This is a genomic window from Actinoplanes sp. NPDC051851 (assembly GCF_040681165.1).
In the GTDB taxonomy this organism is placed as follows: domain Bacteria; phylum Actinomycetota; class Actinomycetes; order Mycobacteriales; family Micromonosporaceae; genus Actinoplanes.
On sequence record NZ_JBFAYF010000022.1, the window covers coordinates 1 to 112910 of the forward strand.

At 71.5% G+C, this 112910-nt stretch carries 94 protein-coding genes, 1 tRNA gene and 1 other RNA gene; 50 read left to right on the forward strand and 46 right to left on the reverse strand.

From position 1 onward, the window contains the following. Window positions 1-205 precede the first annotated feature (205 nt). On the reverse strand, window positions 206-871 hold the full coding sequence (locus AB0M08_RS21475) for a hypothetical protein (RefSeq protein ID WP_364495832.1): 666 nt from the start codon (window positions 869-871) through the stop codon (window positions 206-208). A gap of 311 nt (window positions 872-1182) precedes the next feature. After that, entirely contained in the window at window positions 1183-2589 is a 1407-nt protein-coding gene (gene gltX / locus AB0M08_RS21480) for a glutamate--tRNA ligase (RefSeq protein WP_364495835.1), read from the reverse strand. A gap of 79 nt (window positions 2590-2668) precedes the next feature. Here gltX and AB0M08_RS21485 point away from each other — a divergent pair, with 79 nt between their 5' ends. Then, window positions 2669-3202, forward strand: a complete 534-nt coding sequence (locus tag AB0M08_RS21485; RefSeq protein ID WP_364495838.1) for a dihydrofolate reductase family protein — start codon at window positions 2669-2671, stop codon at window positions 3200-3202. 2 nt (window positions 3203-3204) lie between these two features. Here the strand turns inward: AB0M08_RS21485 and AB0M08_RS21490 are convergent, their stop codons facing one another. The 3 genes from AB0M08_RS21490 to AB0M08_RS21500 all read right to left on the reverse strand — a co-directional run bounded on the left by AB0M08_RS21490 (window position 3205) and on the right by AB0M08_RS21500 (window position 8699). After that, complete coding sequence (locus AB0M08_RS21490; protein ID WP_364495841.1) at window positions 3205-5322, reverse strand: methyl-accepting chemotaxis protein; 2118 nt, start codon at window positions 5320-5322, stop codon at window positions 3205-3207. 68 nt (window positions 5323-5390) lie between these two features. Further along, window positions 5391-8129: a pyruvate dehydrogenase (acetyl-transferring), homodimeric type gene (aceE, locus tag AB0M08_RS21495; protein WP_364495844.1), complete on the reverse strand. Its 2739-nt coding sequence runs from the start codon at window positions 8127-8129 to the stop codon at window positions 5391-5393. 165 nt (window positions 8130-8294) lie between these two features. Continuing rightward, window positions 8295-8699: a YjbQ family protein gene (locus tag AB0M08_RS21500; RefSeq protein WP_364495847.1), complete on the reverse strand. Its 405-nt coding sequence runs from the start codon at window positions 8697-8699 to the stop codon at window positions 8295-8297. Window positions 8700-8750: 51 nt separating this feature from the next. Between AB0M08_RS21500 and AB0M08_RS21505 the strand changes: the two genes are divergently transcribed. The 6 genes from AB0M08_RS21505 to AB0M08_RS21530 all read left to right on the forward strand — a co-directional run bounded on the left by AB0M08_RS21505 (window position 8751) and on the right by AB0M08_RS21530 (window position 14620). Next, a complete protein-coding gene (locus tag AB0M08_RS21505) occupies window positions 8751-10991 on the forward strand; it encodes a transketolase C-terminal domain-containing protein (protein ID WP_364495850.1) in 2241 nt (746 codons plus the stop codon). Between the two features lie 105 nt (window positions 10992-11096). Beyond that, window positions 11097-11528, forward strand: a complete 432-nt coding sequence (locus tag AB0M08_RS21510; RefSeq protein WP_364495853.1) for a DUF3052 domain-containing protein — start codon at window positions 11097-11099, stop codon at window positions 11526-11528. Between the two features lie 168 nt (window positions 11529-11696). After that, window positions 11697-12170, forward strand: a complete 474-nt coding sequence (locus tag AB0M08_RS21515; RefSeq protein WP_364495856.1) for a peroxiredoxin — start codon at window positions 11697-11699, stop codon at window positions 12168-12170. A 28-nt stretch (window positions 12171-12198) separates the two neighbouring features. Next, window positions 12199-12270: transfer RNA gene (locus tag AB0M08_RS21520), tRNA-Val, on the forward strand. Between the two features lie 227 nt (window positions 12271-12497). Continuing rightward, window positions 12498-12623: a hypothetical protein gene (locus AB0M08_RS21525; RefSeq protein ID WP_364495859.1), complete on the forward strand. Its 126-nt coding sequence runs from the start codon at window positions 12498-12500 to the stop codon at window positions 12621-12623. An 86-nt stretch (window positions 12624-12709) separates the two neighbouring features. Then, on the forward strand, window positions 12710-14620 hold the full coding sequence (locus AB0M08_RS21530) for an ABC transporter ATP-binding protein (RefSeq protein WP_364495862.1): 1911 nt from the start codon (window positions 12710-12712) through the stop codon (window positions 14618-14620). Between the two features lie 137 nt (window positions 14621-14757). Here AB0M08_RS21530 and AB0M08_RS21535 read toward each other — a convergent pair whose 3' ends face one another. Next, window positions 14758-16371 carry a methyl-accepting chemotaxis protein gene (locus AB0M08_RS21535; protein WP_364495865.1) on the reverse strand — a complete coding sequence of 538 codons (1614 nt, stop codon included), beginning with the start codon at window positions 16369-16371 and terminating at the stop codon, window positions 14758-14760. Between the two features lie 270 nt (window positions 16372-16641). On the opposite strand from AB0M08_RS21535, the gene AB0M08_RS21540 reads away from it, so the two are divergent. Further along, window positions 16642-17511, forward strand: coding sequence for a hypothetical protein (locus AB0M08_RS21540; protein ID WP_364495868.1), 870 nt, complete (start codon window positions 16642-16644; stop codon window positions 17509-17511). Between the two features lie 113 nt (window positions 17512-17624). Here AB0M08_RS21540 and AB0M08_RS21545 read toward each other — a convergent pair whose 3' ends face one another. Beyond that, the gene (locus AB0M08_RS21545; protein ID WP_364495871.1) at window positions 17625-18278 is read right to left on the reverse strand and encodes a bifunctional DNA primase/polymerase; all 654 of its coding nucleotides are present in this window, start codon (window positions 18276-18278) and stop codon (window positions 17625-17627) included. A gap of 222 nt (window positions 18279-18500) precedes the next feature. Between AB0M08_RS21545 and AB0M08_RS21550 the strand changes: the two genes are divergently transcribed. The 7 genes from AB0M08_RS21550 to mctP all read left to right on the forward strand — a co-directional run bounded on the left by AB0M08_RS21550 (window position 18501) and on the right by mctP (window position 25056). Continuing rightward, window positions 18501-19727 carry a helix-turn-helix domain-containing protein gene (locus AB0M08_RS21550; RefSeq protein ID WP_364495874.1) on the forward strand — a complete coding sequence of 409 codons (1227 nt, stop codon included), beginning with the start codon at window positions 18501-18503 and terminating at the stop codon, window positions 19725-19727. 49 nt (window positions 19728-19776) lie between these two features. Continuing rightward, the gene (locus AB0M08_RS21555) at window positions 19777-20361 is read left to right on the forward strand and encodes a flavoprotein (RefSeq protein ID WP_364495877.1); all 585 of its coding nucleotides are present in this window, start codon (window positions 19777-19779) and stop codon (window positions 20359-20361) included. A 10-nt stretch (window positions 20362-20371) separates the two neighbouring features. After that, window positions 20372-21253, forward strand: a complete 882-nt coding sequence (locus tag AB0M08_RS21560) for a Nif3-like dinuclear metal center hexameric protein (RefSeq protein ID WP_364495880.1) — start codon at window positions 20372-20374, stop codon at window positions 21251-21253. Further along, window positions 21250-21984 (forward strand): C4-type zinc ribbon domain-containing protein, encoded by a 735-nt coding sequence (locus AB0M08_RS21565; protein WP_364495883.1) that lies wholly within the window; start codon window positions 21250-21252, stop codon window positions 21982-21984. The genes AB0M08_RS21560 and AB0M08_RS21565 overlap by 4 nt, the downstream gene beginning before the upstream one ends. 5 nt (window positions 21985-21989) lie before the next feature. Further along, complete coding sequence (locus AB0M08_RS21570) at window positions 21990-23102, forward strand: bifunctional RNase H/acid phosphatase (protein WP_364496150.1); 1113 nt, start codon at window positions 21990-21992, stop codon at window positions 23100-23102. A 104-nt stretch (window positions 23103-23206) separates the two neighbouring features. Next, window positions 23207-23422 (forward strand): DUF3311 domain-containing protein, encoded by a 216-nt coding sequence (locus tag AB0M08_RS21575; RefSeq protein ID WP_364495886.1) that lies wholly within the window; start codon window positions 23207-23209, stop codon window positions 23420-23422. Beyond that, entirely contained in the window at window positions 23419-25056 is a 1638-nt protein-coding gene (gene mctP, locus AB0M08_RS21580) for a monocarboxylate uptake permease MctP (RefSeq protein ID WP_364495888.1), read from the forward strand. Before AB0M08_RS21575 ends, mctP begins: the two co-directional genes overlap by 4 nt. Before the next feature lie 24 nt (window positions 25057-25080). On the opposite strand, the gene AB0M08_RS21585 is transcribed toward mctP, so the two are convergent. Next, window positions 25081-25614: a hypothetical protein gene (locus AB0M08_RS21585; RefSeq protein WP_364495891.1), complete on the reverse strand. Its 534-nt coding sequence runs from the start codon at window positions 25612-25614 to the stop codon at window positions 25081-25083. Further along, window positions 25611-27599, reverse strand: coding sequence for a hypothetical protein (locus tag AB0M08_RS21590; RefSeq protein WP_364495893.1), 1989 nt, complete (start codon window positions 27597-27599; stop codon window positions 25611-25613). Before AB0M08_RS21590 ends, AB0M08_RS21585 begins: the two co-directional genes overlap by 4 nt. 211 nt (window positions 27600-27810) lie before the next feature. On the opposite strand from AB0M08_RS21590, the gene AB0M08_RS21595 reads away from it, so the two are divergent. Then, window positions 27811-28578: a DUF2637 domain-containing protein gene (locus tag AB0M08_RS21595; protein WP_364496153.1), complete on the forward strand. Its 768-nt coding sequence runs from the start codon at window positions 27811-27813 to the stop codon at window positions 28576-28578. Between the two features lie 98 nt (window positions 28579-28676). After that, the gene (locus AB0M08_RS21600) at window positions 28677-28868 is read left to right on the forward strand and encodes a hypothetical protein (protein ID WP_364495895.1); all 192 of its coding nucleotides are present in this window, start codon (window positions 28677-28679) and stop codon (window positions 28866-28868) included. Between the two features lie 62 nt (window positions 28869-28930). On the opposite strand, the gene AB0M08_RS21605 is transcribed toward AB0M08_RS21600, so the two are convergent. Beyond that, complete coding sequence (locus tag AB0M08_RS21605; protein ID WP_364495898.1) at window positions 28931-29353, reverse strand: tyrosine-type recombinase/integrase; 423 nt, start codon at window positions 29351-29353, stop codon at window positions 28931-28933. Between the two features lie 417 nt (window positions 29354-29770). On the opposite strand from AB0M08_RS21605, the gene AB0M08_RS21610 reads away from it, so the two are divergent. Next, the gene (locus AB0M08_RS21610; protein ID WP_364495901.1) at window positions 29771-30283 is read left to right on the forward strand and encodes a DUF6082 family protein; all 513 of its coding nucleotides are present in this window, start codon (window positions 29771-29773) and stop codon (window positions 30281-30283) included. Window positions 30284-30648: 365 nt separating this feature from the next. On the opposite strand, the gene AB0M08_RS21615 is transcribed toward AB0M08_RS21610, so the two are convergent. From AB0M08_RS21615 to AB0M08_RS21625, 3 genes are all read right to left on the reverse strand, one after another. After that, window positions 30649-31755: a hypothetical protein gene (locus tag AB0M08_RS21615; RefSeq protein WP_364495904.1), complete on the reverse strand. Its 1107-nt coding sequence runs from the start codon at window positions 31753-31755 to the stop codon at window positions 30649-30651. 416 nt (window positions 31756-32171) lie between these two features. After that, window positions 32172-32579: RNase P RNA component class A (gene rnpB / locus AB0M08_RS21620), an RNA gene on the reverse strand. A gap of 393 nt (window positions 32580-32972) precedes the next feature. After that, window positions 32973-33344, reverse strand: coding sequence for a toll/interleukin-1 receptor domain-containing protein (locus tag AB0M08_RS21625; RefSeq protein ID WP_364495907.1), 372 nt, complete (start codon window positions 33342-33344; stop codon window positions 32973-32975). A gap of 199 nt (window positions 33345-33543) precedes the next feature. Here AB0M08_RS21625 and AB0M08_RS21630 point away from each other — a divergent pair, with 199 nt between their 5' ends. The 3 genes from AB0M08_RS21630 to AB0M08_RS21640 are packed head-to-tail and all read left to right on the forward strand — an operon-like array spanning window position 33544 to window position 36145. Continuing rightward, window positions 33544-34602 (forward strand): type I glyceraldehyde-3-phosphate dehydrogenase, encoded by a 1059-nt coding sequence (locus AB0M08_RS21630; protein WP_364495910.1) that lies wholly within the window; start codon window positions 33544-33546, stop codon window positions 34600-34602. 11 nt (window positions 34603-34613) lie between these two features. Next, window positions 34614-35498 (forward strand): serine/threonine dehydratase, encoded by an 885-nt coding sequence (locus tag AB0M08_RS21635; RefSeq protein ID WP_364495913.1) that lies wholly within the window; start codon window positions 34614-34616, stop codon window positions 35496-35498. A gap of 38 nt (window positions 35499-35536) precedes the next feature. Then, complete coding sequence (locus AB0M08_RS21640) at window positions 35537-36145, forward strand: M15 family metallopeptidase (protein WP_364495916.1); 609 nt, start codon at window positions 35537-35539, stop codon at window positions 36143-36145. 121 nt (window positions 36146-36266) lie between these two features. Here AB0M08_RS21640 and AB0M08_RS21645 read toward each other — a convergent pair whose 3' ends face one another. Further along, the gene (locus AB0M08_RS21645; protein ID WP_364495919.1) at window positions 36267-37064 is read right to left on the reverse strand and encodes a methyltransferase domain-containing protein; all 798 of its coding nucleotides are present in this window, start codon (window positions 37062-37064) and stop codon (window positions 36267-36269) included. A gap of 102 nt (window positions 37065-37166) precedes the next feature. Here AB0M08_RS21645 and AB0M08_RS21650 point away from each other — a divergent pair, with 102 nt between their 5' ends. Further along, window positions 37167-38192 (forward strand): aspartate-semialdehyde dehydrogenase, encoded by a 1026-nt coding sequence (locus AB0M08_RS21650; RefSeq protein ID WP_364495921.1) that lies wholly within the window; start codon window positions 37167-37169, stop codon window positions 38190-38192. A gap of 211 nt (window positions 38193-38403) precedes the next feature. After that, on the forward strand, window positions 38404-38610 hold the full coding sequence (locus tag AB0M08_RS21655; RefSeq protein WP_364495924.1) for a hypothetical protein: 207 nt from the start codon (window positions 38404-38406) through the stop codon (window positions 38608-38610). Window positions 38611-38856: 246 nt separating this feature from the next. Here AB0M08_RS21655 and AB0M08_RS21660 read toward each other — a convergent pair whose 3' ends face one another. The 3 genes from AB0M08_RS21660 to AB0M08_RS21670 all read right to left on the reverse strand — a co-directional run bounded on the left by AB0M08_RS21660 (window position 38857) and on the right by AB0M08_RS21670 (window position 45574). After that, the gene (locus tag AB0M08_RS21660) at window positions 38857-42645 is read right to left on the reverse strand and encodes a hypothetical protein (RefSeq protein WP_364495927.1); all 3789 of its coding nucleotides are present in this window, start codon (window positions 42643-42645) and stop codon (window positions 38857-38859) included. Window positions 42646-42869: 224 nt separating this feature from the next. Then, window positions 42870-43700, reverse strand: coding sequence for a 3-methyl-2-oxobutanoate hydroxymethyltransferase (gene panB, locus AB0M08_RS21665; protein ID WP_364495930.1), 831 nt, complete (start codon window positions 43698-43700; stop codon window positions 42870-42872). 131 nt (window positions 43701-43831) lie between these two features. Further along, window positions 43832-45574: an NAD+ synthase gene (locus tag AB0M08_RS21670; protein WP_364495933.1), complete on the reverse strand. Its 1743-nt coding sequence runs from the start codon at window positions 45572-45574 to the stop codon at window positions 43832-43834. Between the two features lie 120 nt (window positions 45575-45694). Here AB0M08_RS21670 and AB0M08_RS21675 point away from each other — a divergent pair, with 120 nt between their 5' ends. After that, window positions 45695-47047: a glutamine synthetase family protein gene (locus tag AB0M08_RS21675; RefSeq protein WP_364495936.1), complete on the forward strand. Its 1353-nt coding sequence runs from the start codon at window positions 45695-45697 to the stop codon at window positions 47045-47047. 284 nt (window positions 47048-47331) lie between these two features. Here the strand turns inward: AB0M08_RS21675 and AB0M08_RS21680 are convergent, their stop codons facing one another. Both AB0M08_RS21680 and AB0M08_RS21685 read right to left on the reverse strand, forming a co-directional pair. Next, complete coding sequence (locus AB0M08_RS21680; protein WP_364495938.1) at window positions 47332-48084, reverse strand: hypothetical protein; 753 nt, start codon at window positions 48082-48084, stop codon at window positions 47332-47334. Further along, window positions 48081-48692 (reverse strand): RNA polymerase sigma factor, encoded by a 612-nt coding sequence (locus AB0M08_RS21685; protein WP_364495941.1) that lies wholly within the window; start codon window positions 48690-48692, stop codon window positions 48081-48083. The genes AB0M08_RS21680 and AB0M08_RS21685 overlap by 4 nt, the downstream gene beginning before the upstream one ends. Window positions 48693-48835: 143 nt before the next feature. Here AB0M08_RS21685 and AB0M08_RS21690 point away from each other — a divergent pair, with 143 nt between their 5' ends. The 3 genes from AB0M08_RS21690 to AB0M08_RS21700 all read left to right on the forward strand — a co-directional run bounded on the left by AB0M08_RS21690 (window position 48836) and on the right by AB0M08_RS21700 (window position 50667). Then, the gene (locus AB0M08_RS21690) at window positions 48836-49261 is read left to right on the forward strand and encodes a DUF350 domain-containing protein (RefSeq protein ID WP_364495944.1); all 426 of its coding nucleotides are present in this window, start codon (window positions 48836-48838) and stop codon (window positions 49259-49261) included. 247 nt (window positions 49262-49508) lie between these two features. Continuing rightward, window positions 49509-50204 carry a YafY family protein gene (locus tag AB0M08_RS21695; protein ID WP_364495947.1) on the forward strand — a complete coding sequence of 232 codons (696 nt, stop codon included), beginning with the start codon at window positions 49509-49511 and terminating at the stop codon, window positions 50202-50204. 10 nt (window positions 50205-50214) lie between these two features. Then, window positions 50215-50667 (forward strand): GNAT family N-acetyltransferase, encoded by a 453-nt coding sequence (locus tag AB0M08_RS21700; protein WP_364495950.1) that lies wholly within the window; start codon window positions 50215-50217, stop codon window positions 50665-50667. Between the two features lie 45 nt (window positions 50668-50712). Here the strand turns inward: AB0M08_RS21700 and AB0M08_RS21705 are convergent, their stop codons facing one another. Next, window positions 50713-51084, reverse strand: a complete 372-nt coding sequence (locus tag AB0M08_RS21705; RefSeq protein WP_364495953.1) for a VOC family protein — start codon at window positions 51082-51084, stop codon at window positions 50713-50715. Between the two features lie 103 nt (window positions 51085-51187). Here AB0M08_RS21705 and AB0M08_RS21710 point away from each other — a divergent pair, with 103 nt between their 5' ends. After that, entirely contained in the window at window positions 51188-51952 is a 765-nt protein-coding gene (locus AB0M08_RS21710; RefSeq protein WP_364495956.1) for a type 1 glutamine amidotransferase, read from the forward strand. Window position 51953: 1 nt separating this feature from the next. After that, the gene (locus AB0M08_RS21715; RefSeq protein WP_364495959.1) at window positions 51954-54938 is read left to right on the forward strand and encodes a bifunctional [glutamine synthetase] adenylyltransferase/[glutamine synthetase]-adenylyl-L-tyrosine phosphorylase; all 2985 of its coding nucleotides are present in this window, start codon (window positions 51954-51956) and stop codon (window positions 54936-54938) included. Here AB0M08_RS21715 and AB0M08_RS21720 read toward each other — a convergent pair. Continuing rightward, on the reverse strand, window positions 54935-55369 hold the full coding sequence (locus AB0M08_RS21720) for a MarR family transcriptional regulator (protein ID WP_364495962.1): 435 nt from the start codon (window positions 55367-55369) through the stop codon (window positions 54935-54937). The genes AB0M08_RS21715 and AB0M08_RS21720 overlap by 4 nt on opposite strands. 84 nt (window positions 55370-55453) lie before the next feature. Here AB0M08_RS21720 and AB0M08_RS21725 point away from each other — a divergent pair, with 84 nt between their 5' ends. Beyond that, window positions 55454-55675, forward strand: a complete 222-nt coding sequence (locus AB0M08_RS21725) for a hypothetical protein (RefSeq protein WP_364495965.1) — start codon at window positions 55454-55456, stop codon at window positions 55673-55675. On the opposite strand, the gene AB0M08_RS21730 is transcribed toward AB0M08_RS21725, so the two are convergent. Next, a complete protein-coding gene (locus AB0M08_RS21730) occupies window positions 55664-57307 on the reverse strand; it encodes a hypothetical protein (protein ID WP_364495968.1) in 1644 nt (547 codons plus the stop codon). The genes AB0M08_RS21725 and AB0M08_RS21730 overlap by 12 nt on opposite strands. A gap of 58 nt (window positions 57308-57365) precedes the next feature. Here AB0M08_RS21730 and mptB point away from each other — a divergent pair, with 58 nt between their 5' ends. The 5 genes from mptB to AB0M08_RS21755 are packed head-to-tail and all read left to right on the forward strand — an operon-like array spanning window position 57366 to window position 63682. Beyond that, a complete protein-coding gene (gene mptB, locus AB0M08_RS21735; protein WP_364495970.1) occupies window positions 57366-58754 on the forward strand; it encodes a polyprenol phosphomannose-dependent alpha 1,6 mannosyltransferase MptB in 1389 nt (462 codons plus the stop codon). After that, window positions 58711-59838 (forward strand): glycosyltransferase 87 family protein, encoded by a 1128-nt coding sequence (locus tag AB0M08_RS21740; RefSeq protein WP_364495973.1) that lies wholly within the window; start codon window positions 58711-58713, stop codon window positions 59836-59838. Before mptB ends, AB0M08_RS21740 begins: the two co-directional genes overlap by 44 nt. A gap of 9 nt (window positions 59839-59847) precedes the next feature. After that, window positions 59848-61926 (forward strand): esterase-like activity of phytase family protein, encoded by a 2079-nt coding sequence (locus tag AB0M08_RS21745; protein ID WP_364495975.1) that lies wholly within the window; start codon window positions 59848-59850, stop codon window positions 61924-61926. 56 nt (window positions 61927-61982) lie between these two features. Next, window positions 61983-62924 carry an ATP-binding cassette domain-containing protein gene (locus AB0M08_RS21750; protein ID WP_364495978.1) on the forward strand — a complete coding sequence of 314 codons (942 nt, stop codon included), beginning with the start codon at window positions 61983-61985 and terminating at the stop codon, window positions 62922-62924. Beyond that, on the forward strand, window positions 62921-63682 hold the full coding sequence (locus AB0M08_RS21755; RefSeq protein ID WP_364495981.1) for an ABC transporter permease: 762 nt from the start codon (window positions 62921-62923) through the stop codon (window positions 63680-63682). Before AB0M08_RS21750 ends, AB0M08_RS21755 begins: the two co-directional genes overlap by 4 nt. On the opposite strand, the gene AB0M08_RS21760 is transcribed toward AB0M08_RS21755, so the two are convergent. After that, window positions 63608-66727 (reverse strand): BTAD domain-containing putative transcriptional regulator, encoded by a 3120-nt coding sequence (locus AB0M08_RS21760; protein WP_364495983.1) that lies wholly within the window; start codon window positions 66725-66727, stop codon window positions 63608-63610. The genes AB0M08_RS21755 and AB0M08_RS21760 overlap by 75 nt on opposite strands. Before the next feature lie 97 nt (window positions 66728-66824). Here AB0M08_RS21760 and AB0M08_RS21765 point away from each other — a divergent pair, with 97 nt between their 5' ends. Continuing rightward, entirely contained in the window at window positions 66825-67478 is a 654-nt protein-coding gene (locus AB0M08_RS21765; protein ID WP_364495986.1) for an ElyC/SanA/YdcF family protein, read from the forward strand. A gap of 34 nt (window positions 67479-67512) precedes the next feature. Here AB0M08_RS21765 and AB0M08_RS21770 read toward each other — a convergent pair whose 3' ends face one another. Further along, on the reverse strand, window positions 67513-67695 hold the full coding sequence (locus AB0M08_RS21770) for a hypothetical protein (protein ID WP_364495989.1): 183 nt from the start codon (window positions 67693-67695) through the stop codon (window positions 67513-67515). Window positions 67696-68239: 544 nt separating this feature from the next. On the opposite strand from AB0M08_RS21770, the gene AB0M08_RS21775 reads away from it, so the two are divergent. After that, the gene (locus tag AB0M08_RS21775) at window positions 68240-69535 is read left to right on the forward strand and encodes a hypothetical protein (RefSeq protein WP_364495992.1); all 1296 of its coding nucleotides are present in this window, start codon (window positions 68240-68242) and stop codon (window positions 69533-69535) included. Between the two features lie 525 nt (window positions 69536-70060). Here AB0M08_RS21775 and glnA read toward each other — a convergent pair. Beyond that, the gene (glnA, locus tag AB0M08_RS21780) at window positions 70061-71485 is read right to left on the reverse strand and encodes a type I glutamate--ammonia ligase (protein ID WP_364495994.1); all 1425 of its coding nucleotides are present in this window, start codon (window positions 71483-71485) and stop codon (window positions 70061-70063) included. Window positions 71486-71676: 191 nt separating this feature from the next. Here glnA and AB0M08_RS21785 point away from each other — a divergent pair, with 191 nt between their 5' ends. Beyond that, window positions 71677-72066 (forward strand): RDD family protein, encoded by a 390-nt coding sequence (locus AB0M08_RS21785; protein WP_364495997.1) that lies wholly within the window; start codon window positions 71677-71679, stop codon window positions 72064-72066. Between the two features lie 13 nt (window positions 72067-72079). Here the strand turns inward: AB0M08_RS21785 and AB0M08_RS21790 are convergent, their stop codons facing one another. Next, the gene (locus AB0M08_RS21790) at window positions 72080-73927 is read right to left on the reverse strand and encodes a hypothetical protein (RefSeq protein ID WP_364496000.1); all 1848 of its coding nucleotides are present in this window, start codon (window positions 73925-73927) and stop codon (window positions 72080-72082) included. Window positions 73928-73931: 4 nt separating this feature from the next. Then, window positions 73932-74456, reverse strand: a complete 525-nt coding sequence (locus AB0M08_RS21795) for a hypothetical protein (RefSeq protein ID WP_364496003.1) — start codon at window positions 74454-74456, stop codon at window positions 73932-73934. Between the two features lie 193 nt (window positions 74457-74649). On the opposite strand from AB0M08_RS21795, the gene AB0M08_RS21800 reads away from it, so the two are divergent. The 3 genes from AB0M08_RS21800 to AB0M08_RS21810 are packed head-to-tail and all read left to right on the forward strand — an operon-like array spanning window position 74650 to window position 76090. Further along, window positions 74650-74994, forward strand: a complete 345-nt coding sequence (locus AB0M08_RS21800) for a WXG100 family type VII secretion target (protein ID WP_364496156.1) — start codon at window positions 74650-74652, stop codon at window positions 74992-74994. Between the two features lie 20 nt (window positions 74995-75014). Beyond that, window positions 75015-75299, forward strand: coding sequence for a WXG100 family type VII secretion target (locus AB0M08_RS21805; RefSeq protein ID WP_364496006.1), 285 nt, complete (start codon window positions 75015-75017; stop codon window positions 75297-75299). A 53-nt stretch (window positions 75300-75352) separates the two neighbouring features. After that, window positions 75353-76090, forward strand: coding sequence for an endonuclease/exonuclease/phosphatase family protein (locus AB0M08_RS21810; protein ID WP_364496009.1), 738 nt, complete (start codon window positions 75353-75355; stop codon window positions 76088-76090). A gap of 6 nt (window positions 76091-76096) precedes the next feature. On the opposite strand, the gene AB0M08_RS21815 is transcribed toward AB0M08_RS21810, so the two are convergent. After that, a complete protein-coding gene (locus tag AB0M08_RS21815; RefSeq protein WP_364496012.1) occupies window positions 76097-76981 on the reverse strand; it encodes a hypothetical protein in 885 nt (294 codons plus the stop codon). Window positions 76982-77020: 39 nt separating this feature from the next. Here AB0M08_RS21815 and AB0M08_RS21820 point away from each other — a divergent pair, with 39 nt between their 5' ends. Then, window positions 77021-78250, forward strand: coding sequence for a S8 family serine peptidase (locus AB0M08_RS21820; RefSeq protein WP_364496015.1), 1230 nt, complete (start codon window positions 77021-77023; stop codon window positions 78248-78250). Here the strand turns inward: AB0M08_RS21820 and eccB are convergent. After that, window positions 78240-79598, reverse strand: a complete 1359-nt coding sequence (gene eccB, locus AB0M08_RS21825) for a type VII secretion protein EccB (RefSeq protein WP_364496017.1) — start codon at window positions 79596-79598, stop codon at window positions 78240-78242. The genes AB0M08_RS21820 and eccB overlap by 11 nt on opposite strands. 61 nt (window positions 79599-79659) lie before the next feature. After that, complete coding sequence (gene eccD / locus AB0M08_RS21830) at window positions 79660-81072, reverse strand: type VII secretion integral membrane protein EccD (RefSeq protein ID WP_364496020.1); 1413 nt, start codon at window positions 81070-81072, stop codon at window positions 79660-79662. A 100-nt stretch (window positions 81073-81172) separates the two neighbouring features. On the opposite strand from eccD, the gene eccCa reads away from it, so the two are divergent. Then, window positions 81173-85153 (forward strand): type VII secretion protein EccCa, encoded by a 3981-nt coding sequence (gene eccCa / locus AB0M08_RS21835; protein ID WP_364496023.1) that lies wholly within the window; start codon window positions 81173-81175, stop codon window positions 85151-85153. 725 nt (window positions 85154-85878) lie between these two features. On the opposite strand, the gene AB0M08_RS21840 is transcribed toward eccCa, so the two are convergent. The 4 genes from AB0M08_RS21840 to AB0M08_RS21855 all read right to left on the reverse strand — a co-directional run bounded on the left by AB0M08_RS21840 (window position 85879) and on the right by AB0M08_RS21855 (window position 91032). Beyond that, window positions 85879-87135 carry a hypothetical protein gene (locus tag AB0M08_RS21840; protein ID WP_364496026.1) on the reverse strand — a complete coding sequence of 419 codons (1257 nt, stop codon included), beginning with the start codon at window positions 87133-87135 and terminating at the stop codon, window positions 85879-85881. Beyond that, window positions 87132-88541 carry a type VII secretion protein EccE gene (locus tag AB0M08_RS21845; RefSeq protein WP_364496028.1) on the reverse strand — a complete coding sequence of 470 codons (1410 nt, stop codon included), beginning with the start codon at window positions 88539-88541 and terminating at the stop codon, window positions 87132-87134. The genes AB0M08_RS21840 and AB0M08_RS21845 overlap by 4 nt, the downstream gene beginning before the upstream one ends. A gap of 96 nt (window positions 88542-88637) precedes the next feature. Beyond that, window positions 88638-90293: a right-handed parallel beta-helix repeat-containing protein gene (locus AB0M08_RS21850; protein ID WP_364496031.1), complete on the reverse strand. Its 1656-nt coding sequence runs from the start codon at window positions 90291-90293 to the stop codon at window positions 88638-88640. A gap of 46 nt (window positions 90294-90339) precedes the next feature. Next, window positions 90340-91032: a DUF4191 domain-containing protein gene (locus tag AB0M08_RS21855; RefSeq protein ID WP_364496034.1), complete on the reverse strand. Its 693-nt coding sequence runs from the start codon at window positions 91030-91032 to the stop codon at window positions 90340-90342. 189 nt (window positions 91033-91221) lie between these two features. Here AB0M08_RS21855 and AB0M08_RS21860 point away from each other — a divergent pair, with 189 nt between their 5' ends. Then, window positions 91222-91467, forward strand: coding sequence for a hypothetical protein (locus AB0M08_RS21860; protein ID WP_364496037.1), 246 nt, complete (start codon window positions 91222-91224; stop codon window positions 91465-91467). Between the two features lie 62 nt (window positions 91468-91529). Here AB0M08_RS21860 and lipA read toward each other — a convergent pair whose 3' ends face one another. Continuing rightward, a complete protein-coding gene (gene lipA, locus AB0M08_RS21865; protein ID WP_364496159.1) occupies window positions 91530-92426 on the reverse strand; it encodes a lipoyl synthase in 897 nt (298 codons plus the stop codon). A gap of 412 nt (window positions 92427-92838) precedes the next feature. Between lipA and aspS the strand changes: the two genes are divergently transcribed. Continuing rightward, complete coding sequence (gene aspS / locus AB0M08_RS21870) at window positions 92839-94104, forward strand: aspartate--tRNA(Asn) ligase (RefSeq protein WP_364496040.1); 1266 nt, start codon at window positions 92839-92841, stop codon at window positions 94102-94104. 23 nt (window positions 94105-94127) lie between these two features. After that, on the forward strand, window positions 94128-94466 hold the full coding sequence (locus AB0M08_RS21875; RefSeq protein WP_364496043.1) for a hypothetical protein: 339 nt from the start codon (window positions 94128-94130) through the stop codon (window positions 94464-94466). Here AB0M08_RS21875 and AB0M08_RS21880 read toward each other — a convergent pair. The 6 genes from AB0M08_RS21880 to lpdA form a co-directional block, all read right to left on the reverse strand. Further along, a complete protein-coding gene (locus tag AB0M08_RS21880; protein WP_364496045.1) occupies window positions 94463-94630 on the reverse strand; it encodes a peptide ABC transporter substrate-binding protein in 168 nt (55 codons plus the stop codon). The two genes, AB0M08_RS21875 and AB0M08_RS21880, sit on opposite strands and share 4 nt — an antisense overlap. Next, on the reverse strand, window positions 94630-95259 hold the full coding sequence (lipB, locus tag AB0M08_RS21885; RefSeq protein WP_364496048.1) for a lipoyl(octanoyl) transferase LipB: 630 nt from the start codon (window positions 95257-95259) through the stop codon (window positions 94630-94632). The genes AB0M08_RS21880 and lipB overlap by 1 nt, the downstream gene beginning before the upstream one ends. Before the next feature lie 32 nt (window positions 95260-95291). Then, entirely contained in the window at window positions 95292-97175 is a 1884-nt protein-coding gene (locus tag AB0M08_RS21890) for a DUF2079 domain-containing protein (RefSeq protein ID WP_364496050.1), read from the reverse strand. Between the two features lie 30 nt (window positions 97176-97205). Then, the gene (locus AB0M08_RS21895; protein WP_364496053.1) at window positions 97206-98123 is read right to left on the reverse strand and encodes a TIGR01777 family oxidoreductase; all 918 of its coding nucleotides are present in this window, start codon (window positions 98121-98123) and stop codon (window positions 97206-97208) included. Window positions 98124-98209: 86 nt separating this feature from the next. Further along, window positions 98210-99961: a 2-oxoglutarate dehydrogenase, E2 component, dihydrolipoamide succinyltransferase gene (sucB, locus tag AB0M08_RS21900; protein ID WP_364496056.1), complete on the reverse strand. Its 1752-nt coding sequence runs from the start codon at window positions 99959-99961 to the stop codon at window positions 98210-98212. A gap of 39 nt (window positions 99962-100000) precedes the next feature. Next, on the reverse strand, window positions 100001-101422 hold the full coding sequence (gene lpdA / locus AB0M08_RS21905; RefSeq protein ID WP_364496059.1) for a dihydrolipoyl dehydrogenase: 1422 nt from the start codon (window positions 101420-101422) through the stop codon (window positions 100001-100003). A 159-nt stretch (window positions 101423-101581) separates the two neighbouring features. Between lpdA and AB0M08_RS21910 the strand changes: the two genes are divergently transcribed. Next, on the forward strand, window positions 101582-101902 hold the full coding sequence (locus AB0M08_RS21910; protein ID WP_364496061.1) for a hypothetical protein: 321 nt from the start codon (window positions 101582-101584) through the stop codon (window positions 101900-101902). 23 nt (window positions 101903-101925) lie between these two features. On the opposite strand, the gene AB0M08_RS21915 is transcribed toward AB0M08_RS21910, so the two are convergent. Next, window positions 101926-103461 carry a leucyl aminopeptidase gene (locus tag AB0M08_RS21915; RefSeq protein ID WP_364496063.1) on the reverse strand — a complete coding sequence of 512 codons (1536 nt, stop codon included), beginning with the start codon at window positions 103459-103461 and terminating at the stop codon, window positions 101926-101928. A gap of 143 nt (window positions 103462-103604) precedes the next feature. On the opposite strand from AB0M08_RS21915, the gene gcvT reads away from it, so the two are divergent. Further along, window positions 103605-104708: a glycine cleavage system aminomethyltransferase GcvT gene (gcvT, locus tag AB0M08_RS21920; RefSeq protein WP_364496066.1), complete on the forward strand. Its 1104-nt coding sequence runs from the start codon at window positions 103605-103607 to the stop codon at window positions 104706-104708. Between the two features lies 1 nt (window position 104709). Here the strand turns inward: gcvT and AB0M08_RS21925 are convergent, their stop codons facing one another. Together AB0M08_RS21925 and AB0M08_RS21930 are read right to left on the reverse strand one after the other, a co-directional pair. Then, window positions 104710-105468 carry an adenosylcobinamide-GDP ribazoletransferase gene (locus tag AB0M08_RS21925; protein WP_364496162.1) on the reverse strand — a complete coding sequence of 253 codons (759 nt, stop codon included), beginning with the start codon at window positions 105466-105468 and terminating at the stop codon, window positions 104710-104712. Then, complete coding sequence (locus AB0M08_RS21930) at window positions 105458-107326, reverse strand: bifunctional adenosylcobinamide kinase/adenosylcobinamide-phosphate guanylyltransferase (RefSeq protein ID WP_364496069.1); 1869 nt, start codon at window positions 107324-107326, stop codon at window positions 105458-105460. Before AB0M08_RS21930 ends, AB0M08_RS21925 begins: the two co-directional genes overlap by 11 nt. Before the next feature lie 82 nt (window positions 107327-107408). Between AB0M08_RS21930 and AB0M08_RS21935 the strand changes: the two genes are divergently transcribed. Together AB0M08_RS21935 and AB0M08_RS21940 are read left to right on the forward strand one after the other, a co-directional pair. Next, the gene (locus AB0M08_RS21935) at window positions 107409-107606 is read left to right on the forward strand and encodes a hypothetical protein (protein WP_364496072.1); all 198 of its coding nucleotides are present in this window, start codon (window positions 107409-107411) and stop codon (window positions 107604-107606) included. A gap of 1 nt (window position 107607) precedes the next feature. Then, window positions 107608-108411, forward strand: coding sequence for a site-2 protease family protein (locus AB0M08_RS21940; protein WP_364496074.1), 804 nt, complete (start codon window positions 107608-107610; stop codon window positions 108409-108411). Here the strand turns inward: AB0M08_RS21940 and AB0M08_RS21945 are convergent. Continuing rightward, entirely contained in the window at window positions 108408-109406 is a 999-nt protein-coding gene (locus AB0M08_RS21945) for an aldo/keto reductase family protein (protein WP_364496077.1), read from the reverse strand. The genes AB0M08_RS21940 and AB0M08_RS21945 overlap by 4 nt on opposite strands. Before the next feature lie 83 nt (window positions 109407-109489). Beyond that, window positions 109490-112453: a WG repeat-containing protein gene (locus AB0M08_RS21950; protein ID WP_364496080.1), complete on the reverse strand. Its 2964-nt coding sequence runs from the start codon at window positions 112451-112453 to the stop codon at window positions 109490-109492. Window positions 112454-112910 lie beyond the last annotated feature (457 nt).

The window sequence follows — 112910 nt, forward strand, 5'->3', positions numbered from 1 at the left end:
GCTCAGGGGTGTCCGACGCGGAGCGAGACACCCCTGAGCACCAGCCAGGACCGGGGGGCGCGCAACGGCACGGAGTGGGCACGGCGGTCGCGAGCACGGCGGGCGGCCGCCTGTTGAGCGCGGCGGGGGAGGCGACGGCGTACGGGAAAAGACGCCCCTGCCGGAAGGTAGCCCGGCAGGGGCGGTGGGTGGTGACGTGCTGGGGTCAGACCCGGCGGCGGATCAGGAAGGCCATGCCGGCCAGCCCGGCCAGTATGACCACCAGGACCGCGCCGTTGAGCAGGAACAGCCGCCTGACCTCGGTGAAGACCTCGGTGGCGCTCTCCACCGGGTCGACCTCGCTCGCCGAGAGATCCTCACCGGAACCGCCGCCGATGCCGCCGTTGGCGATGTCCGCCTTGGCGACCAGCGGGGCACCGGCCATGCGCAGCGCCTCCGACATGGAGAGCCGGCCGTAGAACCAGCCCGCCGTCTTCTTGCCCGAGGGCTGCGAAGCCGGACGGTAGGCCCGCGGGCCGCCGCTGGCCGAGGGGTACAGATCGTAGACCTGGTTGGCGGCGTCCTTGACCAGCACCTTGACGGTGTACTTCGGGCCCAGCTTGGACTTGCTGGGAGCACTGGTCTGCGGCTTCGCCGAGGCCAGCCAGCTCACCTCGCTGAGCAGCATCCGGAAGAGCTTCGGATCCTCGGCCTGCTGGACGACTATGCCCTCGTCGGGCACGTCCTCCCCGCTGATCTGAAGCGCTGTCGGCTTGGACTTGGACGCCGGTGCGGCCTGAGCCGCCCCGGGCGCAGCCCCGAGTGTGAGTGCTGCCGCGACGACGAGCACGCCTGCCGCGGACACCACCCGTTTGATCGCCTGTCGAACCATCCGACCTCCCCCGCCCGTGGATGGACATGGCTTCGCCGATCCTCTGTCCGTGCCCGGCACAGGGCCGTACACGACCCAGGCCTCCAGCCTTCCCGGACACCGGCCCGGCCGCATCTCGAGGCAGGGATAATTGGAGCCATGTGGGGGACGGCCGCGGAGACGGGTCGGGACCGTTGATCAGCGGCCGAATACTACCGACATCGCGCAATCCGTGGGGGTGGTGGCCACCCATGTAGCGGACCGTCTCACCGCATTCGACTACCAGCTATGGTGGCCGGCGGTCGAATGCGGTAAAGCAGTTCGATTCGGTCTTAAAGGCGGCCGCGGGCCGTGGCGATGCGGGCCAGCGTCAGGTCCCGGCCCAGCGCCTCGATGGACTCGAAGAGCGGGAGGCCGACCGTCCGGCCGGTGACCGCGACCCGGACCGGTGCCTGGGTCTTGCCGAGCTTGAGCCCGCGCTCCTCGCCGACCGCCTCCAGGGCGGCCTTCAGCGCGTCGGCGGTCCACTCGGGCAGCGCGGTGAAGGCGGCGGCGGTGCCGTCCAGAATGTCCGCTGCACCCTCCTTCATGGCCTTCGCCCACGAAGCGTCGTCCTGGACCGGCTCGTCGAGGAAGAGGAAGTCGACGTTGTCGACGATCTCGGAGAGCACCGCGATCCGGGTCTGGGCGAGCGGGGCGATCGCGGCGAAGACCTCGGCGTCGAACTTCTCCGCGTCCCACCGCGGGGCCGGGATGGTCTCGGTGCCGGTCAGCCACGGGGCGCAGACCTGGGTGAACTCGGCGGGGGTGAGGGCCCGGATGTACTCCCCGTTGAACGCCCGCAGCTTCTTGACGTCGAAGAAGGCCGGCGCGTGGTTGACCTCGTCGATCCGGAACTCGTCCTCGACCACCGACCACGGGACGATCTCGCGGTCACCGGACGGGGCCCAGCCGAGCAGCATCAGGTAGTTGCGCATGGCGGCGGCGAGATAGCCCTCATCCCGGTACGACTCCAGGGCGACCTTGTCGCGGCGCTTCGACAGCTTCTGCCGCTTCTCGTTCACGATCACCGGGACGTGGCCCCAGACCGGCGGGGTGACGCCCAGCGCCTCCCAGAGCAGCTGCTGCTTCGGGGTGTTCGGCAGGTGCTCCTCGGCGCGGAAGACGTGGGTGATGCCCATGCTCATGTCGTCGACCACGTTGGCGAGCAGGAAGACCGCCGAGCCGTCGCTGCGCGCGATGACGAAGTCCTCGATCAGCCTGTTCTCGAAGGTGGGCTTGCCGCGGACCAGGTCGACCACCACGGTCTCGCCCTCGTCGGGGGTGCGGAACCGCAGCGCGCGGCCCTCGCCCGGGCCGAGCGCCCGCTCGCGGCAGAAGCCGTCGTAGCCGGTGTGCGTGTTCCCGCTGCGCGCGACCACGTCCTCGCGCTTGCAGTCGCAGTAGTACGCCTTGGCCTCGCCGTACAGCCGGGTGGCGGCGGCGGTGTGGTCGGCCGCGTAGGAGGACTGGTAGTAGGGGCCCTCGTACGTCCCGCGCTCGATCCCGATCCAGTCCAGCGCCGAGATGATGCCCTCGGTCCACTCGGGCTTGTTACGGGCCGCGTCGGTGTCCTCGATCCGGAGCACGAAGACGCCGCCGTGCTGCTGGGCGTAGATCCAGTTCTGCAGCGCGGAACGGGCGCCGCCGACGTGGAACATGCCGGTGGGAGAGGGGGCGAAGCGTACGCGAACAGTCACGTGTTCAGCGTACCGAGAACCGCCAGGGGTATTTGATATGCGGTAGGCAGTCGTTCCGACGAGGGGTGCGGTGACAGGTATGGGCAAGGTCGTGGCGGTGGAGTACGTGACCCTGGACGGGGTCTTCGAGGAGCCGTCCTGGAGTGGGCCGTACTTCAACGAGGAGCTGAGCGGCTGGCAGGCGGAGAACCTGCGTGAGGCGGACGCGCTGCTGCTGGGGCGGCGGACGTACGAGGGGTTCAAGGCGGCCTGGCCGCAGATGGAGGCGCAGACCGGCGACTTCGGCGTGAAGATGAACACGATGCCGAAGCACGTGGCGACCACCACGCTCACGGAGCCTTCGTGGAACGCCGTGTTCCTGGCGGGGGAGGTCGCGGACGCGGTGGCCAAGCTGAAGACCGAGCCGGGCAACCTGCTGATCAACGGGAGCGCGACCCTGGTGAACTACCTGACCCGGCACAACCTGATCGACGAGTACCGAATCATGATCTTCCCGGTGGTGCAGGGCGAGGGGCGGCGCCTCTGGGAACCGGGCACCAAGATCGCTCTGACCCTGACCGGGGCCTGGAAGACGACCACCGGCGTCGAGGTGGTCACCTACGTTCCCGCCTAGACCTAGACCGTGAAGCGGCTCACCAGTCCGGTCAGCCGCCGGGCGGTCGCGCTGAGCTCGTCGGCGGCGCGGTGCGAGGTGGTCACCGACTGGTGGGTGCTCTCCACCGCGCCGCTCACGTCGCCCACCCCGGCCGCGATCTGCCGGCTCCCGTCGGCCGCCTCGGCGATGTTCCGGGCCATCTCCGCGGTGGTCGCGGCCTGCTCCTCGACCGCCGCGGCGATCGCCGTCTGGTAGTCGTTGACCTGGGCGATCCGGGCCGAGATGGCGTCGATCGCGGTGACCGCGCGGGCGGTGTCGCCCTCGATCGCGGCGACCCGTGCGGTGACGTCCTCGGTGGCCCGGGCGGTCTCCTGGGCCAGGTCCTTCACCTCGCTGGCGACCACGGCGAAGCCCTTGCCGGTCTCGCCCGCGCGGGCCGCCTCGATGGTGGCGTTCAGCGCGAGCAGGTTGGTCTGCTCGGCGATGGTGGCGATCAGCCGGACCACGTCGGTGATCTTGCCGGTGGAGGTCCGCAACTCGTCGATCACCTCGGAGGCGGCCGCGGTCAGCCCGACACCGTCCCGGCCGGCCTGCGCCGCCTCCTGCGCGTTGTGCGAGATCTCGCTGATCGAGGAGCCCATCTGCTCGGCTCCCGCGGCCACCGTCTGCACCACGTGCGACACGGTCTCCGCCGATCCGCGGACGGTGCCGACCCGGTCGGTCGCCGTCGCCGCCGCGCCGGCCAGCTCGCCGCCGGTCTCGGCGACCCGGTGCGCGGTGCCGGCCACCTGTTCGGAGGCGCCGGTCACCTCGCGCATCACGGTGCGCAGTTCGGCGGCGGCGGTGTTCAGCGCGCCGGCCGCCTCGCCGATCTCGTCCCGCCCTCGGTCCTCGACGCTGACGGTCAGGTCCCGCCCGGCCAGCCGGGTCAGCGCGCCGGTGAGCCGGCCCAGCCGCCGGGAGATCCGGGACGCCTGCAGGAACGCCACCGCCGCGCCGATCAGGGCGAGCAGCAGCCCGGCCACCACGAACCAGGTGAGCATGGTGGTACGCCCGTTCCGGACCACGGTGACCGCGCCGGCCGCGTCGGCGTCGTACCCGCCGACCACGACGGCCCACTGGTACGGCTCGTAGTACGCCACGGTCGTGGTGGTGGCCCCGGCAGCCGCCCCGCTCGCCCCGGGCAGCCGGTAGGTGGTCTGCCAGGTCGACCCGTCGGTCAGCTCGGGCGCCTTGGCCACGATCTCCTGGACGTACGCCACCCCGTCCGCGTCGGTGGCGTCCAGATCGGTGGTGCCCGCCACCCCGTCCAGGCTGGAGGCGACGATCCGGCCCTGGTCCGAGGAGGCGGTGCTGTAGACGGTGACCCAGCCGTTCTCGCGGACCGTCTGCCCGCTGATCGCCTCGGTCAGGTTGGCCAGCGCGTCCTCCTGCGGCACCCCGACGAAGAGCGCGCCGATCACCGTGCCCGCGCTGTTCTTGATCGGGTCGTACGCGGTGATGTACGGCGTGCTCACCACCTGCGCCACGCCCCGGTACGACGTGCCCGCCTTGATCGCCGCCGCCACCGCGTTCGCCGTGCCGTCCGAGGTGGCCGGAATGTACGTGCCGATGGCCCGCGCCCCGGTCGACCCCTTCACGGTGGTCGCCACCCGCAGCAGGTCGCCGGCCGTGTCCATCCGCTGGAAGACCGTGACCGCGCCGCCGACCAGCGTCTTCGCGTCGTCCACGAACGCGGTGGCCCGCTTCGCGCTGGTGTTCTGCCCCAGCCACGTGCCGCCGACCGTCACCCGGGGCAGCCGGACGGTCTTCGTGGTCTGGCTCACCTGGTCGGTCGCGGTCCAGGCGACCGTACGCGAGCTCAGCGCCATGCCGCCGCGCTGCTCCAGGAACGCGTCGGCGCTCTCCATCCCCAGGTCCACCCGGCTCTGCACCTCGTCGCCGACCGTGCTCACCAGGGTGGTGACGTCGTTGGTGGTGCGATCGAGCTCGCTCTGGTTCTGCGCGACCACCTCGCTCTCGGTGTCGCCGGCGAACCGGCTGCTCTGCCAGGCGCCGACGGCCACCAGGACCAGCGCGGTGGCGAGCACGCTGCCGAGACCGAGGATCAGCAGCTTGTGGCTGATGCGGAGGCCCATCCCGCCAGTCTGCGGGCAAAGGGGAGGGCCCGCCGCGAAAACGCGACGGGCCCCGAAAGGTCAGACGATCAGCTGTCGCCGCCGGTCTCGCCGACCGGTGCCGCGTTCACGTCGTCGATCGCGTACTTCTTGGCCGCCTCGGCCGGCACGTGCGCCGGGATCTTGCCGCGCAGCGCGAGCTCGCGCAGCGCCGCGACGGTGACCGACTCGCCGTCCACGTGGAAGTGGCGGCGCAGCGCGTGCCGGGTGTCGCTCATGCCGAAGCCGTCGGTGCCGAGCGAGGTGTACCCGTTCGGTACCCAGCGGGCGATCAGGTCGGGGACGGCCCGCATCCAGTCGCTGACCGCGACCGACGGGCCCTCCGAGGCCTCCAGCTTCTGCTGGATGTACGGCTTGCGCGGGGTGTCGCTCGGGTGGAGCAGGTTGTGCTCCTCCGCCTCGATGGCGTCCCGGCGCAGCTCGGTCCAGGAGGTGACCGACCAGACGTCGGCGCTCACGCCCCAGTCCTGGGCGAGCAGCTCCTGGGCCTTGAGCGCCCAGCGCATGCCGGTGCCGGAGGCGAGCAGCTGCGCCTTCGGCCCGGAGGTCGCGGGGCCCTCGCTGAACCGGTAGATGCCCTTGAGCAGGCCCTCCACGTCGACGCCTTCGGGCTCGGCGGGCTGGATCGCCGGCTCGTTGTAGATCGTCAGGTAGTAGAAGACGTTCTCCTGCTTCTCGCCGTACATGCGGTGCAGGCCGTGCTCCATGATGTGCGCGATCTCGAACGCGAACGCCGGATCGTACGCCACCACGGCAGGGTTGGTCGCCGCGATGAGCAGCGAGTGCCCGTCCTCGTGCTGCAGACCCTCGCCGTTCAGCGTGGTCCGGCCCGCCGTGGCGCCGAGCAGGAAGCCGCGGGTCATCTGGTCGGCGGCCGCCCAGAGCTCGTCCGCGGTCCGCTGGAAGCCGAACATCGAGTAGAAGATGTACAGCGGGATCATCGGCTCGTCGTGCGTCGCGTACGACGTGCCCGCGGCGATGAAGCTCGCGGTCGACCCGGCCTCGTTGATGCCCTCGTGCAGGATCTGGCCGTTGGTCGCCTCCTTGTAGGACAGGAAGAGCTCCCGGTCCACCGAGGTGTACGTCTGGCCGTGCGGCGAGTAGATCTTCTTGGTCGGGAAGAGCGAGTCCATCCCGAAGGTCCGGGCCTCGTCCGGGATGATCGGCACCCAGCGCGCGCCGAACTCCTTGTCCTTCATCAGGTCCTTGAGCAGGCGAACGAAGGCCATCGTGGTGGCGACCTTCTGCTTGCCGCTGCCCCGCTTGATGTCGCCGAACGCCTTCGACTCGGGGATCGCCAGCGACTTCGCCTTCGTCCGCCGGGACGGGATCGACCCGCCCAGCTCACGCCGGCGCTGCATCATGTACTGGTACTCGTCGGACTTCTCGCCGGGGTGGTAGTACGGCGGGAGGTACGGGTTGTCCTCGAGCTGCTTGTCGCTGATGTCCAGGTAGAGCCGGTCCCGGAAGCCCTTGAGGTCGGGCAGGGTCAGCTTCTTCATCTGGTGCGTGGCGTTGCGGGCCTCGAAGTGCGACCCGAGCGTCCAGCCCTTGATCGTCTTGGCGAGGATCACGGTCGGCTGGCCGGTGTGCTCGGTGGCCGCCTTGTACGCCGCGTAGAGCTTGCGGTAGTCGTGACCGCCGCGCTTGAGGTTCCACACCTCGTCGTCGGTCATGCCCTCGACGAGCTTGCGGGTCCGCGGGTCCCGGCCGAAGAAGTGCTCGCGCACGTACGCCCCGGACTCGCCCTTGTAGGTCTGGTAGTCGCCGTCCGGCGTCGCGTTCATCAGGTTGACCAGCGCGCCGTCGGTGTCCGCGGCGAGCAGCGAGTCCCACTCGCGGCCCCAGACGACCTTGATGACGTTCCAGCCGGCACCGCGGAAGAAGGACTCCAGTTCCTGGATGACCTTGCCGTTGCCGCGGACCGGGCCGTCCAGGCGCTGCAGGTTGCAGTTGACCACGAAGGTGAGGTTGTCCAGCTCCTCGCGGGCGGCCACGCCGATCGCGCCGAGCGACTCGACCTCGTCCATCTCGCCGTCGCCGAGGAACGCCCAGACGTGCTGCTGGCTGGTGTCCTTGATGCCGCGGTTCTGCAGGTAGCGGTTGTACCGCGCCTGGTAGATCGCGTTCATCGGGCCGAGGCCCATGCTGACGGTCGGGAACTCCCAGAAGTTCGGCAGCAGGCGCGGGTGCGGGTAGGACGGCAGGCCGCCACCCGGGTGCGACAGCTCCTGCCGGAAGCCGTCCAGCTGGTCGGTGCTCAGACGACCTTCCAGGTACGCCCGTGCGTACATGCCGGGGGACGCGTGACCCTGGAAGAAGATCTGGTCGCCGCCGCCGGGGTGGTCCTTGCCCCGGAAGAAGTGGTTCATGCCGACCTCGTAGAGGCTGGCGCTGGACGCGTACGACGAGATGTGGCCTCCGACGCCGATCTCGGGTCGCTGCGCGCGGTGCACCAGCATGGCGGCGTTCCACCGGATGTACGCCCGGATCCGCCGTTCCACGAACTCGTCACCGGGGAACCAGGGCTCCTGCTCCGGCGGGATGGTGTTGATGTAGTCGGTGGACGTCAGTGGCGGGACGCCGACCTGCCGCTCCCGGGCCCGCTCCAGCAGGCGCAACATAACGTAACGGGCTCTCTTGGCGCCGCGTTCGTCGATGACTCCGTCGAGCGACTCGACCCACTCGTTGGTCTCTTGCGGGTCGATGTCCGGAAGCTGGCTCGGCAGGCCGTCGCTGATCACCGGGCGCTTGCGCTCCGTGGCCACAGGCAAACCTCTTGGTTGAGAGTCGGGACCGGGCGATTCAGGTGGCGAACCGCACGGTTAAGACCCCCATCCTCCCCCCTTACGGTGTGCCTCGTCACGCCTACCCGGCGTCTCAGCGACGCGCGACACATGTACTGAGCAGTAACTTTGTGTCCGAGCTGGGAATCATCCGGCCAGGAAGGAGAAACGCACCTGCCGCGTCGGGTTGTCGCCGTTCGGGTCCACAAGGCAGATCGACTGCCAGGTGCCGAGCGCGATCCGGCCGCCGATCACCGGCAGCGAGGCGTACGGCGGGATCCAGGCGGGCAGCACGTGATCGCGTCCGTGGCCCGGGGAACCGTGCCGGTGCCGCCACCTGTCCTCGGCCGGGAGCAGGTCGTCGATCGCGGCCAGCAGGTCGTCGTCGGACCCCGCTCCGGTCTCGATGATCGCCAGCCCGGCTGTCGCGTGCGGGACGAAGACGTGCAGCAGCCCGTCCTTTTCGGACTGCACGAATCGCTCGGCTTCACGGGTGATGTCCCTGATGACGGGCGTATCACCAGTTCGGACAGTGATCAACTCGGTGCGCATCCGTCGAGAGTAAGTGAGATCCGACGGTGGCACGGCTCGCATCGGTCCGTAATGCTGATGGGCGTGACCACCCCGCAAAACCTCGACGAGCGGTTCCGCGATGCGGTCTCGGCCCTGCGCCCGCCGGACCGGCGCCGCGCCCCGGGCGATCCGATCCGCGACGGCAGCACCCTGACCGGGACCCGCGCACTCGAGCTCTTCGACGCCCAGTTGACCAGCCGCCACCTCGATCTCGCCGCCCGCTGGCTGCGCAGTTTCAACGAAGGCTTCCACACGGTCGGCTCGGCCGGGCACGAGGGCGACGCGGCGGTGGCCGCGGCGATCCGCCCCGACGACCCGGCCCTGCCGCACGATCGAGCGGGGGCGTTCTATTGCGTACGCGCGGCGTACCGGCCCGATCCCGCGGGCGCGGATCCGGCCAAGCGGCTCGAGGAGGCGGCCCGGGACGTGCTCCGCGGCGTCGTGGCGTCGGTCCGCGACCCGATCACCGGCGGCCGGGACAAGGTCTTCGGCAACGCCGAGCTGCACCTGGTCCCGGTCCTGTCGCCGCCGGCCGGGCACCTGCCGCGGGCGGTGGGACTGGCGTACGCGCTGTCCCGCTCGCCGGACCCGCGCTGGCCGGAGGACGCGATCGTGGTGGCCGCGTTCGGCGGTGAGGGCGTGGACCAGGCCGGTGCGGCCGCCGCGCTGCACACCGCCGGCTGGCACGACCGGGCCGACGACCGGATCCCACTGCTGCTGGTCTGCGAGGACGACACCCCCGGCGGCCCCGACCCGGACGGCTGGGTGGCCTCGGTGCTGCGGGCCCGCCCCGGCGTCCGGTACTCCTTCGCCGACGCGTGCGACCTGGCGGCGGCGTACGACGCGGCGGCCGAGGCGGCGGCGTACGTCCGGCACGAGCGCCGCCCGGCGGTGCTGCACCTGGCCGCGGTGCACCTGCTCGGCCGCCCCGGCGACCCGGAGCCCGGCGCCGACCTGGACCGTGACCCGCTCGTCGGCACCGCGCGGCTGCTGGTCGAGGCGGGCCTGCTCGGGCCGGACGGCGTGATCAACCGGTACGACGAGGTCGGCTGGCAGGTCCGCAAGGCCGCCGAGGAGGTGCTCGGCGAGCCCAAGCTGGCCACCGTCGGCGAGATCGTGGCCTCCCTGGCCCCGCGCCGCCCGATGCGGGTCGCGCACGCCATCGCCGACGCCGCCACGCTGGCCGCCGGGCCGGACGCCCCGGCCCGGGCCCTGGCCTTCGGCGGGCGGCTGCCCGAGCAGGCCGGCCCGATGACGCTGGCCCAGATCATCAACGCCACCCTGACCGACGCCCTGGCGGCCCGGTCCGGCCTGCTGGTCTTCGGGGAGGGCGCCACCCGGGGCGGGCGGCACGGCGTCACCGCCGGGCTGCGCGAGTACGGCGGCGAGCGGGTCTTCGACACCCTGGCCGACCCCACCGGGATCGTCGGGCTGGCCCTCGGTGCCGGGCTGGCCGGCCTGATCCCGGTCCCCGAGGTGCCCGGCCTGGCCGACCTGTACGCCGCGGTCGGCCAGGTGCGCTCCGAGGCGGCGGCGCTCTCGTTCTTCTCCGCGGGGGCGTACCGGAACCCCCTGGTGCTGCGGGTGCCGGCGCTGGCCGACCCGTACGGGCTGGGCGGGCGCCAGGCCGGCGACAACTCGGTGGCGGCGCTGCGGGACGTGCCCGGGCTCGTGGTGGCGGTGCCGGCCCGGGCCGAGGACGCCGCCCCGATGCTGCGCACCTGTCTGGCCGCCGCGGAGGTCGACGGGAGCGTCTGTGTCTTCCTCGAACCGGCGGCGCTGTATCAAACGAGGGACCTGTATCAACAAGGCGACAGCGAGTGGCTGGCCGCCTATTCGTCCCCCGACCGGTGGGCCGGCGAGCACGCTCCGATCGGCCGGGCGCGGGTCTACGCCCTGGGGACCGCGCGCGACCTGACCATCGTCACGTACGGTGGCGGTGTGCGGATGTCACTGCGCGTGGCGGCCCGTTTGGCCGCCGACGGGTACGGTACCCGGGTGGTAGATCTGCGATGGCTCAACCCGTTGCCCGCCGCCGACCTGGTCAGAGAGGCCGCGGCGACGGGCCGTGTGCTGATCGTGGACGAGACCCGGCGCTCCGGCGGGGTCGGCGAGGGAGTGTTGGCGGCATTGGTGGATGGGGCATTTGTCGGATCCGCGCGCCGGGTGGCCGCGGCCGACTCACCCGTTCCCCCGGGTCCGGCCGCTCAGCACGTGCTGGTGGGAGAGGATGCCATCACACAGGGTGCCCAAGCCCTGCTGGCGCGGTAAATTGCCACACACTCGGTGTGCCACTTGCGCACGGGCCCGGGAGTGTGTGGACTACCCCCAGGTTTCCGGAGCAATTCACGGATTATGGCTAGGAGGATTTGGACAGTGAGCGCGACCGCGGGTCAGGCCGACGGCGTACGCAGCCTGGCGGACCGGTTCGGCTTCGAGCCGAACATGGTGGTCATGGAGATGGGTTACGACGATGACGTCGACGAGGATCTCCGTGACGCCCTGACCGAACGCGTCGGAGAGCTGGTCGACGAGGACACCGACGAGGTCGTCGACGCGGTGCTGTTGTGGTACCGCGACGGTGACGGTGATCTGTTCGAGCTGCTCACCGACGCACTTGGCCCCCTCGCCGGCAACGGTGTGGTGTGGTTGTTGACCCCGAAGGCGGGCCGGGACGGCCACGTCGAGCCCAGCGAGATCAGCGAGTCGGCTCCGACCGCCGGTCTGCAGCAGACCTCGACGCTGAACGCAGGCAAGGACTGGACCGGGGCTCGCCTGGTCTCACCGCGGGGCGCCAAGAAGAAGTAGCGCACGCCCCTCTCCCTTCACGAGGTCGGCGTCGGTGGACGCCGGCCCAGCGGCACGGCCAGGTTCGGGCAGCGCCTGGCTGGTGCTCCGCTGGCGCCTGCCCGGCTTCGGTAGCCGGGGCTTCGGTGGGCCGGGCTTCGATAGCCGGGGCTTCGGTAGTCTGGGCGCGTGCTGATCGACTCGGGTGTGCCGGCGCCGGACTTCGTCCTCAAGGACCAGAACAACCAAGAGGTGCGCCTCGCCGACTTCCGCGATCGCAAGGCGGTGCTCCTGGTCTTCTACCCGCTGGCGTTCAGCCGGCGCTGCCACGGCGAGCTCACCGGGATCCAGGCGGACCTCGCCGCCTTCCAGAACGATCGGGTCCAGGTCCTCACGGTCAGCGTGGACTCGGCGTACGCCCACAAGGTCTGGGCCGGGCAGGAGGGCTTCGACTTCCCGCTGCTGGCCGACTTCTGGCCGCACGGCGGGCTGGCCCGGGCGTACGGGGTGTTCGACGAGGCGGCGGGCATCGCGGTGCGCGGCACCTTCCTGATCGACGCCGGGGGTGTGGTCCGTTTCGCCGAGCGGCTCTCCCCGGGCGAGACCCGTGACCTGGACACCTGGCGGGCCGCGCTCGCCGCCCTCGGCGACAGGGTAGGATGACCACTCCGGTTCACTGCGAACTGCTCCGGGGCGCGTAGCTCAGTGGGAGAGCACCCGCCTTACAAGCGGGGGGTCGTAGGTTCGAAACCTACCGCGCCCACCCGGTGAAAAGGCCCCGATCTCGATCGGGGCCTTTTTCGTGCCCGCCACCGGAAAATGGACAGCGGGGACGGCGGGGGCGGAAAAACATTCGCGTATTTGCCTTTTTGTCGAATAGTTGTTCTTTGCGGTTTCTTTCAGGGTCCGCACATTGGTCGGACAATTTCGCGGAATAGCTTTCTCTCTGCAAGCGCCGCACGGCGATGTAACGAGAGAAAGGGCATCGAGATGCCGTTCAACAACATCCTTCCGATCAAGCAGGCCGACCGGAACCAGGACCCGGCCCCGAAGCAGCGTCAGCGGAAGAACACCAAGAAGAAGGCCCTGCAGACCCCCGACCAGCAGTGGCGCTGATCATAGCCACGCTGCCGTAGCGGAGTAGGGGCCGGCCTCACCGGGCCGGCCCCACTCCGGGGGAATCGACCGGGAGAATACCGACGATGGCGGTGATGTTGGCGGGCGCGGAGAATGCGTGGCCGACGATAAAGCGATTCTGGCCACTGGCCGAGCCGGACCGGAGTCTGATATTCGCGGGTGGGGCGCTCGCCGTTCTGGCCGCCGCGGCCGAGGTGGTCGCGGTATATCTTTTCGGGGTCATCACCGACGATGTGCTGACCTCCGGTGACGTATCCGCATTCTGGGCGCCGGCGGCGACCTGGCTGGTCGTGGCGATCGTGGGCGCGGTGGCGACGTTCGTGGGCGGGTGCCTGGTGGCGCTGGCCGGCGAGCGGTTCCTGCTGCGGCTGCGGGACCGCACGTTCGCGCACGTGCAGCGGGTGCCACTGGACTTCCTCGACCAGAGCCGCCTCGGTGACCTGATGACCCGGCTCACCGACGACATCGAGTCGGTCGAGGGCTTCGTGGTGTCCGGGATGATCCGGACGGGTACCGCCCTGGTCAGCGTGGTGGCGTTCGCGACCTGCGCGTTCCTGATCCGGTGGGAGCTGGCCCTGGCGGCGTGTGCCCTGATCCCGCTCTTCTGGCTGGTCTCCACCGTGATCGGCGGCCGTTTCCAGGCCGCGGCGGCGGAGGAACGGGCCGGCAACGGCGGCATCGCCACGGTGGTCGAGGAGAGTCTCTCCAACCAGGCGGTGATCCGGGCGTACAACCGGCAGGCGGACGAGCAGGAACGGCTGCACCGCCAGGGGACGGCCTTCCTGCGGGCCCGGATGGCCGAGACCCGCCTCGGATCGATGTACGGCCCCCTGGTCGGCGTGGTCGAGACGGTCTGCGTGCTGGCCGTGCTCGGGATGGGCGCCTGGGAGCTCTCGGCCGGCCGGATCAGCCTCGGTGGCCTGCTCTCCTTCGCGGCGTACCTGGGCTACCTCTACCCGCCGATCCAGTCGCTCGGACAGTTCTCGCTGAGCGCCGCCGAGGCCGCGGCCGCGGTGGAGCGCCTGGACGACGTGCTGACCGTGCCGCCGTCGGTCGACGACCGGGACGCGCCGGACAACGGCTGGCGGGCCCGTGGCCGGGTGGACGTGGTCGACGTCGGCTTCCGGTACACCCCCACCGCCCGCCCCACCCTGGAGCGGCTCACCTTCGGCGCCGACCCGGGCGAGCTGGTACTGCTCGCCGGTCCGAGCGGGGCCGGCAAGTCGACGGTGACCAAGCTGCTGCTCCGCTTCTACGACCCGGGCGCCGGGCGCATCATGATCGACGGCGTGGACATCCGGCTGATGCCGCTGCGCACGCTCCGCTCCAACGTCACCCTGCTGCACCAGGAGAGCCAGCTCTTCTCCGGCAGCGTCTACGACAACATCGCGTACGGCCGTCCCTCCGCGAGCTCGGCGGAGGTCCTCGCCGCCGCCCGGGCCGCCGACGCGCACGACTTCGTCAGCGGGCTGCCCGAGGGGTACCGGACCGACGTGGGTCACCGCGGCCGGCTGCTCTCCGGCGGTCAGCGGCAGCGGGTGGCGATCGCCCGCGCGCTGCTCCGGGACACCCCGATCCTGGTCCTGGACGAGCCGACCACCGGCCTGGACCGGGAGTCCGCCGCCCGGATCATGGGTCCGCTGCGCCGCCTGATGTCCGGCCGTACCACCATTCTGATCACCCACGACACCCATCTGGACGTCAGCCCGACCCGTGTCGTCCACCTCCCCGCCACCCCGGCCGCCCGGCCCCCGATCGCTCCGGCCACCCGGCCACCGGCCGTCCAGAACCCGGCCGCACCGACCGGTGCGGACCCGGCCGTCGCGATCAGTCAGAAACCGGCGTCGCGGATGGGGCGGCATCCGGCCGCCGGAGCGATCCCGGCTGAGGTCTCGCGCTTCATCGGCCGCGCCGAGACGCCCGGCATCGTCCGCCCGTCCCCGGCCGCCGCGACCCCGTCCCCACCCCAACGCTGAGCGTCTCGCCCCCGCGTCCGTCCGGCCGGGGTGTGTGGGAGTTCGGTCCCGCTCCGCGCGTCTCATCCCCACGCCGGGGTCGCCGGGGAACTCGACCAGCGATGGTGAACTCCCGCCGCCCCGGCAGGCCGTGATGGTCAGTAGCGGAAGGTGCCGACGGTCACCCGGAGGTCGTCGACGACCGTCGAGATGGTGGCGGTGTTCCGGGCCGCCTCGGAGGCCGCCTCGGACGTGCTGGAGGCGCCGCCGGCGACCTGGGTGATGTTGCCGGCGATCAGGGTGGCCCCGTCGGCGGCCTCGCTGACGCTGCGGGCCATCTCGGTGGTGGTGGCGGTCTGCTCCTCGACCGCCGAGGCGATCGTGGTGGAGAAGTCGCTGATCTTGGTGACGATCTCGCCGATGGTGCTGATCGCCTCGACCGCGGCGGTGGTGCCGGTCTGGATCGAGGCGACCCGCTGGGTGATGTCCTCGGTCGCCTTCGCGGTCTCCTGGGCCAGCTCCTTGACCTCGCCGGCCACCACCGCGAAGCCCTTGCCGGACTCGCCCGCGCGGGCCGCCTCGATGGTGGCGTTCAGCGCGAGCAGGTTGGTCTGCTCGGCGATGCTGGTGATCAGGCCGACCACGTTCTCGATCTCGGTGCTCGCGGTGGCCAGCGCGGAGACCGTCTCGCGGGCCGAGGCGGCGATGCCGACCGCGGTGTTCGCCACCTGGGCGGCCTCGGCGGCGCTGACCGCGATCTCCCGGATCGAGGCGTTCATCTCCTCGCTGCCGGCCGAGAGCGTGGAGATGTTCCGGGAGACGTCCTCGGCGGCGTTGGTGGCGGCCGCGGCCTGCCCGTTCGTCTCGCCCGCGTTCGCCGACATCTGGGTGGTCATCGCGCTCAGCGTGTGCACCGAGTCGCCCAGCGTCTCGGCGGCGCCGGCCATCTGCTGGACCAGTCGCTGCACCCGCTCGATGAACCGGTTGACCGCCTGGGCCACCTCGCCGGTCTCGTCGCGCGCGGTCTCCGGCAGCCGGGCGGTCAGGTCGCCGTCGCCCTCGGCGATGTCCTGCATGCGCTGCCGCAGCCCGCCCAGCGCCCGGCGGATGCTCTGTACCAGGTAGTACCCCAGGGCGCCGAGCAGCACCACCGCGATCACCAGCATCACGATGACCACGATCCGGGTCTGGGTGGCGTTGTCGGCCGCGTTCGTATCGCCCTCGGTCACCGCGGTGGCCAGGTCGGCCCGCATCGTGGTGATCTCCTCGCTGAGCGCGGACGACTTGGTCTTGTCGTCGTTGATCAGGCTCTTCGCCGTGCTGCTCTGCGGGCTGACGCTCTTCGCCGAGGTCATCTTCGTCTCCACCGAGTCCAGGTACGTCTGGTAGTCGGTGGAGAGCTGATTGAGCGCCGAGGTGACCGCGGACGGCAGGCTCAGCTCGCCGATCGCGGTGAAGTCGGCGGCCGAGGTCTCCTTGACGCTGGTCAGCTGGGTGTCGGCCGCGGTGCGCTCGGTCTCCGTGGTGGCCAGCACCGCCCAGGAGAGCGCGAGGCTGGCCAGGTTCTGCTGCATGTCCAGGTCGATCAGCTTGGCGTTCGCGCCGTTCAGGTCGGACTGATCGCCGGCGAGCGAGCGCAGGGTGGCGACCGAGCGGACCGCGACGATCCCGAGCACCGCCAGCATCGCCACGGCCAGGGTCACCAGCACGGTGATCTTGAGGGCGATGGTGGGCCGGAGACGGCCGGAGAGTGGAACCGAGGCTGCGGACATCGCGGCTCCCCGCGTTCGTGACGATGGTGTCGAAGCAACAGCACAACACGAGCCGGTCGCACCCTGCGGCGGAAACCGGAAAGCGGCGGCGGCCGGGAACCGGATGGCAACGCAGCGGAACCGGACCGCAACCGGACCCGCCTCAACCCGCCCGGCGCGCCACCGATTCATAGCGGTACCTGCGGGGTCACCCGCGGTGGGCGGGTCCGGCCGGTGTCCCCTCGGCGGTTCGGGCCCGCCCGGCGGACACGGGCGACGGGAGGGCCAGCCGTGACCCAGGGACTGCGGATCGGCGCGGACGCCGAGAAGATGATCGTCGCGGTGTGCCCCGTGAAGACCTATCCGTTGCGGTCGTACCCGGTGAAGGCGCGAACCGGACGGCTGCGCCGGCAGCGGACCGGGACGGTGACCGAGCTCCTGCCCGTGCCGCCGACCGGGCGGGGCCGGGACGCCCGGGTGACCACCGCCGCCCGCCTCGCGCTGCCGCTGCTCTTCCTCTGTGCCTTCCTCGGCGCCGCCGGCCTCAGCTGGTGGCTGCCCGCCTCGCTGAGCGTCCTGCTGATCGTGGCGGTCTGGCGGCGCCAGGCCCGTGCGGCCGCGCCGGCGGTGCTGGCCGTGCCGCGCGACACCGCGTCCCGGGTGCTCTGGACCGAGCCGGAGCGCGCCGCGTTCGGGCGGGCGCTGGCCGCCTCGCACCGGGTACGCCGTACCTGGCCCGCCCTGGCCGGCATGATCGACCCGGTGGAGGCGGATCGCTCGCTGACCCGCTCCCTCGACGAACTGGCCACCGTGCTCGCCCGCCGTCAGGAGCTGCGCCGGCTGCGCGGGAGCCTGGACGCCGTCCGGGGCGCGGACATCCCCGCCGACAGCCCGGCCCGGATCGCCGCGGACCTGCAGCGGGAGCGCGCCGACGAGCTCTGGCACGAGACCGGCGCGGCCGCGAACCGGATCATCGCGGCGATCGACGCGGCGGCCCGGGCCGGCGAGGGCTTCGCCCGGGAACTGCGGGTGGCCGCCACCGCCCGGCACGCCGAGCGCACCCTGGCCCGGGTGGCGGGCGTGCCGGCCGTGGAGAGCGGACCGGAACTGGCGGACCGTACCGCGATCGTGATCAGCGCCTATCGCGATCTAGCGGCCTGAGGAAGAGCGTTCGGGAGACGTCACTCCGGCGGGTGACTTCTGTACGGTCGTCGATGCCACTAGACTTGTCATCCGACATGTGTTCCCACGCACAGTCCCCGTGGCCGTCCCTCTCACGCAGCCCGGCGCGAGGTGGAGACCTGACGGGGCACGACGAGGTGCCGGCGCTCCCGTGGGGCGCAGCCGGCGAGCACCTCCTGCACGGATTCGGCGGCGGGCAGCCGCCAGTCCACCGACGTCGGCGGCACCACCCAGCGGACCGGTCCCTCGACCAGGCGGCTCGGCGGTGCCGGCACCCACGATCCGGCGCCGTGCCGGACGACGTCGAGGCGCAGCTCCAGTTCGGGCCGGAGCGGGGTCCCGGGGCGTACCCAGAACATCCAGCGGCCGGCCGCGGTCACCGCGACCGGTCCGGCGGCCCCGGCATGCCGGGCCGCGGCGGCGCTGCCCATCGCCGCCGGCACCTCCAGCACGTCGAACGCGCCCCCGGTGGGGAGCAGGAGGTTGTGCGGTCTGCGCCGCCACCACGCCGCCACCGTGGCGGGATCGGTGGCGGGTGGCTCGGTGATCGGATCGACGGCCGGGTGGCACCCGGTGATCCGGCAGCCGGCCCGCCCGCAGTCGAAGCGGTGACCGGACAGATAGGCGCCGGGCGTCACGGCCCAGCCGTGCGCGGCGTAGGCGAGGGCCGCCCGGCGCAGGCGGCTCCGATCGAAACGGTCGAGAATCGACGGTGGGACGAACGGCTGACGGTTGCTCCACTGCATGGCCCGACTCCCCCGGATTCGAGTGGCGGGGCCGTATCCCATCGAGACGAGTCTCGTTGGGCCCGGCAGATCCACCCTTTGCAACTTGCAAGGAAAACTACGAGCATCGGTGAGCAGGCGATCACACACGCTGTGCGATCTGGGCACACGTGAGCGGTTCACACTGCAGGTCACCGGATGGCTCACCGGCGGAGATGCCGCCGGTTGAGTGGGGGAGGCACCGTGGACGAGCTGCCGATCGGCCGCCGCGTCGCCTACTGGCGGGGCAGGCGGAAGATGTCCCAGCAGGTGTTCGCTGACCGGCTGGGCAAGAGTAAGAGCTGGGTCGACAAGGTGGAGCGCGGGGTCCGCCGACTCGACAAGTTCTCAGTGGTGTACGAGATCGCGGACGTGCTTCAGGTCGATGTCCAGCTGCTGCTGGGCAAGGAGGTGGAGCGCAAGCCGGAGGCGCAGAACTGCATCGACCAGGTTGAGGTCGAGGAGATTCGTGCCGCTTTGGAGCGGTACGACCAGATGAATGCGTTCTTCCAGGCTGTGCCGCATTCCCCACCACTGCCGGAGATGCGCAAAGCGGTCAGCCACGCCTGGCTGACCTACCAGCACGCGAAGTACGGGGTGCTGGCCCGGATGCTGCCGAAGCTGTTGCGGGACGCGCAGGCGGCGGACAGCGTCCACTCGAGCAGCGACGAGGCCTCGGACGCCGCGCACCTGCTCGGGCAGGTCTACCAGATCGCGTCCTCGGCGCTGCGGAAGGTGGGCGAGCACGAGCTCTCCTGGCTGGCGGCCGACCGATCGATCGCGGTCTCCCAGCGGGCCGGCGACCAGTTACTCGCGGGGCTGGCGAGTTACCGGGTGGGCAGCGCGCTGCTCGCGCTCGGCCGGGTCCGCCCGTCGCTCGAGGTCAACGTCAACATAGCGAACCGGCTCGGCACCGGCCTGGACCGCGCGGACGGCAAGCGCCTCTCCGTCTACGGCATGCTGCTGCTCAACGGCGCCATGTCGGCCGCCCGGATCGGCGACAGCGCCACCGTGCGCGACCTGCTGAAGGGCGCCACAGAGGCGTCACAGCAACTGGGTGGAGACTTCAACTACTACTGGACCAGCTTCGGCCCCACCAACGTCGAACTGCACCGCTGCGCCACCGCGGTCGAGCTCGGCGACGGACGGACCGCGGTGGATACGCACGAGAACATGGACAGGGTCGGTTTCCAGGCGCTTCTCCCGGAGCGGCGCGCGCACCACTACCTGGACATCGCCCGCGGCTACACGCAGATCGGCAACGTGGAGAAGGCCGGCGAGATGCTGCTGGAGGGCGACCGGCTCGCCCCCTCGGAGATCCGCTGCCGCCCGCTCGCCCACGAAGTGCTTTCCGACGTGCTCCGCCGGATGCGGGGCGCGCCGCCGGCTCCGATCGCGGAGCTGGCCGAACAGATGGGAGTCGGCGTATGAGAGGAGCCTCAAGTCCTTTTTTGGGCGGCGGGCGGGGGGTTCACGCGCGATGACGGGTAACCCCTCACCCGGTGTGCTGTACGTGCTCGTGTGCGGCTCACCGATGGCCCGGGACGTCGGGATCCTCGTCAGCCTGGCCCAGCGGGACGGCTGGGACGTCTGCGTGATCACGACTCCGGACGGCCGCAAGTTCGTCGACGTGGCGGCGTTGCAGACCCAGACCGGACATCCGGTACGCACCCACTACAAGAGCCCCGGCGACCCGGACGTACTGCCGCAGGCGGACGCGATGATCGTCGCGCCCGCCACGGTCAACACCGTCAACAAGTGGGCCGCCGGCATCACCGACACGCTCGTCCTCGGTCTGCTGGTCGAGGGGTACGGCTACGGCGTGCCGACCGCCGTGGTGCCGTACACCAACAAGATCATGGCTTTGCACCCCTCACTGCACGAGAGCCTCGCCAAGCTGCGGGACTGGGGCGTGCACGTGCTCTATGGCGAGGACGTGTGCCGTCTCGGCGGCCCCGGGCAGACCGATCGCTTCCGCGGGCAGTTCCCGTGGCGCCGTGCACTCCAGGCGGTCAGCAACCCGATCACGGCGGCGAGCCGAGTCGAGCCGGGGGCGGTTTCCTAGGGATATAGAGTTGGCGGTCGTGGCCGACCTTGACTCGATACCGACCGTTCGCCAGGTGGTCGGCGCGCTCGATGCGCGATACCCCCGGGCCTGGGCGGAGTCCTGGGACCGGGTCGGTTTGGTGCTCGGCGAGTTCGATCACCCGGTGGCCCGTGTCCTTTGCGTGGTGGACTGTGTGCCGGAGACCGTCGACGAGGCGCTCGGCGCCGGCGCCGACCTGATCATCGCCCATCACCCGCTGCTGCTGAAGCCGGTGTCGTCGATCGCCCCGGACACCTTCAAGGGGCGGATCGTGCACCGGCTGATCCGTGCCGGGGTGGCGCTCTACACCGCGCACACCAACGCCGACACCGCGAACCCGGGTGTCTCCGACGCGCTCGCCGCCCGCCTCGACCTGACCGACCTGCGCCCGCTGGTGCCCGCCGAGGGTGCGGCCGCCGGCGAGGGCCGTGGTCTGGGCCGGATCGGCGAGCTGCGCGAGGCGCTCCCGCTGGGTGAACTGGCCGCTTTCGCGGCCGCCCGGCTGCCTGCCACCCGAGGTGGGGTGCGTGCCGCCGGCGATCCTTCACTTCTGGTACGCACGCTCGCCGTCTGCGGAGGCGCGGGTGACTCGTTCCTGTCGGCCGCAGCCCGCGCGGGCGCCGACGCGTACCTCTGTGCCGATCTGCGGCATCACCCGGTGAGCGAACACCTGGCCGATGACGGCCCCGCGCTGCTCGACGTCGCACACTGGGCGAGTGAGCGCCCGTGGCTCGATGACGTCGCCGCCCGGCTGCGCGCCGAGTTCCCCGTCGACGTGCTGGTGTCCGACCTGGATACCGACCCCTGGACCGTGCACGCCGCCTCGGCCGGCGTCCACTCCGCTTCCGATGAGAAGGAGACCCATCCGTGAAGGCCGCACCGGAAGCCCAGCGACGCCTGCTCGACCTGCAGGGCGTCGACACCGCCCTGGCCAAGATCGTCCATCAGCGGAAGACGCTGCCCGAGCTCGCCGAGATCGACGCCGCCGCGCGGGAGATCTCCGCGCTCGAGGACGAGCGGGTCCGCGCCCAGGTCGCCGTCGACGACCTGGACCGGGACATCTCCCGGTTCGAGAAGGACATCGAGCAGGTCCGGCTCCGCAAGGAGAGGGACCAGAAGCGGCTGGACGCCGGCGGCTCGCTGAAGGAGGTCGAGGGTCTGCAGCACGAGCTGGCCACCCTCAATCGCCGGCAGTCCGAGCTGGAGGACGCCGAGCTGGAGCTGATGGAGCAGCGGGAGACCGCGGGTGCCGCGCTCGCCGAGGTGCAGGGCCGGCTGGCCGCGGCCGCCGGGAAGCGGACCGACGCCGAGCGCCGCCGCGAGGAGGCGACCGCCGACCTCACCAAGGAACTCGAGTTCAAGACGGCGTCCCGGGTGCCGCTCGCCGCCGACCTCCCCTCCGACCTGGTCACCCTCTACGACAAGATCCGGACGGAGACCGGCATGGGCGCGGCCCTGGTCTACGCGGGCCGCTGCGGCGCCTGCCGGATCGAGCTGTACGGCGCCGACCTGAACCGGGTCAAGTCCGCCCCCGCCGACGAGGTGGTGCGCTGCGAGGAGTGCCGGCGGATCATGGTGCGTACGTCGGAGTCCGGGCTGTGACGGACCTGCGGGTCGTCATCGAGGCGGACGGCGGCTCCCGGGGCAACCCGGGACCGGCCGGTTACGGCGCCGTGGTCCGGGACGCGGCGACCGGCGAGGTGCTGCTGGAGCGGTACGGCGCGCTCGGCACCACCACCAACAACGTCGCCGAGTACTCCGGCCTGATCGCCGGGTTGCGTGCCGCCGCCGAGCTGAACGCCGCCCGGGTCGAGGTCCGGATGGACTCCAAGCTGGTCGTCGAGCAGATGTCCGGCCGCTGGCAGATCAAGAACCCCGGCCTGCGCCCGCTGGCTGCCGAGGCCGCCGGTCTGGTCGGGAAGTTCACCGAGGTCACGTACGGGTGGATCCCGCGCGAGAAGAACCGGGCCGCCGACCAGCTCGCGAACCGGGCCATGGACGAGGCGGCCGGCCGGGTCTCCCGGGACGCCGTCGAGGTGATCACCGAACCGGCCGTGCCGGAGGCGCCGGCCCCGCGGTCGTGGGCGCCGCCGTCGCTGGAGAACGCCACCCGGATCATCCTGGTCCGGCACGGCGCCACCGCGATGACCGCACAGGGCCGGTACTCGGGTCGCGGCGACGTGCCGCTCACCGACGAGGGCGAGGCCCAGGCGATGGCGGCGGGCGGCCGCGTGGCCGGGATCAGCCGTGAGGTCCACGCCGTGCTGACCTCGCCGCTGCGCCGCTGCGTACGCACCGCCGAACTGATCGCCGCCGAGCAGGGCGGCGTCCCGGTGACGGTGATGGACGACCTGATCGAGTGTGACTTCGGGCTCTGGGAGGCCAAGACCTTCGCCGAGGTGCAGCAGGACTGGTCGGCCGAGATGACCGCTTGGCTGGAGTCGACCAGCGTCGCGCCGCCGCAGGGGGAGTCCTTCCAGAAGGTCGCCGAGCGGGTCCGGGGCGCTCTCGCCGCGGTGCTCTCCGCGTACCCGGGAAAGACCGTGGTCCTGGTCTCGCACGTCTCGCCGATCAAGCTGTTGCTCCGGGACGCGCTCGCCGCGGGCGACGCGTTCCTGCACCGCCTCTACCTGGACGCGGCCGGCATCTCCACGATGGACGTCTGGCCGGACGGCAACATCGCGGTGCGCTCGGTGAACGAGACCGCGCACCTCCGATAGCCGTTCGGCGCAGCGCTTCGCCCGTTCGGCGCACGTAGATCGCCTTTGCTCCGCCTCCCTCGTTAGCGTGACGACGACCACACACGCTGTAAGGGAGGCGGATCATGGCGGAGCCGTCGCGGAGCGATAGAAGCCCCTGGAACTGGCTGCTCATCGTGCCGATCGTGGTACCCCTGCTCACCCCGCTCTACAACCACGACGGGCCACGGGTGGCGGGCTTCCCGCTCTTCTACTGGCTGCAGTTCGCGTTCATCCTGCTCGGTGTCGGCACCACGACCCTGGTCTACCGGATGTCGAAGCGGTCCCGGAGCCGGTCATGAGCGGGCACATCACCGAGATCGTCGTCTTCACGGTCCTGTTCCTGCTGGTCAGCGGGATGGGCTTCGTCGCGGCCCGGTGGCGCGCGCCGCAGGACATGGCCCACCTCGACGAGTGGGGGCTGGGCGGCCGCAGCTTCGGCGGCTGGATCACCTGGTTCCTGATCGGCGGCGACCTGTACACCGCGTACACCTTCGTCGCGGTGCCCGCGCTGATCTTCGGCGCCGGGGCGGCCGGGTTCTTCGCGGTGCCCTACACCGTGGTGATCTACCCGCTCTTCTTCCTGATCCTGATCCGGCTCTGGTCGGTGTCGCACCGGCACGGCTTCGTCACCCCCGCCGACTTCGTCCGCAGCCGGTACGACTCACCCACGCTGGCCCTGCTGATCGCGGTCACCGGGATCGTGGCGACGATGCCGTACATCGCGCTGCAGCTGGTCGGGATCGAGGCGGTGCTCAAGACGATGGGCGTGACCGGGGAGAGCGCGTTCGCCCGGCACCTGCCGATCATCATCGCGTTCGCGATCCTGGCGGCGTACACGTACCAGTCCGGGCTGCGGGCGCCGGCGCTGATCGCGTTCGTCAAGGACACCCTGATCTACATCGTGATCCTGGTGGCGGTGCTCTACCTGCCGTACAAGCTGGGCGGCTGGGGGACGATCTTCGAGGCGGCGGACGCGAAGTTCCGGGCCTCACCGGCACCCGGCGACGGGATCATCCTGAACGCCGGCAACCAGGTGCAGTACTTCACGCTCGCCCTCGGCTCCGCGTTCGCGCTCTTCCTCTACCCGCACAGCATCACCGGCGTGCTCGCGAGCAGGAACCGGGACGTGATCAAGCGGAACATGTCCGCGCTGCCCGCGTACAGCTTCCTGCTCGGCCTGATCGCGCTGCTCGGCTACATGGCGATCGCGGCCGGGGTGAAGCCGCTGCCCGGCGCCAAGGCCGGCAGCGTGGACAGCAACACCGTGGTGCCGCTCCTCTTCGACCTGCACTTCCCGGCCTGGTTCGCCGGGGTGGCGTTCGCCGCGATCGGGATCGGCGCCCTGGTGCCCGCCGCGATCATGTCGATCGCCGCGGCCAACCTCTTCACCCGCAACATCTACAAGGAGTACCTGCGCAAGGACGCCACCCCGGCCCAGGAGGCGGGCGTCGCGAAGGTCACCTCGCTGGTCGTCAAGATCGGCGCGGTCGCCTTCATCGTCTTCCTCGACCCGCAGTTCTCCATCGACCTGCAGCTGATCGGCGGCGTGATCATCCTGCAGACCGCGCCCTCGGTGATCCTCGGCCTCTACGGCCGCTGGCTGCACCGCGGCGCGCTGATCGCCGGCTGGGCGGCCGGCATGCTGCTGGCCTTCTGGATGCTCTGGCAGATCCCGAACGCCGCCACCGGCCGGGCGCACTTCGGCGGCTCGGCGTTCGCGCTCTCCGAGTTCGGCCTCGACACGACGAAGACGATCTACGTCGGTTTCGTGGCGGTGCTGGTCAACCTGCTGGTCGCGGCGCTGGTGACGCTCGTGCTGCGGGCGGCGAAGACCCCGGAGGGGGTGGACGGCACCGCGCCGGACGACTACTTCGCGGACGAGGGCGACCCGCGTGCCGACCGCTCCACGGTGGACACGATCTCCTCGACCTGAGGGCTCCTCCGTCGCGGTCGTCGCTCAGGGGCGACCGCGACGGATCACGCCGAAAACCGTGGCGGCGGTGCCGGTCATCATCAGCAGCAGCGTGGTGATCATCTCCTGCGGGGTGATCGCCGAGGCCGGGCCGCTGATCAGGTCGAGCAGATTCTGAGCACCGGCACCGCCGGCCAGGCCGCCGATGGCCAGCGACGTCCGCTGCGCGGTCGAGTCCCGCCGGGCGAACACCAGGTGCGCGGCCTCCCGTACGTGCCGGGCCGAGACGGTGTCCAGCCCCTCCTTGCGCCCCAGCCGGATCGCCTCCCGCGCGGTCTCCAGGAAGATCCGCCGGTTCCGGGCGAGCAGTTCCCGGACCGCGCCCTCCGAGAAGTCACGGGGGTTGCCGGGCCGCCGCAGTTCCCCGGAGATCTCCCGGCGGTTCTGCTCCCGCAGCTCGTCGTCCCGCTCGGACCGGAAGGGATCAGCCCTCGGCTTCCGGTCGTCCGGTTCGGACCGGAAGGGTTCAGGCCCCGGCTCCTCGTCGTCCATCGGCGGCTCGACGTCGTCGTCGATCATCCGGGATCACCTCCCGCCCTGATCGGGATGCGCGACACCAGCTCGGCCGTCTGCAGATCCAGGCCCCGCATCAGGGCGCGCACGCCCAGCGGATCGCCCCCGGACCGCGCGAGGTGGTCGGTCCCGGCGAGCCGGTCCCGCATCAGACCGTTTCCGAAGACGTACGCATCCCCTCGGCGCCGCAGGACGAGCCGGTACTCCGCGTCCTCCAGGAAGGCGGTGAGCCGCCAGGGCAGCCGTCCCCGGGCGGCCTGCCACGCGACGGCGGTCGTCAGGTCGCCCCAGCGCGTACCCCGGAAGGCGGCCGGCGCGGCGGCCGCCACCAGGACCGCCGTGCTCGCGCAGCGCGCCAGGCCGGGATCCGGGACGGTGGCCAGGACGGCCAGGCTCGCCGCGGCCAGCGCCGCCACGACCACGGCGGCCCGGAGCAGCGCCTCGTCGCGGAGGCGATCCGGCCGGACCGGCAGCGCGGCCAGCACCACCATGACCACGAGCACCGCGATCACCGTGACCAGGGGGTTCCCGCCGCCGTCGCCGATGTCGCCGCCGCTGATTCCGGCGCCGTCGCTGATCGCGCTGCTGCTGATGCCGCCGCTGCTCAGCACCGTCCAGAGGCCGCCGCCGGCCAGTGCGGCGCCCAGCACCCGTGCCGCCGGGTGCGGCCGGCGCAGCAGGGCCAGGCCCGCCATCAGCCCGGCCGCCGCGCCGATTCCCGGCAGCGGCCCGGCCAGGCGTACGGCGGGTACCGCGAGCAGGGCCAGCACCAGGAGGCCGGTGGCCGCGCGGAGACGGGCGATCGGGGTCTCGTCGAGCACGGTATGCCAGGTCAGGACGTGGGTGCGCAGACGGGTCAGCCGGGTCGCGAGGAAGCGCAGCCAGCGCTCCGCGTGCACCGGGTTCCACCGGCGCAGGCCCGGTGCGCGGTAGGCGGCCCGCGGATAACCGTCCAGCAGGTGCCGGCACGCCTCCTCGGGGGTGCCGAAGCGGAGCAGGGCGGCGGGATCCGACTCGGGATCGGCGTACACCTGAAGTGCGATCTTGAAGGTCAGCGGGGTGGCGAAGACCTCGGCGAGCGTGGGGTCACCCGCCTCGAGACGCCGCCGGACCGGGAGCCAGCGTTGTCGCGCCGCGGCCGGGAGCCGGTCGAGCACCTCGGCGAGGAGTCCCGGCGCGAGCGGCTGTATCTCCACGACCAGCGCGGTACGCCCCGCCGGGCGGATCTCCCGGCCGGCGATCACCAGCGGCCTCTGACCGGTTCGGGACATGCTGATCGCGGTCAGCGCGGAGGGGCGTGCCTCGTCGCTCATCTCGTCCAGGCCGTCCAGCATCAGCCGGATCTCCCGGTCGACGAGCAGCGGGCCGGCCGACTCCGGGCTGATCACCGGGTACTGCCGGATCGTCTCGGCGGCCGCCCAGTCGTCGAAGGAGATGCGTACGGGATCCCAGCAGGCGAGGTTGAGCAGCACCGGGAGCGGCGTCGGCCGTTCCTCCCGGCGGCGGAGCATATGCATGGCGAGCGCGGCCAGCAGCGTGGACTTCCCGGCACCGGGTGCGCCGGTGATCAGCAGGGTCGTGGTGCCGTCGAGCAGCTCGGCGAGCGCGGCGGCGTCGGAGCCCTCCTCGCCGGTCTCGCGAACGGTCCAGCGCACCGGAAGGCGGGGGATGAAGCGTAGCCCGCTGACCGATTCCAGCGCCCACCGTTCGTCGACCGAGGCCGCGAGCCGCTTCTTGTCCCAGAAGGCCGGCTCCGGAATGGACGGTGCCGCCTTCGGGGGCCGCCCTGGCAGGAGGCGGCTCTCCCGCAGTCGGCCGGCCGCCTGGCTGCCCTGCGTGACGCCGATGGCGAAGCCGGCGACGGCGAGGATCCCGGCCGGCAGCTCCAGAATCCGGTGTTCCGGCGCGAGCAGGAGCGCGACGACACCCGCGAGGTAGCACACCACCGTTGCGAAGGGGAGGTACTGCCGGAATCTGCGGTAATCAGGCATCGCGCTTCCTCTATGTTCTTCCCGTGACGGTAGCGCTCGGTGTCGACAATCTCGACCCTCCGCGATCAATTGCCCGAGTCACCTGTTTCGCCCGACTCGCCGGGTCTGCTCCGGTAGCGTTCGGTGCGAGTTTCGTCGCTTCCTGCCCTGCCTCGTCCCGATGCCGTCCGGGCGGGGCTGCCCCCTGAGGAGGTCAGCGTTGCCCGCGCCGATGACCCTGACGCAGCAGTTCGCCGCCGAATACGCCAAGGACGCGGTGCCCGGCATGCTCAAGGCCATCCGTACGATCAAGCGGGCCAACAGCCTGATCCTGGTCGGCGCGCTCGCCGCCAGCTACCTGCACCAGGGCCACTACCTGGTCAGTCTCGGCGCCGGCTTCTTCGCGTGGATCGTCCCGGCCGTCTTCGACCTGGCCATGGTCTCCATGCTGACGATCAGCCAGACGGCCGGCATGGCCGCCGACGCCAAACGCGCCGCGCTGAAGATCCTGGCCGTGGTCGTCACGATCTCGGCCGCCGTCAACTTCGCCGCCCCCGGGCCACTGGGCCTGCGCATCATCTTCGCCCTGGTGGTCGGCCTGGTCGCCGGCGTCGAATGGGTGGCCGCCAAGATCCGCCCCGACTTCGCCGCCATCGAGGCCCGCGAGGCCGAGGTGACCTCCGACATCCGCCCGGCGCGCCGCCTGGCACCCGAGGTCGCCCGCGCCCGCGCGGAGAAGGCCGCCGTCACGCGCCGCGCCAACCAGGCCGCCAAACTCGCCGAGGAGACCACTCGCTCCCGCGCCTCCCGCACCTCTCAGGCCTCCCACGCCTCCCCGGCCTCCCGCGCCACTCGCCCCTCTCGCGCTTCCCACGTCGAGAAGGCGGCGGAGACGGTACGTGCCCGGGCGGCCGACGACGTGCTGGAACAGGCCGAGCTGGACCGCTTCCTCACCGAGGGCCGCACCGGCCTCGCCTACCAGTCCGCCCCACCCCGCTGATCCTCTCGCCGCGATGCGCTTCATCCGCGATGCGCTTTAGGTGCGAGCCGGACGTTCGGTCCGCCGCCGCCCTCGATGAGCAGGCCGATCATCGTCGTATGGCCAAGAGCCCGAAGCCGTCGAAGCCCGACGCCGTCACCACCCTGCGCAACGCCACCCGCTTCCGCGACGCCGCCACCGAAGCCGGCCGCCCCGACCTGGCCGCCAAGCTCGACATCACCATCCGGCGGCTCCGGGCAAGGGGCGTGATCCTGCCGCCCTCCGAGATCGAGGAGCCACCTGCCGAGTGACATCGCCGCCCTCGCGCGGGGTGTCCCCAGAGGGCGGCGGACGAGTCGGCCTGTACGCCGGACTATGTGCCCCCGACTGGCTGCGACCTGCGTACACGCTGGTTCCAGACCCTCCTAGGGCGTCTCCAGGGCGTCGGAGGCTTTCTCGGCTTGCCGAGCAGGGCATCGATCGCGGCGCGGGTGCGATCCTCGCTGGCCGGCATGAGGTGGGTGTAGGTCCGGAGGGTGAAGCCCGGATCGGCATGGCCGAGGTAGGCGGCGAGCGCCTTGACCGTCTCGCCCGCGTCCAACAGTGCCGAGGCGTAGAAGTGCCGCAGCGCGTGCATCCCGTTGTCCCGGCTACGTGGTAGCCCGGCTTTCTCGACGGCGGGATGCCAGAAGTCCGGGTTGAAGTCGCTCCGGTTGATCGCGTTTTTGCGTGTCGTGGTGAACAGCAGCACGGCCGTCGCCCGCTTTTCGCTGTCCGGGTCGATGCCGCGCAGCAACCAGGTCCGCGTCAGACTGTCCGCTCACCGGAGAGACCCCTTCGTGTATATGCACGATGTTACACCAGGGCGATTGCCGGGAAAATGGGTCGCCGGGGAAGCGTATTTTGCAAATTGTGGCGGTATGCGATCGGCGCGGTTGTCTAGTGCCGGTTGATGCTGAAGGATCCGTCTCAGGTGACCCTTGACTGGCGATCCGTGTCAAGCATGGCGCCCTCGCGCCGCGTGATCCCATGCATGCAGCCTTGGTTGCCCGCTCATTCCGAGAAGCGGTGTTGCGCTCGCCACCTCGCCGAGCGATGGCCGGATTGCATTGACGTAATTGTATACAATGTATGTATGCTAAAAAGGGGTCGCCTTCTTCTGGTATCCACAGCCGCGCTAGCCGCACTCGTTCTTCTGGTCGGATTACCCTTTATGTTCGGTCTTCTCGGCGGCACCCTCGACGACTGGAATCGACTCTCGGCAATAGGGCAAGCTTACGGTTCAGTGTCGGCAATCATCTCAGCCGTCGCGCTTGCAGGCGTAATTTTATCAATTGCTCTCCAGCAGCGGCAAACGAGTGTTATGGAGAGATACAGTTTGATCGAGCAGCATTTCACTATCATGAGGGCTGCCATGGATGACCCAGATCTCATGGAGTGCTGGGGGACCATCGAAGGCGTGGACCCTGTGCAGAAGAAAAGGCACGCCTACATCAACACCATATCGAACTACTGGTTCACTTTTTGGGATGTGCACAAAGGTACGTCATCTCAAATAAGGGCGAACTTTGCGCTAGAAATTTTTTCCACCGAGGCCGGCCTGGAGTGGTGGCGCATCGCGCGCGAGGTGCGCATCCACACGGATGGCTTCGGAAAGCAGGCCGAATTTGATGCCATCGTGGAGAGTGAGTATCAAAAAGCACTGAAGAGCCGAGAGCAAAACTAAAAGCTGGGCCTTGAGTGTCCAGGGTGTCTTTGGTGAGCAAGCCAATTCGGCGCAAAGCGTATTGGTCTGCCGCAATCAGCGTGCTCTATTAGCCGTCGGAGGTTAGGTCTCTGAGCGTTACCGCCGTGACAGGGCATCCGACCGGCTCGATCGGATCGATATCTTGTGAGAACTTTCTGTACGGGTTCAAGGCGGCCCGCTTCGCGGCCCGCACGCGCCGCCCAGTAGGGCCGGGCCGGAGGCCCGCCCCGGCGCCTAGCTTCGCCGGTCGGCGCCGGGGTTCCAGCCCGGCGGCAGGCGCGAGCGGATGAGCGCCCCCGGAACCTGCCGAATCGACAGGTTCCGGGGGCGCTTTCTGGATTACCTTATGAGGGAGGCCAAGTCGATACCGTGAGGCTTGGCGCTGTTATTAGCTCGCGGCTCAGCTCGAAGCTGGCGATGTGCTCCTCTTCCAAGGCGACGATGCTGCCTGGTAGCGAGTCGATTCGGATGGATCCACTCGCGGGCGCGAGTGTCGGCAGTGCTGATATTTTGCTCAGGATCGAATGGAAGGATTCTTTGAAGCTTTCTGTCCTTTCGTTCCTAAGGAGATAAACGACCAGCGGACGAAACTCAGCTTCAAATTTTCTTTGCGCGATGTACGGAGCGCTTTCGAGCCACTCCACGGTTCGGTAGACCTTGTCTCGGACGGATTTCTGGCTTCGATGGTCGAGAACAGTAAACTCGACGACCAGGTTTGGTAGACCATCGTTACGTGACATGATCACCATGTCGAGCCGCTGTCTGAATATCCGCACTTCTGGGGTAACATCCAACTGACCTGTGTACAGCTCCCGGATCGCCGCGAGGACCGCTTCTCTTGCGGCCAGATAGCGCAACATTCCCGCTGCCGGGCCGGTAGGTGCATCCGAGGCAAGTCTAATTAAAGTCTGTGCAGGGCTTGGATCTGTCGGCTGGGGTGTCTCGTTCCCGAGGGGGATTCTCTGTGAATCGACTGGTTTGCCCCTATATGGCATTGCAGAGCTCGGCTGTTCCCCCGAAGCTTCGGAGATTACCGTGTCGTAGTTCTCTTCCTCGTCGATTTTGTGCTGCTTAATGATTGCCAGCTTCTCGTGGTGCAGCTTATCGCTCTCCGCTTCCACCTTTTTTAGCTCCGCTGCTTCGCGGTCGTTGAGCGCTTTCTGTCTTTTCTTCCAGAGAGCTGCTCCCCAAAATGTGAGCACGAATCCGGTGATCGCTAAGCCGAGGCTGACCCACGGTGAAATAGCAAGGAGGAGTGCCGCCTGATGCTGCTGGGTACGCAAGGCCATCGTTGCGGTGGGAGTTAGGTTGTCGAGTTCATCCCTAGTTACGGTGAGGGCGCTGAGGGGCCGTAGCAGGAATACTTGGACTGTGACGGAGAGACCGACCAGCAGTCCACCGATGCTCACAAGGAACTTGTGGAAATCAGTGAACTGCAGGTTGGGAAGCACGTCCTGAACCTTACCTAAAAGTGGATGCTCCACCTGCGACCCTCGCCGGGTAGGCAGGCTCCCAGGATGAAAAGGAGCCTGCGACGTTAGAGGTGCTGGGTTGGGCTCGGAGTCATCCCAGTCGCCTGCCCGGAGGGATGCCAGGTCAGGGTCAGGGTGCCAAGGTCGTTCGTCCGGTAGGGCGCTCCACCTTGGCATCCTGACCCTGACCCAGCATGGCGTAGCCCAGGCGACCGGGATGACTCCTTGGGGGTGGGTTGCGGTCCGGGCCTGACGGCCCGGGTTCAGGGCGTCGTCAGGGCGTCAGGGCGTCTCCAGGGCGTCTGACGGTGGCCAAGATCCACCAACGTTGACCAATGATGACCTTGTATAAGGCCAGGTCAGAGCCGCCCTGGTGATCGTGACCTGGAGGGCGGCGGACGAGTCGGCCTGTACGCCGGATTCTGTGGCCGGGCCCTGGGGCGCCGGTGGCGGCCATCCATCTCGGCCTGCCGTCGCCGACAGGCTCATGCGGCCTACCCGCAGGCTCGGGCGAGCAGCCCTCGAACGCCTGCGCCGGTCGCGGCCTTGCGGTCGCGGCCTTGCTTGGCCTTGCTCCGGGTGGGGTTTACCTAGCCACCCCGGTCACCCGGGGTGCTGGTGAGCTCTTACCTCACCGTTTCACCCTTACCGGCTCCGTGCCGAGGCACGCGCCGGCGGTCTGTTCTCTGTGGCACTGTCCCGCGGGTCACCCCGGGTTGCCGTTAACAACCACCCTGCTCTGCGGAGTCCGGACGTTCCTCGGCGATGCCCGAAGGCACCGACGCGGCCGCCCAGCCGACTCGTCCGTCGCGCCGCAATAGTACGTCCCGCCCGCGTGCCCCTGGTCACGACCCGTCGGGTCCGTCACCCGGCACCCGCTGGGTCTCCCGCCTGCGCCGCGCGTTTCCCGCCTGCGCCGCGCGTTTCCCGCCTGCGCCGCGCGTTTCCCGCCTGCGCCGCGCGTTTCCCGCCTGCGCTCGGCGGGGAACCGTGGCGGCTGGAGTATGCGATCGCCGGTTCGGGGCGGTGGTGATGCACGGTCGCCGGATCAGGGCCGCGCTTGTACACGATCGCACTGTTTCCGGAGCGCTAACCGCATACGATCCGCGTTCGTGCTCGCCGGCCGCCCTCCCGCGGGCGGCAGCAGCCCTCAGTCCCGTTTCGTGCGCCGGGCCGCCATTCAAAAGCGGACGATCTCACGCTGCCGCCCGCCGTCCCCACCCCACTGCCCCGAGCAGCACCTCCAGTGCCTCCTCCTCGCCCAGCCCGCACAGGCTCGGACACCCCACCCCGCTCAGCCCTCCCGGCACCCCCGTCTCATCAAGTCTGAAAACGATCAGTTTCCCGGCGGCCGCGCGGATCCGTCTCCAGTCCGATGTCGACACCGCGAGCTCCGCCGAATGCAGAATGATCACCGGGTCTGGGCCGGAAAGCGCCGCCACTATCCGCGGAGCGAAGTCGTTACGTGTCGGCGCGAGATCGACTGCATGGCCCGCGACCTGCAGGGAATCGGCGATCCATTGTGCCCACGGGCGATCGGGCGGCGCGCAGGAGACGAGGAGGGACACGCTTCCAGCATGCTGGATGACGTTCCACAATGCTCGGCCCCGGTCGGGTGCTGTCACTCGCGCGGTGTGACATTGTCATCCGTTGACGTGCAACTTGCACAACTCATAGTGTCGAAGTCGTGACGGAGGGTCGGCCCCTGTGCAAAACGGGGGTGTCGGGGGAACACACGAATACAGCAATGGAGTCGAGGAGCGCTCGATGACTGTCGCGATCGGGATCAATGGACTCGGGCGGATCGGGCGCAGTGTGACCCGGATCGTGGCGTCGGCCCCGCACCTCGGTGTCGAGATCGCCGCGGTGAACGACATCGCGTCCACGGACAAACTGGCGTACGGGTTACGCCGGGACAGCATCCGTGGCTCGTTCCCGGGCACGGTGACCGCCAAGGGCGACTACCTGGTGGTGAACGACCACGCCATCCGGGCGTATCACCACGAGCGCCCGGAGCGGATCCCGTGGGCGGACCACGGGGTGGACGTGGTGATCGAGGCGACCGGGCGGTTCCGGGCCGGCACCACGGCGCGTACCCACATCACCCACGGCGGCGCCCGCAAGGTGGTGATCAGCGCCTCGGCCGACGACCCGGACGCCTTCCTCGTCTACGGCGCGAACCACCTGAGCTACAACCCGGCCGTGCACGACGTCGTCTCGCCCGCCTCCTGCGGCGTGAACGCGCTGACCGTGATGGCGAAGGTGCTGCTCGACCGCTTCGGGCTGCACGAGGTGTTCACCTCGGTGATGCTCGCCAGTCAGGGCTGGCAGCGGGTGCAGGACTCGCTGGTCGGCACCTCGCGGGAGGATCCGCGGCTGGGCAGGGCCGGCGCGGACAGCATCATCCCGCACAACCACGTGGTCGGTGACCTGGTCCGGGTGGCGCTGCCGGAGATCGGCGAGATGCGCTACAGCTACTACTGCGTACCCACCCCGGTCGGCTCGCTGGCCGAGCTCAGCGGGCAGACCGGCCGCCCGGTGACGGTCGAGGAGGTCAACCGGGCGATCGCCGAGGCGGCCGCCGGGCCGATGCGGGGGATCATCGCGTACGACCCGGACCCGACCGTGTCGATCGATGTGAAGAACAATCCGGCCTCCTGCCTCTTCGACCCGTCCGGCACGCAGACCACCGCGGACGGCGGGGTGACGGTGCGCGGCTGGTTCGACAACGAGTGGGGCTTCTCGAACCGATTACTCGACCTGGCCCGTCTGATCGGCGACCGCCTGCCCGTCCCGTCCAGCCGGGTGAGCTGGAGCGTTGCCTAGACTCACGGGTGATGATCGGGAGAACTGACGTAGAAGAGGCCGCCCGCCGGATCGAGGGCCGGATTCGGCGCACCCCGCTCGTCGAGGCGGCGCCGGGACTCTGGTTCAAGCTGGAGTACCTGCAGCACGCCGGCTCGTTCAAGACCCGGGGCATGATGAACCGGATCCTCGCCGCGCAGGAGCGGGGTGAGTTGCCGGCGGCCGGGATCGTGGTCGCCTCCGGTGGCAACGCCGGTCTGGCCGCCGCGTACGCGGCCCGTGAGCTGGGCATTCCGGTCGAGGTCTTCGTCCCGGTGACCGCCCCGCCGGTCAAGGTGGCGAAGCTCGGCAAGCTGGGCGCCCGCGTCGTGCAGGTGGGGAACGAGTATGCGGAAGCCTACGAAGCCGCGAGAAGCGTGGAGAATGCCCTCTTCTGTCACGCCTACGACGACCCGGACATGGTCGCGGGCAACGGCACGATCGGTCTGGAGATCTCCGGCGAGTCGGACAGGGTGCTCGTGGCCGTCGGTGGTGGTGGCCTCCTCGCCGGGGTGATCGCCGCGCTGAAGGGCCGGGCCGAGATCGTCGCCGTCGAGCCGGAGAACTCCCGCGCGTTCCACGAGGCGCTGAAGAACGAGGGCCCGACGGACGTCACGGTCGGCGGTGTCGCCGCCGACTCCCTCGGTGCCCGCCGGGCCGGTGACATCGCCTTCGAGCTGGCGACCGGTGCCGGGATCGCCACCACGCTGGTCACCGACGAGGAGATCGTCGAGGCCCGCCGCCGTCTCTGGGACGAATACCGCATCGTCGTCGAGCACGGTACCGCCGCCGCATACGCCGCATACCGGCCGGAGGGGAACCGGCAGACCGTCGTCCTGCTCTGCGGCGCCAACACGAACCCCGCCGATCTCGGCTAACCACTCAGTTTCCCTCGGTTGCGCCGAAGGTGTAGTTCGTGGGAATCGAGGGAGTGAACGCACGCATCGGCGAGATCCAGAGCCGGATCCTCGCGCTCCAGGCACAGCAGGCGGCCACCACGACCACCGCGAAGACGGCGCAGGGCTCGACGGACACCTCCGGCACGAGTTTCGCCAGCTACCTGCAGGGTGCCGTCAAGGCACAGGACCCCTCGCAGGCGGACAAGACCTACAAACTCAACAGCAAAGGCATTCCCGAAGAGCTTGCGGCGTACGGGAACGGAAAGATCCCCGCACAGGCTCTCGAACAGGTCGGGAGCACCCGCCACCGCCTCTGGGCACCGGCGGCCGAGTCGCTCACCAGGCTGATCGCCGACGCGCAGAGCGAGGGCGTCAAGATCGGTATCACCGACTCGTACCGCCCCTACGCCGAGCAGGTCGACCTGGCCAAACGCAAGGGCCTCTACTCGCAGGGCGGGCTCGCGGCCCGGCCCGGCACCAGCGAGCACGGCTGGGGCATGGCCACCGATCTGGACCTCAACGCCAAGGCGCTCAACTGGATGCGGAAGAACGGTGACAAGTACGGATTCGTGGAGAACGTCTCCCGGGAGTCCTGGCACTGGGCGTTCCACCCGAAGAGCATGTGAGCGACCCGAGGAGTACGTGATCCACCCGAAGAGCATGTGATCAGGGCCGGCCGCGGCGTCTCCGCCGCGGCCGTGCGCAAGACTTGCCGTACGGGAGCAACCGGCTGACCGGAATGCGCCGTCAGGCGCGGCAGACGATCTCGCCGTGCGGAATCGCGAACCACCCGTCGGGATCGTCGGCCCACCGGCGCCACCCGTCGGAGAGGCGCTGGAGATCCGACTGGCTCGCGGCGCCGGTGCTCAGCGCGGTGCTCGCCATCTCCGACTTCAGGATGCGGTCCGCCCACATGCCGCCCCACCACTGCCGGTCCTCATCGTCCGCGAATGACCACACGCTGCCGGTGGCGGTGACGTCGGTGAACCCGGCCGCACGCGCCCAGGAGAGCATCCGCCGACCCGCGTCCGGCTCGCCGCCGTTGCCGCGGGCGACGCGCTGGTAGAGCGCCATCCACTGATCGATCTCGGGCAGCAGCGGGTACCAGAAGAACCCGGAGTAGTCGCTGTCGCGGGCCGCGACCACGCCGCCCGGCCTGGTCACCCGGCGCATCTCGCGCAGCGCGGCGACCGGATCGGTGACGTGCTGCAGCACCTGATGCGCGTGCACCACGTCGAAGGTGCCGTCCGGGAAGTCGAGCGCGTGCACGTCGCCGACCGCGAAGTCGACGTTCGCCAGACCCTGTCGCCCGATCTCGGCGCGGGCCAGGTCGAGCGCCGACTCGGTGCGCTCCAGCGCGGTGACCCGGCCGGGTGTGAGACGCGTCGCCAGGTCGGCGGTGATGGTGCCCGGACCGCATCCGACGTCCAGGAGGGAGATTCCGGAGGAAAGATGCGGCAGCAGGTACGCCGCCGAATTCTCTGCGGTGCGCCAGCGGTGTGAGCGCAAGACCGACTCGTGGTGCCCGTGGGTATACGTCGCCATGCCCTCGAAGCTAGCCCCGCCGTCCTCAAATATGGGATAACTTTCCCACTATTTGAACAAGGTGATTTCTTTCGGCGCAGTTCAGCCCGTATTTTGGTCACCATGAGGATCGGTATCGTCGGCGCGACGGGGCAGGTCGGTGGCGTCATGCGCCGCATCCTGGCCGAGCGCGCCTTCCCTGTCAGCGAGCTTCGGCTCTTCGCCTCCGCGCGTTCCGCGGGTCGCACCCTCCCGTGGGGCACCGGCGAGGTGACCGTCGAGGACGCCGCGACCGCCGACTACAGCGGCCTGGACATCGTGCTCTTCTCCGCGGGCAAGGGCAGTTCGAAGGAGTACGGTCCCCGCGTCGCCGAGGCCGGTGCCGTGGTCGTCGACAACTCCTCCGCCTGGCGGATGGACCCGGACGTCCCGCTCGTCGTCGCCGAGGTGAACCCGGACGCGGCGAAGGTGCGCCCCAGGGGCATCATCGCCAACCCGAACTGCACCACGATGGCCGCGATGCCGGTGCTGCGCCCGCTGCACGACGAGGCCGGGCTGGTCTCGTTCATCGCGACGACGTACCAGGCGGTCGGTGGCGCCGGGCTGGCCGGCGTGGCCGAGCTCGACGAGCAGATCAAGAAGGTCGCCGACCGGGCCACCGAGCTGACCCAGGACGGGTCCGCCGTGGAGTTCCCCGAGTCCAAGGTCTTCCCGAAGCCGATCGCGTTCAACGTGATCCCGCAGGCCGGCTCGTTCGTGGACGACGGCAGCTTCGAGACCGACGAGGAGCAGAAGCTCCGCAACGAGAGCCGTAAGATCCTCGATCTGCCCGGGCTGCTCGTCTCCGGCACCTGCGTACGGGTCCCGGTCTTCACCGGCCACTCGATCCAGGTGAATGCCCGCTTCTCCCGTCCGATCACCCCGGAGCGGGCCCGTGAGCTGCTCGGATCTGCGCCCGGCGTGGAGCTCTCCGATGTGCCCACCCCGCTGCAGGCGGCCGGGCGCGACCCGTCGTACGTGGGCCGTTTCCGGGTGGACCCCACCGCCGAGAACGGCCTGTCGTTCTTCGTCTCGAACGACAACCTGCGCAAGGGTGCGGCCCTGAACGCCGTGCAGATCGCCGAGCTGGTCGCCGCCGAGCTCGCCTGATCCACTGTCTCCGCATCGCCCCGGCCGGATCCCGGCCGGGGCGATGTCGTTGTCACGGACGTGTGAATGCCGCACCGAAGTGAGAGCGAACCACTCAAGTGGCTCGTTCCCATCGAGTGTGACGGTCGATTCATCCTCATCCACATCGGAAGTTTGGTGCTTTTTACCCGAATCGGTAGCGCATGGTCGTTTTTAGCGGCACAGTGTTGGAATGAACGACAGTGGGCTCGGCGGGGCCGGGTACTTCTGGTGCCTCCGCGACCACCGAGTCGAGACCGGCGACGACGTGTGTCCCGCCCAATACCGGCTCGGTCCCTACGCCACGGCTGACGAAGCGACGCGGGCACTCGAGACGGTCGAGAAGCGCAATGCCGAGTGGGATGCCGATGACGCCCGCTGGACAGGGGAGGACAGCTAAACCGTCACCCGGCGCTCATTCACGCCGGCACATCCCGCTTCATCCCGTCCCAGGCATATCGCGTCCCCGGCATTTCTCGTTCCAGGCCTATCTCGTCTCCAGGCGCAGACCCTGCCCGCAGTCATTCGCAAGGAGGAACACCTCGATGCCCGCTGCCCCTTCTTCGTCACGCACCGCACGCACCACGTCACCCCGAAAGCCTGCGGCCGCCAAGCCCACCCCCCAGCGCGGCGCCAAGCCTGCGCCTCAGCCCGCTGCCAAGCCTGCCCCCCGGTCTGCTGCCGCCAAGCCTGCCCCCCAGCGCGTCGCCAAGCGTGCCGCCGCGCCCGCGCCCAGGGCGAGCCGTGCCGCGACGCCGAGGCCCGCTGCCGCCAAGCCGTCGAGCAGGCCCGCAACCGGCAAGCCGGTGGCCGTCAAGGCTTCGGCCGTCAAGGCTCCGGCCCCGAAGGTGACGGCCAAGGCTTCGGCCTCGAAGGCCGCGCCTGCCAAGCCTGCGGCGGGCAAAGCCTCTGCCGGTACGAGGACGGCTGTCACCGGAGTAGCCGGAAAAATCACGAAAAAGGCGGCTACGAGGGCGGTGCCGACGGCACGGACCGCGCCCGTGACGACGAAGACCGGCCCGAAGAGCGCGGCGACCACTTCGAAGAGTGCGGTGGCCGGAGCGAAGAGCACCGCCAAGGCCGTCGCGAAGGGCGCGGCTTCGGCGGCGCGGACTCCGGCGCCTCGGCGTAGCGCTGACGCCGCGGTCAAGACGAGCGAGGCGAGGCCCACGGCCAAGGCGACCGGGACGAAGTCCGCGGTGAAGCCCGCGGCCAAGACGACCGGGACCAAGCCCGCCACGAAGCCGACGGCGACGAAGCCGACGGCGACGAAGCCCGAGGTGAAGGCGACGACGAAGCCGGCGGTGCGGTCGGCGGTGAAGGCGACCGGTAAGCCCGCGCTGAAGTCCACGGCGAAGTCGGTCGCGGAGTCCGCGGCGGCTTCCGCGGCGACAAAGGGGACGAAGCGCGCGGCTCCGGCTCCTCGGTCGGGATCGGCTTCCCGCGCCACCGGCACGGCGAAGGCTTCCACGGCGAAGGCCGCAACGGCGAAGCTCTCCGCGGTGAAGGCCCCCGCGACCAAGGCGGCGGGGAAGGCCGTGGCCGCGGCCACGAGCAGGGCCAAGCCAGCCACCACGAGATCCGTTTCGGTCTCTGTCACGGCGGCGCCCGCCAAGAGCACGCGGGGCAAGACCGCATCGGCGAAGAGTGCCGCCAAGCCCGCGACGGTGAAGTCCACGTCCGCGAAGACGGCTGCCACGAGGACCGCGGCTACCAAGACTGCGGCTAAGACCCCGGCGGGCAAGAGTCCGGCCGCGAAGAGTCCGGCCGCGAAGAGTCCGGCCGCGAAGAGTGCGGCCGCCAAGAGTGCGGCGGGCGGAGCGCGTGGTGGCCGGGGGAGTGGCGCGGTCGTCGTGTCGCTTGCGGAGCGCGCCGGAAACGCGGCGAAGGGCGGGCGGCCTGCGAACCCCCGCGGTGCTGCGAAGAGCGTTGTTGCGAAGAGCGGCGTAGTGAAGAGCAGCGCTGCGAAGAGTGGCGCGCTGAAGAGTGGTGCGCTGAAGAGTGGCGCGGGGAAGAGCGCGGCGGGGAAGGGTGGGACGCGGCGGATCGCGGCGGCCACCAGTGGGAAGCACAAGGCGCAGGTGACGCTCTCGGCGGATCCGGGTGGGTCGGGACGGGACCCGGACTCTGATCTGTTCCGGGCACCGGTCTGGCCGCCGACCGGTGGCGGATACCGGGAGGAACAGCACGCCGAGGTGGAGATGGTGGACAAACCGTTCCTCGGGGGATGGTTCGCGCCGTCGCGGGAGAACGCGCATCCCGACCCGGGCTCGGACCAGTGGGGTGCGGACCGCCCGGACCTGGAGGCGCTCACGTCGGCGGTGGAGATGGAGTCTCCCGCCGCGCCGAGAGGCCCGGAGAAGCCGGCCGGGGCGGGGACGTCCGCGGGCATGGAGGCGTTCGTGAAGAGCGCGAAGGCCCGCGGCACCCTGCGCCTGAAGTCCGAGGACGAGGAGGCCGACACTCCCGACGAGACCAGCCCGCTGTCCCGCCGGGGTGCGAAGACGGCCGCTACTCGCGTACGGGTGGCCAAGGCCGATTCCGCCATCGAGGAGGAGCCCGCCGTACCGGCGCCGAGCCCCATCCCGGCCGCGATCAGCACCCCGATCCCACCGGCTCCGGCGGCCGACGACTGGGACGAGGACGAGCCGGTGGCGTTCGGCCGGGAGGAGAGCGTGGCCTGGACCCCGCGGGAATCCCCGCTCGTCCCGGCGGAGGAGAGCACCGACCTCGCCGTCGAGGAGGCCGACGAGCAGGTGGCGCCCGCCCGGGGCCGTCGCCGTCCGGCCCTGGTCAGGACGGCGAGCGCCCGCACCGGTACCGCCGATGGCCCGCACGGCACCGCCGGAGCCGGCCGGGGTGCCGCTCGTGGCGCCGTCGCCGGACGGACGGCCACGACCCGGACCGCCCGGACCGCGACGAAGCGGGCCGGTGCTACCGGGACGAAGCAGGCGGGTGCTACCGCGACGAAGCGGGCCGGTGCCACGGCGGTGAAGGCGAGTGCGGTCGGCGCTGCCACCGCGGCCCGGGCTGCTGCGAAGGCGGCCCGCGCAGCCGAAGCGGCGACCAAAGCGACCCAGGCGAAGAGCGCCGAGTACGAGGAGACGGAGACGACCCTGACCAGGCCCACTGCTACCAGGACTTCCGCCCGTTCGCGGTCCGCGAAGTCGACCCCGCCCACGGCCGCGAAGTCCACGCCCGGCGGCACCACACCGGCTCGCACCGCAAAGGCGACGGCCGCGAAGTCCACCACCACAAAAGCCACGGCTGCGAGGTCCACCACCACAAAAGCCACGGCTGTGAAATCCACGGCTGCGAAGGCAACCGCGACCAAGACCGCTCCGGCCAAGGCGACGCCTACGAGGGCGACCGCGAACAAGGCGACCGCGAACAAGGCGACCGCGGCGAAGACCACGACGGCTACGAAGCGGGCAGCCGCCAAGGCGACTCCGGCAAAGTCGGGAGCCGCGTCGAAGCCCACGCCGACGAAAACCACGGCGGCGAAGTCCGCAGCGGCAAAGTCCACTGCGGCAAAGTCCACGGCTGCGAAGGCGACGGCTGCTAAGAGCGCGACGGCGAAGGCGACCGCGAGCAAGGCGACCGCGAGCAAGGCGACCGCGGCTAAGTCTGCTGCGGCTAAGTCTGCGAAGGCCGCTGCCACGAAGGCTGCTCCGGTCAAGGCGACTGCGGCCAAGGCGACGACGGCGAAGTCTGCGGCCGTGAAGGCGACGGCTGCTAAGAGCACGGCCGCGAAGGCGACCGCCAAGTCGGCTGGGGTGAAGAGTACGCCTGCGAAGAAGACCGCCGTGGCGAAGAAGACCGCCGTGGCGAAGAAGACCGCCGTGGCGAAGAAAGCGGTCGCCACGAAGGCTGCACCGGCCAAGGCGGTGGGGAACAAGGCTGCGGCCACCAAGGCTGCCCCCGCCAAGAAGACGGCGACCAAGGCCACCGCCGCGAAGGCCACCGCGTCCAAGTCGACGGCGTCCAAGTCGACGGCGACGAAGGCGACGGCCGCGACCAAGGCGACCGCGACCAAGGCTGCCAAGGCTGTGGCGACCAAGGCGGCACCCGCGAAATCGACGGCGACGAAGGCCACACCTGCCAAGAAGGTTGCCGCGAAGGCGACGGCGGCCACCAAATCGGCGGCTGCCAAATCGGCGGCTACCAAGGCGGCGGCTACCAAGAAGGCGGCGCCTACCAAGGCGGCGGCCACCAAGGTAGCGGCGGCCAAGAAGGGGGCGGCGGTCACCAAGGTGGCGGCGGCTAAGAAGGCGGCCAACCGGTCGGCGGCGGCTGCGCCGGGGCGGGCCTCGGCGAACTCGGCCAAGGCGTCCAAGGTCACCCGGGTCTCCGGGACGAATGCCTCGTCGTCGGCGGAAGGGTCGAAGCGGGTCACCAAGAACACGTCGGCGTCGGCGGCCCCGGCGAAGAGCACCCGGGCACGGGCTACGGCGGGTGCGGGGAAGCGCAACCGCTAGTCCCGGGCGCACCGCGAGCGGGTCACGCCACACCGGCGTGGCCCGCTCGTCGTCTGTCGCCGAAGCCGGGTTTCGGCCGGCGTTCAAGGGAGAGCCTGGGGCGACGCCAGGCGAGAGCCTGGGGCGACGCCAGGCCGGCCCGAGCGGGAGGGCCGGGCTGGCGTCGTACCCGGAAGAAGGTTTAGAAGGTGTGCTCGGAGGCCGGGAACTCGCCGTTGCGGACCTCGTCGGCGAACTGGCGGGTGGCCGAGGTGAGAGCGCCGGCGAGATCGGCGTAGCGCTTGACGAAGCGAGGGGTCTTGCCGGTGCGCAGGCCGGCCATGTCCTGCCAGACCAGGACCTGGGCGTCGGTGTCCGGGCCGGCGCCGATGCCGACCGTCGGGATCGGCAGCTCCTTGGTGATCTGCTTGGAGACCTCGCCGGGGACCATCTCGAGGACCACGGCGAAGGCACCGGCGTCGGCGACCGCGCGCGCGTCCGAGATGACCTCGGCGCCCTCGTTCTCGCGGCCCTGGACGCGGTAGCCGCCGATCGCGTGTTCGCGCTGCGGGGTGAAGCCGATGTGTGCCATCACCGGGATGCCGGCGCCGGTGATCGCCTCGATCTGCGGGGCCATCCGCCGGCCGCCCTCCAGCTTGACCGCGTGGCAGCCGCCCTCCTTCATGAAGCGGACGGCGGTGCGCAGTGCCTGGGTGGGGCCCTCCTCGTAGCTGCCGAACGGCAGGTCGCCGACGATCAGCGCGGTCTTGGTGGCCCGGACCACGGCGCGGACCAGCGGCAGCAGTTCGTCGACGGTGACCGGGACGGTGGTCTCGTAGCCGAAGACGTTGTTGGCGGCCGAGTCGCCGACGAGCAGGACCGGTACGCCGGACTGGTCGAAGATCGACGCGGTGTACTGGTCGTAGGACGTGAGCATCGGCCAGCGGTCGCCGCGGACCTTGGCGTTGAGCAGGTCACGGGTACGGACCCGCCGGGTGGCCGGGCCGCCGTACAGGGTCGGAATCTCCGACATTTCGCCACTCTCCTCCCTCGAGGCCGCGTGATGCGGTCCCCGGGTAACGGGGAAATCGTCGCACCATCGCGGCTCTCAACCGAGGGGTCAGTGGAAGGTGTCACACCCATCCGACCGCCCCACCCGCCACCCTAGAGCGGACTAAAGGCATTACCTTCGCGAAACTTGTTGGTAATCGGCAGGCGACGATCGCGGCCGAACGCCTTGCCCGAGATCTTCGTCCCCGGGGCGGCCTGGCGGCGCTTGTATTCGGCGATGTCGACGAGGCGGAGCACCCGGTCGACCAGCGCGGGGTCGTTGCCGGCCGCGATCAGCTCGTCGCGGCCCAGGTCGTGGTCGACGTAGCCCTTGATGATCGGGTCGAGCACCTCGTAGTCGGGCAGCGAGTCCGAGTCCTTCTGGTCGGGGCGCAGCTCAGCGCTCGGCGGCTTGGTGATCGAGTTCTCCGGGATCGGCGGCTCGCCCTGGGTGTTCCGCCAGCGGGCGAGCTGCCAGACCATCGTCTTCGGTACGTCCTTGATCGGGTTGTAGCCGCCGACCGAGTCGCCGTAGAGCGTGGAGTAGCCGACCGCCAGCTCGCTCTTGTTGCCGGTGGTCAGCACCAGGTGGCCCTCCTGGTTGGAGAGCGCCATCAGGATCACGCCGCGGACCCGGGCCTGCAGGTTCTCCGCGGCCAGACCGGTCAGCGTCATGTTCGCCAGGAAGCCGTCGACCATCGGCTGGATCGGCTCGACGCGGTAGTTCAGGCCGGTCCGCTTGGCCAGGTCGGCGGCGTCGTCCTTGGAGTGCTCGGAGGAGTAGCCGCTGGGCAGCGAGACGGCGAAGACGCGCTCCGGGCCGAGGGCGTCGACCGCGATCGCCGCGACGACGGCCGAGTCGATGCCGCCGGAGAGGCCGAAGATCACCGAGGGGAAGCGGTTCTTGTTCACGTAGTCGCGCAGGCCGAGGACGAGGGCCTGCCAGACCTCCTGCTCGTCGCTGAGCCGCTCGGCGATACCGGCGCCCTGCGTTTCAGGGTTTTTGTCCATATTTTTCGGGATGAAAGACCGGATGATGCCGGGCAGGGGTGCCGGGTCGTCGTCGGCGGCGGCGGGCAGCTCCAGGTCGTGGACCAGCAGCTCCTCGACGAACTGCGAACCCCGGGCGAGCAGCGACCCGTCCGCCCCCACGATGATCGAGTCGCCGTCGAAGACCAGCTCGTCCTGGCCGCCCACCGCGTTCACGTAGGCCACGGCGGCCCCCGCCTCCACCGCGCGCCGCTGCACCAGGGGGAGGCGCAGGTCGTCCTTGTTCAACTCGTACGGCGAGGCGTTGATGTTGACGACCAGCCCGACCCCGGCCTGCCGTGCCGTGGTGAACGGGCCCCCGGCCTGCCAGACGTCCTCGCAGACGGTGAGCGCCACGTCCACCCCGCCGAGGCGTACCACGGTGAGGTCGTGGCCCGGCTCGAAGTAGCGGTCCTCGTCGAAGACCCCGTAGTTCGGCAGGTGGTGCTTGAAGTACGTGGCGGCCACCTCGCCCCGGAACAGCAGCGCGGACGCGTCCCGCCGGCCGCTGCCGGGGACCGCGTCGGAGCTGATCGCGGCCGGGCCGTCGGCGTCCACGTAGCCCACCACCACGGGGAGCTCGCCGAGCCCGTCGGCGGCCAGGTCGGCGGCGAGCGTGGCGAGGCCCCTGCGGGAAGCCTCGATGAAGGAGTTCCGGAAGACCAGGTCCTCGATCGGGTAGCCGGTCAGCATCATCTCCGGAAACGCGACCAGGTGTGCTCCGGCCTCCGCGGCGGCTCGTGACCAGCGGCGGATCGCGGCCGCATTGCCGGAAATGTCACCGACTGTCGAGTTCACCTGAGCGAGGGCGATACGCAGCGTGGGCATCCCTGCATTCTTCCCCACCGAGGGGGTTTCATTTACCGACCCGGACCGACGTCACAGGCTCTGGTCAGCGTAGTCTCGGCTCGATAGGTAAGTGGTCAGGCACCGGGACGAGGGGTGGAAGTGGACCGACAGCAGGAGTTCGTGCTTCGGACGCTCGAGGAGCGCGACATCCGTTTTGTTCGGCTCTGGTTCACCGATGTGCTCGGCACGCTGAAGAGCGTGTCGGTCGCCCCGGCCGAGCTCGAGTCGGCCTTCGAGGAGGGCATCGGCATCGACGGCTCGGCGATCGAGGGCTTCGCCCGGGTCTTCGAGTCCGACATGGTCGCCATGCCCGACCCGACGACCTTCCAGGTCTTCCCGTTCGAGGGCGGTGTCAGCGGCGAGAGCGCCCGGATGTTCTGCGACGTCCTGCTCCCGGACGGCAGCGCCGCGTGGGCCGACCCGCGCCACGTGCTGCGCCGCTCGCTGGCCAAGGCCGCGGAGAAGGGCTTCACCTTCTACACCCACCCCGAGGTCGAGTTCTTCCTCGTGCAGGACGGGCCGCTGGACGGCTCGGTGCCGGTCCCGGTGGACAGCGGCGGCTACTTCGACCACACCACCCACGCGGTGGCGCGCGACTTCCGCCGCCAGGCCGTGCTGGCCCTGGAGCGGATCGGCATCTCGGTCGAGTTCAGCCACCACGAGGTCGCGCCCGGCCAGCAGGAGATAGACCTGCGGTATGCGGACGCGCTGACCACGGCCGACAACATCATGACGTTCCGGCACGTGGTCAAGGAGGTGGCGCTCTCCCAGGGGGTCCGCGCGACCTTCATGCCGAAGCCGTACACGGACCAGCCGGGCTCCGGCATGCACACCCACCTCTCGCTGATGGAGGGTGAACGCAACGCGTTCTACGACAGCGAGGACCCGCAGAAGCTCTCCAAGACGGCCCGCGCGTTCATCGCCGGCCTCCTGGTGCACGCCCGGGAGTACACCGCGATCACCAACCAGTGGGTGAACTCGTACAAGCGGCTCTTCCCGCTGCAGCTGCCGGACCGGATCACCGAGTCGCCGGCGTTCGTCAGCTGGGGCCACCTGAACCGCTCCGCGCTGGTCCGGGTGCCCGCGTTCGGCAAGCCCAGCTCGGCCCGGGTCGAGGTCCGCTCGATCGACTCCGCGGCGAACCCGTACCTGGCGTTCGCGGTCATGCTCGGCGCCGGCCTCAAGGGCATCGAGGAGGGCTACGAGCTGCCCCCGGGCGCCGAGGACGACGTCTGGTCGCTCTCGCCGGCCGAGCGTAAGGCGGCGGGCTACGAGGCGCTGCCGGAGAACCTCTCCGAGGCGATCGACGTGATGGAGAAGTCCGAGCTGATCGCCGAGGTGCTCGGCGAGCACGTCTTCGAGTTCTTCCTCCGCAACAAGCGGGCCGAGTGGGAGCAGTTCCGCCGCGAGGTCACGCCCTACGAGCGCCAGCGGTACCTCGGCGCGCTGTAAACGCAGGTCAGCGGAGTGACGTAGTCCACAGAACGAACCGGATGCCGGTGGGATGATCCCACCGGCAATCGTTCACGAAGGCGGTGCTCCTTCAGGGAGCGCCGCCTTCGTGTTCTCCGCCACGGACACGCCAGAGGGCGGTGATCCGGATGGGGATCACCGCCCTCTGACCGGTTCAGCCGCCGTACGCGCGAGGTGGGGGCAACCCCGGCGTCCGGCGACCGACCTCTGGCGGCATCCGACGGGTGAAGTGCTCCCAACCCCGCCCGCCGGATGCCGGCTCGTCAGCCGTGCTGCTTGTCCGCGCCGCCGCTCGGCTCGACGGTGGCGCTCGCCGTCGGCTTCGGCTTCTCGCTCACGGCGCCGGACGGCTTGACGGCGTCGTGCGACGGACGGGTGCTCGGCGGGCTGAAGCTGCCGCTCGGGGTCGGGAACGCCGAACCGGACGGCTTCGGGAGCCGGGCACAGAACTTCTCGACGTGCTCGCGGTCCTTCTTGCCGGCCTGCTTGACCAGCTCGCCGAAGTGCGCGTCGTCCAGCGCCTGGCCGCGGTGGTCCTTGTCCTTGCCGTTGAACTCACGGCACAGGTCGGCGATCTTGGGCAGGGCCGACCCGGACGGCTTGGGCAGGGCCGAACCGGACGGCTTGGGCTTGGCCGAGTGGCTCGCGCTCGCCGAGGGCTTACCCTCGTGGATGGGGTTGGGCAGGGCGCCGGTGCTGGCGGCGAGGGCGACACCACCGACGGCGGCGGTGCTCGCGAACGCGATCGCGGCGACCTTGACGGTCAGCAGCTTGGCCAGCGTGATCTTCAACATCGAACGTCTCCGGGTGGGTACGGGTTCGGGGGAATGAGCGGCAGCCCGGAACGCGGCCATCACGGCCGTCTCCCCGGCGAGCTCCTGGTCCGTGGCGGGCGCCTTCGCCAGGGACAGCAGCTCGCCCAGAGGATCACCGGGGCGCAGGACGGTCCGGTCGCCCCGCAGCAGGCTCTCCGCGGTCTTCCGGTCCATCGGGCTCCGTCCCTCCTGGCTGCTCATCTCATCTCCTTCAGCGCCGCGGCCCGGATTTGTGTCACCGGTTTCGTCGCGGGTTTCGGGGATTTCTTCTCCGCAAGCCGGTTGGCCAGCTGTTTCAGCCCGCGATAGGCCGCGGTACGGACGGCCCCGGCGCGCTTGCCGAGGATGCTCCCGGTGGCCTTGGCGTCCAGTCCGACGACCACGCGCAGCATCACCGCCTCGGCCATGTCGGGCGGCAGCGTGGCGATCAGGGCCACCGCGGCGTCGGTCGAGACGAGCTCGATCGCGCGGTCGGCGGTGTCGTCGTCCGCGCGTACCGTAAGAAGTTGATCTTCGGTGGTGGTGGTGACCGGACGGCGGCGCTGCGCCCGCAGCAGGTCCATCGCGCGGTGCCGGGCTATCGTCGTGCTCCAGCCCCGGAAGTTGTCCCAGGTCCCGGCGAACGTCCGCAGATCCCGGGCGATCTGCAGCCACGCCTCCGAGGCCACGTCCTCCGCGTCCTCGCCGACCAGCACCCGCAGATAGCGCAGCAGCGCCGGCTGTTGCAGGCGATAGAGCTGCCGGAACGCGTCCTCGTCACCGCACTGCGCGTCGCGCACCACGGCGTCGAGGTCCTCCGGTGGCACCATGCGTTAGTCCTCCGTCCGGCCGGCGGGTGTGCCGGGCCCCATTCCTTCAGCGCCGGACGGCGAAGTTTTGTCACATCACCCCCGGTAGCGGTAGACCCGGTCGGCTACGGTCTGGGACGAAACGTCGATCACCAGGGGGAAACGTGCTGCAGGATCTGCTGGAGGGCGCCGGGCGCAGCATCGTGTTCGGTCTGATCGGGATCGGTCTGATGGCGGTCGGCTTCGTCCTGATTGACCTGCTCACCCCGGGAAAGCTCCGCGATCTGATCTGGACCGACCGGAACCCGAACGCGGCCCTGCTGCTCGCGGCGAACCAGCTCGGCATCGCCCTGATCGTCTTCACCTCGATCTGGACGACGTATGACAGTTTCGGTCAGGGCCTGGCGTCGACGGCGCTCTTCGGCCTGGTCGGCATCGGCATCATGGGCCTGGCGTTCCTGGTCCTGGACTGGATGACCCCGGGCAAGCTCGGCGAGGTCATCTGCACCCCGGACTATCACGGAGGCGCTCTGGTCAGCGCCGCCTCCCACTTCGGCGCCGCCCTCATAGTCTGCGCCTGCATCGCTTGAGACCACTTCTCCGGTACGCTCCCCGGCCCGCCCACCGCGCTCAAAAGGCGCCCCCGTCGAGGCACGCGACCTCCTGCCCGCTCCGGGCCGTCACGCGCCCCCGCTCCTGGCTGGTGCTCAGGGGTGCCTCGCTCCGCTTGAGGCACCCCTGAGCACCAGCCAAAACCCGTGGGCGCGCAACGGCCCGGGATGGGCGCGGGCCGGCGGGGGTGCCGTTTCTGTCGTACCCCCGGTCTAGGTTCGGGCGGTGAACCGTACCGATCGGCTCTACGCCGTCGTCGAGGAATTGCGCGCGGTGGCGCCGCGGCCGCGCAGTGCCCGCTGGCTGGCCGAGCGGTTCGAGGTGAGCACGCGCACCGTGGAGCGGGACATCTCGGCGCTGCAGCAGTCCGGCATCCCGATCTGGGCGGAGCCCGGCCGCACCGGTGGCTACTGCCTGGACCGATCGCACACGCTGCCCCCGGTCAACGTCACGCCGGAGGAGGCGGTGGCGATGGCGCTCGCCCTGCGCCGGCTGGACGGCACGCCGTTCCGGCAGGCGGCGGGGAGTGCGCTGCGCAAGCTGGTCGCGGTGATGCGCCCCGAGGAGGTGGCCACGGCGCAGGCCCTGGCGGAGCGGATCCACCTGGTCGGGGCCACCCCGCCGGCGACGATGCCGCGCCTGCCGGCCGGGGCGCTGCCGGTGGGCCGGGTGCTCCGGATCGCGTATGCGGACCGCTTCGGCGCCGGCACGCTGCGGGACATCGAGCCGCTGGGCTACGTCGGGCGTTCCGACCAGTGGTATCTGGTGGCCTGGTGCCGGCTGCGCGACTCGGTGCGGGTCTTCCGGACCGACCGGATCACCACGGTCATCCCGACCCGGGAGACGGCGCCGGCCCGCGAGCTCACCGACGCCGACCTGGACATCCCGGCCGGCCGTGCGGAGCGCTTGACGCTTGCGTGATCATTCTTCGATGACCATCGACTCGATCCGCCTGGAACCGGTCACCGCCGGGAACTGGCGGGACTGTGCCGCCCTCACCGTCCACCCCGAGCAGAAGGAGTTCGTCGCGGAGGTGACCTACTACCTCTGCATGTGTAGTTACGGCGACACCTGGAGCCCGCTCGCCGCGGTGCGTGGCGAGCGCGAGGTGGTCGGGTTCGCGATCTGGGGTGTGGACGACGACGGCAGCCGGTGGATCGGCGGGCTCGTGGTGGACGCGAAGCACCAGCGGCAGGGCATCGGCGGCGCGATCGTCCGGCAGCTCCGGGAGCGGCTGATCGCCGAGCCGGGGACGCCGAACGTGGCGCTGAGCTACCGGCCCGCGAACGAGGGCGCCCGGCGGTTGTACCTGGCGCTGGGCTTCGTGGAGACCGGTGAGACCGAGGACGACGAGGTGGTCGCCCGCTGGACACCGGCCTCCTGATCGTTTCCGGTCGGCGCCGGCCCTACCGGTCGGCGCCGACCCGGATCAGGGGCGGGCCGGCGGCGTGAAGACGCCGAAGAGGTTGCCGGCCGGGTCGGTGAGGCGGGCGAAGACCAGGCCGCTCGCCTCGCGCTGCGGGCCGACCAGCACCGTGCCGCCCTTCCCCTCGGCCTGGCGGCACACCTCGGCGGTGTCCGCGACGACGATCAGGAAGATCGCCTGCTGCGGCGCCTTCCCGCCGGTGCCGTAGAAACCGCCGAGCGGCGCCCCGCCGTCCGGCCCGGTGACGATCCGGTACGGGTTCCCGTCCGGCCCCACCGAGTCGTCGTCGTCCGCGAACGTCCAGCCGAACAGCTCGCCGTAGAACTTCTCGGTCTCCGCCGGCCGGTCCGCGCCGACCTCGATCCACCCGATCATGATCTTCCCTCCATCAAGAAAAGCTGACGGGGAGAACTCTGGCGGCGGTCCTCGACAACGTCCTGTCGGTGTTTGCCGGGGCATCACCCGATAGCCTCAACAGGTGAGCACCGCACTTGTCATCGAGAACGATCCGTCCGACGACCTCCGCCGACTCGGGGACTGGCTCACCGAGGCCGGCCTGGAGCTCACCGTGCTCCGCCCGTACGCGGGAGATCCCCTCCCGGAGACCCTCGACGACTTCGTGGCGCTGGTCGTGCTCGGCGGTGACCAGAACGCGTACCCGGACGTGGCCACCGGCGCCCCCGGCGCGCCCTGGTTCCCGGCGCTGGAGGGGCTGCTGCGCAAGGCGACCCGGCACCGGGTGCCCACGCTCGGCGTCTGCCTCGGCGGCCAGCTGCTCGCCCACGCGCACGGCGGCCGGGTGGAGCGCAGCACCGCCGGCCCGGAGATCGGTCCCGGCCTGGTCGGCAAGCGCGACGCGGCCGACGACGACGTGCTCTTCAGGTGGGTGCCGCTGCTGCCCGACGTGATCCAGTGGCACCGTGACGAGATCACCGCGCTGCCGCTGAACGCGACGCTGCTGGCCGCCTCGAGTAACTATCCGCACCAGGCGTTCCGGATCGGCGACCGGGCCTGGGGCCTCCAGTTCCACATCGAGTGCGACGCCGCGATGATCGAGGACTGGACCCGGAGCGGGGCGGCCGACCTGGCCGAGCTCGGGTACGACCCGGAGGCCGTGGTGCTGGCCGTCGCGAACGTGTTGCCCGACGTCGAGGAGGTCTGGCAGCCGTTCGCCGTCCGGTTCGCCTCGCTGGCGCTCGGCACGCTCCCGGAGAGCCGGACCCTGCCGCTGCTGGGCCACTGACATGACGCGGCCCACCCGACTGTCCCGGTACGGCTTCGCCGACAACGGTGCCTCCGCGGCCGACCTGCTCGGCGCCTCCGGCCTGCGGCTCTGGGACGCCGGGCACGGGCCGGCCGGCACCGACGCCGCCGAGCTGATCCACGTGCTCTCCCGGGCCGCCGACCCGAACCTGGCGCTGCGCCAGCTGCACCGGCTGGCCGATTCGGTCTCCCGGGCCGCCGAGCGGGCGGGCGGCGCGCGCCCCACCGGGCCGGGCGGCGAGATCATCGACAACGAGGCGGTCCGCGAGCTGATCGGCGAGCTCCACCGGGACCACGGCCTGCGGCGCCGGCTGGTCGCCGTGCTCGGGGCGTCCTCCGCGCTCGGCGATCACCTGGTCGCCAACGAGCAGGAGTGGCGCACCCTGGCGACCAGCAAGAGCGGGCTGCCGCCGGACCCGGAGGGGCACCTGGAGCTGGAGTCGCCGACCGTACCGGCGCTGCGGAGGGCGTACCGGATAGCGCTCCTGAGGATCGCGGCGGCCGACCTGACCGGTGGCCGGGGGCTGGAACCGACCATGGCCGCGCTCTCCACGCTCGCCGACGAGACGTTGGCCGCGGCGTACGCGATAGCCGTCGCCGGCCTCCCGGAGAGCGTGCCCGAGCCGCGCCTCGCGGTGGTGGCGATGGGCAAGTGCGGCGGGAACGAGCTGAACTACGTCTCCGACGTGGACGTGATCTTCGTGGCCGCCGGTGACGAGGACCTGCAGGCGGGCACCACGGTGGCGGCCCGGCTGATCGAGATCTGCGGGCAGGTGGCCTGGCCGGTGGACGCGGCGCTGCGCCCCGAGGGTAGCCGTGGCCCGCTGGTCCGGACGCTCGCCAGCCACCAGGCGTACTACCGGCGGTGGGCGCGGACCTGGGAGTTCCAGGCGCTGCTCAAGGCCCGTCCGGCGGCCGGCGACACGGCCCTCGCGCAGGAGTGGCTGGCCGACCTGGAGCCGCTGATCTGGCACGCGGCGGAGCGGCCCGAGGCGGTCGCCGACGTCCGGGACATGCGCCGGAAGATCATCGACAACGTGCCGCCCAAGGAGGTGGCGCGGGAGATCAAACGCGGTCCGGGCGGTCTGCGCGACATCGAGTTCGCGGTCCAGCTGCTGCAGCTGGTGCACGGGCGGGTCGACGAGACACTCCGGCTGCCGGGCACCCTGCCGGCCCTGCGTGCGCTGGTCGCCGGCGGCTACGTCGGCCGCCAGGACGGCGAGACGCTGCTGCGCGGGTACCGCTTCCTGCGCGCGGTCGAGCATCGACTTCAACTTCAACATCTCCGGCGTACGCACACCGTGCCGGACGAGCCGGAGGGCCTGCGCTGGCTCGCGGCCGCGCTCGGGTACACCGCGCTCCCCGGCCAGGACGCCGTCGAGGCGTTCCGTTCCGACTGGGTCGGCCACGCTGCCAACGTCCGCCGCCTGCACGTCAAGCTGCTCTACCAGCCACTGCTGGAGGCGGTCGCCCGGGTGCCCGCCGAGGCGCTGCGGATGACCCCGGCCTCGGCCCGCAAGCGGCTGGAGATACTCGGCTTCGCCGACCCGGCCGGTGCGCTGCGGCACCTGGAGGCGCTGACCGGCGGGGTCACCCGCACCTCGGCGATCCAGCGGACGCTGCTCCCGATGCTGCTGGAGGACTTCGCGGACGCGCCGGAACCGGACCGCGGCCTGCTCAACTACCGGCACGTCTCCGACAAGCTGGGCAGCACGCCCTGGTACCTCCGGCTGCTCCGGGACGGCGGCCCGGTCGCCCGTCGCCTGGCCCGGGTGCTCAGCCTCTCCCGGTACGCGACCGACCTGCTCACCCGCGACCCGGAGGCGCTGCGCCTGCTCGCCGACGACGCCGAACTGCGGCCCCGCTCCCGGGAGAAGCTGCTGGACGGCTTCGCCGCGGCCGCCGAGCGCCACGCCGACGACCCGGTCGCCGCGATCGCCGCGGTCCGCGCGCTGCGCCGCCGCGAGCTGTTCCGGCTGGCCTGCGCCGACATCCTGCGCCACGGCGGAACCCTGGCCCCGGCCCAGCCGCTCGACGTCGACACGGTCGGCAAGGCCCTCTCGGACGTCACCGACGCCACGCTGAACGCCGCGCTGCAGATCGCCCGCCGGGTCAAGCCGGGCCCACCCGGGCTCCGCTTCGCGATCATCGGGATGGGCCGCCTCGGCGGGTACGAGATGAGCTACCCCTCCGACGCCGACGTGCTCTTCGTCTACGACGGCTCGGACGACGGCGCCGCCGCGCACGCGATCGCCGAGGAGCTACGCCGGCTGCTCAACGCGCCCGCACCGGACCCGGCGCTCGGCATCGACGCCGACCTGCGCCCCGAGGGGCGGCAGGGCCCGCTGGTCCGGAGCCTCCCGGCGTACCAGCAGTACTACGCGCGCTGGTCGAAGGTGTGGGAGGCGCAGGCGCTGCTCCGGGCCCGGTTCGTCTGCGGCGATCTCGCGCTCGGCCGGGCGTTCGAGGCGCTCGCCGACACCATGCGGTACCCCACCGGTGGGCTGACCCGCGAGCAGGTGATCGAGATCCGCCGGATCAAGGCCCGGGTGGAGACCGAGCGGCTGCCCCGGGGCGCCGACCCGAACACGCACACCAAGCTGGGGCGGGGCGGGCTGGCCGACGTCGAGTGGGCGGTCCAGCTGATGCAGCTGCGGCACTCGCACGAGCTGGCCGGGCTGCGGTGCACCCGTACGCTGGAGGCGCTCGACGCGGAGGTCGAGGCCGGTCTCGTCGAGGTGGCCGACGCCGAGGCGATGGCCGCCGGGTGGACGCTGGCGGCCGAGGTGCGCAACGCGCTGACCCTGGTCCGGGGGCGGCCCACCGACCAGATCCCGGCGCACGGTGTCGAGCTGGCCGGCGCGGTCCTGCTGCTCGGCGGCGGCGACCCGGGCGAGTTCGTCGACCGCTACCTGCGGATCACCCGGCGCTCCCGGGCCGCGATGCAGCGGGTGATGGAGAGCTAGCCGGCGTGCGCCGCCGCGATCACCTGGGTGAGCGAGGCGTGCAGCGTCTGCAGGTCCTCGACCGGCATGCCGAGACGGGCCACCACGGCCGGCGGGATCTTCTCGGCCTCGGCCCGCAGCGCCCGCCCGGCCTCGGTCAGCGTGATCGCCAGGCTGCGCTCGTCGGCCGGATCCCGCTGACGGGTCAGGTAACCGATCGACTCCAGGCGCTTGAGCAGCGGCGACAGCGTGCCCGGGTCGAGCGCCAGCAGCTCGCTGAGCCGGCGCACGGAGAGCGGCGAGTCACCCCAGAGCGCGAGCATCACCAGGTACTGCGGGTGGGTCAGGCCCATCGGCTCCAGCAGCGGCCGGTAGATCGCCACCACACTGCGGGCCGCGACCGACAGCGCGAAGCAGACCTGTCGTTCGAGAGCCAGCGGATCATCACTCACTTGCGATTCCCCTCAAGTCACGGGCTATCCTACCAATAGTTGGGGTACCAACAGTTAGCCCACCAACTGACCGAGGAGAGCGTCGTGGCCAAGTTTCAGGATCGGTTCGCGGCCTGGTTCCACGAGACCTTCGACGACGTGTGGTTCCGCTCGATGATCGGGCCGGCCCAGGTCAAGGGCGCGGTCCAGGGCTGTGACGAGGGTGCCCGCGAGCAGTGGAAGCGTGACATCGAGAACCGCAAGCGGATCACCCGCGAGCAGCGGGACCGCAAGCGTGCCGAGCGGGCGGCCCGGTCAGCTGGATAGCGTGTACCGGCCGGCGGCCGGGACCCGCAGCACGACCCCGTCGCCGTCCCGGACGACCTCGGCGCCGCCGGTGGCGCGCAGCCAGCGGTACCAGTGGACCCGGAGCGGGATGTCGCCCGCTGCCGGGGCGTCCAGGGTGATCGCGGCGGCGGTCTGCCGGACCAGGGCCGCCGGTGCCGCGACGATCGGGGCCGGTTCGGACACTCGGTAGAGGCGCCAGTGCTCGCCGGACCAGACCTCGGTCAGGTAGGGGAGCCCGGCGGCGATCAGCGCGGCCTCGGCGCTGCCCGGCCAGGCGAGCTCGGCGTCCGGGACCGCGACGAACTGGACGGCCCGCTCGGTCAGCCAGGTGCGGTAACTCTCCGTGGTCAGCGCGACACCGGTGCCGCTCGCGCCGGGCACCGTGGTGAAGAAGAGCGGGTTCCGGTCGATGTCGGCCTGCCGCAGCCAGCCGCGGGCCAGGGGGACGTCGCCCATCCGGGCCGCCTCCCAGTAGTCCCTGGTCGACGGGATCTCCAGCCGTCCGGTGAGCGTCTCCCGGGCGAGACGGTCCCGCAGCGGGGTGAAGTAGCCGGCCTCCGCGGTCGGGTTCCCGATGTCCCGGACGTCGTTCGTGACGATCGGTGGCTGCCACCAGAACGTGATCACGAGTAGTGCCGGGACGATCCGGGGCGAGAGGCGTACATAGCCCGCCAGCACCGGGAGGGCGAACATCACCGCGAGGCGGGTGGCGTTGAGGCCGACCGGGGTGTGGATCAGGGCGGACGCGAGCACCCCGGCCGAGGAGAGCAGCGCGCCGATCCGGATCGGACGGACCGGGACGAGCAGCGCCACGACGAGCCCGGTGACGACCGCGTGCAGCGTGTCGGTCCGGCTGATGTTCATCCACCCGCCGTCCCCGAAGAGCAGCACGCTCGCCGCGAGCGGCACGGCCGCCCCGGCACCGACGGCGAGTGCCCCGCCCCACCGCTCCGGCTGGACCCTAGGGGTGTCCGGGCCGGGTCGAGACACCCGTGGGAGCCAGCCAGTGAGCGTGGGCGTGCGTCGTGGCTGGTGCTCAGGGGTGTCCGGGGCGGGTCGAGACACCCGTGGGAGCCAGCCGGAGAGCAGGAGCGCGGCGGCGGCCAGGCCCAGGAAGAGACCGGCGACCGGGCTGGTGGCGGAGGTCAGGGCGGCGAAGAGCCCGGCGATCCACCGGAAGCGCGCCGCCTGGGTGAGCGCGACCAGGGCGGCGAGGCCGAAGCAGACGCCGAGGCCGTACGTGACCCGGCCGCTGATCAGGTTGCCGGCGACGGCGAGGACGCCGAGCGCCGCGCCCAGGGCGGGGCGCTCGGCGGCCGTCCGGCGCAGCAGCACGGTGAGCAGCACCGCGCCGGCGACCAGGGTGAGCGCGCCGGTGACGCGGACGCCGAGCACGGCCATCACCGGCTGGGAGACCAGGCTGTAGCCGAGCTGATCGACGCCGGAATACCAGCGCAGGTCGATCGGGGTGTACCCGTGCGCCGCGAAGAAGGCGGCGCGGGCGGTCTGGGCGGCCAGGTCCGAACCCATCGGCGGGGCCAGGAGGTAGCCGCCGGCCAGCGCCGCCGACACCAGCGCGATGATCCATTCCAGCCGGTGCCGTGCCCACATCCCGCCGACCATACCGGGTTGACCGGGGGTAGCAGCGCGTCACGGTAGGGTCATCGCCATGCCCCGTCCGCTCCTCGTCCGCCTCACGGGGCTCGCAGGTAGCAGCCTGTTGGCCGGGGCCGCCTATCTCGGCGGGGCGCGCGACCCGTGGGAACCGACGGTGACGCCGCGCACCGTCCTGGCCGGGGAGAACGGCGTGCTGCTGCCGCTGCTCTGGCTCGGCGGGACGCTCCTGCTGATCGGCGCGTGGCTGGCCGGACGGCGGGTGGTGCCCTCGGTGCGGTGGGCCTGGACGACGGCCGCTCTCTGGGCGCTGCCGCTGCTGCCGGTCCTGCCGCTGGGCAGCTACGACGTCTACTCGTACGCCTGCCAGGGCTGGCAGCAGGCCACCGGGCTCGACCCGTACGCCCAAGGGGTCGGCGGTTGTCCCTGGAGCGAAGCGGTCGCACCCACCTGGCGTGCCTCGACGGCGCCCTACGGTCCGGTCTTCCTCATCCTGGCGGCGGGCGCGGTGAAGCTGGGCGGCTCGCTGACCGGGACCGTCGCGCTGCTGCGGCTGATCGCGGTGCTCGGCGTGATCGCGATCGGCTGCTCTCTGCCGAGGCTGGCGCGACGGGCCGGTGTGCCGCCGGAGCGCGCGGTCTGGCTGGTGATCGCGTGTCCGCTGGTGCTGATCCATCTGGTCTCCGGCGCGCACAACGAGGCGGTGATGGTCGCGCTGCTGACCGGCGGCCTGGCGGTGGCGCTGAGCGGCGGTGCCCTGCTGGCCGGCGTGCTGGTCGGGCTGGCCATCGGGGTCAAGGCGACGGCAGGGGTGGTGCTGCCCTTCGCGATCCTCCTGATTCCCGGCTCGCGGTGGCGGGCGGCCCTGCTGGTGGCCGGTGGGGCGATCGGCGCGCTCGCGGTGGTCTCGATCGGCTCGGGACTCGGCCTGGGCTGGCTCTCCGGGCTCACCGGCAGCGGCGTCTCGGTGCAGTGGACCTCGCCGCCGACCGCGATCGGGATGACCCTGGAACTGCTCGGCGTGCCGCACGCGGTCACCGCGACCCGGGTCGCCGGGATGATCGCCCTGGCGTTCGTGCTGCTCAGGCTCTGGATCTCCGCTTTCCAGGGCAGAGATCCTTTCGTGTACGCCGGTTACGCGCTGGCCGCCACGGTGGTTCTCGCCCCGGTCTTCCATCCCTGGTACGCGCTCTGGCCCCTCGCCGTGCTGGCCGCCGTCCCGCTCCGGGACACCCGGTGGCTGGTCGTGCCCTGCGCGGTGGCCGCCGCGCTCTGCCTCCCGGACGGCTACAACCTGGCCCTGGCCACCAAGGCGCAGGGCGCGATCGGCATGACCGTGCTCGCCGGTTATCTAGCGTGGAAAGCTCTTCATGAAACGAATCGCGACTCTCGCCGGCCTGGTGTTGATCACTCTGGGGATCCTCTACCTGGCCGAGGCGCGTAACGAGTTCTTCGACTCGAAGGTCTACTACGGCGCGGTGCAGTACTGGTTCCGCGACCACGGGATGGTCTACGACTGGCTGCGCCCGGAGACCCCGTACGGGTTCACCTACCCGCCCTTCGCCGGTCTGGTCATGTTCCCGATGGCGTACCTGCCGTTCGAGGCGGTGGTGGTCTGCGCCACGCTCGCCACGGTGGCCACCACGGCCGTGCTGACCTGGTGGTTCGCCGGTCCGCTGATCCGCCGGCAGGGCTGGACCACGTGGTTCGCGCTCGCCGTCACGATCTGCTTCGCGATCAGCTTCGAGCCGGTCCGGGAGACGCTCACCTTCGGGCAGGTCAACACACTGCTGCTCACCCTGGTCGCCGGGGACATGCTGCTCGGCCTGGCGAAGGGGCGCCGCTGGGCCGGGGTCGGGATCGGGCTGGCCACCGCGATCAAGCTGACCCCGGGCGTCTTCATCCTCTACCTGCTGATCGCCCGGCGCTGGCGGGCGGCGGCCACCGCGATCGGCACCGCGACCGGGGCTACCCTGCTGGCCGGGGCGATCTTCCCGGACCAGTCCCGGGAGTTCTGGACGTCGGCGCTCTGGGACACCAACCGGGTCGGGCTGCTCTACTTCCTCTCCAACCAGTCCGAGCGCGGGTTCCTGGCCCGGCTGCCGATCGAGACCGTGGAGGCGAAGGTCTGGGCGGCGTGTGTGCTGGTCACGCTGGGGTTCTGGGCGTGGCGCGTGCGCCGGGCGCCGGACGACGTGATGGGTGGGCTGGCGCTGACCGGGGTGCTGGGGTGCCTGATCAGCCCGGTGACCTGGATCCACCACTGTGTCTGGTTGATGCCCGCGCTGTGGCGTACCTTCGACGTCGGCCTGACCTTGAGGCATCGCGGATTCCTGGGTCTGTCGCTCGCCGCCTACCTCTGGATGACCTCGCGGATCACCTGGATCTGGGAGAACCGGCCGCGCCCGCCGCTGGAACTGATCGGCGGGAATGCATATGTGTGGTTCAGTCTGGCTCTGCTGGTCTGGACACCCGTCGATACCCGCCGTTCGGCTGTCGTCCACGAGGCGGACAAGATCAGCGCGTAGGCAGAGGCCATGCTCCTACGCACGGTGGTCGCCTCGGTTCTGGTCCTGGCCTCTCCCGCGTCCGCACACGGCCGTGACGCTGGTTTTCGTCGGCTCTCGACATTTCCGGTATATCTGAATTCGTCCATCGATGACACCGCGTCGGCCGAGATCTCCACGGTCACCGAGGACGGCCGGACGGTCGTCTACACCGACAGCCCCGGCAGGCGGATCGGGTTCGTCGACATCACCGATCCGTCCCGCCCGGCCGCGCGGGGGACGCTCGCCGTCGGTGGCGAGCCGACCTCGGTGGCGCACCTCGGGCGGCTGCTGCTGGCCGGGGTGAACACCAGCGCCTCGAAGACGGATCCGTCCGGCAAGCTGGTCGTGGTCGACGCCACCACCCGGGCCGTGGTCCGGGAGCTGGACCTGGGCGGGCAGCCGGACTCGGTCGCGGTCGCGCCGAGCGGCCGCTACATCGCGGTCGCCATCGAGAACGAGCGGGAGGACGACGGCCCGCTCGGCGTCACGCCGCCCGGCTATCTCTCGGTGATCGACACCAGGTCCTGGACGGTCGCGAAGGTCGACCTGACCGGGCTGGCCGCCGACCCGGAGCCGGAGTACGTCAGCGTCAACTCCCGTGACGAGGCCGTCGTCTCGCTGCAGGAGAACAACCGGCTCGCGGTGGTGTCGCTCGCCTCCCGCACGGTCGTCCGCTCCTTCGACGCGGGCACCGTCACCGTGAACGGCGTCGACACCCTCGACGACGACCGGATCTCGCTGACCGGGTCGATCACCGCGAAGCGGGAGCCGGACGGGGTCACCTGGATCACCGACGACCTCTTCGCCACCGCGAACGAGGGGGACTACGAGGGCGGCACGCGCGGCTGGTCGGTCTTCTCGGCCCGGACCGGCACGGTCGTCTGGGACGCGGGCGACACGCTGGAGCACATCGCCGTCTCGTACGGGCAGTATCCGGACAAGCGCTCGGACGCCAAGGGCATCGAGCCGGAGAACGTGGCGTTCGCCTCCTTCCGCGGCGTCCCGTACGTTCTCGTCAACGCGGAGCGGGGGAACTTCACCGCGGTCTACGACGTGTCGAACCCGCGGTCGCCGCGATTCGTCCAGCTCCTGCCGACGACGAACGCGCCCGAGGGAGTGGTGGCCGTACCCGCACGGAATCTGATCGTGGTCTCCTCCGAAGAGGACGACGCCGCGATCGGGATCCGCGGCACCGTGCAGGTGTACGGGTTCGGTACTCCGGCCGGCACGCGGCTCCACTCGGTGGACGACATCCCGTTCGGCACGCTCTCGGCGCTCTCGGCGGTGCCCGGCACGACGAACCGGCTGGTCTCGGTGACCGATGCGGCCTACTCGCCGACGCGGATCCTCGGGCTCTCCACGAGCGGGGTCGTCGACTCCCAGCTGACCGTCACCAGGAACGGCGAGCCGGTCGGCTACGACGCCGAGGGCCTGGTGGCGCGGAAGGGCGGCGGCTACTGGCTGGCCGTCGAGGGCACCGGCGCGGGAAAGGAGCCGAACCTTCTGGTACGCCTGACCGCGGCCGGCGAGGTGCGGGAGGAGATCCCGCTCTCCGCCGACGTCGCGAACGCGGTGACCGGCAACGGGCTGGAGGGCGTCGCGGAGGCCGGCACGTCGGTCTGGGTCGCGGTGCAGCGCACGATCAAGGGCGACCCGGCCGGCACGAACCGGATCGGGCGCTACGACACGGTCACCGGGACCTGGTCGTGGCTGCTCTACCCGGCGGACGTCGCGCCGGTCGGCTGGAGCGGGCTCTCCGAGATCGTCGCGGTCGACGCGGACACCTTCGCGGTGATCGAACGGGACAACCAGCGGGGCACCCTCGCGTCGATCAAGAGGATCTACCGGTTCGACGTACCGGCCACCTGGACCGGCATCCCGATGGTGACCAAGACCCTGGTCGCGGACGTGCTGCCGAACCTGACCGCGGACAACGGCTGGGTGCAGGACAAACTGGAGGGACTGGCGATCGCCGGAGACGGCCGCTGGTACGCCGTGACCGACAACGACGCGATCGACGACGCCACCGGCGAGACGGTGTTCCTGGATCTCGGCAAGCTTCGCTGACACCGCCCCGGCGCTCGTATCAGCGCCGTGTCAGCGGCGGGGGTCACGGTGGCGGCATGGGATATGACACCTCCACCGCGATCCTCGCCGAGGGGCTGGTGAAACGCTTCGGCGCCACCACCGCCCTGAACGGCGTCGACCTCGCGGTACGCACCGGCACCGTCCTCGGCCTGCTCGGGCCGAACGGCGCCGGCAAGACCACCGCGGTCCGGGTGCTGGCCACCCTGATCCGCCCGGACGCCGGGCACGCCACGGTCGGCGGCTTCGACGTCGTCCAGCAGGCACACCAGGTCCGCGAGCTGATCGGCCTGACCGGCCAGTACGCGTCGGTCGACGAGACGCTCACCGGTACCGAGAACCTGATCATGATCGGCCGTCTGCTCGGGCTGTCCCGCGCCTCCTCCCGGCAGCGGGCACGCGACCTCCTGGACCGCTTCGACCTGGTGGCCGCCGCCGACCGCGCGGCCGGCCGGTACTCCGGCGGCATGCGGCGCCGCCTCGACCTGGCCGCCAGCCTGGTCGGCGATCCGCGGCTGCTCTACCTGGACGAGCCGACCACCGGACTCGACCCGCGCAGCCGCAACGACGTCTGGGAGATCATCCGTGGCCTGGTCGCCGGGGGGACGACCGTGCTGCTCACCACCCAGTACCTGGACGAGGCCGACCAGCTGGCCGACGAGATCGTGGTGATCGACCACGGCCGGGTGATCGCCACCGGCACGCCGGAGCAGCTCAAGGCCCGGACCGGAGCACAGACCCTCGCGGTACGCCCGTCCGCCCCGGACGACCTCGCCGCGCTGAAGGACGCGGTCGGGCGGGTCGCCGCGGGCCCGGTCGACGTCGCCGCCGACGTGATCACGGCGCCGGTCGCCGAACCCGGAGCCCTCACCCGCCTGGTCCGCGACCTCGACGAGCAGGGCCTGACCGTGGCCGAGCTCTCGCTGCGCAGCCCCAGCATGGACGAGGTCTTCCTGAGCCTGACCGGAGCCCCCGCATGACCACGATGGCGCTGCGCAACACCGGGACGCTGGCCTGGCGGACCCTGGTGCAGATCAAGCACAACCCGTTCGAGCTGATGGACTTCAGCATCCAGCCGGTGATGTTCCTGCTGCTCTTCACGTACGTCTTCGGCGGCGAGATCGCCGGGAGCCCGAAGGAGTACCTGGCCTTCGCCCTTCCCGGCATCATCGCCCAGAACCTGATCATCTCCACGATGAACACCGGCGTCGGCCTGAACACCGACATCAGCAAGGGCGTCTTCGACCGTCTCCGTTCCCTCCCGATCGCCCGTTTCTCCCCGCTCGCCGGCCGGATCGTCGCCGACGTGATCAAGCAGGCCTGGGCGGTCTGCCTGCTGCTCGCCTTCGGCGCCCTGCTCGGTTACCGGATCACCACCGGCCCGCTGCAGGTGCTCGCGGTCTTCGGCCTGCTGCTCACCTTCGCGATGGCCGTCTCCTGGGCGTCGGTCCTGATCGCGATGCTGGTCAGCTCCCCGGAGAAGGTCCAGATCTTCGGCTTCACGCTCTTCTTCCCGCTCACCTTCGCCAGCGGCGCCTTCGTCCACCCGGCGAGCATGCCGGGCTGGCTGCAGGGCTTCGTCAAGGTCAACCCGACCACGCTGCTCGCCGACGCGGTCCGCGGCCTGCTCACCGGCGGCCCGGTCGCCACCCCGGTCACTCAGTCACTGCTCTGGGCCGCAGGTTTCCTGCTGATCTTCGCTCCTCTCTCGGTCCGCGCCTTCCGCCGCCGGATCTAGCCCGGCGGCCTCCGTCGCCGGTTGCAGTCCGGCGGCCGCCAGCGCCGTCGGGATGGTCACCTCGTCGCCCCGGTGGAAGGCCGTCGCGAAGTCCGTGCCGCCCAGGGTGGCGCGGACTTCGCGTTCCACCGCGTCGGCGTCGCTGACCGTGTGGTCCACCGAGCCGCGTACCGCGACCGCCGCGCCGAGCAGCCGGGCGGCTCCCGCCGGGTCGCCCTCGCGGACCAGCAGATCGGCGAATCCGACCAGCACCTGCGCGATCACCGGGGAGTCCATCGACTCGACCGCGATGCGCAGCGCCCGCTCGTGCTGTGTGCGCGACGCGCCCAGGTCTCCCGCCGCCCCCTCGACCAGCCCCAGCGTGCTGCTCGCCATCGCCTTGAACTGTGGTGCGAGCGTGGTGTGCTCGATCAGCCCGACGGTGAGCTCGATCTCGCGCCGTGCCTCGTCCAGCCGGCCCTCGGCCCGGGCGATCGTCGCGCAGGCGTGGTGCACCGAGCCCATCACCTCCGGGATGCCGATCTCGAGCGCGTGCCGCCGGGCCTGCTTGAGCACCCGGTGCGCCTCCTCGCGCTCCCCGGCCAGCCAGAGCTGGTGGGCGAGCTTGGCGCCGATCTGCGGCAGGTCCTCCCGGATGCCCACCTCCTCGACCAGCGCGAGTGCCTCCCGCTGCCAGCCCACCGCCCGGCCGAAGTCACCACCGGCCGCGGTGAGGTCGGCCAGCGCGCTCAGCGTGAACCCGACACCCCACCGGTCGCCGACCGCCCGGAACCCGTCGAGCGCCGCGCGCAGGTCGGCCTCGGCGGTCTCGGCCGGCTCGCCGAAGTTGAGCCGGACCTGCCCGGTGATCATTCGGGCGATCGCGCGCAGCCAGGGGTCCGGGTCCTCGTAGAGCGCCGCGGCGAACTCCAGCACCGTCTCGTGCTCCGGCGACGAGTAGAGCGCCGAGACCGGTCCGAGCAGCCGCAGCCCCGGATGCCCGTCGGTGATCGGCTCGGCGAGCTCGCGGGCCCGGTCGAAGAACGTCTTGACCTCGGTGAAGCCCAGCTGCCCCTCGACGCCGTTGAGCGCGGCCAGGGTGTATGCCAGGGCCAGCTCCTCGTCGTCCGCCGGGCCGTCCAGCGCGATCGCGTCCAGGCAGAGCGCGGTGCCCTCGGTCCGGTGCCCGCAGAGCCACCAGTACCACCCCAGGTTCGCGACCAGCGCGATCGCCGTCGCCCGGTCACCCGCCGCGATCGCCGCTCGTACCATGGCGTGCGAGTTGTCGTGCTCGGTCCGCAGCCGTGCCATCCAGACCAGCTGCTCGCCGGTCCGCAGGTGCGGCTCCGCCTCCCGGGCCAGCGCCAGCAGCCACCCGGCGATCGCCCGGCGCATCGGCTCGCTCTCGCCGGCCTCGGCCAGCCGTTCCAGGCCGTACTCCCGGATCGTCTCGAGCATCCTGTACCGCCCGTCCGGGCCCAGGACCAGCAACGACTTGTCGACCAGCGCGCCGAGCAGATCCAGGTCGCCGTCGCAGACCTGCTCGACCGCGGCGACGTCGGCGCCGCCCGGGAACGCCGCGAGCCGCCGCCACAGCCGCTGCTCCGGCTCGGAGAGCAGGTCCCAGCTCCAGTCCACCACCGCGCGCAGTGTCTGGTGCCGGGGCAGCGCCGTCCGGCTCCCGCCGGTGAGCAGCCGGAACCGGTCGGTCAGCCGGTCGGCGAGGACCGCCGGCGGCAGCGTCCGGAGCCGGGCCGCGGCCAGCTCGATGGCGAGCGGCATGCCGTCCAGGGCGCGGCAGACCCGGACCACGTGCCCCGCGTTCCCGTCGGTCAGGGCGAGCCCGGCAGCCCGGTCCAGCAGCAGCCGCACCGCGGGATAACCGGCAGCCGTGGTCGCGTCCGCGTCCGGCGGTGGCAGCTCCAGCGGCTCGACCGGGTAGAGCCGCTCACCCGGGATGCCCAGCGGCTCCCGGCTGGTGGCGAGCAGGCGGAGTCCCGGCGCGGCCCGCAGCATCACGTCGGCGACCTCGGCTGCGGCCTCGATCAGGTGCTCGCAGTTGTCCAGGACGAGCAGCATCTCGCGCCCGGCCACCGCCTCCCGGAGCCGGACCAGCGTGTCCTTGCGCGCGCCGAGCACCACCCGGTCCTGGTGCGGCAGCGAGGTGAGAACGGCCTGCGGGACCTCGGCGGGATCGCGTACCGGAGCGAGCTCGACCCGCCACACCTCACCCGGCAGCCGGCCGCCGACCTCGACCGACAGGCGGGTCTTCCCGCTGCCGCCCGGACCGCTCAGGGTGACCAGCCGGTGCGCGCCGATCAGCCCGCGCACCGCGCCGACGTCGGCCTCTCGCCCGACGAAACTGCTCAGCTCGGCCGGCAGATTCCGGCGTGGCGTGTCCGGCCGTTCCCGCAGCAGCTCGCGGTGCAGTGTGGACAGCTCGGCCGACGGATCGGCGCCGAGCTGCTCGGCCAGCCGCCGCCGGGCCGCCTCGAAGACCTCCAGCGCCCGCCCCGGACTGCCGTCCCGTCGCAGCGCCCGGATCAGCAGCGCGACCAGCGGCTCGTCCAGTGGGTGCGCGGCGACCAGCCCCTCCAGCTCGGGGACCACGTCGCGATGCCGCATCTCGGCGGCGAGCCACGCCTTCCGCGCGGCGAGCCGCAGCCGTTCCAGCCGGATCGCGTCGGCCCGTGCCGCCTCCGGGAACTCCGGCTCCCCGCGCCACAGCCCGAGCGCTCCGCCCGGATCGGCGTCCGCCAGCCGCGCGAACCGGTGCGCGTCCACCCGATCCGGATCCAGGACCAGGCGATACCCGGCCGGGACCGCGTCGACGCGCAGCTCCGGGAGAGCACGCCGCAGCCGGGAGATCAGTGACTGCAATGCGTTCGGCGCACCGGCGGGTGGCTCGTCATCCCAGACGCCGTCGATCAGCCGCTCGGTGGAGACCACCCGCCCCGCGTCCAGGGCGAGCAGGACCAGCAGCGCGCGCAGCCGGGCCCCGGCGACCGGCACCGGTCGGCCGTCGTCGCCGAGCACCTCGAGTGGCCCGAGCAGCGCGATGTTCACGGGTCGAATTCTGCCTGCTTCCGTGGTCGCCGGACAGCCTGCCTGCCTGGTGTGCGGGTACCGGATAACCCCCGGGGGTTGGCTAGAGTCTTCCGGCGTGGAGTTCGAGGTGATGGCCGGAACACCTGGTCTGACGCTGGATCAGGTCGCGCACATCCTGGTACCGGGCCGTGGCCGCGCCGCCGACGGTTTCGGCATCACGCCCGAGGGCGCCGAGCGGGTCGCCGTCGCGGCAGCCCTCTTCGCCGAGGTCGTCGCCGCGCGGGACGGCGTGGTCGTCTGCTCCGGCTACAAGTCCCCGTCCGACCTCACGGGAGCGCCGTGGACCACGCCGGAGGCGCCCGGTGAGATCTTTCAGGGCCGGCCCGAGGCCGACGCGATGGTGGCCGAGCTGATCGCTTCCGGTCTCGCTTCCTCGCGCGTACGTCCGGAGCGCCATTCGCTGGACACCGTCACCAATCTCCTGCGCTCCGAGCACGAGGGCCACTTCGGCGACGCCCGCCCGGTCGCGATCGTCTCGCACCGCTCCCACCTGCGCCGCATCCTGTCGGTGATCGCCCCACGGACGCTGCGCCGGCCGTACCTCGGGGTGGCCGTCCCGCGCCCGGACACCCCGCCGAGCCGCCTGGTGACCCTGGCCAGCCTGATCGCCTGCGTCGGCCTGCCCACCGACCCGTCCCGCGCGATCGCGGCGGCCACCCGGCGTTCCGAGCTGCTCTGGTCCGCGACCCGCCCCTTCCCACGGTCGTGACATACCCGCCCGATGCCGAACGTCGTGACCCTCGCTATCGCAGCCGCTGCTCGACGATCAGGGTGACGCCGCCGTCGTCCTCGTCGAGCCAGTCCACGATCACCCCGGCGGCGGGCCCGACCGGATGCCGCACGCGCGAGCCCACCACCTGCTCCCGCGTGTACTCCGCCCCGAACCCCGGCTTCATCCGCATCTCGAACCGCACCGGCTCCGACATGTGTCTCCCTCCGATAGGCCCCGTACGTGAGAGAGAAGCTACGTCGCGTTCCCGCACCTCGCCCGGCCCCGATTCACGTTCACGCAGGTGAGCGCGGATGTGTGCACTCCCGGATTCCCTCGATGAGGTGACGACCGCTGCGGAGCCGGTGACCAGAGGGGTGCGAACGGCCGGGCGCCGCCGGCCGGGGCGCGTGACCCACCCGCCACCGAGCTCGACCGTGGCTGTTCGATCTCCACGGCGAACGTCGTCGAGAACGCCCGGGTGATGGCCGGTGGATGTTCGGTGACTGATCTGATTCGACCGGTCGTCAGGAAACAATAGGGTGGCGGGTCGAATTGCCGCGATCGTTCCTTGACGCGAAAGGGGATTCCTGCATTTTGGCCGGACCGGATCCTGTCTATACTTCCGCTCACCAATTTTCGCAGGACGTCCTCCTCTGAATATCAGCCTGAGACCTTATCGCTGGTCGGGGGTGAGCCCATTGAAGACCTTGTCTGCAATGTATCATCAGTGGAAAGCGGCTCGTCTCTGGTTGGTGGCTATGGTTCCGCTGCGTCAGCGGGTTGACTTCTATCTTGCGGCGGTGTCGGGCAGTAGGCTCTGGTACTTCAACTTCATGCTGACTCTCGTCTCGATCGTTTTCGGCCTGGCCACCATCTCGGGACGCTCGGGGGTGAAGATCTCGGCAGTGGTCCTTTCGTCGGCATCGTTCGTCATCTGGGTTGCCGACTGGATCCGGCATCGTGCGGCCAGTAGGAATCTGTCTCCGCGCGAGGTCCATCCGGCATTCAATGGGCTCAGGGTCGAGTCGGGCACCGTGATTCGATTCCCGCGGGTCGGTCCGGTGCGAGAAAAGTGGTTGGCCGAGCTGGCTCGCGAAAAGCGATTCGACGTGGCCGTCTCGTGGGACGAGATCGACTCCGAACTCCCCGGGACGAAGGCCAGATTCCGATGGTCGCGGCGGCGAAAAGAAATCTCCGTGAAGGTTCGGCCGTTTGTCAACGCGGTACTCGCGAACGTATACGAGCACAATCGTGGATCTTTATTCAACGGCAAGGTCGTGCGGCAGGACGAAGATTTGAGCGCGGACGTCCTGCGGTCGGAGAAGGGGACTGTAAATCTTAGTCGAACTCGCTACTTTTCCATGGTGGTAACCAACTATCTGGTGGAGCGAGACCTGGTCGACGGGAAGGGAAGGGTCGTCTTTCGAGGCTCGTCGTTGGTGACCGGAGCGCCGGGTGATCCGCTCGAAACTCTGAAGGAGAGTAGTCTCGCCAACGTCATCGGAGCCAGTACGCTGGCTTTCGCAGAAGATAATCTTGCGGTTCTGGTCCGCCAGTCGAGCAATTCCCTTTCGAGTGGCTTGCTGTGGGCGCCAGGTTCCGGATCCATGGATCTTCGTGACGTGCGAAGCCTTCGTTTTGTTCGGTCTCAGCCTCTGGCTGCGATCATACGGGCGACGATGGAGCGTGAGTTGACGGAGGAGGCTTCGCTGCAGCCGGATGAGATCATGTGGACCGAGATCAATGGCTATTTCCGTTGGGTCAACAAGGGCGGGAAGCCGGAGTATGTCGGCGTGACTCGGTTGCAGGGGAACGCCAACGACTTCAAGGGCCGGAGAGTGCGGCTCACGGAACGAGGATACGTCGACTCGGTGGAAACCGTGACGATCGACCTGGAACGCCTGATGGCGGAACCGAGCAGCCTTCGATGCATCGAGAGCGAGGAGGTGCGGGTCGCCGTCTCCATGCCGCTGTTCATGTGCTTGAGGGCTTTCGGCAGGAGGCTGCAGTCGGACGAACGGCTACGGCGACAGTTCATTCCGTCGAGACGTTAGCGGCTCATCTCGCACAGGGACGGCCGTGCTCTCGTGCCCGGCCCGTGCTGCCGGTCCTGTTCATGCGTCACGGAAATGGATACCGTCGTGGTGTCGGATCGCAGGGGAGGGATCCTCCGCCGGCGCGTCGGGCACGCGGGTGGCGAAGGTCTTGTCCATCTCGAAGACCGCGACGAGAGTTCCCACCTGTGGTGCGGCGTCCTCGTTCTGTCGGCCGGGCGCTGGTTCTGAGGCGACGGTGACCCGCACTATCGCTCTCCACTGGTTCGCTTGTCGTCCCAGCCGTAGCGCAGGGTCCAGATATGGCCGGGCATGACGTGGATGCAGACCTCGATCGGCTGGCCGCCGGCGGTGTAGGCGGATACGTGGTGGGCTGCGATGTCGGTCGGCGGTGCTCCCGGCGTACGCGAAACGGCGGCCATGTCGGCTGGGAGCCGAGCATGACCGCCGTTCCTCACGCTGTGCCCGCGCTGGGCCCGAGATCAGACCAGCGAGCAGAACCGCTGGTCAGGACCTTGGTCAAGGTCAGACGTTGTAGTACATCTCGAACTCGTGCGGGGTGGGGCGCAGGCGGACCGGGTCGATCTCGTTGGTGCGCTTGTAGTCGATCCACGTGGAGAGGAGGTCGTCGGTGAAGACGCCGCCGGCGGTGAGGTAGTCCTGGTCGTCCTCGAGGGAGTTGAGGACGGCGTCCAGGGAGCCGGGGACCTGCTTGACGCTGCCCCACTCCTCCGGCGGCAGATCGTAGAGGTCCTTGTCGATCGGGGCCGGGGGCTCGATCTTGTTCTTGATGCCGTCGAGGCCGGCCATCATCTGGGCGGCGAACGACAGGTACGGGTTGCTCGACGGGTCCGGGACGCGGAACTCGACGCGCTTGGCCTTCGGGTTGCTGCCGGTCACCGGGATGCGGGTGCACGCGGAGCGGTTGCGCTGCGAGTAGACCAGGTTGACCGGGGCCTCGTAGCCGGGGACCAGGCGCCGGTACGAGTTGACGGTCGGGTTGGTGAACGCGAGCAGCGACGGCGCGTGGTGCAGCAGGCCGCCGATGTACCAGCGGGCGGTGTCCGAGAGGCCCGCGTAGCCGGTCTCGTCGTAGAAGAGCGGCTCGCCGCCGAGCCAGAGGCTCTGGTGGGTGTGCATGCCGGAGCCGTTGTCGCCGAAGAGCGGCTTCGGCATGAACGTCGCCGTCTTGCCGTGCTCCCAGGCGGTGTTCTTGATGATGTACTTGAAGAGCTGCATCTGGTCGCCGGCGTGCAGCAGCGTCGAGAACTTGTAGTTGATCTCGGCCTGGCCCGCGGTGCCGACCTCGTGGTGCGAGCGCTCGACGGTGAAGCCGGTGTCGACCAGGCGGCGGACCATCGCGTCGCGCAGGTCGGAGTAGTGGTCGACCGGGGAGACCGGGAAGTAGCCGCCCTTGTACGCGGTCTTGTAACCGCGGTTGCCGCCCTCCTCCTCACGGCCGGTGTTCCACGCGCCCTCGACCGAGTCGATGTAGTAGAACGCCTGGTGCGCGGAGGTCTCGTGGCGGATCGAGTCGAAGATGTAGAACTCCGCCTCGGCGCCGAAGTACGCGGTGTCGGCGATGCCGCTGGACGCGAGGTAGGCCTCGGCCTTCTTGGCCACGTTCCGCGGGTCACGCGAGTACGCCTCGCGGGTGAACGGGTCGTGGATGAAGAAGTTCAGCGCCAGCGTCTTCTGGATCCGGAACGGGTCGATGAACGCGGTCGCGACGTCCGGCAGCAGCATCATGTCGGACTCGTGGATGGCCTGGAAGCCGCGGATCGAGGACCCGTCGAAAGCCAGACCGTCGGTCGCCACACTGTCGTCGAACGACTCCACCGGGATGTTGAAGTGCTGCATCACGCCGGGGAGGTCACAGAACCGTACGTCGACGAACTTGACGTCCTCGTCTTTGAGGTATCGAAGGAGTTCCTCGGGATTGGCGAACACACGTCCTCCTGGCACAGTTTTCCGATACCGGGCGGCATGAGCCGCCACCTGGCAAGGCTGGTCGCGACGTTATGGGTACGGAGTTGCCCCGGCGTATCCCTATTGTTTCCGCCGTGTTACGTAACCGGATGATCAGGCACGGCGCGAGCGCGAGGCCGACCCTCGGACCCTATCGCGTACGCTCGGAGGCCGTGGCAGCTTCCGCGAACGACGCCCCGGTGGCCCCGGCCGGGGCGGAACCGGCCGGTGGCGGGGCGCGACTGGTCGCCCTGCTGATCGACTGGGTCTCGTGTCTCCTGATCGCCAGCCTCTACCAGGACCCGCGCCAGGTCGCGTGGCCGGCGGTCGCCGTGCTGATCCTGATGAACACGGTTTTCATCGGGGTGTTCGGCCAGACGCTGGGGATGCGGCTGGTCCGCCTGCAGTGCGTGGCGTTCGCCGACGGCGGGGCGATCGGGCTGGCGAAGGGCCTGGTCCGCGCGGTCCTGCTGGCGGTGGTGGTGCCCGCGATGATCAGCGACGGGATGGGGCGTGGGCTGCACGACCGGGCGGCCGGCTCGATCGTCGTCCGCGCCGTGTGACCGTTCCGCGTGCTCACCGCCCGCCGCCCAGCGCCCGTTTGATCTCCGGTTCGTAGCCCGGGTCCTCCCGCCTGTTGGTCACCACGCCACCGCCCGGGGTCGGCACGTCGAACGCCTGCTCGTCGGTGACGATGCCGCGCTCCTCGTCCTCCTCCGGCCGTACCGGGATCGGCCTCCCGGTCGTCCGCCGCCTGCTGAGCTCGGGCGCCACCGTCTCCGGTGGGGCCCCGCTCGCGGCCGGGTTGCGCAGCCCGGGTGCCACGTCCCCGGGTCGCGGCCCGTGTGCCGCCGACGGTGCCTCGACCGTTCCTGATCCTGCACCGGACCGCGCCCGCTCCGCGCCGAAGAAGTCGGCCCACGCGGGACCGCTCCTCTCCACTGGGGGAGTCTCCCGACGTCGCGCCGGTTGCGGCGGCGTCCCGGGTCCGACCGGCCGGTTCAGCACCGGCGGCGCCGCCCCCTCTGGCCGGAATGGATCACCGCCGCCTGCCGGCGCGGCCGGATGCAGCTCCGCGGTGCTTCCGGGCGGTCGCCGCGCACGGTTCCGCTGCGGATTTCCGAGTACGGGCGGAGCCGTCCTGCCGGAAGGCCGCCCGACGGTCTCCTCGCCCTCGGCCGGCGTACCGGGAACCCGACCCCGCTCCTCCCCGCGGCGCCGGTCGCTCGGCCGGACCGGCGGCGGGGGCGTGCGGTCGCCCGGATGCCCACTGCGGCGCAGCATGCGCCCCGGCGGCTGCCCGAACCCGGGCGGCGGCTGCTTCCCGCGCCCGAACGATCCCCGCCCGAGCTGCCCCGGGTTCAGCGGCGCGGTCGGCGCGGTCGGCGTGATCGGCACCCGGCCGCTCCCGGGCGCGCCGGGCGGGAGACCCGGCGGACGGGTACCGGCGTTCCCCGGGACCGGCGAGGGCAGTCCCGGCGGGAGTACGGGTAGTCCCGGCGGCAGCTCAGCGGCCTGGACGGGCGGTTCGGGCAGAGCCTGCGGGCCCCCGGGGTCCGGACCGCCGGAGGGCTGTCCCGTGCCGGCCGGCGGGTTCTCCGGCGCCGGGGTGTCCCCGCCCGGGTCCGCGGGGAACGCCACCGGGATCGTCGGCGGGGGCGCCGGTGATCCGCCGCCGGGCGGGAGCTCCGCCGATGACGGGCCGCCCGGGCCGCCCGGGACGTCCAGCACCGCGTTCATCGGGCGGACCGGCGGGCCCACGCCGCCCGCCATCCTGCCGATGTACTCGAAGAGCTCGTCGCCGTACCGGTGGGCGAGCGCCTGCGCCTCCCGGGTGAAGTCCGCGGTGACGCCCCGGACGTCGTCCCGGATCTCCTCCTTCTCCGCCTCCGACCAGCTCCACGAGGTGCTGTTCAGGAACTTGCCGAGGTGCTCGAAGACGTTGACGCTCTGCGCCTCCCGCAGCTTCTGTTCGTAGCGCCGGAGCAGGTCGTCGATGTCGCGCCGGGCGTCGGCCGTGACGTTCACCAGGTGCCGCAGCGTGGTGACGTTGTTCTGCGCGGCGTCCATCCAGACGTCGAGGTAGGCGAGCGCCGTACCGGGGCCCATCCGCAGGAACGCGTCCCGGGCGCCCGGCGACCTCCAGTGCTCCCGTTCCAGCACTTCGCTCCGCGCGAGGACGTACGACCGGACCTCGTTCAGCAGCGTCCAGGAGTTCTGCCACTGCTCGGCGAGGGCCGCGATCCGCTCCGGGTGCATGTTGTGGAACCGGCGCCCGATCGCCTCGATCGTGGTGCCGTTGCCCTCGCCCGGCGGCTCGGTGAGCACCACCCCCGACTGCGGATGATCGCCGTAGTGCAGCTGCCCGCTGTACGGGCTGTACCCGTAGTGCGGGTCGGCGGTGGCGCCCCAGTAACCGGCCATCGGGTTACCCGTTCGCCCGCGGGTCGTCCGGGTCCCCGATCAGGTCGCCGGTGACCCGGGTGTCGCCCTCGGCCAGCGCCTCCAGGTACGTCCGGCCGACGCCGGCGGGCAGGCCGTCCGGCCGGGGGACGGACGTGTCGCCGTACGCGAAGAGCACGTCGGTCAGGGAGGCCGCCGCCGCGGCGTCACCGGACTCGTACATGTCGGCGATGGTCTGTGCCGCGCAGCCGATGTTCAGCAGCGAGCGGCCGAGGTTGTCGAGGTAGGTGGTGAACTCGCTCGCGTTCGCGGTGATCCGGTCGCGGAGGACCGCCGCCTCGCCGAGCACGTCGCCCTCCCAGGCGGTGACCGGCAGGTCGTGGAGGTCGCTCAGGTGAGTGCCGCGGCCGGCCAGGTCCCGCTGTGCGCCCCGCATCAGCCCGGCGTACCCGCGCATGCCGTCGAGGTCGGCCTCGACCGCGGGACCGTCGCCCGGCCAGGCGGCGGTGTTCGCGCCGGTCTCGTTCGCGAACGGTTCGTCGGATTCCATCAGGCCTCCCCGGCGGTCGTATCCGGGCCACCGATGGCCATCGCTGTGTGACGACCGGGTGACGCTGGAGAGTACGCCGACGTCAGCGAGCCGGTTCGAACCGAATCAGACCGCCGGGTGTACGGGGAGACATAGCCAGTATCGACGCTCTCGGCGTGAATCGAGGTGAACCGCCTTGTCGGGAACTCCGGGTATGGGCCGGGTCCATGCCACTCAGGAACAGTTGAACGCGATGGCGCAGCGGTGCGAGGACACCGGCCAGAACGTGGCGCGGGGCATGGCCCAGCTGCTCGATCGCATCCAGTCGCTCGGTGGGGGCGGCTTCCAAGGCAGCGCCAACACGGCGCTCCAGGGGGTCTCGGTGCAGCTCGACGACGGCCTGACGAAGATCGTCAACGCCCTCGACGAGCTCGCCGGGAAGATGAGCAACGCCTCCACCCAGTACGGCGTCCACGACGAGGACGCCGCCCGGGAGATCCATGCCGCGGCCGCGTCCGCCGGTGACGGCTCCGTCCTCAGCATCCTGCGCGGCGTGTAGCCGAGATCGGGGAGACCACCATGAGCATCACCTACGACTTCGGCCGGATCGGCGACGTCGCCCTCGCCATCGGCACCTTCGAGGGGCAGATGGACCGCGAACTGAACGACCTCTACACCGCCTTCACCCAGCTCTTCGCGCAGGACTGGACCGGCTCCGCCGGCACCGCGTGCGACGAGGCGCGGCAGAAGTGGAACCAGGGCGCCACGGAGATCAAGAACGCGCTGGCCGGTGTGGGCGTCCGGCTCGGCGCCTCGGCCGAGCGGATGCAGCAGATCGACCAGCAGATCGCCTCCGGGATGTGAGTGAGACCGTGGCCGGGATCTCCGGGCGACCCGGGCCGTGATGAGATCGCCGGATGACGCTGCGGCTGCTGACGTTCAACGCGCTCTTCAAGGGTCATGTCCGGGAACGTCTCCGGGCGCTCGGCGAGATCCTGGAGACCTCGGACCACGACGTCGTCTGCCTGCAGGAGGTCATGTACCGGGCGGACGTCCGGTTGCTCCGGGACGCCGCACCCTCCTACCGCCACCGGGTGTGCCGAGGGCCGGTGGTCCTCCAGGGTGGGCTGGTCGTCCTCTCCCGGCTGCCGGTCACCGGCTCCCGGTTCGTACGGTTCCCGATGACCGGCCCGGTCCGGCCGGAGTTCCTGATGCGCAAGGGCGCCCTGATCGTCACCGTCCAGAGTGGTGGCACGAGCGTGGACGTCGTCAACACGCATCTCTCGGCCAACCGGGACGACGACTGGTCGGCGGAGAACCGGTACACCCGGGTCGCCCGGGCGGAACTCGCGGTCGTCAGCGGGGAGATCAGCGGGCCGACCGTGGTGACCGGTGACCTCAACCTCCCCCGTGGCTCGGCGCCGCTGACCGATTTCATCCACCGGAACGGGCTGCACGACCTCATGGCCGGGGATTCCCGGCCGACCTATCGGCCCACCGCCGCGTGGCCCGACCCGCCCGCTTTCGATCACATTCTGGCGAGCGACGGGATCACCGGCACGGCCGACCTGGTCCTGCGGGAGGAGACGACCGCGGCGGGCGACTTCCTTTCCGACCATTTCGGCGTACGGGCGGAGCTGAGCCTGTCGAGGTGACCGGGGTCAGCCGAGCCGGACCCACTCGGCGGTGGTGACCTCGGCGGCGGCCGGGGCGGTGACCGCGGCCTGCTCGCCGAAACCGCTCAGCGTGAACGTGGCGTCGAGGGCGAGCGGGACGGCCGGGTGGACGGTCCCGTCGCCGGTCACGCCGCCCGCCCGGTCCGCGTCCCACATCATCGAGGCCTCGACGTGCAGCCGGCGCAGGCGTCCCTCGTCGTCGAGCCAGATGAACATGTCCAGCGGGGCGGCCATGGTGGTGAAGAGGTCGTCGACGGGGGTACCGAAGGGCAGCGGGCACCGGCCGTGGCCGGCGTAGCAGGTGTGGCGGTACTCGTCCGGGGCGTCCGGGACGTCCGGGGTGATGTCCTGGACCGCGTCGCCGGCGCCGAGCTCGCTGATCCCGGAGACGAACGGCAGCCACGTGGTGACGTCGGCGAGGTTCAGCTGCGGGCTGGAGTACCGGTCGCCCCAGACCATGCCGGTCTTCGCGGCGTCGAACCAGGCTCTGCCGTCGCCGGCGGAGAGCCGCTCGGAGCTGTAGTAATCGGCGTCCCCGAGGTGCACGCGGCGGGCGGAGATGGTGGGGTTCGCCGTGCCGGCGGCGGACATCTTCGCGTACGTGGTGCTCCAGCCGGGCGAGTCACCGAACTGGACGGAGCTGACGCCGGACCAGTCGCCGATCAGGCCGCCACCGCGCAGCGAGGCGGTGAAGTCGACCCGGGCGTTCTTCGCGGCGGCGAGCTGGGCGGAGACACCGCTGAGTCTCGCGTACGCCTCGTCGCGCTCGTCCGCGTACCCGGCGCCGGAGAGCCTGTTCCCGCTGGCCACGTCGTAGACGACGACACCCAGCAGGACGACGGCGACGAGATAGATGAGGATCCGTTTCACGACAGCACAGGGTAACGCCCCCGCGCCTATCATCGAGGGGTGCTGCGCCGATGGGTGAACGCCGCGGTGCTCCTCGCGGCGGCTCTGCTTCCGGTGGCTCTGCTTCCGGTGGCTCTGCTTCCGGTGGTCCTGCTCCCGGGGAGTCCGGCGTGGGCGGCCGACTGCGCCACCGCCGGGCGGCTCACCGACGAGACGCCCTGGTCGCGCGGGTTGCTCGCGATCGACGACGTGGTACCGCTGAGCCGTGGTGGCGGGGTCACCGTGGCGGTGCTCTCCACCGGGGTGCTCGCGGCGCACCCGCAGCTCCGGGGACACGTCCTCGGCGCGGCCACCACCGACTGTGCCGGGATCGGTACGCAGGTGGCCGGGGTGATCGCGGCGCGGGAGAGCGACGCGGACCCGGTGATCGGGCTGGCCTCCCGGGCCGAGATCCTGGCGATCCGGGTGGCCGCCGACGACGGGACCACCGGGGCGGGTGAGCTGGCCACCGGGATCAACGACGCGGTGCGACAGGGCGCCGCCGTGATCGTGGTCGCCGCACCGGTCTATCAGGACAGCCGGCGGTTGCGGAACGCGGTCGCGGACGCGGTGGCGGCGGACGTCGCCGTGGTCGCGGCGGCCGGGGAACGGGGTGACGCGGCGGGCGGGAATCCGGTGCCCTATCCGGCGGCGTACCCGGACGTGATCGGGGTCGGGGCGATCGACCGGGACGGGCGGATCCTCGCGACGTCCGGGCACGGGGAGTACGTCGACCTGGTCGCCCCCGGAGTGGACGTGCCGACGCTGCAGGGCGGGGACGCCGGTGGCGTGGTGGAGGCGGACGGTACGGCGGTGGCGGCCGGGTTCGTGGGCGCCACCGTGGCGCTGGTCCAGGCCCGGACCGGGGAACGGGACGTGGCGCGGCTGACCCGTACGCTCCTCGCGACGGCGAGCCCGGCGGTCACCGGGGAGGCGTTCGGGGCGGGGGTGGTGAACCCGTACGCGGCGATCACCGGGCACGCGACGACGGCGCGGGCGCGGGCTCTGCCGGGGGTCTCGGCGGTGGCGCCGGAGCGGACCGGCGCGGAGAACCGGCGGCGGGCGGTCGCGCTGACCGGGGCGGCCGTCGCGGCGATCGTCGTGGTCGTGGTGCTGATGGTGGGCGGGGCGGTCCGGCGCAGCCGCCGGCGGCACTGGCGGCCGGGACTGGCGGCACCCCTGCCACGCCGCGTCGAACCGGTCGAGCCGGGACCACCGGTGATGCTCCTGGCGGAGAGGATCACGGATTGACGGCCCGGGCGGCCGCGGCCGGGTCCAGCGTCGCTCCGGCCGGGAGCGCGCCGAGCAGCGCGGTCGGCACCGCCGTCGCCGTGCCGGCCGAGTACCCGAGACGGGACAGGGCGTCGGCGTCCGGCACCGCGAAGCGCAGGCCCACGTCGGTCACCAGCGCATAGCCGGCCGAGCCGGGGATCCGTACCAGAGCGAACCTGCCCGCGGGAACCTGAACCGCGTCGGCGAGCGCTCGCCCTTCCGAGGTCGCGCCGGTGGTCGGCACCGCGTCGGCGAGGCCCGCGGCCGGACCACCCACCAGGATGGACGGAGCGGCGGCGGCGTCCCGGGTGATCGCGCAGACGGTCTCGCCGGAGCCGACCGTGGCCAGCTTCGGCGGATCGGCGGGCGCCTGCTTCGCGGTGGTGTCGGCGTCCGCGGTGAGCTGCGGGAACCCGGTGACCTCGGCGACCGGAACGGTGATCGGGCTCGCGGGGAAGGCGGCGTAGAGCACCCGGCGCTGCACCGGGGTGATCGGCAGCACGCCGTCGTCGAGGACCAGGTAGAACTGGGTGCCGCTGCCGGTCTCGACGCTGAGCACGTCGCCGTTGCGGAACCGCCCCACGGCGCCGGACACGTCGCCGCGGCCGGTTACCCGGGGCGCGGCGATGTCGGCGCCGGCCGGGATCGTGTTCAGCCAGGCGGTGCCCACCGGGATCGCGGTGACCGCGCCGTAGAGGGCCGGGACGGTGGTCCGCGCGTCGGCGAGGTCGTGCTTGAACCCGTGCCAGATCAACTGGGTGTCGCCGCCGGCCGGGTCGGTGACCAGCAGGCCGCCCTCGCCGAGCGCGGTGCCGCCGGTCGCCGCGGTGCCGACCAGCAGTGTCGAGACGGGATCGTCGCCGGGCGCCACACACATGCTCCACGGCAGGCCGACCCGCCGGTCGGCGGCGGGCAGCGAGGCGGGCGCGCCGGCGATCCCGATGGTCACCCCGCGCGGCGCCCCAGCCAGCGACGACGCGGCGATCCGGTAGACGGTGGGGTCGGGGCGCCCGGCGGCGAGCTTGGCCGAGGCGAGGTTGAGCGCCGGGTTGAGCCGGCCCTGAAGGTAGACGAAGGCGGCGCCGGACTCGCGCTCGATCACCACCGAGCCCTCGCTCTTCCAGTCGTCGGTGCCGGCCCCGGTGAGCAGGCCGTGGATGCCGAAGCCGGCGCCGATCAGCACGGCCAGCATCAGCCCGCCGAAGAGCGCGCCGACGCCGCGGCGCAGCGGCGACTGGGCCGGATCGGTCTCGCGCATCACGAACGCCGAGATGACCCGCTGGTTCATGAACTGGTACGACTGCAGCTGATCGCGCCGGGAGGTCACTCGCGTTTCACCCGCCTCACTCGCCGTACCAGCCGTACTCGCCGCACCAGCCGCACTCGTTTCACCCGCCGATCGAGGAGAACAGCCCGCGGATGTCGTCGAAGACGCCGATCACCGCGCACGCCAGCGGGATCAGCGCCATGATCGCCAGGATGTCCAGCACGTCGGCGGCGCGTCCCAGGTACGGCGAGGGCCGCCGCCGGCTGAAGATCAGCGTGGCCGGCAGCGCGACGGCACCGGCCAGCACCGCGCCGGCCAGCAGCACCAGGCCGGGGAGCGCGCCGGTGAGCACCCCGCCGGCCCCGAGTATCACCGCCCCGGTCAGCCCGGCGGCCAGCAGCGGGACGCGCTGCCACGCCGTCGGCAGGAGACGCGCCCGTAGCAGCAGCGCGGCGATCGCGGCGACCATGAGCAGCACCGCGGCGAGGCCCGGCCCGGTCAGGATCAGGTAGGTCATCGCGGCGACGCTGCAGAACGCGGCGGAGAGCAGCAGCCCGGTCAGCACCTCGGCGGAGCGGACCACGGCGGCGAAGACGTCGGCCCGGCGCGGCACCGGGCGGTCCTCGAGGATCTCCTCGGCGCGGCTGGGCAGCTCCGGGAAGGGCAGCCGGCCGAGCCAGCCGGCCAGCACCGGATAGCCCGGGAGCAGGCCGATCGCGGTGGTCAGCGCGACCGCGGCGGCGCCGTCGGCGGACATCCCGGCGAGGGCGAGCAGCCCGGCGAGCAGGCCGGTCAGCGCGGCGGCGGCACCGGCCACCGGGAGCCGGGCCGGGCCGGCCACCGCGGCGTGCCCGATCACGCCGGTGACCAGCAGCACCGCACTGCCGAGCAGCAGGGCGGGCCCGCCGATGTGCAGGAACCCGGCGCCCGGATCGGCGACCAGCCAGGCGCCGCCGAGGAACGCGTACGGCAGGCCGCTCGCGGCGACCACCCCTCCGGCGCCCGCGTCGGCGAACGCGCGGGAGAGCAGCACGCCGGCCACGGTGAGGCCGAGCGCCACGGCGATCGCCAGGACCGCGGGCAGCGCCGAGCCCGCGCGAGCGCCGCCGAGACCGATCAGCCCGGTCAGGGCGGCGGCCGCGGTGACGGTGAGCCCGGTACGGCGGGTCGCCGCGGCGTCCCACGGCCGCGCGGCCCGGCGGGCACCGCTCGCGATCACCTCGACCACGTCGTCGTACGCGGGCTCGGGCCAGTCCTCGCGGGCCGGGCCGAGATGCAGCAGCTCGCCGTCGCGGACACCCTGCACGGCCAGGTTGCGGTGCGGCTCCAGGGCGGCACCGGTGGACCTGCGGAGCACCCAGCCACCGCCCCGCCCGGCCGGTTCGGCGTGCTCACCGAGCGCGCCCTCGGCGTGCCGGAGCAGGTGCGGCAGCAGTTCGGCGACGACCATGGTGTCCGGGAGCGCGACGTCCATCCGGCGGGTCGGCGCGGCGATCGTCACCCGGGCCAGGCTCGGGCCACCAGGCGCGGTCAAGCGGTCACCTCCCGTGAGCGAACGCTGTCGGCAATCAACCTAGCAGGGCATCGATGGCTAGGATGGGTGTCGACTATCCACCGTCGGGGGGAGAGCCGGCGTGACCGTCACCATCGTCAAGCGGCCCCCGCGGCGGCCCGCTCCGGTGATGCCCTCCGGCGAGGTGCTGCTCGACCCGCCGCCGGAGCTGCCGCCGCCAGCCGGCAAGGGCTGGACGCGGATGCTGATGGTGCTGCCGATGGGCGCCGGCGCCGCGGCGATGGGCCTGATGATGGGCGCGCAGCGGGGCGGCCCACTGACCTATGTGTCCGGTGCGATGTACGGCGTCTCGGTCCTCGGCATGATCGCGATGATGGCCACCGGCACCGGCGGCCCCGGCAAGCGCGAGATGATCGAGTCCCGCCGGCGGTACCTCCGGCACCTGTCCCTGCTCCGGGCCCAGCTGCGCGCCACGATCCGCAGGCAGCGGGAGGCGCTGTACTACCGCAACCCGGACCCGGAGACGCTCTGGACCCTCGTCGGCGGCGGCCGCCTCTGGGAACGCCGCCGCGGCGACGCCGACTTCACCGTGGTGCGCATCGCGGTCGGCGCGCAGGAGGTGGCCACCCGGCTGGTGCCGCCGCAGACCAAGCCGGTGGACGAGCTGGAGCCGCTCTGCGCGACGGCGCTGCGCCGGTTCGTGAACACCTACTCGGTCGTCCCCGATCTGCCGGTCTCGGTCGCGCTGCGGGACTTCTCGCACATCTACCTGCGCGGCGGCGAGGAGGCGGTGCGGTCCTTCACCCGCGCGCTGATCGCCCAGACGGTCACCTTCCATGCCCCGGACGACCTGCGGATCGGCGCCTGCGTGCCGGACGGCCGGCGCGGCCTCTGGGAGTGGGCCAAGTGGCTGCCGCACGCCCAGCACCCGGACCGGACGGACGCGGCCGGCCCGGTCCGGCTGGTCGCCCCGAGCGTCCCGGCCCTGGAGGCGATGCTCGACGACGTGCTGGTCAACCGCTCCCGGTTCGACCCGGCCGGCCCGGCGGCGCCCGGGCCGCACGTGGTGGTGGTGATCGACGGCGGCTCGACGGCCGGCTCCGACCACCTGATGACCGAGGGCGGGGTGGCCGGAGTGACCATCCTCGACCTCTCGGCGCCGCCGCCCCGGCTGCTCGACGACGGCTCGGTGATCCTGGAGATCGGCGCGGACGGTACGGTCACCGGCACCACGATGGACGGTTCCACCACGGTCGGGCGGGCGGACGGGATCGGCCTGGTCGACGCCGAGGTCCTCGCGCGGGAGCTGGCCCCGCTGCGGCTCTCCGCGGCGTCGTACGGCGAGCAGTCCGCGATCGCGCAGGACATGGGCCTCGCCGAGCTGCTGGAGCAGGCGGACCCGTACCGGATCGATCTGGCGGAGCTCTGGGCGAGCCGTCCCAACCGGGACCGGCTGCGGGTGCCGATCGGGGTGGGCGTCGACGGGCGCCCGGTCGAGCTGGACCTCAAGGAGTCCGCGCAGGACGGGATGGGCCCGCACGGGCTGCTCGTCGGCGCGACCGGCTCCGGCAAGTCCGAGCTGCTGCGCACGCTGGTGCTGGCGCTCGGCCTGACCCACGACCCGGAGATCCTCAACTTCGTGCTGGTCGACTTCAAGGGCGGCGCCACCTTCGCCTCGCTCGACCGGCTGCCGCACACCGCCGCGATGATCACCAACCTGGAGGGCGAGCTGCCGCTGGTCGACCGGATGCTCGGCGCGATCTCCGGCGAGCTGACCCGGCGGCAGGAGCTGCTGCGCAAGGCGGGCAACTACGCGTCGCAGCGGGACTACGAGCGGGCCCGGTCGGCCGGTGTGCCGCTGGCGCCGCTGCCCAGCCTGCTCCTCATCGTCGACGAGTTCTCCGAACTGCTCAGCGCGCGGCCGGACTTCATCGACATGTTCGTGCAGATCGGGCGGGTGGGCCGGTCGCTCGGCGTGCACCTGCTGCTCGCCTCGCAGAAGCTGGAGGAGGGGCGGCTGCGGGGGCTCGAGTCGCACCTGTCGTACCGGATCGGGCTCCGGACCTTCTCGTCGATGGAGAGCCGGGCGGTGCTCGGGGCGCCGGACGCGTACGAACTGCCGCGATCCCCGGGGCACGGCTATCTGCGTACCGGAACGGAGGGTTTGATCCGGTTGAAAGCGGCCTATGTCTCGGGGGCGGTGCGACGGGACGGGGCGGTCGGCGCCGGGGGAGACAGGCAGGGCAACCCGGTGCTGGAGTACGCGACGTTCTACGCCGCGCCGCCCCGCGAGGAGGCGCCCGTCGTCCCGGCACCCGTCGCCGAGCCCGCCGGGGAGTGGGACACCCTGCTGGAGGTGCTGGTCCGGCAGATGGAGGGCAGGGGCACCCCGGCACACGAGGTGTGGCTGCCCCCACTGGACAGGGCGCCCACGCTCGGCCGGATGCTGCCGCCGCTGATCACGACGCCGGAGCGTGGGCTCGGCGCCGACGCGCCGGACCGGATCGGCCGGCTGCACGCACTCGCCGGGATCGTCGACAAGCCGTTCGAGCAGCGGCGCGACCCGATGTGGCTGGACCTCTCCGGCGCCGCGGGCAACGTGGTGGTGGTCGGCGGTGCCCAGTCCGGGAAGTCCAACCTGCTGCGGACGCTGATCGTGAGCCTGGCGCTGACCCACACGCCGCGCGAGGTCCAGTTCTACGGGCTGGACTTCGGCGGCGGGCCGCTCGGCGCGCTCGGCGACCTGCCGCACGTGGGCGGGATGGCCACCCGGCGGGACGTGGACCGGGTACGCCGTACGGTCGCCGAGGTGCACGGCCTGATGCGGGCCCGGGAGGACCTCTTCGCCCAGCGGGGGGTGGAGGGGGTGGCGGCGTACCGGCGGGCCCGGGCGGAGGGCCGGTTCCCGGAGGACCCGTTCGGCGACGTCTTCCTGGTCGTCGACGGCTGGGCCACCCTGCGCGCCGACTTCGAGGACCTCGAGCCCACCGTGAACGAGCTGGCCAACCGGGGTCTCGGCTTCGGCATCCACGTGCTCGCCGCGGCCAACCGCTGGATGGACGTCCGCCCGCAGATCCGGGACGTCTTCGGCACCCGGATCGAGCTGCGCCTCGGCGAGGCCGCCGACTCGCTGATCAACCGTCGGGAAGCGGTCAACATCCCCGGCGGCGCCCCCGGCCGCGGACTCACCCCGGACGGGTACCACTTCCTCGCCGCCCTCCCGCACGTGGCCGTCCCGGGTGCCGATCCTCAGGCCGCCGGCCGGGACCCGGACGCCGGCGACCTGACCGATGCCGTCGCCGAGACGGTCAAGCGCGTCGCCGGGCAGTGGCCCGGCCCGCCCGCGCCCCGGGTCCGCCTGCTCCCGGCCGAGTTGCCGTACGCGGCGCTGCCGCCCGCCCGCGGCCCGGTGATCCCGATCGGCATCGCCGAGGCCGACCTGCAGCCGGTCGTGCTGGACTTCGGCGCCGAGCCGCACGCGCTGCTCCTCGGCGACGTGGAGAGCGGCAAGAGCTCGTTCCTGCGCGGTCTGGCCCGGTCCATCGTGGCCGGTAACGACCCGTCCGAGGCGCGCGTCCTCCTGGTCGACCTGCGCCGCAGCCTGCTCGGATGCGTACCGGCCGGCAACACCATCGGGTACGGCACCTCGCACCAGGTCACCGCCGACCTGATCGAGCAGGTCGCGGTCGCCATGCGCGAGCGTCTCCCCGGCCCCGACGTCACACCGGAGATGCTCCACGAACGCGGCTGGTGGACCGGCCCGCAGCTGTACGTCCTGGTCGACGACTACGACCTGGTCGCCGCCGCCGCGCAGAACCCGCTGCTGCCCCTCCTGGAGTTCCTCCCGCAGGCCCGCGACATCGGCCTGCACCTCGTGCTCACCCGCCGGATCGGCGGCGCGTCCCGGGCGATGTTCGACCCGATCATCGGTCGCATCCGCGAGCTGGCGTCCCCCGGCATCATGATGTCCGGCCCCCGCGAGGAGGGCCCGCTCTTCGGCACGATCAAACCCCAGACGCTGCCACCGGGCCGCGCCTGGATGATCACCCGAAAACAGGGCGCGCGCCTGGTCCAGCTGGCATGGTCGCCTCCGGTCCGTTGATGCCGACCGTACGGTCCTCGCGCACCCCGGCCGGCGTGAGACGGCGCCGACCGGGGTGCGCGGTCCGGCGCCGGGCCGTGGCCGGTCACGCACGCGCGAGCTCCGTGCCCACTCCGGGCCGCCGCGCGCTCCCACCCCTGCACCCGCTTGTTCGTGTGCACTCGCGGCCCGGTTGGCGCTGTTCGTGTGTGCGCGCGGCCCGGTCGGCGCCGACCGTGTGCACGCGCCGCCCGCACCGCGCGCCGCGCTCCGCGTCAAGATCGCTGGAATGCGCGCCGCGGACCGCACAAAACGGGCTTATTCGACGGCGGGTCACCCGCGGGTGCTCGCGCCGTGCCGGACGGTCCTGACCTCGCTGGTCGATTCCGGCTTTCATGATCAACCGTGGGGATGATCTTGGTGGCTGGTGTTCAGGGGTGTCTGGGCGGGCTTGAGTGACCTCTGGGTGCCAGCTTTCCCTGCGCGGCTGGTGTTCAGGGGTCTCTCGGAGGGCCTGAGGCACCCCGGATCGCCAGCCGACCGCGCTGAGGCACCCCGGACCGGCGGCTCACCGCCCACGGGGCACTGCCCGGCCGGTCCACGAACGAACCCCGACCGACGGAGCCGGCGATCAGCGGGCGGCGAGTGTTCGGGCGGCACCCGGTGACGGGATTCGGCGTCCCGCCCAGGTGATCCGGATTTGACCAGCAGGGTCGGTTCTGGATGCCAGCCGAAACCGGTCCGGGTCAGCGGTGGGGGAGGCCGAGGTACTGCTGTTCGAGGTCGGTCTGGGCCAGGAACAGGTAACGGTCGGTGCCGTCGCCGATCAGGGCGAGCATGTCGTCGGCCATGAACCGCAGGAACTGGGCGCTGTGCGGGCCCAGCCGCAGCGCCGACGTCGCCAGCGCGGCCTCGTCGTCGCCCAGCCGCTGCAGGAGGGTGAACGAGACGTCCTGCAGGGCCGCCACCCCGGAATCGTCCAGCTGGCGGAGGACGGTCAGCCGGCTGCGCCACGGTGCCGGGGGCAGGCTCGCCACCGGCCCGGACGCCCCCGTGTCGTAGACGACCAGCGTGGGCATCTGGGCCGTACCGTTCAGGGGTGGCCCCTGGTCACTGCTGTGCACGGTGAGACGGTTGTACTGGCCGGTCGCCCGTTCGCCGAGCCCGGCCCAGGCGCCCGGTTCGGTGGTCACCACGGCGACCCGGGCGCCCAGCGCGAGCGCCCGGAAGATCAGCAGCTGGGCGGCCCAGACCCCGCCGACCAGGGCGAGGCGTACCGGCTCGGGCGCGAAGAGCCGCAGCGACACGGGCATCTGCCGCCGATCCCGGCCGAGGAGCAGCCCGGCCCCGGCGGCGGGTGCGACGGCGAGTCGTTCCAGCGTCGGCAGGGAGATCGCGTGCCAGCCGATGTGCAGCCGCCCGGCCCGCCCGGACGGTCCGGTGCGCGTGCCACCCGGTGTTCCGGGGTCGTCGTCCGGCGCGCTGGGGCGATCGTCTCCCGGGCCGTCTCCCGGCGGGCGCTCGTCCTCGCGTACCTGGGCGGCCTTCGCCGACTCCCATCGCTGCGCCTCGGTGAGCGGCGGAGAGGTGAGCGGCGTGGTGAGCGGCGTGGTGAGCGGTGGCGTGGTGAACGGCGGGGCGGCCGGCTCGGGTGCCGTCGGCCCTGCAGCGAACTGTCGCTGCTCGACCTGTTGCTGCTCGGCCGGCTGTCTGTGGGCGGGCGGTACCTGCGAAGCGGGTTGGCCCGGGGAGAGCGCCTGGCGAGGCTGCGGCTGATCGTCAGCGGTCGGAGGAGAGGATGCCTGCGGAGAGGGGGCCTGCTGGAGGGGCGCCTGGGGGAACGGCGGGTGCTGGAACGGCGGGTGCTGGAACGGTGGGTGCTGGAACGGTGGGTGCTGGAAGGCTTCGGGAACGGGAGACGCCGAAGCGGGCCCCGTGGGGTGGTTCTCCTCGGTGGCGGGCCGGTGTGGCCGCCACTCCCCGTCCCGGTCCGGATGGCTCATCCCGCTCCGCCTCCCGTCGGCGCCGTGGCGTACGCCGCCGGTCCCTGTTCACCGTCGAGAGGGGATAGTTCGGCTCCGGCGCGGCGTACGCCGTCCTGAAGCACCCGGTCGAGCGCCGCGAGATCCGCGTCGGGCCGGGCCGCGAGCCGCACGAACGCCCGGACCGCGACCTCCGCCCCGCCGTTGCGCGCGCTGCTGCCGCCCCTGCCGTTGCCCGCCTCTCCGTCGCCGTCGCCGGCCCCGTTGCCCGTGCCGTCGCCGTTGCCCGTGCCGTTGTCGCCTGTGCTGTTGTCGCCTGTGCCGCTGTCGATGGCGCCGTTGTCGGTTGTGTCGCTGTCGATGGCGCTGACGATCAGCGTGACGCTGGTCATCGAGGCGGGCGCGGTGGCGGCCCAGGCGAGGAGCGACTCGATCCGGGCGGCCGGTGCGGGCCAGGTCTTCAACCAGTACGTCCGGTGCACCAGCCGGGCCGAACGCCAGTGCGTCCACTCCTCACCCACCCGCTGGGCGCCCTCGGCGAACGCGCCCGGCTCCACGTCGCAGGAACGGGCCAGCGCCGCGAGCAGTTCGTCCGCGTTCAGCAGGCGGCAGCCGGCTCCGGTCCGGTGGAGGGCGGCCGCGACCTTGCGGCCCAGCCCGGCAACCATCGTGGCGGCGGCCTCCGGGTCGGCGGTGTGGTCGAGCAGCGCCTCGGCCAGTATCCGGGCGTCCACCCGGATGCTCACCGTCGACTCGCGATGCGCCGGGACCGGCACCGGGCTGAGTGTCTCGAGCAGCCGGCGGTACGACATCCCGGCCGGCGAGGCCACGTGCACGTCCGGGCTGGGTGCCGGCACGGTGTGCGTGACCAGCTGTAACACGACACCCTGTTGCCCGGCTGCGGCCAGCACCCCGGTCAGCACGCGCAGCGGGACCGGCGCGGCGCCGGAGCCCGGGTGGGCCGGGGTGTCAGGACGGTCCGGGGCGTCCCGGTGCGTGGCGGGCGGGGTCAGGGCGACCACACAGAACCAGCCGGCCTCGTCGCGGGCGACACCGGCCCGGGTGCCGTCCGGCGCGGCGACGTCGTCGACGGCGAGCCCGGGCGCGATGGTGCGCAGTGCGGCGAGCACCGGCCCGGCGGCCTCCTGCGCGGCGGCGTCCCGAACGGCGGCGGCCGCACGACGGTGCCGGAACAGCCGGGTCAGCCGGCGGTGCTCCAGCCACCAACGCCCGTCCCGACGAGCGAGGAAGACGGTGGCCACGGCGCCGCCGATCAGGGCGGTGACCAGGGCGTACCCGAGTCCCTGGGTGGTGGCGGCGACGGTGGCCAGGACCGCGATCTCGGTGATCAGCACCTGCCGAAGGCTCAGCGGGCCGATCCGGCCGCGCTCCCGGATGGGCCGTGCGGCGTCCTCGGGAGCTGGCATCGTCGGTCGCCTCCCCACTGGCCCGCGGAGGCTCCATTGTAGGCCGTGCATCGAATCCCGGCCGGGGCCGGGATTCGGTACCCGGCCTGGCCGGGGTCAGCGGACGGCGGCCATGAGATCTTCGATTGTCAATGTCTTCAGGTCGTCGCGGCTGGGCATCCGGCCGAGTGCGCGCAGCCGCCCGGACTGGGCCTTCCGCATCCCCTCCAGCAGTCTGCGGGCCTCGCGCGCGTTGCCGAAGTTGCGGCCCCGCTCGATCCGGGCGAAGTGCTCGCGCAGCGCCTCGGTGAGCCCGTCGGCGAAGACGTAGTCGTCGTGGCGCGCGATCCGCCCGGCGATCAGCACCAGCTCGTCCGGGCCGTAGTCCGCGAACTCCATGGTCTTGGCGAACCGGGAGGCGAGTCCGGAGTTCGCGTCCAGGAAGTCGGCCATCTCCCGGGTGTACCCGGCGACGATCACCGCGACCCGGTCCCGGTGGTCCTCCATCAGCTTGACCAGGGTGTCGATCGCCTCCTGGCCGAAGTCGGCGCTCGCCCCGCCGGCCCGGGCCAACGTGTACGCCTCGTCGATGAAGAGCACCCCGCCCATCGCCTCCTCGAAGACCGAGGTGGTCTTCTCGGCGGTGTGCCCGATGTACTGGCCGACCAGGTCGCGCCGGGAGACCTCACGGAACCGGCCGTCGGGCAGCACCCCGAGCGCCTTCAGCAGCCGGCCGTAGACGCGGGCGACCGTGGTCTTACCCGTACCCGGAGCGCCTGTGAAGATCAGGTGGTGGCTGACGGCGCCCACCGCGAGCCCGGCGCCGCGCCGCCACTCGTTCACCTGGATCTCGTCGATCAGGGCCCGGACCTCGTCCTTCACCCCGGTCAGGCCGATCATCGCATCGAGCTCGCCGAGCAGCCGGTCCACCTCGGCGGCGTCCTGCCCGGCCCCGGCCTCCGCGATGCCGGCCCGGGGTGCCGTGCCGCCCTCGGTGAGCGTCACGGTGGCCTGCCCGTTCGGGTCGACGTCGACCTTCGGCTCGGCGGTCTGCTCGATCCGGCACCGCTCCACCGCCCCGGTGCAGCCGGCGCCGATCACCACGCCGGAGCCGGCGGTCTGGTGTACCCAGGTCTCCACGATCCGGGGTGCGCCGCCGTGCGCGGCCACGATGCCCGCGCCGCCGGTGCCGGAGATGTCGCAGCTCTCGATCACCGGGCGGCCGGACTGGTAGACGTAGACGCCGCGGTGTCCGCACCCGGCCACCGTGGTGTTCCGGAGCACCGGGTCCGCGCCGAGCCGGACGATCACGCCGTCGTCGGTCACGTCCCGGATCTCGCAGGAGTCCAGGGTGCCGCCCGCGTCGGAGAAGACCACGCCGTGCCGGCCGCGCGTCACGCGTATCTCGGTCGCCTCGACGGTCGCGCCGTCGGTGGCCTGCAGGCCGGCACCGTACCCGGTGGCCAGCTCGCACCGGCGAACGGTGAGCCGGCCGCGTTCCACGGTGACCGCCGGGTAGTCGCCGGCCACCAGGTCGATCCCCTCGACGGTCACGTCGCCGGAGAGGACCTCCAGCGCGGGGCCCTCCAGGCCGGCCGCGTCCACGGTCACCGAGCCCGGGTCACCGGCGGTGCGGACCGTCAGGCGCCGTCCGCCGATCCGGAGCCGCTCGTGGTACGTGCCGGGAGCGAGCACGAGCACCGCGCCGTCCGGGGCGATCTCCAGGGCGTCGCGGATGGTCGGGTAGGTGCCGGGGACCGCCAGGATGGCCACGGGGGGTGCTCCTTCTCGGCCTGCGCCCGCACGGGCGCTGCGGGCGTCAGCGCGGGCGCTGCTGCCGGAACGCCCCCTTGCTGGGGCGCATGCTCTTCGGGATCGCGCCCTTCGGCATCTGCGGGCGGGCCATCAGCGCGCCGAGGCGCTTGTCCAGCGCGTTGACGTCCTTGCCGGTGAGGTTCCGGGGCAGCCGCAGCATGGTGGTGCGCAGCTTGCGGACCGGCAGCTGGCCCTCCTCGGTGCCGATCACGTAGTCGTAGATCGGGGCGTTGCCGATCACCTTGGCGAGCCGCTTCTTCTCCTGCCCGAGCAGGCTGCGGACGCGCTGCGGGTTCCCCTCGGCCAGCAGGATCACGCCGGGGCGGCCGATCACCACGTGCACCATGTCGAACTGCGTGGTGGAGCTGGCCGCCGGGCGGACCCGCCAGTCACCGCGCATGTTCTCCATCAGCGAGGCGGCGGCGCCGGGCTGGCCCTCCGCGACGTTCATCATCGCGGTGTTCGACCGCGTGTTGAGCACGATCAGCACGGCCAGCGCGGTGACCAGGATGCCGATCGGGATCCAGAGGTAACCCCCGGTCAGGAGCACGACGAGCACGGTCAGGGCGACCGGGAGCGCCACCGCGGCGACCACCAGCGGGACGAACCATTTGTCCTGCTTCGCGGTGAACGCGAACACCTGGCCGATCTGCTTCAGGCGCTCGACGAACGACACCTTCTCCTGGGGTTTTGCCATAGCCGCAAAGTGTAATGGGACTCGGGTACCTTCCGGCGTCCCGGGCACCCGTGACCGGCTCGGAGTGCTCGGCAGGGAGGGGGCCGGCGAACGCTAAAGCGGCCGGGCGGGGGGTCGATGTTGGGGGCCGACCTTCACTTGAGGAGCCGTGATGTTCCGTACGTTCCGTTCGTCCCTCGGGAGCCGGTGATGGATGACCTCGTCGACCAGGCCGATCGGGTGATCTCGGCGCTGTTCGGGCCGGAATCCGGCATCCCCTGGTGGTTCTGGGGCGCCGTGGTGCTCCTGATCTTCCTGAAGCTGCTCTACCCGGTGATCTTCCCGGAGCTCGCCGCCGACGAGGCGCGCACCGAGCAGCGGCTCAAGGAGTTCCGCAAGGAGCGGGACGACCTGGGCAAGGGCGGCAAGAAGGGGAAGAAGGCCAAGAAGAAATAAAAGGCTTGGGAGTACGCAGGAAGGCCCGTACCGGCGCGGTACGGGCCTTCCTCGCGTGGTCGTCAGCCGCGGGCGTCCAGAGCCTGGCGGTAGAGGCTGCCGGCGCGGTACGAGGAGCGGACCAGCGGGCCGCTCATCACGCCCGCGAAGCCGACCTGCTCGGCCTCCGCGCGGAGCTCGATGAACTCCTCCGGCTTGACCCAGCGCTCGACCGGGTGGTGGCGCGGGGTGGGACGGAGGTACTGCGTGATGGTGATCAGCTCGCAGCCGGCCGCGTGCAGGTCGCGCAGGGCGGTGGAGATCTCGGAGCGCTCCTCGCCCATGCCGAGGATCAGGTTGCTCTTGGTGACCAGCCCGGCGGCGCGGGCCTGGGTGATCACGTCGAGCGAGCGCTCGTAGCGGAAGCCGGGGCGGATCCGCTTGAAGATGCGCGGGACCGTCTCGACGTTGTGCGCCAGCACCTCGGGGCGGGCGCCGAAGACCTCGGCGAGCTGGGTGGGCTCGGCGTTGAAGTCCGGGATCAGCAGCTCGACACCGCAGCCGGGCTGCAGCTTGTGGATCTGGCGTACGGTCTCCGCGTAGAGCCAGGCGCCGCCGTCGGGCAGGTCGTCGCGGGCCACGCCGGTGACGGTGGCGTAGCGCAGGCCCATGGTGGCGACGGACTCGCCGACCCGGCGGGGCTCGTCGGCGTCGAACTCGGCCGGCTTGCCGGTGTCGATCTGACAGAAGTCGCAGCGGCGGGTGCACTGATCGCCGCCGATGAGGAAGGTGGCCTCGCGGTCTTCCCAGCACTCGTAGATGTTGGGGCAGCCCGCCTCCTGGCAGACCGTGTGCAGGCCTTCCTTCTGCACCAGGCCGCGCATCTGGGTGTACTCAGGACCCATCTTCGCCTTGACCTTGATCCACGGCGGCTTCCGCTCGATGGGAGTCTCGGCGTTGCGCGCCTCGATGCGCAGCATGCGGCGGCCCTCGGGAGCAATAGTCACAACCCGAAGATACGCCCGACACGGGGGGCCGCACGGTAGGGGCGACGAGGCTCACGTGACGTTACGTGTGACTGCCATCACGCTCTCCGGTTGCGGCGAGGGGTGCAGCGCGGAAATTCGGTTGAAGCGACAATCAGCGGCCCGTTAACCTCCCGTCCACGGCAGTGACGGGACCGAGTAACGCTCCGATCCACCGGCCGAGAGAGCCACCGGCAGCTGTGAGGGTGGCCCGTGTGCCGGAGCGTGAAGACACCCCGGAGCCGAGCAGTACAAGAGGCGCCCGCCGGTGACGGCAGGGCGCGAAGGTGTGGTGGCACCGCGAGGATTCCCGCTCGCCCACACCTCCCTGGGGCCGCGTTGCAGCACCTAGAGGAGGTAACCCGCCATGCAACGCATCCTCTCCACCGAACTGGCCGGACGACCCGGGACAAGGGTCACCGTCGCCGGATGGGTCCATCGCCGTCGCCTGCTGAAGTCGGTGGCCTTCCTGATCCTGCGGGACGCCGGTGGGCTGATCCAGATCGTGGTCACCGAGCCGGGCGCCCGGAAACTCCTGGAGGAGACGCCCGAGGAGAGCGTCGTCCGGGTGACCGCCACGGTCACCCCGAACCCGCAGGCGCCGCAGGGCTATGAACTGACCGCCCCGGAGCTGGACGTCCTCTCCGCTGTGGACGTACCCCTGCCCCTGGAACTGCATCGACCCGAGATGAGCGCGAGCCTGCCCACCCAGCTGGACCACGCGTCGCTGGCGCTGCGGCACCCGGCGCGGCAGGCGACGCTGCGGATCGCGGCCGCCGCGGCCGCGGGATACCGGCAGGCCCTGGAGGCGCAGCGGTTCGTCGAGATCCACACGCCGAAGATCGTCGAGTCGGCGACCGAGTCCGGTGCGAACGTGTTCACCCTGGACTATTTCGGACGGCCCGGTTACCTGGCCCAGTCGCCGCAGTTCTACAAGCAGGCGATGGTCGGCGTCTTCGAGCGGGTCTTCGAGGTCGGCCCGGTGTTCCGCGCCGAGCCCAGCGACACCGCGCGGCACCTGGCGCAGTACACCTCGCTCGACGCGGAGATGGGTTTCATCGCCGGCCACCGGGACGTGATGGCCGCGCTGACCCGCACGCTCTCCGGGATGTTCGCGACGATCACCGAGCGGACCGGGTTCGCGACCCCGGAGGTGCCGGCCGAGATCCCGGCGGTGCACTTCACCGAGGCGCTGCGGATCGCCGGGGCACCCGCGGACGAGCCGGACCTCGCGCCGGCTCACGAGCGGGCGGTGTGCGCGTGGGCGCTGCGGGAGTACGGCTCGGACCTCGTCTACGTGACCGGCTACCCGATGCGCAAACGGCCTTTCTACACGCACCCGGACCCGGCCGACCCGGCGTACTCGAACGGTTTCGACCTGCTCTTCCGCGGTCTGGAGATCGTCACCGGCGGCCAGCGCCTGCACCGGCACGCCGACTATCTCGCCGCGTTGCGCGAGGTGGGTGAGCCACCGGCGGCCTATCGGGGTTATCTGGAGGCTTTCCGGTACGGCATGCCGCCGCACGGTGGCTGGGCGATCGGACTGGAGCGGCTGGTGGCGCGATTGACCGGCGCGACTAACGTGCGGGAGGTCGTCGCCTTCCCCCGTGACCTGCACCGGATGGCGCCGTAACCCGTCACGTGGGAGAGATCTCGGTGTTGATCGACCTCGACGTACCGCCGGTCTCGGCCCCGGAGCGCGCGCGGCCCCTCCCCTGGCGGCGGCTGCGCGCGCTGGCGTCGCTGCTGACACCGTCGGTCTTCTACACGGCGCACCTTGCCGGGGACGGTCTGGAGATCGTCGCCCGCCCGCTGGCCGCCGGTGTTCCGTCCTGGCACGCCACGGTCGCGGCGGACGTGGGGGTGATCGAGCTGCGCACGGGTGCGGTCTACGGCTCGCTGCCGGGGATCAGCCCGTTCGGCTGCACCGCCGCCGGGGACCATCTGGCGTGCCTGGCGGACGGCGTGACCACCGCGGTCTGGCGGGTGCGTTAGAGGATGACGGCGAGGGTGACCACCGCGACGACCACGAACGGCACCACGGTGGTGCAGATCAGGATCACCCAGGCGACCGGGTGACCGAAGTTGAGCATCACCCCGCCGCCCTTGCGGGGTACGAAGATCCGCTTGTCCCGGGGCTCGCGGTAGATCGCGCCCATCAGAGGAGCGTCGGCAGGTGGCGCTCGACGACCGGCAGCACCTCGGCGATCGGCACCGGGCGGCCCAGCTCGGCGCTGAGCGAGGTGACCGCGGCGTCCCGGATGCCGCACGGCACGAACCGGTCGAAGTTCGCCAGGTCGCAGTCGCAGTTCAGCGCGAAGCCGTGCAGCGTGACGCCGCGGGAGACCCGGATGCCGATCTGCGCGATCTTGCGATCCAGCCCGCCGTCGGTGGCCCGTACCCAGGCGCCGCTGCGGCCCTCGATCCGCTCGGCGGTCACCCCGAACTCGGCGCACACGTCGATCAGCAACTGTTCGGTACGCCGTACGTACGCCACCACGTCGACCGGGTCGGAGAGGCGCAGGATCGGGTAGCCGACCAGCTGCCCCGGCCCGTGCCAGGTGATCTTGCCGCCCCGGTCGACGTCGACCACCGGGGTGCCGTCGAACGGCCGGTCGGCGGGCTCGGTCCGCTTGCCGGCGGTGAAGACGCTGGGGTGCTCGAGGAGCAGGATCGTGTCCGGCCGATCCCCGTTCGCCACGGCCTCGTGCACGCGCTTCTGCTCCTCCCAGGCCTCGACGTAGTCGACGAGACCCGGGCGCAGAACGGTGAGTACGGAGGAAGTCACGGCTGAAAGCCTAGCCCCGTACTCACCGGTACTCACTGGTCGACGGGGTCGACGCCGCGACGGATGCGCCACACCAGGACGCCGTCGACGCGCTCCGGCTCGCCGAGCAGGTCGGTGGCGGTCGTCTCCACCGCCTTGCGGAACAGCGTGTAGTGGTCCGAGCCGGTGATCTCGTCGGCCAGGAAGACCGCCTCGACGCCCCAGTACGCGAAGTCCGCCCGGGCCTGCGCACGGTCGTCGTTGCTGAGCTGGGCCACGTAGCCGTACAGGGCGGCCCGCAGGAACAGCCAGTCGGTGGGCCGCGTCTCGGCGCCGATCCGGCCGGGCAGCTTGCGACCCGCCTCGCCGGTGGTCTGCGGGCCGAGGAAGTAGCCGTCCGGGATCCGGAACTGCTCGCCGCCGCGCGCCATCGTGTACGCCTGCCAGCGCATCCCGTCCGCGGTGATGTTCAGCGCGAACGGCAGCGCGGTGATCACACCGCCGTCGGAGACGTACTGCTTCCAGGTGCCGTTCGCGATGAACGCGGGCTCGGCCGAGCGCTCCTGGACCGGCAGCGGCGTCGGGAAGATCAGCAGCAGGCCGGCCGCGAGCGCGACGGCCACCGTGTTCCGCAGCGCGCCGGTGAGCTTCCGGCTCATCATGTCGTCGACGACCAGCGCGAGCAGGATGCCGAAGACGCCGACCACCGCGAGGGCGAACCGGAGCGGCAGTGCCGAGTTGAAGAGCGGCAGACGGGCCAGCAGGGCGTACGGGAGAGGGATGTCGAACTCGTGGTGCAGCCAGTTCAGCCGCGGGCCCCAGGAGAGCACCGTGAAGACCAGACCGACGATCGCCACCGCGCGGACCGTCGCCCGGCGGCCCGGGTCGGCGCGGCGCCACACCAGGACGAGTGCCAGCAGCATCGCCAGCACCAGCGGAACACCGAAGTACGACGTCTCCTCGGTGTTGTTCGGCGCCAGGTCGGAGCCCCAGCCGAAGAGCGCGGCGACCGACCGGGTCGGGAACGACAGGTACGACGCCGGGTCCTCGACGAAGTAGCGCTGGTTGAAGCCCGTACCGGAGAAGGTCTGTTTCCCGGCGAAGTGCATGTAGAGCGGATAGGCCAGCAGCACCCCGCCGACCACCGCGGCGACGCTCAGCGCCCGCAGCACGGTGGGCAGGGCCGCCCGGGCCTCGGCACGTACCGGGCGGGCCAGCGCCCAGACGCCGAGGAAGATCGCGCTGGCGATCGCGGTGTAGAAGAGCCCCTCGGCGGCGATCGAGAAGCCGACCGCGAGCAGCACGCCGAGGATCGCGCCGTTGCGCAGCCAGCGCAGCCGGCCCTGCTCGCGCAGTTTCAGCACCCACCAGATCACCACCGGGGCGACCCAGCCGGCCGACCAGTTCAGGTGGCCGTTGGCGTGTGCGACGAAGCCCGGCGCGAATCCGCAGAACAGACCGGCGATCGCGGCCGCGACCGTGTGCCGGACCAGCCAGCGGCGGAAGAAGAGGTACCACGCGAAGGCCGAACCGGCCAGGTTCAGCGTGAGGATGGTCACGAAGCTGACCTGCGGGCCGGCGAAGTGGCTCAGCGGGGAGAAGAGCACGGTGTAGACCGTGATCGAGGTGTTCGCCGCCAGGTTCACCCCGAGCGGGGCGTTCATCAGGTCGGTGAAGAACGGGTCGGACCCGTGGGTGACCGTGTACCAGCCGTACCCCAGCAGCCACTCGAAGAAGCCCGTGTCCTGCACGTTGTCGGAGAGCGCGTGGGTGTACGGGTCACGCCAGAGGCCGTTGAGCACGTACACGGCGAGGACCAGCGCCACGGAGGCGACGGTGAGGTGGGCCCGCCACGCACGCCGCGGTCGCGGGGACGCCGCGGGCGGGTCGAGGGGCGGATCGGCGGACGCGGCGGGGGCGGGGGCGGCGACGGACATCAGCCGCAGGTTAGCAGTGGGTCCTGTAGATCATCGGTTGATCACGGCTTCCGGGCGCAGGGCCGCGGCCAGAGCGGACTCGATGTCCGGGTACCGCCAGGAAAAGCCCGCCGCGCGCAGGACGCCGGGAATGACCCGCTGACTCCGTTGCAGCTCACCGGCCATCTCACCGAGCACCACGTCGAGCAGTGGACCGGGCACCGTGAGGAACGCCGGGCGGTGCAGCTGCCGCCCCAGCTCCCGGGTGAACTCCCCGTTCGTGCACTGCCGGGCGGAGACGAGATTCACCGGACCGGCCAGGTCCTCGCGTTCCAGCAGGAACTCGGCGGCGCCCAGCCAGTCGGCCATCGCGATCCAGGCCATCCACTGCCGGCCGCCGCCGAACCGGGCGCCGCCGCCCAGCCTGAAGAGCGGCAGCAGCGGCTTGAGCAGCGAGCCCTGGGCGTCCACGGCCGGCGCGGTGCGCATCAGCACCACCCGGGTGCCGGCGTCCTCGGCCGGGTGCGCGGCGGCCTCCCAGACCCGGCAGAGGTCGGCCAGGACGGTGTTCCCGGCCGGGGCCTCCTCGGTGACCTCCTGGTCGCCGGTGTCGCCGTACCAGCCCGCGCCGGAGGCGTTCAGCAGGGTGCGGGGCCGGTCGGCCGCCGGGAGCTTGGCGATCGCGCGGGCGACCGTGTCGGTGGTGTCCACCCGGCTGGACCGCAGCACGTTCTGGTACCGCGCCGTCCACCGGTGGTCGCCGATGTTCGCCCCGGACAGGTTGATCACCGCGTCCGCGCCGGCCAGCACCGCCGGGTCGAGGCGGCCCTGCGCGGGCGCCCAGACGGCCTCCGCCTGGTCCCGGGCGGGACGCCGGACCAACCGGACGATCTCGTGGCCGCTCTGCCGCAGCCGCTCCGCGAGGCGGGTGCCGAGGAAACCCGACGCTCCGGACATGACGATCCGCATGCCCCGAATCCTTCCCGAAGATCGCGCTCCGCAAAACAGAACCGGGGGCACGCCACACGGCGTACCCCCGGTTCCGATGGAAAGCGTTACAGGCCGAGCTCACCCTCGAACTGGCCGGCCTCCAGGCGCTCCTTCAGCGTGACCAGGAAGCGGGCGGCGTCTGCGCCGTCCACGATCCGGTGGTCGTAGCTGAGGGCCAGGTAGACCATCGAGCGCGGCACGATGATCTCGCCCAGGTTCGGGTCGTTGACCACCACGGCGCGCTTGACCACCGCGCCGGTGCCGAGGATGCCGACCTGCGGCGGGGTGAAGATCGGGGTGTCGAAGAGCGCACCCCGGCTGCCCGTGTTGGTCAGCGTGAACGTGCCACCGGCGATCTCGTCCGGGCTGAGCCGGTTGTTGCGGGTCCGGTCCGCGACGTCGGCGATCCGCTTGGCCAGGCCGGCCAGGTTCAGGTCGCCCGCGTCCTTGATCACCGGGACGATCAGGCCCTTGGGCGCGTCCACCGCGATGCCCAGGTTCTCGTGGCCGTGGTACGTGACCGTACCGGCCTCGAGGTCGATCGACGAGTTGATCACCGGGTGCTGCTGCAGGCCCTCGATCGCGGCGAGCGCGAAGAACGGCAGGAACGAGAGCTTCACGCCGTGCGTGGCCTCGAACGCGGCCTTGGCCTTGCTGCGCAGCTGGGCGATCTTGGTGACGTCCACCTCGATCACCGTGGTCAGCTGCGCCGCGGTCTGCAGCGCCTCGACCATGCGCCGGGCGATGGTGGCCCGGGTGCGGGTCAGCTTCTCGGTCCGGCCACGCAGCGGGCTGGGCGCCGGCTTCGCCTTGGCGGCCGGAGCGGCAGCGGCGGCGGGAGCGGCGGCCGGTGCCGGCGCGGCGGCCTGCGCCTTGGCGGCGGCCTTCTCGGCGGCGTCGATCACGTCCTGCTTGCGGATGCGGCCTCCGACGCCGGTACCGGTCAGCGTGGACAGGTCGACACCCTTCTCGGCGGCGAGCTTGCGGACCAGCGGGGTCACGTAGCCGGCGTCGCCGGCACCGTTCGACTGGACCGACTCGGCGGCCGGGGCGGCGGGCTGGGCCGGAGCCGGCGCGGCCGCGGGGGCCGGAGCGGGCGCGGGCTTGGACTCGGCGACCGGCGCGGGCGCCGGGGCGGGAGCCGGTGCGGCCGGGGCCGGCGCGGGTGCGGCCGGAGCCGGAGCCGCGGCCGGTGCGGCCGACGCGCTGCCGATGACGGCGAGCACGGCGCCGACGTCGGCGGTCTCGTCCTCGGGGACCTTGATCTCCAGGACGGTGCCGGCCACCGGCGACGGGATCTCCGTGTCGACCTTGTCGGTGGAGACCTCGAGCAGCGGCTCGTCCACCTCGACGGTCTCGCCGACCTGCTTGAGCCAGCGGGTGACGGTGCCCTCGGTGACGCTCTCGCCGAGCGCGGGCATCTTCACCTCGGTGCCCTCGGCCGCGCCGCCGGACTGCTGCGGAGCGGCCGGAGCCGGCGCCGCCTCGGCCTGGGCGGGGGCCGCGGGAGCGGGCTCCTGCTGCGCGGGCGCAGCCTCCTGCTGTGCGGGGGCGGGCGCGGCCGCACCGGCGTCCTCGCCGTCCCCGGCGATGACGGCCAGCTCGCTGCCGACCTCCGCGGTCTCGTCCTCGCCGACCACGATCCGCGCGAGCACACCCGCGGCGGGCGACGGGATCTCCGTGTCGACCTTGTCGGTGGAGACCTCGAGCAGAGGCTCGTCCGCCTCGACCCGCTCGCCCTCCTGCTTGAGCCAGCGCGTGACGGTGCCCTCGGTGACGCTCTCACCCAGCCGCGGCATGGTTACCGATACCGGCATTTTTCCCCAAACTCCTTAACGCTTCTCGAAGCGATCGAATCAGCTGTGCGCGTGCAGGGGTTTGCCCGCGAGCGCGAGGAAGGCCTCGCCCAGCGCCTCGTTCTGCGTCGGGTGGGCGTGTACGAGCTGGGCGACCTCCTCGGGGAAGGCCTCCCAGTTGTAGATCAGCTGGGCCTCGCCGACGAGCTCACCCATGCGGGCGCCGACCATGTGGACGCCGACGACGGGGCCGTCCTCGACCCGGACCAGCTTGACGAAGCCGGCGGTCTTGAGGATCTGGCTCTTGCCGTTGCCGCCGAGGTTGAGGTTGTACGACGAGACCTTGTCCGCGCCGTACTTCTCCTTGGCCTTGGCCTCGGTCAGGCCCACCGACGCGACCTCGGGGTCGGAGTAGGTGACCCGCGGGATGCCGGCCTCGTCGATGACCGCCGGGTTCTTGCCCGCGATCTCCTCGGCCACGAAGATGCCCTGCTGGAAGCCGCGGTGCGCGAGCTGCAGGCCGGGCACGATGTCGCCGACGGCGTAGATGTTGCCGACGCCGGTGTGCAGGCGCTCGTTGACGATCACGAAGCCCCGGTCCAGCGTGATGCCCTGCTGCTCGTACCCGAGGTTCGCGGTGGTCGGGCCGCGACCGACCGCGACCAGCAGGATCTCGGCCTCCAGGGTCTCGCCGCCGGCGATGGTGACCTTGACGCCGTCCGCGGTCTTCTCGACCTTCTCGAACGGCTTGCCGACCTTGAAGTTGATCTTCCGCTTGCGGAACGCGCGCTCGACCTGCTTCGAGATCTCCTCGTCCTCCGCGGCGACCAGGCGGGGGAGGGCCTCGATGATGGTCACGTCGGCGCCGAACGACTTCCACACGCTGGCGAACTCGACGCCGATCACGCCGCCGCCCAGCACGATGGCGGAGGACGGGACGCGGTCCAGCTTCAGCGCGTGCTCGCTGGCGATCACCCGGACGCCGTCGACGTCGAGACCCGGCAGCGAGCGCGAGTAGGAGCCGGTGGCGAGGATGATGTTGCGGCCGGTGTAGCGCTGCCCGTCCACCTCGACGGTGTCCCGGCTGACCAGCTTGCCGGCGCCCGCGACCACGGTGATGTTCTTGTTGTGGCCCAGCAGGCCCTGCAGGCCCTTGTAGAGGCGGCCGACGACGCCGTCCTTGTACGCGTTCACCCCGGCCATGTCGACGCCGACCAGGTTCGCCTTGATGCCGAACTGCTCGCTCTCGCGGGTCTGGTCGGCGAGCTCGGCCGCGTGCAGCAGCGCCTTGGTCGGGATGCAGCCGCGGTGCAGGCAGGTGCCGCCCACTTCGGCCTTGTCGATCAGCGCTACGGAGAGGTTCAGCTCGGCGGCACGGAGCGCGGCCGCGTATCCGCCACTGCCCGCGCCGAGAATGACGATGTCGAAGGTTCCGCCGTTCGGCTGGCTCACGTTGACTCCAGTGGTCATCATCGTCGCCATGTGGGTCACACAATGGAAACGGTCACAGTCCCGTCTCGGACATCTTGTCACTTGAAGTGCCGCTCAATGCAGGCAGGTGCCCCACGACACGTCCACTCGTCGTACCCTTGCGGCATCGAACGCGAGGAGGGCTTGCGGCGTCGAGGGTGAGGAGAAGCAGTGGCCTGGTTTCGGCGTCGTCCACGCTCCGGTCCGTCCGGCGGGCGCCCGGTGGATCAGGCCGATCTGGATCATCTCACGCAATTCGTCCGGACACGCCGGGGTGTCGAGGCTTTCATCGAGCCGCGTACCACGGTGACCGAAACCACCGTGTTGCTTGTGGCACACGATGGGGAATGGACCCGCCGCCGAATTGAATCCCCGGAGTACGCCCGCCGTTTCGCACACCAGCTGGCATTACCCATCTACGACGTGAAGTTGCTCGGATATCCGCAGCGAATGCGCGATTACAACGCCCGGCAGCGGCGCCGCCCGGCCTGAGCCGGACGGCGGGTGCCGGTCGTTTACGCCAGGTCGTCGACGATCTGCAGCAGGGTACGGATCGGCACGCCGGTGCCGCCCTTGGTCCAGTACCCGGTGGCCTCGCCGGTGTGGTAGCTGGGGCCGGCGATGTCGATGTGCGCCCACTCGACGCCCTCGGACACGAACTCCCGCAGGAACACGCCGCCCTGCAGCATGTGCCCGGCCCGGTCCAGGTTCGCGTTGGTCTGGCAGATGTCGGCGATCTCCGACTCCATGCCCTTGCGGACGTCGTCCGGCAGCGGCATCCGCCAGGCCGGCTCACCGACCGTGGCGCCGGCCGTCTCGACCAGCGCGGTGGCCTCGTCCGAGCCCATCAGGCCGGAGATCCGCTTGCCCAGCGAGATCACCTGGCCGCCGGTGAGCGTGGAGGCCTCGAAGAGGTAGTCGGTGCCGTCCGCGCAGGCCCGGGCCATCGCGTCGCCGAGCACCATGCGGCCCTCGGCGTCGGTGTTGAACACCTCGACCCGCTTGCCGTTGAACATGGTGATCACATCGCCCGGCCGGTACGCCGACCCGGACGGCATGTTCTCCGCGATCGCCAGGTAACCGGAGACCGCGACACCCGGCTTGAGCTGGGCGATCGCCAGCAGCGCGGCGGCCACCGCCGCGGCGCCGGCCATGTCCGACTTCATCTCCCACATGCCGGCCGCCGGCTTGATGCTCACGCCGCCGGTGTCGAAGGTGATGCCCTTGCCGACCAGCGCGACCCGCTTCGGCTCGGCGACGCCCTCCGGCGTGTAGGTCAGCTTGACCAGTCGTGGCGGCGCCTCGGAGCCCTGGCCGACCGCCACGATGCCGCCGTACCCGCCGGCCTTGAGCTGCTCGAAGTCGAGCACCTCGACCTCCAGGCCCACCTCGGTCGCGGCGGCCGTGACCAGGTCGGCGAGGTTCGCCGGGCGCAGCTCGTTGGGCGGCATGTTCACCCAGTCGCGGGCCAGGCGCACCGAGCGGGCCACCACCTCGGCGCGGCGGAGCTCGGCCGTGGCCGCCTCGTCGCCGGCGTCCGCGATCGAGATCTGCAGCGCGGCCACCGGGTCCCGGCGGCCCTTCTGTGGCTTGGTCTTGTACCCCGCGAAGCGGTACGACCCGAGCAGCGCGCCCTCCAGCACCGCGCGCAGCACGGTGGGGGCGTCCTCGTCGTCGGGCAGCGGCAGGGCGAGCGCCACGGCGGGGCTGCCGGCCAGGGCGCGGACCGCGGCGCCGGTGCCCCGGCGCAGGGTCTCCCGGTCCGGGGCGGAGCCGGACGGCTCGTCGCCGAGGCCCACCGCGACGATCAGCGGCGCGGATATCGTGCCGAGCGTGGCCAGCTTGGTCACCTCGCCGGGCGCGCCGGTCGCGCCGAGCAGGGCCAGGGTCGACGTCAGCTTGCCGTCGAACGCCGCGGCGATGCTCTCCGCGCCCGCGGCCGGAAGCAGGGCGCCACCCTGGTCGGGCTGGCTGTGCAGGCCGATGACGATGGCATCGACCGCCAATTCGGCCGGATCGGAATCGACCAGGCTGAGGCTGGGCAGGGTCACTCGGGCTCTCCGGGACGTCAGGCCGGGCCGGCGGCCGGTGGGCGCGCTCCCGGATGGTGGGAAGCCGATGCGAGTGTGCACCGGCGTGGGTGGTATTCCCGCCGACTCTAACTACCTCCAAGGTCACCGGTAAGTTGAGTCTCATGTCTTCCGAGTTCACCGGGCAGCTTTTCCGCTCACCGCTGCACGAACGGCACGTCGAACTGGGCGCCAAGTTCGCCGCCTTCGGCGGCTGGGAGATGCCCCTGGAGTACGCGGGCGGCGGCGTCCTGCGGGAGCACGCCGCGGTCCGGGAGGCGGCCGGCGTCTTCGACGTGTCGCACCTGGGCAAGGCCCGGGTCCGCGGCGCCGGCGCGGCGTCCTTCGTGAACTCCTGCCTCACCAACGACCTGAGCCGCATCCACCCCGGACAGGCGCAGTACACACTGTGCTGCGACGAGACCGGCGGCGTGGTGGACGACCTGATCGCGTACCTCTACGGCGACGACCACGTCTTCCTGATCCCGAACGCCGCGAACACCGCCGAGGTGGTCCGCCGTCTCGCCGCGGCCGCGCCGGAGGGGCTGACCGTCACCGACGAGCACCGGGACTTCGCCGTCCTGGCCGTGCAGGGCCCGCGCTCGGAGGCCGTGCTGACCCGGCTGGGGCTGCCCACCGGGCACGGCTACATGTCGTTCACCGAGGCGTTCCTGGGTGAGGCGGGCATGATCGTCTGCCGGACCGGGTACACCGGCGAGCACGGCTACGAGCTGGTGGTGAGCGCGGAGGACGCGGTCGCGGTCTGGGACGCGCTGATCGCCGAGGGGGTCCGCCCGTGCGGGCTCGGCGCGCGCGACACCCTGCGCACCGAGATGGGCTACCCGCTGCACGGCCAGGACCTCTCGCCGGAGATCAGCCCGGTGCAGGCCGGCGCCGGCTGGGCGGTCGGCTGGTCCAAGCCGGCCTTCTGGGGCCGCGACGCGCTCCTCGCGGAGAAGGCCGCCGGTCCCCGGCGGCGGCTGCGGGGTCTCGAGCTGGTCGGCAAGGGCGTGCTTCGTGGTCATCTTCCGGTGTACGCCGGGGAGCGGGCGATCGGCGAGACGACGAGCGGCACGTTCTCGCCCACGAAGAAGGTGGGCATCGCGCTGGCCCTGATCGACACCGCCGCCGATCTCGCGGACGGTGCCCGGGTCGACGTCGACGTCCGGGGCCGCCGTCTGGAGGCCCGGCTGGTGAAGCCCCCGTTCGTCCAGCCCTCGGTGCGCTGAGTCAGCCCAGGGTCAGGGCGATCAGGGTCACCGTGGTCGCACACTCGACGAGGGCACCCAGCACGTCGCCGGTGATGCCGCCGAACCGGCGTACGCAATGAGCCAGGAGCGCGAGCGCCGCACCCACCGCGAGGAGGACGGCGAGCGGGCCCTGCCACGGACGGCCGGGCACCGCGGCGGTGGCCGCCCCCAGCAGGACGGCCGTGCCCGCCAGCACGGCCGGTAGCGGCACCGTGGCGGCCACCATGGCACCCAGGCCCTCCGGGCGGGCCGGGGGCACCCCGCGGCGGCAGGCGAGCGTGATCGCGAGGCGGCCGGTGGCCCAGGCGATCACGACGGCCGGCCAGGCGACCGCGGCCACGGCGGCGGACTGGATCAGGACCGTGGCGGCGAGCGCGACCACGCCGAACGGGCCGATGTCCGGCTTCTTCATGATCTCCAGCGCGGCGGCGCCGGAGCGGTAGGAGCCGAGCGCGTCGACCGTGTCGGCCAGCCCGTCCAGGTGCAGGCCCCGGGTGAGCAGCGCGCCGGCCGCGACCGTCACCCCGGCCGCGACCAGCGCGGGCGAACCGGCCGCCCGCAGACTCTGGTCCAGGGCCGCGAGCGCCAGTCCGAGCAGCGCGCCGACCAGCGGCGCGAGCGCCATGGCGACGCCCGCGGTGGGCCGGTCGACGCGCCCACCGCGCACCGGCAGCACGGTCAGCGTGGTGACCGCGAGCCGGAGTCCGTCGCCTGTTCGCCCTCCGCTGTCAGACACCAGGCTCGGCGATGTCCGCGATCTCGAAGTCCTCGCCCGCCGCGGACTGCTCGGCGAGCATCGCCGGGTGCACCGGCAGGGACGAGGCCAGGCCGATCGCGGTACGCAGCAGCGGGAGCACGGCCAGCGCGTTCGCGCCCTCGCCGAGGTCCAGGCCGAGCTCCAGCACCGGGGTCAGGCCGAGCACGTCCGCGCCCTGCTTGACCATGCCGAGCGTGCCCGCCTCGGGCAGCAGGCACCAGTGCCGGGTCTGCCCGGCCAGATCCCGGGCGATCAGCCCGGCCGCGATGCCGAGCGGGCCGTCCAGCAGCACCGGCACCCGCCGGGCCGCCGCGCCGAGCAGCACGCCGGTCGCCACCGCCAGGTCCAGGCCGCCGATCTCGCGGAGCAGGTCGGTGGCGCCGCGCGGCTCCTGGCGGATCCGGTGCAGGGCGTCGCGGACCGCGGCGCACCGGACCATCCAGGCGTGGTCGTCGAAGCGCCCGCCGGGCCGGAGCACCCGGGGCAGCGTGGCGGCCGCCTCGGCACCGGTGGTCGCGGCGAGGATCGCGGTGGCCGCCGCCTCGACGCCCACCCCGATCCCGGCCAGCAGCAGCGCGTCGCGTCCCGCGTCGGCGGCGTCGTCGGCGAGCTGCCAGCCCTGGCGCAGCGCGGCCTCGACCGCGCCGAGCTCGGCGACCGGGCCCTCCTCCATCGCGCCGGCGCTGTGCACGCGCAGCACCGCGATGTCCGCGCCCGCCTGACCGGCCAGCCGGCCCAGCACGCCGACACCGAGTTCGGCCTCGGCGACCCGGCGCTCGGTGTCCCGCGCGTCGGAGCCGGCGGCCGCGCCACCGCCGTGGTGACCGGAGATCACCACGACGCGTACCGAGGTCCACGGGCGCGGGGTGGTGGTGTCCTGGATGGAGGCGGCGAACTCGATCGCCTCGGTCAGCGCGCCCAGGCCGCCGCCGGGCAGGTCCGCCCCGACCAGGCGCTCCCGGGCGTCCGGTCCGGCGTCGGTGCTGGGCAGCGGGAGGTCCATGCCCGGCTCGATCTTGGTGAGGCCGGAGGCGACCAGCGGGAGGCTCATGGTCTGCCCGGAGAGCGCGTCCGCGACGGCCGACCGGGAGAGCACCACGGTCGCCTCGGTTGGCGGCGTGAAGTAATCCGGATCGGTCGGCGGGGTCACGAAGACCGGCGGGACCGTGGGGAGTGCCGGAGGCGGGGGCGGTGCCGGGGTCGGCGCGGCCACCGGAGCCGGGCGCAGCAGCGCGACCGTCGGCTCCTCCTCCTGCGGGATCCGCTCCTCCTGCGGGATCCGCCGGACGTCTCCGTCGGTCTTCTTCAGCCAGGTCGGCTGGCCCGCGACCACCAGGACCACGCCGTCGCTCGCCTCGGCCAGTGCCTGGTTCGTCGTGCCCAGCGCGTCCGCGAAGGCCCGTCCCACCGGCGTGGTCGGCACCAGGGAGAGCCCCACCTCGGGACTGACCAGCACCACCCGCGCCGTACAGGAGCGGACCGCCGCGGCCAGCGCCGCGACGTCGGCGGGATCGTCGTTGGGCTGCCGGGCCGGGTCCAGCAGCGCCGCCACCCAGCCGCCCAGGTCATCGACGAGGAGCGTGTCGTCCGGCTTCGCGCCGGCGATCAGCTCGGTGAGCCGGGCCGGGTCGGCCCCGGTCTCCTCGGTCGACCAGGACTGCGGCCGGCGTCGTTGATGCTCCTCGATCCGGGCCAGCCACTCCGGGTCGTCCTCGCCGCCCACCGCGGTCGCCACATACCGTACCGCCGGCGCATCCGCCACCAGGGACTCGGCGAACGCGGATTTGCCGGACCGGATCCCGCCGAGCACCAGGACCGTGTTCCACCGATCATCGGACATGCCCCGTACCTTAAAGCCGAGCCGCACAAGAACACGCCGTAGGGTGGAAGCCCACGACGGACGAACGTGAGGGGGCGGCTCAATGCCGTGGAGTTGGCGGTACGAAGACGTCGACGGTAAGCCGGTCGACGGGCCTGCCGAGACCTTCAGCAGCCAGGCGGACGCCGAGTCCTGGATCGGGCAGGAGTGGCGTCAGCTGCAGGGTGCCGGGGTCGGCAAGGTCGTGCTGGTCGAGGACGACCGGGTCGACTATGCGATGAGCCTGCAACCGGCGGACTGACGTGACCTACGAACCGGTCTACACCCGTACACCCCGGAACGCGTTCGTCCCGAGCCCGGTCTTCGTCGGCATCGTCGCGATCTTCGCGGTCAGCGGCGTGATGACGTGGACCCGCTTCGGGAACATCGGGATCGACGCGTTCCTCTTCGTGATCTCGGGCTGGCTGGTCTCGCTCTGCCTGCACGAGTACGCCCACGCCGTCTCCGCGTACCTCTCCGGCGACCTGACCGTCGCCGAGCGCGGCTACCTCCGGCTGAACCCGCTGAAGTACACGCATCCGGTGCTCTCCATCGTGCTGCCGGTGATCGTGGTCATCCTCGGCGGCATCGGCCTGCCCGGCGGCGCGGTCTGGGTCGACCACCGGTACATCCGCTCCAAGGTGAAGGACTCGCTGATCAGCGCGTCCGGCCCGCTCACCAACGTGGTCCTCGCGGTGCTGCTGGCGGTGCCGTTCCTGATCGGGCTCGGACCGGACCTGAGTACCATCCGGACCGAGCCCCACCTGGAGTTCTGGGCGGCGCTCGCGCTGCTCGTCTTCTTCCAGGTCACCGCGAGCGTGCTGAACTTCATGCCGATCCCGGGCCTGGACGGCGGCAGCGTCATCGCCCCCTGGCTCAGCCCCGCCTACCAGCGGGTGTGGACCATGTTCGCGCCGTACGGGTTCCTGCTGCTCTTCGCGCTGCTCTGGCAGACCCCGGTGGGCACCTGGTTCTACACCGTGGTGGACGCGGTGGCCGGCTGGCTGAACGTGCCGTCCTGGCTCTACGCGTACGGCTACGAGATCATGCGGTTCTGGAGTTCCTAGGGCCGTTTTCCGGGGCTGGTCGTGAGTGCGGGATCCCGCGTCACGACCGGCTCCACGATCTCGTCGATCGCGGCCAGCAGACCCTCGTCCAGCGTCACCCCGGACGCCTTCACGTTGTCCCGGACCTGCTCCGGCCGGGACGCCCCGATGATCGCCGCCGAGACGTTCGGGTTCTGCAGCACCCAGGCGATCGCGAGCTGCGCCATGGTCAGCCCGGCCTGGTCCGCCAGGGGCCGCAGCCGGGCCACCGCGGTCAGCACGTCGTCGCCGAGCCAGCGCGCGATGAAGTTCGCCCCGGCCTTCTCGTCGGTGGCCCGCGACCCGGACGGCGGCTGCTGCCCGGCCTGATACTTACCGGTCAGCACCCCCTGCGCGAGCGGTGACCAGACGATCTGCCCGAGCCCCAGTTCCCCGGACGCCGGCACCACCTCGGACTCGATCACCCGCCACAGGATCGAGTATTGCGGCTGGTTCGAGACCAGCCGGATCCGCAGTTCATCGGCGAGCGGCTTCGCGGCCCGGATCTGGTCGGCGCTCCACTCCGAGACGCCGATGTAGTGCGCCTTGCCCCGGTGCACCACGTCGGCGAAGGCCTCCATGGTCTCCTCGAGCGGCGTGTTGTGGTCGAATCGGTGCGCCTGGTACAGATCCACGTAATCGGTGCCCAGCCGGCGGAGCGAGCCGTCGATCGACTCCATGATGTGCTTGCGGGAGAGGCCGCTGTCGTTCGGCCCCGGGCCCGTACGCCAGAAGACCTTGGTGAATATCTCCAGGCCCTGCCGTCGCTCGCCCTTCAGCGCGCGGCCCAGCACCTCCTCGGCGCGGGTGCCGGCGTAGACGTCGGCGGTGTCGAACGTGGTTATCCCGGAGTCGAGGGCCGCGCGCACGCACGCGAGCGCGGCCTCCTCCTCCACCTGGGACCCGTGGGTGATCCAGTTGCCGTAGGCGATCTCGCTGACCAGCAGGCCGGAACGGCCGAGATGACGGAATTCCATGAACCGACGTTAGGCCCCGGCCGAAGCCCAGCCCCGGCCGGACTCCGGCACGCCGCAGCCCCGGCCGGGTTCCGAAATACGGGCTAGATCACCGGCCGGACGTCCGGCCTCAGCGTCTGCAGTTGCTCGATCGCGTCGGCGCGCTCCACGTAGCGGGTCTCCACCAGCGGCCGGCCGTCCCGGTCCAGCGCGCCCCAGCGCCCCGCCTCGTCGGTGATCAGGAACGCCGACGGGTGGATCACCACGCTCCGGTGCACCGGCGGGACCAGCTGCTGCCCGGTCCGGTCGATCACACCGAAGCGCCCGTTCCCGCCGTCCACCACGGCCAGCCCTTCGCCGGTGAACCCGTCGATCGGGCCGCCGACGCTGAGCGCCGTCGCGAACTGCCGGAACTGCGGCTGCACCGCGATCCGGCCCTGCTTGTCGATGGCGCCCCAGCCGCCCCGCTGGAACAGGGCCAGCCCGTTCCGGAACGGCCGCGCGTCCTGCCAGCCGCCGGGCACGACCATCCGGTTGCCCCGGTCGATCGCGAACCAGCCGCCCTCCTGGTCCCGGGTCACCCAGGCCAGCCCCTCGGAGAACCGGTCCGCGGCCAGGTAACCGGAGTCGGCCCCGATCAGCACGGCACCGTTCTGGTCGATCAGTTCCCAGGCGGGGGAGTCCGGGCGGCGTACCCAGGCGACCCCCTCGGAGAAGGCCTGCGCCTGCGCGTACTGCGGTTCGACGGCCGCCGCGTACCCCCAGAGCCCGGTGCCGTCGTCGCGCAGCGGTATCGGCGTCAGCGTCTCCCCGAGGATCTCCTCGCGGGTCCGCGCGTAGGGCCCCCAGCCGTCCAGGCTGAGGTCGCTGATCAGGTCCAGGGCCAGCTCGACCCGTTCCACCAGCTCCTCGTCGGCGCCCTTGCTGAGGTCCAGGGCCCGCTCGAAGTGGTTCACCGCCTCCAGGTACCGCCCCTGCTCGAACGAGGACCGCCCGGCCAGCTCCCGGATCTCGGCCCGCAGCCGCCCGGACAGCTCCTCCGAGTCGGCCCGCGCGTAGAGCCGGTCCGCCTCATCGAACTCACCACGCCACTGCAGCACGTGCGCCAGCCGCGCTTGCGCGATCGAAATCGGTCGCGCTTCCCCGCTGGCCTCCGCGTGCCGCAACCCTTCCCGCGCATCGGTGAGCGCGTCGTCGTCCTCACCCAGCACCCGGTATATCACCGCCCGCAGGCTGAGCAGCCCGGCGCGCACGTTGTCCCGCTCCGCGAACTCCAGCCGGTCGGTCAGCCGATCCGCCACATCCCAGAGCCGATCCGGTTCCTCGACCCGCTCCCGCAACGTCTGCGGATCGAACATCCATACATGCGCGGCGAGAATCTGCTCCGGATCCGCCCGCCGCCGATCCGCCGGCGCCTGCTGATCACGCCGCTGCCGGATCGCGGGTTTCGCTTCCCGGGTACGCACGGCCCCGGGCTTCCGCCCCAGCGCCCGAGGCTCCTCAGCCCTCGCCGCGTTCCCGGCATCCTCGCCCGCCGCGTTCCCGGCCTCCTCGCCCGCCGCGATTCCGGCATCCGCGCCCGGTGCCTCCTGCTTCGCATGGTTCTCGCCCGCCGGACCCTGCTCCGCAGAGTTCCCGGCCGTCGTGCCCTGCCCGGCTTCCGCCGTCGTGCTCTGCCCGGCTTCCGCCGTCGTGCTCTGCCCGGCTTCCGTCGTCGTGCCCTGCCCGGCTTCCGCCGTCGTGCTCTGCGCGGTCTCCGCCGTCGTGCTCTGCCCGACGGCAGGGTCGCCCGGCGTTCCGTGCCCGGTGGCAGCGACGGTCGCCTCGTCGGCGTCCATTCCCGCTGCCTGTACGGCGGCCGTCTCGCTCTCGTCTCGCTGCGCCGTGCTCTCGCCCTGCGCCGTCCCGCTCTCGCCCCGCACAGGCTCGTTCCCGGCCCGTCCCGGCGCGTCCACGTCGTCGCCCGTCGCAGCGGGCGAGACCTGAACCGTCGCGCCCACGCCGTCGTCCGTGCCCGCCACGCCCGCGCCGTCGTCCGTGCCCGTCGTGCCCGCGCCGTCGCTCGTGGGCGCCGTGCCCGCGGCATCGGCCGTCGACACTTCGACGGCGGTCTCGGACTCGCTGTCCGTCCGTTCCGCCGGCTCGGCCACGACCATGGTGGAGACGGCGGCGGCCGCTTCGGCCGCGGTGTCGTCGACGAGGTCAGTGGCTGGTCCGGTAGTCCCGCCGTGGTGGTGCTCGGCGAGAGACCCGGGTGCGGACGTGTCGTGGTCGTCCCCAGCCCCCGGTTCGGCACCGGACCTCGTCGGCTCGGCCGACCGGCCGCCGTCCCGGGCGGGTTCGACGTCGTCCACCGGCAGCGCCGCGTCACGGCCACCGGCGGTATCCCGCAGCGGCTCCCGACCGAGCCCGCCCGGAACCTCCTCCGTGACGTCGAGCTCCCCGAGGTTCAGCGTCCGGAAGCCCAGATCGCCGTCCACCACGAGACCGATCTCGGTCTCCGCACCCAGCGAGCGCCCGGCCACCGGGCCGCCCACCTGGCTGTCCGACGGTCCCGTCACCGAGATGGCTTCCCCGTCGACCGAACTCTCCAGAGCGGGCGCTTCCGCCCCGATCAGACTCTCCAGAGCGGACGCTTCCGCGCCTGTCCCACTCCTGACCACCTCGGCCTCACCGGCCGCAGTCCCGTCGCTCTCGTCGCCCGCACCGGCATCGACCGTGCCGTCGCCACCGATCGCGTCACTGGTCGCGCCGCCGTCGTTCGCCGTGCTCTCGTCGTCGCCTGCCGTGCTCTCGTCGTCGCCGTCGTCGGGAGACGGAGCGAACCAGCCCATCGGCTTGGTCGTCTCGTCGACCTCCACCACCGCTTCCGGCGCCGGCTCCTCCGCCTCGGGCACCGGCGTGGTGGCGCCGAGCCCGCTCATCGACAACAGCCACCCGAGCCCGTGGGACTCGGCGCCGCTCTCCTGTTCCGTAGCACCATTCTGCTGCGGCGCCGTTTCCGCCGCCAGCATGCCTGCCTGGCCAGAATCCGCGGGCGTACCCGGCACGGCCATCCCGGCAGCCACGTCCCGAACCTCCGGCTGCACCGGCACCGGCTGTCCAGGCACGGGCTGTCCAGGCACGGGCTGTCCAGGCACGGGCTGTCCAGGCAGCGGCTGTCCAGGCACGGGCTGCCCCGAAACCGGCTCGGCCGGCCGCGTATAGCGCGGATCCGATGCCACCGGCTCGCCGCCCTGCAGCGCCCCGGCCCGCCGTGGGTCGATCGGCCGCGTCTGCTCCTCGGCCCGGCTCAAGCCGCCCTGAGCCATCCCGCCCTGAGACGCGATGTCCGCGGCCGTGTCCTCCGCGGCCGCATGCGAGCCCACCCTCCGCGGATCAAGCGGCCGCGTGTGCTCCTCGAAGCGCTCCGGCACCTGCGGTGCGGACGGCACCTGCGGTGCGGACGGCACCTGCGGTGCGGACGGCACCTGCGGTGCGGACGGCACCTGCGGTGCGGACGGCACCTGCGGTGCGGACGGCACC

Coding starts and splice junctions, on each gene's coding strand:
- AB0M08_RS21475 (WP_364495832.1), bottom strand. CDS start 871: ATGGTTCGACAGGCGATCAAACGGGTGGTGTCCGCGGCAGGCGTGCTC.
- AB0M08_RS21485 (WP_364495838.1), top strand. CDS start 2,669: ATGGGCAAGGTCGTGGCGGTGGAGTACGTGACCCTGGACGGGGTCTTC.
- AB0M08_RS21490 (WP_364495841.1), bottom strand. CDS start 5,322: ATGGGCCTCCGCATCAGCCACAAGCTGCTGATCCTCGGTCTCGGCAGC.
- AB0M08_RS21500 (WP_364495847.1), bottom strand. CDS start 8,699: ATGCGCACCGAGTTGATCACTGTCCGAACTGGTGATACGCCCGTCATC.
- AB0M08_RS21505 (WP_364495850.1), top strand. CDS start 8,751: ATGCTGATGGGCGTGACCACCCCGCAAAACCTCGACGAGCGGTTCCGC.
- AB0M08_RS21525 (WP_364495859.1), top strand. CDS start 12,498: ATGCCGTTCAACAACATCCTTCCGATCAAGCAGGCCGACCGGAACCAG.
- AB0M08_RS21530 (WP_364495862.1), top strand. CDS start 12,710: ATGGCGGTGATGTTGGCGGGCGCGGAGAATGCGTGGCCGACGATAAAG.
- AB0M08_RS21535 (WP_364495865.1), bottom strand. CDS start 16,371: ATGTCCGCAGCCTCGGTTCCACTCTCCGGCCGTCTCCGGCCCACCATC.
- AB0M08_RS21545 (WP_364495871.1), bottom strand. CDS start 18,278: ATGCAGTGGAGCAACCGTCAGCCGTTCGTCCCACCGTCGATTCTCGAC.
- AB0M08_RS21555 (WP_364495877.1), top strand. CDS start 19,777: ATGACGGGTAACCCCTCACCCGGTGTGCTGTACGTGCTCGTGTGCGGC.
- AB0M08_RS21575 (WP_364495886.1), top strand. CDS start 23,207: ATGGCGGAGCCGTCGCGGAGCGATAGAAGCCCCTGGAACTGGCTGCTC.
- mctP (WP_364495888.1), top strand. CDS start 23,419: ATGAGCGGGCACATCACCGAGATCGTCGTCTTCACGGTCCTGTTCCTG.
- AB0M08_RS21585 (WP_364495891.1), bottom strand. CDS start 25,614: ATGATCGACGACGACGTCGAGCCGCCGATGGACGACGAGGAGCCGGGG.
- AB0M08_RS21590 (WP_364495893.1), bottom strand. CDS start 27,599: ATGCCTGATTACCGCAGATTCCGGCAGTACCTCCCCTTCGCAACGGTG.
- AB0M08_RS21595 (WP_364496153.1), top strand. CDS start 27,811: ATGACCCTGACGCAGCAGTTCGCCGCCGAATACGCCAAGGACGCGGTG.
- AB0M08_RS21600 (WP_364495895.1), top strand. CDS start 28,677: ATGGCCAAGAGCCCGAAGCCGTCGAAGCCCGACGCCGTCACCACCCTG.
- AB0M08_RS21610 (WP_364495901.1), top strand. CDS start 29,771: ATGTTCGGTCTTCTCGGCGGCACCCTCGACGACTGGAATCGACTCTCG.
- AB0M08_RS21630 (WP_364495910.1), top strand. CDS start 33,544: ATGACTGTCGCGATCGGGATCAATGGACTCGGGCGGATCGGGCGCAGT.
- AB0M08_RS21635 (WP_364495913.1), top strand. CDS start 34,614: ATGATCGGGAGAACTGACGTAGAAGAGGCCGCCCGCCGGATCGAGGGC.
- AB0M08_RS21645 (WP_364495919.1), bottom strand. CDS start 37,064: ATGGCGACGTATACCCACGGGCACCACGAGTCGGTCTTGCGCTCACAC.
- AB0M08_RS21650 (WP_364495921.1), top strand. CDS start 37,167: ATGAGGATCGGTATCGTCGGCGCGACGGGGCAGGTCGGTGGCGTCATG.
- AB0M08_RS21655 (WP_364495924.1), top strand. CDS start 38,404: ATGAACGACAGTGGGCTCGGCGGGGCCGGGTACTTCTGGTGCCTCCGC.
- panB (WP_364495930.1), bottom strand. CDS start 43,700: ATGTCGGAGATTCCGACCCTGTACGGCGGCCCGGCCACCCGGCGGGTC.
- AB0M08_RS21670 (WP_364495933.1), bottom strand. CDS start 45,574: ATGCCCACGCTGCGTATCGCCCTCGCTCAGGTGAACTCGACAGTCGGT.
- AB0M08_RS21680 (WP_364495938.1), bottom strand. CDS start 48,084: ATGAGCAGCCAGGAGGGACGGAGCCCGATGGACCGGAAGACCGCGGAG.
- AB0M08_RS21685 (WP_364495941.1), bottom strand. CDS start 48,692: ATGGTGCCACCGGAGGACCTCGACGCCGTGGTGCGCGACGCGCAGTGC.
- AB0M08_RS21700 (WP_364495950.1), top strand. CDS start 50,215: ATGACCATCGACTCGATCCGCCTGGAACCGGTCACCGCCGGGAACTGG.
- AB0M08_RS21705 (WP_364495953.1), bottom strand. CDS start 51,084: ATGATCGGGTGGATCGAGGTCGGCGCGGACCGGCCGGCGGAGACCGAG.
- AB0M08_RS21715 (WP_364495959.1), top strand. CDS start 51,954: ATGACGCGGCCCACCCGACTGTCCCGGTACGGCTTCGCCGACAACGGT.
- AB0M08_RS21730 (WP_364495968.1), bottom strand. CDS start 57,307: ATGTGGGCACGGCACCGGCTGGAATGGATCATCGCGCTGGTGTCGGCG.
- mptB (WP_364495970.1), top strand. CDS start 57,366: ATGCCCCGTCCGCTCCTCGTCCGCCTCACGGGGCTCGCAGGTAGCAGC.
- AB0M08_RS21745 (WP_364495975.1), top strand. CDS start 59,848: ATGCTCCTACGCACGGTGGTCGCCTCGGTTCTGGTCCTGGCCTCTCCC.
- AB0M08_RS21750 (WP_364495978.1), top strand. CDS start 61,983: ATGGGATATGACACCTCCACCGCGATCCTCGCCGAGGGGCTGGTGAAA.
- AB0M08_RS21755 (WP_364495981.1), top strand. CDS start 62,921: ATGACCACGATGGCGCTGCGCAACACCGGGACGCTGGCCTGGCGGACC.
- AB0M08_RS21770 (WP_364495989.1), bottom strand. CDS start 67,695: ATGTCGGAGCCGGTGCGGTTCGAGATGCGGATGAAGCCGGGGTTCGGG.
- AB0M08_RS21775 (WP_364495992.1), top strand. CDS start 68,240: ATGGTTCCGCTGCGTCAGCGGGTTGACTTCTATCTTGCGGCGGTGTCG.
- AB0M08_RS21790 (WP_364496000.1), bottom strand. CDS start 73,927: ATGGCCGGTTACTGGGGCGCCACCGCCGACCCGCACTACGGGTACAGC.
- AB0M08_RS21795 (WP_364496003.1), bottom strand. CDS start 74,456: ATGGAATCCGACGAACCGTTCGCGAACGAGACCGGCGCGAACACCGCC.
- AB0M08_RS21800 (WP_364496156.1), top strand. CDS start 74,650: ATGGGCCGGGTCCATGCCACTCAGGAACAGTTGAACGCGATGGCGCAG.
- AB0M08_RS21805 (WP_364496006.1), top strand. CDS start 75,015: ATGAGCATCACCTACGACTTCGGCCGGATCGGCGACGTCGCCCTCGCC.
- AB0M08_RS21810 (WP_364496009.1), top strand. CDS start 75,353: ATGACGCTGCGGCTGCTGACGTTCAACGCGCTCTTCAAGGGTCATGTC.
- AB0M08_RS21840 (WP_364496026.1), bottom strand. CDS start 87,135: ATGAGCCATCCGGACCGGGACGGGGAGTGGCGGCCACACCGGCCCGCC.
- AB0M08_RS21845 (WP_364496028.1), bottom strand. CDS start 88,541: ATGCCAGCTCCCGAGGACGCCGCACGGCCCATCCGGGAGCGCGGCCGG.
- AB0M08_RS21855 (WP_364496034.1), bottom strand. CDS start 91,032: ATGGCAAAACCCCAGGAGAAGGTGTCGTTCGTCGAGCGCCTGAAGCAG.
- AB0M08_RS21860 (WP_364496037.1), top strand. CDS start 91,222: ATGGATGACCTCGTCGACCAGGCCGATCGGGTGATCTCGGCGCTGTTC.
- lipA (WP_364496159.1), bottom strand. CDS start 92,426: ATGCTGCGCATCGAGGCGCGCAACGCCGAGACTCCCATCGAGCGGAAG.
- aspS (WP_364496040.1), top strand. CDS start 92,839: ATGCAACGCATCCTCTCCACCGAACTGGCCGGACGACCCGGGACAAGG.
- AB0M08_RS21880 (WP_364496045.1), bottom strand. CDS start 94,630: ATGGGCGCGATCTACCGCGAGCCCCGGGACAAGCGGATCTTCGTACCC.
- AB0M08_RS21890 (WP_364496050.1), bottom strand. CDS start 97,175: ATGTCCGTCGCCGCCCCCGCCCCCGCCGCGTCCGCCGATCCGCCCCTC.
- AB0M08_RS21895 (WP_364496053.1), bottom strand. CDS start 98,123: ATGCGGATCGTCATGTCCGGAGCGTCGGGTTTCCTCGGCACCCGCCTC.
- sucB (WP_364496056.1), bottom strand. CDS start 99,961: ATGCCGGTATCGGTAACCATGCCGCGGCTGGGTGAGAGCGTCACCGAG.
- lpdA (WP_364496059.1), bottom strand. CDS start 101,422: ATGGCGACGATGATGACCACTGGAGTCAACGTGAGCCAGCCGAACGGC.
- gcvT (WP_364496066.1), top strand. CDS start 103,605: ATGTCTTCCGAGTTCACCGGGCAGCTTTTCCGCTCACCGCTGCACGAA.
- AB0M08_RS21930 (WP_364496069.1), bottom strand. CDS start 107,326: ATGTCCGATGATCGGTGGAACACGGTCCTGGTGCTCGGCGGGATCCGG.
- AB0M08_RS21935 (WP_364496072.1), top strand. CDS start 107,409: ATGCCGTGGAGTTGGCGGTACGAAGACGTCGACGGTAAGCCGGTCGAC.
- AB0M08_RS21945 (WP_364496077.1), bottom strand. CDS start 109,406: ATGGAATTCCGTCATCTCGGCCGTTCCGGCCTGCTGGTCAGCGAGATC.